103 protein-coding genes are annotated in these 94,313 nt (G+C 71.9%); 49 read left to right on the forward strand and 54 right to left on the reverse strand.

Annotated elements, in window-relative coordinates:
- Positions 1-390: hypothetical protein (locus AB0B55_RS30415; RefSeq protein ID WP_357175451.1), on the forward strand; the 390-nt coding region annotated here is incomplete at its 5' end.
- Positions 391-453: 63 nt separating this feature from the next.
- Here AB0B55_RS30415 and AB0B55_RS30420 read toward each other — a convergent pair.
- Together AB0B55_RS30420 and AB0B55_RS30425 are read right to left on the reverse strand one after the other, a co-directional pair.
- The gene (locus tag AB0B55_RS30420) at positions 454-1,290 is read right to left on the reverse strand and encodes an undecaprenyl-diphosphate phosphatase (protein WP_357122133.1); all 837 of its coding nucleotides are present in this window, start codon (positions 1,288-1,290) and stop codon (positions 454-456) included.
- The gene (locus AB0B55_RS30425) at positions 1,287-2,339 is read right to left on the reverse strand and encodes an LLM class F420-dependent oxidoreductase (RefSeq protein WP_355052458.1); all 1,053 of its coding nucleotides are present in this window, start codon (positions 2,337-2,339) and stop codon (positions 1,287-1,289) included. The genes AB0B55_RS30420 and AB0B55_RS30425 overlap by 4 nt, the downstream gene beginning before the upstream one ends.
- A 187-nt stretch (positions 2,340-2,526) precedes the next feature.
- On the opposite strand from AB0B55_RS30425, the gene AB0B55_RS30430 reads away from it, so the two are divergent.
- Positions 2,527-3,498, forward strand: coding sequence for an aldo/keto reductase (locus AB0B55_RS30430; protein WP_357122127.1), 972 nt, complete (start codon positions 2,527-2,529; stop codon positions 3,496-3,498).
- A 100-nt stretch (positions 3,499-3,598) separates the two neighbouring features.
- Positions 3,599-3,790 (forward strand): DUF5703 family protein, encoded by a 192-nt coding sequence (locus AB0B55_RS30435; protein ID WP_039906151.1) that lies wholly within the window; start codon positions 3,599-3,601, stop codon positions 3,788-3,790.
- Between the two features lie 84 nt (positions 3,791-3,874).
- On the opposite strand, the gene AB0B55_RS30440 is transcribed toward AB0B55_RS30435, so the two are convergent.
- Both AB0B55_RS30440 and AB0B55_RS30445 read right to left on the reverse strand, forming a co-directional pair.
- Entirely contained in the window at positions 3,875-4,537 is a 663-nt protein-coding gene (locus AB0B55_RS30440) for a hypothetical protein (protein WP_357122124.1), read from the reverse strand.
- 42 nt (positions 4,538-4,579) lie between these two features.
- Positions 4,580-5,908, reverse strand: coding sequence for a M20/M25/M40 family metallo-hydrolase (locus AB0B55_RS30445; RefSeq protein WP_357175455.1), 1,329 nt, complete (start codon positions 5,906-5,908; stop codon positions 4,580-4,582).
- Between the two features lie 173 nt (positions 5,909-6,081).
- Between AB0B55_RS30445 and AB0B55_RS30450 the strand changes: the two genes are divergently transcribed.
- Positions 6,082-6,690: a hemerythrin domain-containing protein gene (locus tag AB0B55_RS30450; RefSeq protein ID WP_357175458.1), complete on the forward strand. Its 609-nt coding sequence runs from the start codon at positions 6,082-6,084 to the stop codon at positions 6,688-6,690.
- 88 nt (positions 6,691-6,778) lie between these two features.
- Positions 6,779-7,750 carry a LysR family transcriptional regulator gene (locus AB0B55_RS30455; protein ID WP_357122115.1) on the forward strand — a complete coding sequence of 324 codons (972 nt, stop codon included), beginning with the start codon at positions 6,779-6,781 and terminating at the stop codon, positions 7,748-7,750.
- Between the two features lie 4 nt (positions 7,751-7,754).
- Here the strand turns inward: AB0B55_RS30455 and AB0B55_RS30460 are convergent, their stop codons facing one another.
- On the reverse strand, positions 7,755-8,882 hold the full coding sequence (locus tag AB0B55_RS30460; protein ID WP_357122112.1) for an NAD(P)/FAD-dependent oxidoreductase: 1,128 nt from the start codon (positions 8,880-8,882) through the stop codon (positions 7,755-7,757).
- 24 nt (positions 8,883-8,906) lie between these two features.
- On the opposite strand from AB0B55_RS30460, the gene AB0B55_RS30465 reads away from it, so the two are divergent.
- Positions 8,907-9,623, forward strand: a complete 717-nt coding sequence (locus tag AB0B55_RS30465) for a TetR/AcrR family transcriptional regulator (RefSeq protein ID WP_357122109.1) — start codon at positions 8,907-8,909, stop codon at positions 9,621-9,623.
- 61 nt (positions 9,624-9,684) lie between these two features.
- Complete coding sequence (locus tag AB0B55_RS30470) at positions 9,685-9,930, forward strand: hypothetical protein (RefSeq protein ID WP_266241928.1); 246 nt, start codon at positions 9,685-9,687, stop codon at positions 9,928-9,930.
- Between the two features lie 55 nt (positions 9,931-9,985).
- Here AB0B55_RS30470 and AB0B55_RS30475 read toward each other — a convergent pair whose 3' ends face one another.
- The 3 genes from AB0B55_RS30475 to AB0B55_RS30485 are packed head-to-tail and all read right to left on the reverse strand — an operon-like array spanning position 9,986 to position 13,064.
- Positions 9,986-10,336, reverse strand: a complete 351-nt coding sequence (locus tag AB0B55_RS30475) for a DUF3140 domain-containing protein (protein ID WP_234582023.1) — start codon at positions 10,334-10,336, stop codon at positions 9,986-9,988.
- Positions 10,336-10,509, reverse strand: a complete 174-nt coding sequence (locus tag AB0B55_RS30480) for a hypothetical protein (RefSeq protein WP_357122105.1) — start codon at positions 10,507-10,509, stop codon at positions 10,336-10,338. The genes AB0B55_RS30475 and AB0B55_RS30480 overlap by 1 nt, the downstream gene beginning before the upstream one ends.
- On the reverse strand, positions 10,506-13,064 hold the full coding sequence (locus AB0B55_RS30485; protein WP_357122102.1) for an ATP-dependent Clp protease ATP-binding subunit: 2,559 nt from the start codon (positions 13,062-13,064) through the stop codon (positions 10,506-10,508). Before AB0B55_RS30485 ends, AB0B55_RS30480 begins: the two co-directional genes overlap by 4 nt.
- A 138-nt stretch (positions 13,065-13,202) precedes the next feature.
- Here AB0B55_RS30485 and AB0B55_RS30490 point away from each other — a divergent pair, with 138 nt between their 5' ends.
- The 5 genes from AB0B55_RS30490 to AB0B55_RS30510 all read left to right on the forward strand — a co-directional run bounded on the left by AB0B55_RS30490 (position 13,203) and on the right by AB0B55_RS30510 (position 18,406).
- Positions 13,203-13,583, forward strand: a complete 381-nt coding sequence (locus AB0B55_RS30490) for a hypothetical protein (protein WP_357122099.1) — start codon at positions 13,203-13,205, stop codon at positions 13,581-13,583.
- A gap of 152 nt (positions 13,584-13,735) precedes the next feature.
- Positions 13,736-13,996, forward strand: a complete 261-nt coding sequence (locus tag AB0B55_RS30495) for a hypothetical protein (protein ID WP_007076395.1) — start codon at positions 13,736-13,738, stop codon at positions 13,994-13,996.
- A 6-nt stretch (positions 13,997-14,002) separates the two neighbouring features.
- On the forward strand, positions 14,003-15,079 hold the full coding sequence (locus tag AB0B55_RS30500) for a hypothetical protein (RefSeq protein ID WP_357175462.1): 1,077 nt from the start codon (positions 14,003-14,005) through the stop codon (positions 15,077-15,079).
- The gene (locus AB0B55_RS30505) at positions 15,072-17,747 is read left to right on the forward strand and encodes an FtsK/SpoIIIE domain-containing protein (protein ID WP_357175465.1); all 2,676 of its coding nucleotides are present in this window, start codon (positions 15,072-15,074) and stop codon (positions 17,745-17,747) included. Before AB0B55_RS30500 ends, AB0B55_RS30505 begins: the two co-directional genes overlap by 8 nt.
- The gene (locus AB0B55_RS30510; RefSeq protein WP_357122090.1) at positions 17,744-18,406 is read left to right on the forward strand and encodes a hypothetical protein; all 663 of its coding nucleotides are present in this window, start codon (positions 17,744-17,746) and stop codon (positions 18,404-18,406) included. Before AB0B55_RS30505 ends, AB0B55_RS30510 begins: the two co-directional genes overlap by 4 nt.
- A gap of 95 nt (positions 18,407-18,501) precedes the next feature.
- On the opposite strand, the gene AB0B55_RS30515 is transcribed toward AB0B55_RS30510, so the two are convergent.
- Both AB0B55_RS30515 and AB0B55_RS30520 read right to left on the reverse strand, forming a co-directional pair.
- The gene (locus AB0B55_RS30515) at positions 18,502-19,788 is read right to left on the reverse strand and encodes a cupin domain-containing protein (RefSeq protein ID WP_357175468.1); all 1,287 of its coding nucleotides are present in this window, start codon (positions 19,786-19,788) and stop codon (positions 18,502-18,504) included.
- A gap of 9 nt (positions 19,789-19,797) precedes the next feature.
- Positions 19,798-20,103 (reverse strand): hypothetical protein, encoded by a 306-nt coding sequence (locus AB0B55_RS30520; RefSeq protein WP_334629546.1) that lies wholly within the window; start codon positions 20,101-20,103, stop codon positions 19,798-19,800.
- Positions 20,104-20,260: 157 nt separating this feature from the next.
- Here AB0B55_RS30520 and AB0B55_RS30525 point away from each other — a divergent pair, with 157 nt between their 5' ends.
- Entirely contained in the window at positions 20,261-21,034 is a 774-nt protein-coding gene (locus tag AB0B55_RS30525; protein WP_357175471.1) for a DUF72 domain-containing protein, read from the forward strand.
- Between the two features lie 7 nt (positions 21,035-21,041).
- Here AB0B55_RS30525 and AB0B55_RS30530 read toward each other — a convergent pair whose 3' ends face one another.
- The 10 genes from AB0B55_RS30530 to AB0B55_RS30575 all read right to left on the reverse strand — a co-directional run bounded on the left by AB0B55_RS30530 (position 21,042) and on the right by AB0B55_RS30575 (position 27,033).
- On the reverse strand, positions 21,042-21,470 hold the full coding sequence (locus AB0B55_RS30530; protein WP_357122080.1) for a DUF2267 domain-containing protein: 429 nt from the start codon (positions 21,468-21,470) through the stop codon (positions 21,042-21,044).
- The gene (locus AB0B55_RS30535) at positions 21,463-21,648 is read right to left on the reverse strand and encodes a hypothetical protein (protein WP_357175474.1); all 186 of its coding nucleotides are present in this window, start codon (positions 21,646-21,648) and stop codon (positions 21,463-21,465) included. The genes AB0B55_RS30530 and AB0B55_RS30535 overlap by 8 nt, the downstream gene beginning before the upstream one ends.
- A gap of 271 nt (positions 21,649-21,919) precedes the next feature.
- The gene (locus AB0B55_RS30540; protein ID WP_357175477.1) at positions 21,920-22,789 is read right to left on the reverse strand and encodes a DUF72 domain-containing protein; all 870 of its coding nucleotides are present in this window, start codon (positions 22,787-22,789) and stop codon (positions 21,920-21,922) included.
- 48 nt (positions 22,790-22,837) lie between these two features.
- Complete coding sequence (locus AB0B55_RS30545) at positions 22,838-23,236, reverse strand: TraR/DksA C4-type zinc finger protein (protein ID WP_357175480.1); 399 nt, start codon at positions 23,234-23,236, stop codon at positions 22,838-22,840.
- A 151-nt stretch (positions 23,237-23,387) separates the two neighbouring features.
- Positions 23,388-24,035 (reverse strand): uridine kinase, encoded by a 648-nt coding sequence (locus AB0B55_RS30550; protein ID WP_357175483.1) that lies wholly within the window; start codon positions 24,033-24,035, stop codon positions 23,388-23,390.
- A gap of 44 nt (positions 24,036-24,079) precedes the next feature.
- Positions 24,080-24,685 (reverse strand): winged helix-turn-helix domain-containing protein, encoded by a 606-nt coding sequence (locus AB0B55_RS30555; RefSeq protein ID WP_357122068.1) that lies wholly within the window; start codon positions 24,683-24,685, stop codon positions 24,080-24,082.
- A gap of 258 nt (positions 24,686-24,943) precedes the next feature.
- Positions 24,944-25,510: a winged helix-turn-helix domain-containing protein gene (locus AB0B55_RS30560; protein ID WP_357122065.1), complete on the reverse strand. Its 567-nt coding sequence runs from the start codon at positions 25,508-25,510 to the stop codon at positions 24,944-24,946.
- A 49-nt stretch (positions 25,511-25,559) separates the two neighbouring features.
- Entirely contained in the window at positions 25,560-26,048 is a 489-nt protein-coding gene (locus AB0B55_RS30565; protein ID WP_357175486.1) for a rhodanese-like domain-containing protein, read from the reverse strand.
- Between the two features lie 37 nt (positions 26,049-26,085).
- Positions 26,086-26,541 (reverse strand): cysteine dioxygenase family protein, encoded by a 456-nt coding sequence (locus tag AB0B55_RS30570; protein WP_357122059.1) that lies wholly within the window; start codon positions 26,539-26,541, stop codon positions 26,086-26,088.
- A gap of 114 nt (positions 26,542-26,655) precedes the next feature.
- Positions 26,656-27,033 (reverse strand): signal peptidase I, encoded by a 378-nt coding sequence (locus AB0B55_RS30575; RefSeq protein WP_357122056.1) that lies wholly within the window; start codon positions 27,031-27,033, stop codon positions 26,656-26,658.
- 146 nt (positions 27,034-27,179) lie between these two features.
- Here AB0B55_RS30575 and AB0B55_RS30580 point away from each other — a divergent pair, with 146 nt between their 5' ends.
- Complete coding sequence (locus tag AB0B55_RS30580; RefSeq protein ID WP_357122053.1) at positions 27,180-27,572, forward strand: ankyrin repeat domain-containing protein; 393 nt, start codon at positions 27,180-27,182, stop codon at positions 27,570-27,572.
- Positions 27,573-27,587: 15 nt separating this feature from the next.
- Entirely contained in the window at positions 27,588-28,538 is a 951-nt protein-coding gene (locus tag AB0B55_RS30585) for a DUF3500 domain-containing protein (protein ID WP_357122051.1), read from the forward strand.
- A 521-nt stretch (positions 28,539-29,059) separates the two neighbouring features.
- Here the strand turns inward: AB0B55_RS30585 and AB0B55_RS30590 are convergent.
- The 7 genes from AB0B55_RS30590 to AB0B55_RS30620 all read right to left on the reverse strand — a co-directional run bounded on the left by AB0B55_RS30590 (position 29,060) and on the right by AB0B55_RS30620 (position 37,774).
- The gene (locus tag AB0B55_RS30590) at positions 29,060-29,818 is read right to left on the reverse strand and encodes a methyltransferase domain-containing protein (RefSeq protein ID WP_357175489.1); all 759 of its coding nucleotides are present in this window, start codon (positions 29,816-29,818) and stop codon (positions 29,060-29,062) included.
- Positions 29,819-29,966: 148 nt separating this feature from the next.
- Complete coding sequence (locus tag AB0B55_RS30595; protein ID WP_357122045.1) at positions 29,967-30,458, reverse strand: DUF2231 domain-containing protein; 492 nt, start codon at positions 30,456-30,458, stop codon at positions 29,967-29,969.
- 128 nt (positions 30,459-30,586) lie between these two features.
- On the reverse strand, positions 30,587-31,327 hold the full coding sequence (locus tag AB0B55_RS30600) for a GAF and ANTAR domain-containing protein (RefSeq protein WP_357122043.1): 741 nt from the start codon (positions 31,325-31,327) through the stop codon (positions 30,587-30,589).
- A gap of 178 nt (positions 31,328-31,505) precedes the next feature.
- A complete protein-coding gene (secA2, locus tag AB0B55_RS30605) occupies positions 31,506-33,797 on the reverse strand; it encodes an accessory Sec system translocase SecA2 (protein WP_357175493.1) in 2,292 nt (763 codons plus the stop codon).
- A gap of 77 nt (positions 33,798-33,874) precedes the next feature.
- Entirely contained in the window at positions 33,875-35,641 is a 1,767-nt protein-coding gene (locus AB0B55_RS30610; RefSeq protein ID WP_357175496.1) for an ABC transporter ATP-binding protein, read from the reverse strand.
- Positions 35,642-35,682: 41 nt separating this feature from the next.
- A complete protein-coding gene (locus tag AB0B55_RS30615) occupies positions 35,683-36,771 on the reverse strand; it encodes a zinc-binding dehydrogenase (protein WP_357175499.1) in 1,089 nt (362 codons plus the stop codon).
- Positions 36,764-37,774, reverse strand: a complete 1,011-nt coding sequence (locus AB0B55_RS30620) for a Gfo/Idh/MocA family oxidoreductase (protein ID WP_357175502.1) — start codon at positions 37,772-37,774, stop codon at positions 36,764-36,766. The genes AB0B55_RS30615 and AB0B55_RS30620 overlap by 8 nt, the downstream gene beginning before the upstream one ends.
- Positions 37,775-37,995: 221 nt before the next feature.
- Between AB0B55_RS30620 and AB0B55_RS30625 the strand changes: the two genes are divergently transcribed.
- From AB0B55_RS30625 to ctaD, 5 genes are all read left to right on the forward strand, one after another.
- Positions 37,996-38,979 carry a glucosyl-3-phosphoglycerate synthase gene (locus tag AB0B55_RS30625; protein WP_357122207.1) on the forward strand — a complete coding sequence of 328 codons (984 nt, stop codon included), beginning with the start codon at positions 37,996-37,998 and terminating at the stop codon, positions 38,977-38,979.
- A 49-nt stretch (positions 38,980-39,028) separates the two neighbouring features.
- A complete protein-coding gene (locus AB0B55_RS30630) occupies positions 39,029-40,186 on the forward strand; it encodes a glycosyltransferase (protein ID WP_357122029.1) in 1,158 nt (385 codons plus the stop codon).
- Positions 40,187-40,282: 96 nt separating this feature from the next.
- Positions 40,283-40,732 carry a DUF4383 domain-containing protein gene (locus AB0B55_RS30635; RefSeq protein WP_357122204.1) on the forward strand — a complete coding sequence of 150 codons (450 nt, stop codon included), beginning with the start codon at positions 40,283-40,285 and terminating at the stop codon, positions 40,730-40,732.
- Positions 40,733-40,825: 93 nt separating this feature from the next.
- Positions 40,826-41,554 carry an STAS domain-containing protein gene (locus tag AB0B55_RS30640; protein ID WP_357122026.1) on the forward strand — a complete coding sequence of 243 codons (729 nt, stop codon included), beginning with the start codon at positions 40,826-40,828 and terminating at the stop codon, positions 41,552-41,554.
- A gap of 124 nt (positions 41,555-41,678) precedes the next feature.
- Positions 41,679-43,673: a cytochrome c oxidase subunit I gene (ctaD, locus tag AB0B55_RS30645; protein ID WP_357122023.1), complete on the forward strand. Its 1,995-nt coding sequence runs from the start codon at positions 41,679-41,681 to the stop codon at positions 43,671-43,673.
- Between the two features lie 63 nt (positions 43,674-43,736).
- On the opposite strand, the gene AB0B55_RS30650 is transcribed toward ctaD, so the two are convergent.
- The gene (locus tag AB0B55_RS30650) at positions 43,737-44,879 is read right to left on the reverse strand and encodes a SigB/SigF/SigG family RNA polymerase sigma factor (protein ID WP_355052419.1); all 1,143 of its coding nucleotides are present in this window, start codon (positions 44,877-44,879) and stop codon (positions 43,737-43,739) included.
- A gap of 222 nt (positions 44,880-45,101) precedes the next feature.
- Entirely contained in the window at positions 45,102-46,514 is a 1,413-nt protein-coding gene (locus AB0B55_RS30655) for a hypothetical protein (RefSeq protein WP_357175505.1), read from the reverse strand.
- A 176-nt stretch (positions 46,515-46,690) separates the two neighbouring features.
- On the opposite strand from AB0B55_RS30655, the gene AB0B55_RS30660 reads away from it, so the two are divergent.
- Positions 46,691-46,921: a CDGSH iron-sulfur domain-containing protein gene (locus AB0B55_RS30660; protein ID WP_357175508.1), complete on the forward strand. Its 231-nt coding sequence runs from the start codon at positions 46,691-46,693 to the stop codon at positions 46,919-46,921.
- Positions 46,922-46,926: 5 nt separating this feature from the next.
- On the opposite strand, the gene AB0B55_RS30665 is transcribed toward AB0B55_RS30660, so the two are convergent.
- The 3 genes from AB0B55_RS30665 to AB0B55_RS30675 are packed head-to-tail and all read right to left on the reverse strand — an operon-like array spanning position 46,927 to position 50,954.
- Complete coding sequence (locus tag AB0B55_RS30665) at positions 46,927-48,033, reverse strand: iron-containing redox enzyme family protein (RefSeq protein ID WP_357122014.1); 1,107 nt, start codon at positions 48,031-48,033, stop codon at positions 46,927-46,929.
- A gap of 49 nt (positions 48,034-48,082) precedes the next feature.
- Positions 48,083-49,837, reverse strand: coding sequence for a thiamine pyrophosphate-binding protein (locus AB0B55_RS30670; RefSeq protein ID WP_357175511.1), 1,755 nt, complete (start codon positions 49,835-49,837; stop codon positions 48,083-48,085).
- Positions 49,830-50,954, reverse strand: a complete 1,125-nt coding sequence (locus tag AB0B55_RS30675; RefSeq protein ID WP_357175514.1) for a Vms1/Ankzf1 family peptidyl-tRNA hydrolase — start codon at positions 50,952-50,954, stop codon at positions 49,830-49,832. Before AB0B55_RS30675 ends, AB0B55_RS30670 begins: the two co-directional genes overlap by 8 nt.
- A gap of 142 nt (positions 50,955-51,096) precedes the next feature.
- On the opposite strand from AB0B55_RS30675, the gene AB0B55_RS30680 reads away from it, so the two are divergent.
- Entirely contained in the window at positions 51,097-51,645 is a 549-nt protein-coding gene (locus AB0B55_RS30680; RefSeq protein WP_357122202.1) for a hypothetical protein, read from the forward strand.
- Between the two features lie 18 nt (positions 51,646-51,663).
- On the opposite strand, the gene AB0B55_RS30685 is transcribed toward AB0B55_RS30680, so the two are convergent.
- Positions 51,664-52,002 (reverse strand): DUF3817 domain-containing protein, encoded by a 339-nt coding sequence (locus tag AB0B55_RS30685; RefSeq protein WP_357122005.1) that lies wholly within the window; start codon positions 52,000-52,002, stop codon positions 51,664-51,666.
- A gap of 163 nt (positions 52,003-52,165) precedes the next feature.
- Between AB0B55_RS30685 and AB0B55_RS30690 the strand changes: the two genes are divergently transcribed.
- Positions 52,166-53,644, forward strand: a complete 1,479-nt coding sequence (locus AB0B55_RS30690) for a glutamate--cysteine ligase (RefSeq protein ID WP_357175517.1) — start codon at positions 52,166-52,168, stop codon at positions 53,642-53,644.
- A 128-nt stretch (positions 53,645-53,772) separates the two neighbouring features.
- On the opposite strand, the gene AB0B55_RS30695 is transcribed toward AB0B55_RS30690, so the two are convergent.
- The 3 genes from AB0B55_RS30695 to AB0B55_RS30705 form a co-directional block, all read right to left on the reverse strand.
- Positions 53,773-54,159, reverse strand: a complete 387-nt coding sequence (locus AB0B55_RS30695) for a DUF2267 domain-containing protein (protein WP_357121999.1) — start codon at positions 54,157-54,159, stop codon at positions 53,773-53,775.
- A gap of 189 nt (positions 54,160-54,348) precedes the next feature.
- Complete coding sequence (locus AB0B55_RS30700) at positions 54,349-55,521, reverse strand: zinc-dependent alcohol dehydrogenase (RefSeq protein WP_357175520.1); 1,173 nt, start codon at positions 55,519-55,521, stop codon at positions 54,349-54,351.
- Between the two features lie 23 nt (positions 55,522-55,544).
- Positions 55,545-56,495, reverse strand: a complete 951-nt coding sequence (locus AB0B55_RS30705) for an SRPBCC family protein (protein WP_357175523.1) — start codon at positions 56,493-56,495, stop codon at positions 55,545-55,547.
- Between the two features lie 238 nt (positions 56,496-56,733).
- On the opposite strand from AB0B55_RS30705, the gene AB0B55_RS30710 reads away from it, so the two are divergent.
- Positions 56,734-57,246: a hypothetical protein gene (locus AB0B55_RS30710; RefSeq protein ID WP_357175526.1), complete on the forward strand. Its 513-nt coding sequence runs from the start codon at positions 56,734-56,736 to the stop codon at positions 57,244-57,246.
- Positions 57,247-57,358: 112 nt separating this feature from the next.
- Positions 57,359-58,375: a carboxypeptidase regulatory-like domain-containing protein gene (locus AB0B55_RS30715; protein ID WP_357175529.1), complete on the forward strand. Its 1,017-nt coding sequence runs from the start codon at positions 57,359-57,361 to the stop codon at positions 58,373-58,375.
- 164 nt (positions 58,376-58,539) lie between these two features.
- On the opposite strand, the gene AB0B55_RS30720 is transcribed toward AB0B55_RS30715, so the two are convergent.
- On the reverse strand, positions 58,540-59,040 hold the full coding sequence (locus AB0B55_RS30720; protein WP_357175533.1) for a DUF6584 family protein: 501 nt from the start codon (positions 59,038-59,040) through the stop codon (positions 58,540-58,542).
- Positions 59,041-59,157: 117 nt separating this feature from the next.
- On the opposite strand from AB0B55_RS30720, the gene AB0B55_RS30725 reads away from it, so the two are divergent.
- On the forward strand, positions 59,158-59,532 hold the full coding sequence (locus AB0B55_RS30725; RefSeq protein WP_357121981.1) for an SCP2 sterol-binding domain-containing protein: 375 nt from the start codon (positions 59,158-59,160) through the stop codon (positions 59,530-59,532).
- A 5-nt stretch (positions 59,533-59,537) separates the two neighbouring features.
- Entirely contained in the window at positions 59,538-61,580 is a 2,043-nt protein-coding gene (locus tag AB0B55_RS30730; protein WP_357122199.1) for a glycogen debranching N-terminal domain-containing protein, read from the forward strand.
- Here AB0B55_RS30730 and AB0B55_RS30735 read toward each other — a convergent pair.
- Entirely contained in the window at positions 61,577-62,293 is a 717-nt protein-coding gene (locus AB0B55_RS30735; RefSeq protein WP_357121978.1) for a helix-turn-helix domain-containing protein, read from the reverse strand. The two genes, AB0B55_RS30730 and AB0B55_RS30735, sit on opposite strands and share 4 nt — an antisense overlap.
- 196 nt (positions 62,294-62,489) lie before the next feature.
- Here AB0B55_RS30735 and AB0B55_RS30740 point away from each other — a divergent pair, with 196 nt between their 5' ends.
- The 3 genes from AB0B55_RS30740 to AB0B55_RS30750 all read left to right on the forward strand — a co-directional run bounded on the left by AB0B55_RS30740 (position 62,490) and on the right by AB0B55_RS30750 (position 64,889).
- Positions 62,490-63,191: a DUF4097 family beta strand repeat-containing protein gene (locus tag AB0B55_RS30740; RefSeq protein WP_357175536.1), complete on the forward strand. Its 702-nt coding sequence runs from the start codon at positions 62,490-62,492 to the stop codon at positions 63,189-63,191.
- 28 nt (positions 63,192-63,219) lie between these two features.
- Positions 63,220-64,038 carry an alpha/beta fold hydrolase gene (locus AB0B55_RS30745; protein ID WP_357175539.1) on the forward strand — a complete coding sequence of 273 codons (819 nt, stop codon included), beginning with the start codon at positions 63,220-63,222 and terminating at the stop codon, positions 64,036-64,038.
- 131 nt (positions 64,039-64,169) lie between these two features.
- A complete protein-coding gene (locus tag AB0B55_RS30750; RefSeq protein WP_357175541.1) occupies positions 64,170-64,889 on the forward strand; it encodes a carbonic anhydrase in 720 nt (239 codons plus the stop codon).
- Positions 64,890-64,932: 43 nt separating this feature from the next.
- Here AB0B55_RS30750 and AB0B55_RS30755 read toward each other — a convergent pair whose 3' ends face one another.
- On the reverse strand, positions 64,933-65,376 hold the full coding sequence (locus tag AB0B55_RS30755) for a DUF5990 family protein (protein WP_357121966.1): 444 nt from the start codon (positions 65,374-65,376) through the stop codon (positions 64,933-64,935).
- 76 nt (positions 65,377-65,452) lie between these two features.
- Here AB0B55_RS30755 and AB0B55_RS30760 point away from each other — a divergent pair, with 76 nt between their 5' ends.
- Positions 65,453-66,547 carry a winged helix DNA-binding domain-containing protein gene (locus AB0B55_RS30760; protein WP_357175544.1) on the forward strand — a complete coding sequence of 365 codons (1,095 nt, stop codon included), beginning with the start codon at positions 65,453-65,455 and terminating at the stop codon, positions 66,545-66,547.
- Positions 66,548-66,579: 32 nt separating this feature from the next.
- Here the strand turns inward: AB0B55_RS30760 and AB0B55_RS30765 are convergent, their stop codons facing one another.
- Positions 66,580-67,092, reverse strand: a complete 513-nt coding sequence (locus AB0B55_RS30765) for a hypothetical protein (RefSeq protein ID WP_357175547.1) — start codon at positions 67,090-67,092, stop codon at positions 66,580-66,582.
- A 312-nt stretch (positions 67,093-67,404) separates the two neighbouring features.
- On the opposite strand from AB0B55_RS30765, the gene AB0B55_RS30770 reads away from it, so the two are divergent.
- Positions 67,405-68,085 (forward strand): DUF4396 domain-containing protein, encoded by a 681-nt coding sequence (locus AB0B55_RS30770; RefSeq protein ID WP_357175550.1) that lies wholly within the window; start codon positions 67,405-67,407, stop codon positions 68,083-68,085.
- A gap of 39 nt (positions 68,086-68,124) precedes the next feature.
- On the opposite strand, the gene AB0B55_RS30775 is transcribed toward AB0B55_RS30770, so the two are convergent.
- A complete protein-coding gene (locus AB0B55_RS30775; protein WP_357175553.1) occupies positions 68,125-69,039 on the reverse strand; it encodes an SDR family NAD(P)-dependent oxidoreductase in 915 nt (304 codons plus the stop codon).
- 100 nt (positions 69,040-69,139) lie between these two features.
- Here AB0B55_RS30775 and AB0B55_RS30780 point away from each other — a divergent pair, with 100 nt between their 5' ends.
- From AB0B55_RS30780 to AB0B55_RS30790, 3 genes are all read left to right on the forward strand, one after another.
- The gene (locus AB0B55_RS30780) at positions 69,140-69,805 is read left to right on the forward strand and encodes a TetR family transcriptional regulator (RefSeq protein ID WP_357175556.1); all 666 of its coding nucleotides are present in this window, start codon (positions 69,140-69,142) and stop codon (positions 69,803-69,805) included.
- Between the two features lie 83 nt (positions 69,806-69,888).
- Complete coding sequence (locus AB0B55_RS30785) at positions 69,889-70,773, forward strand: S41 family peptidase (protein ID WP_357121943.1); 885 nt, start codon at positions 69,889-69,891, stop codon at positions 70,771-70,773.
- A gap of 27 nt (positions 70,774-70,800) precedes the next feature.
- The gene (locus AB0B55_RS30790; RefSeq protein WP_357175559.1) at positions 70,801-71,634 is read left to right on the forward strand and encodes an alpha/beta hydrolase; all 834 of its coding nucleotides are present in this window, start codon (positions 70,801-70,803) and stop codon (positions 71,632-71,634) included.
- Here the strand turns inward: AB0B55_RS30790 and AB0B55_RS30795 are convergent.
- Positions 71,612-72,280, reverse strand: coding sequence for a class I SAM-dependent methyltransferase (locus AB0B55_RS30795; RefSeq protein WP_357175562.1), 669 nt, complete (start codon positions 72,278-72,280; stop codon positions 71,612-71,614). The genes AB0B55_RS30790 and AB0B55_RS30795 overlap by 23 nt on opposite strands.
- Positions 72,281-72,341: 61 nt before the next feature.
- Between AB0B55_RS30795 and AB0B55_RS30800 the strand changes: the two genes are divergently transcribed.
- From AB0B55_RS30800 to AB0B55_RS30815, 4 genes are all read left to right on the forward strand, one after another.
- On the forward strand, positions 72,342-72,980 hold the full coding sequence (locus AB0B55_RS30800; RefSeq protein WP_357175565.1) for a helix-turn-helix domain-containing protein: 639 nt from the start codon (positions 72,342-72,344) through the stop codon (positions 72,978-72,980).
- 115 nt (positions 72,981-73,095) lie between these two features.
- Positions 73,096-73,473, forward strand: a complete 378-nt coding sequence (locus AB0B55_RS30805; RefSeq protein WP_357175568.1) for a DUF2089 domain-containing protein — start codon at positions 73,096-73,098, stop codon at positions 73,471-73,473.
- 11 nt (positions 73,474-73,484) lie between these two features.
- The gene (locus AB0B55_RS30810; RefSeq protein ID WP_357175571.1) at positions 73,485-73,730 is read left to right on the forward strand and encodes a hypothetical protein; all 246 of its coding nucleotides are present in this window, start codon (positions 73,485-73,487) and stop codon (positions 73,728-73,730) included.
- Positions 73,731-73,741: 11 nt separating this feature from the next.
- Entirely contained in the window at positions 73,742-74,164 is a 423-nt protein-coding gene (locus AB0B55_RS30815; protein WP_357175573.1) for a hypothetical protein, read from the forward strand.
- 374 nt (positions 74,165-74,538) lie between these two features.
- On the opposite strand, the gene AB0B55_RS30820 is transcribed toward AB0B55_RS30815, so the two are convergent.
- Complete coding sequence (locus AB0B55_RS30820) at positions 74,539-74,886, reverse strand: GlsB/YeaQ/YmgE family stress response membrane protein (RefSeq protein ID WP_357121922.1); 348 nt, start codon at positions 74,884-74,886, stop codon at positions 74,539-74,541.
- Positions 74,887-74,997: 111 nt separating this feature from the next.
- Here AB0B55_RS30820 and AB0B55_RS30825 point away from each other — a divergent pair, with 111 nt between their 5' ends.
- On the forward strand, positions 74,998-75,651 hold the full coding sequence (locus tag AB0B55_RS30825) for a hypothetical protein (protein ID WP_357175576.1): 654 nt from the start codon (positions 74,998-75,000) through the stop codon (positions 75,649-75,651).
- Between the two features lie 27 nt (positions 75,652-75,678).
- Here AB0B55_RS30825 and AB0B55_RS30830 read toward each other — a convergent pair whose 3' ends face one another.
- Together AB0B55_RS30830 and AB0B55_RS30835 are read right to left on the reverse strand one after the other, a co-directional pair.
- On the reverse strand, positions 75,679-76,044 hold the full coding sequence (locus AB0B55_RS30830; RefSeq protein ID WP_357121916.1) for a VOC family protein: 366 nt from the start codon (positions 76,042-76,044) through the stop codon (positions 75,679-75,681).
- Positions 76,045-76,179: 135 nt separating this feature from the next.
- Complete coding sequence (locus tag AB0B55_RS30835) at positions 76,180-76,716, reverse strand: TetR/AcrR family transcriptional regulator (RefSeq protein ID WP_357175579.1); 537 nt, start codon at positions 76,714-76,716, stop codon at positions 76,180-76,182.
- Between the two features lie 72 nt (positions 76,717-76,788).
- On the opposite strand from AB0B55_RS30835, the gene AB0B55_RS30840 reads away from it, so the two are divergent.
- Positions 76,789-77,835 carry an aldo/keto reductase gene (locus AB0B55_RS30840; protein ID WP_357175582.1) on the forward strand — a complete coding sequence of 349 codons (1,047 nt, stop codon included), beginning with the start codon at positions 76,789-76,791 and terminating at the stop codon, positions 77,833-77,835.
- 41 nt (positions 77,836-77,876) lie between these two features.
- On the opposite strand, the gene AB0B55_RS30845 is transcribed toward AB0B55_RS30840, so the two are convergent.
- The gene (locus AB0B55_RS30845) at positions 77,877-78,779 is read right to left on the reverse strand and encodes a hypothetical protein (RefSeq protein WP_357175585.1); all 903 of its coding nucleotides are present in this window, start codon (positions 78,777-78,779) and stop codon (positions 77,877-77,879) included.
- Positions 78,776-79,177: a hypothetical protein gene (locus AB0B55_RS30850; RefSeq protein WP_357121904.1), complete on the reverse strand. Its 402-nt coding sequence runs from the start codon at positions 79,175-79,177 to the stop codon at positions 78,776-78,778. The genes AB0B55_RS30845 and AB0B55_RS30850 overlap by 4 nt, the downstream gene beginning before the upstream one ends.
- A 73-nt stretch (positions 79,178-79,250) precedes the next feature.
- Here AB0B55_RS30850 and AB0B55_RS30855 point away from each other — a divergent pair, with 73 nt between their 5' ends.
- Complete coding sequence (locus AB0B55_RS30855) at positions 79,251-82,049, forward strand: CHAT domain-containing protein (RefSeq protein WP_357175587.1); 2,799 nt, start codon at positions 79,251-79,253, stop codon at positions 82,047-82,049.
- Positions 82,050-82,061: 12 nt separating this feature from the next.
- Here the strand turns inward: AB0B55_RS30855 and AB0B55_RS30860 are convergent, their stop codons facing one another.
- The 3 genes from AB0B55_RS30860 to AB0B55_RS30870 all read right to left on the reverse strand — a co-directional run bounded on the left by AB0B55_RS30860 (position 82,062) and on the right by AB0B55_RS30870 (position 84,396).
- Complete coding sequence (locus tag AB0B55_RS30860) at positions 82,062-83,174, reverse strand: tetratricopeptide repeat protein (RefSeq protein ID WP_357175590.1); 1,113 nt, start codon at positions 83,172-83,174, stop codon at positions 82,062-82,064.
- Positions 83,175-83,262: 88 nt separating this feature from the next.
- Positions 83,263-83,850 (reverse strand): dihydrofolate reductase family protein, encoded by a 588-nt coding sequence (locus AB0B55_RS30865; protein ID WP_357175593.1) that lies wholly within the window; start codon positions 83,848-83,850, stop codon positions 83,263-83,265.
- A gap of 27 nt (positions 83,851-83,877) precedes the next feature.
- Positions 83,878-84,396: a pyridoxamine 5'-phosphate oxidase family protein gene (locus tag AB0B55_RS30870; protein WP_357175596.1), complete on the reverse strand. Its 519-nt coding sequence runs from the start codon at positions 84,394-84,396 to the stop codon at positions 83,878-83,880.
- A 75-nt stretch (positions 84,397-84,471) separates the two neighbouring features.
- Here AB0B55_RS30870 and AB0B55_RS30875 point away from each other — a divergent pair, with 75 nt between their 5' ends.
- The 4 genes from AB0B55_RS30875 to AB0B55_RS30890 all read left to right on the forward strand — a co-directional run bounded on the left by AB0B55_RS30875 (position 84,472) and on the right by AB0B55_RS30890 (position 88,171).
- Positions 84,472-85,122 carry a winged helix-turn-helix transcriptional regulator gene (locus AB0B55_RS30875; protein WP_357175598.1) on the forward strand — a complete coding sequence of 217 codons (651 nt, stop codon included), beginning with the start codon at positions 84,472-84,474 and terminating at the stop codon, positions 85,120-85,122.
- A 187-nt stretch (positions 85,123-85,309) separates the two neighbouring features.
- Positions 85,310-85,531 carry a hypothetical protein gene (locus AB0B55_RS30880; protein ID WP_357121886.1) on the forward strand — a complete coding sequence of 74 codons (222 nt, stop codon included), beginning with the start codon at positions 85,310-85,312 and terminating at the stop codon, positions 85,529-85,531.
- Between the two features lie 7 nt (positions 85,532-85,538).
- Positions 85,539-86,096, forward strand: coding sequence for a DUF6879 family protein (locus AB0B55_RS30885; RefSeq protein WP_357121883.1), 558 nt, complete (start codon positions 85,539-85,541; stop codon positions 86,094-86,096).
- Positions 86,093-88,171, forward strand: coding sequence for a tetratricopeptide repeat protein (locus AB0B55_RS30890; protein WP_357175601.1), 2,079 nt, complete (start codon positions 86,093-86,095; stop codon positions 88,169-88,171). The genes AB0B55_RS30885 and AB0B55_RS30890 overlap by 4 nt, the downstream gene beginning before the upstream one ends.
- A gap of 43 nt (positions 88,172-88,214) precedes the next feature.
- On the opposite strand, the gene AB0B55_RS30895 is transcribed toward AB0B55_RS30890, so the two are convergent.
- The 3 genes from AB0B55_RS30895 to AB0B55_RS30905 all read right to left on the reverse strand — a co-directional run bounded on the left by AB0B55_RS30895 (position 88,215) and on the right by AB0B55_RS30905 (position 90,211).
- Complete coding sequence (locus AB0B55_RS30895; RefSeq protein ID WP_357175603.1) at positions 88,215-88,682, reverse strand: DUF3592 domain-containing protein; 468 nt, start codon at positions 88,680-88,682, stop codon at positions 88,215-88,217.
- A 232-nt stretch (positions 88,683-88,914) separates the two neighbouring features.
- Positions 88,915-90,063: a helix-turn-helix domain-containing protein gene (locus tag AB0B55_RS30900; RefSeq protein WP_357175606.1), complete on the reverse strand. Its 1,149-nt coding sequence runs from the start codon at positions 90,061-90,063 to the stop codon at positions 88,915-88,917.
- Positions 90,050-90,211, reverse strand: a complete 162-nt coding sequence (locus AB0B55_RS30905; RefSeq protein ID WP_357175609.1) for a hypothetical protein — start codon at positions 90,209-90,211, stop codon at positions 90,050-90,052. Before AB0B55_RS30905 ends, AB0B55_RS30900 begins: the two co-directional genes overlap by 14 nt.
- Before the next feature lie 484 nt (positions 90,212-90,695).
- Here AB0B55_RS30905 and AB0B55_RS30910 point away from each other — a divergent pair, with 484 nt between their 5' ends.
- Positions 90,696-91,946 (forward strand): helix-turn-helix transcriptional regulator, encoded by a 1,251-nt coding sequence (locus tag AB0B55_RS30910; RefSeq protein WP_357175612.1) that lies wholly within the window; start codon positions 90,696-90,698, stop codon positions 91,944-91,946.
- Here the strand turns inward: AB0B55_RS30910 and cutA are convergent.
- A complete protein-coding gene (gene cutA / locus AB0B55_RS30915; RefSeq protein ID WP_357175615.1) occupies positions 91,867-92,196 on the reverse strand; it encodes a divalent-cation tolerance protein CutA in 330 nt (109 codons plus the stop codon). The two genes, AB0B55_RS30910 and cutA, sit on opposite strands and share 80 nt — an antisense overlap.
- A 181-nt stretch (positions 92,197-92,377) precedes the next feature.
- Between cutA and AB0B55_RS30920 the strand changes: the two genes are divergently transcribed.
- Both AB0B55_RS30920 and AB0B55_RS30925 read left to right on the forward strand, forming a co-directional pair.
- Positions 92,378-92,875: a hypothetical protein gene (locus AB0B55_RS30920; RefSeq protein WP_357175618.1), complete on the forward strand. Its 498-nt coding sequence runs from the start codon at positions 92,378-92,380 to the stop codon at positions 92,873-92,875.
- A 990-nt stretch (positions 92,876-93,865) separates the two neighbouring features.
- Complete coding sequence (locus AB0B55_RS30925; RefSeq protein WP_357175621.1) at positions 93,866-94,282, forward strand: AAA family ATPase; 417 nt, start codon at positions 93,866-93,868, stop codon at positions 94,280-94,282.
- The last annotated feature ends 31 nt before the right edge of the window (positions 94,283-94,313 follow it).

Genomic DNA, 94,313 nt, shown 5'->3' on the forward strand with positions numbered 1-94,313 from the left:
CTCAACGGCGAGCAGACCGCCAACGCCAAGGCCATCATCGCCGCCACCAAGAAGGCCGGCCTGCCCGAACGGGCCGCGGTCATCTCCATCGCCACGAGCCTGCAGGAGTCGAAGCTGGAAAACCTGGGTCACCTCGGCGACATGAACGACCACGACTCCCTCGGCCTGTTCCAGCAGCGCCCGTCGAGCGGTTGGGGCACGCCGGAGCAGATCACCGACCCGGAGTACTCCACCACCGCGTTCCTCAAGGGCCTCAAGCAGGTCGACGGCTGGCAGGACATGCCGCTGACCGACGCCGCCCAGACCGTACAGGTCTCCGCCTACCCCGACGCCTACGCGCAGTGGGAGCAGCAGGCCACCGACCTGGTCGCCCACAACTGGAACAGCTAAGACGCAGATGGCCGGCACCCCGACAACGGGTGCCGGCCATCGCCGATTCTTCGGTGCGTGCGGTCAGGTGGCGCTGATCGTGCCGGTGAGCAGAAGAGCGAGAACCAGGGTGCCCAGCGCGACCCGGTACAGGACGAAGACGTACAGGGTGTGGTGGGCGACGTAGCGCAGCAGCCAGGCGATCGCCGCGTACCCGATGCCGAAGGCGATGAGGGTGGCCACGATCGTCTGGGCCACCGTGGGCACGGACGTTCCCGGGGCGGACGGTTCGAAGACGTCCCCGAGGCTGAACACCCCGGACATCACCACCGCCGGGATGGCCAGCAGGAACGAGTAGCGCGCCGCCGCCTCCCGGGTCAGGTTGAGCAGCAGGCCGGCGGTGAGCGTCCCCCCGGAGCGGGACACGCCGGGGACCAGCGCCATCGCCTGGGCGAAGCCCATCACGACGCCGTCCTTCATCCGGAAGTTCTCCAGCGTGCGCGTCTGCCGACCCCAGTACTCGGCGAAGGCCAGCACGAACGCGAACACGATCAGCGTGGTCGACACCACCCAGAGGTTGCGCCCGGCCGTCTTGATCTGGTCCTTGAAGAGGAACCCGAACAGCCCGATGGGGATCGAGCCGACGATCACGTACCAGCCCATCCGGTAGTCGAGGCTCGAACGCACGGATTTGTCCCTGAGCCCGACCAGCCAGGTACGGGTGATCCGCCAGATGTCCTTCGCGAAGTAGATCAGCACGGCGGCCTCGGTGCCGAGCTGGGTGACCGCGGTGAACGACGCGCCCGCGTCGCGGTCGAAGAAGATCGCCGAGGTGATCCGCAGATGCCCCGACGAGCTGACCGGCAGGAACTCGGTCAGCCCCTGGACGATGCCCAGGACGATGGCCTCAACCCAGGTCACTCGCCGACTCCCGAGAGCTCGAGAGCCTCGGCGACGGTCCGCAGGGTCTGCACACCGCTGTCCCGGTCGGCCACGAACAGGGTCACCGACAGCGTGGTGACACCGGAGGCGGCGTACTCGCGCATCCTCTCGGCGATGCGCTCCTTCGGGCCGAGCAGCGACGTACGGTCGATGAACTCCATGGGTACGGCGGCGGCGGCGTCGCGCTGGCGCTTGGCCAGGTAGAGGTCCTGGACCTCGCGGGCGGCGTCGCCGTAGCCCATCCGGGTGGCGAGCTGGTTGTAGAAGTTCTGCTGCCGGCTGCCCATCCCGCCGACGTAGAGCGCGGCGTACCAGCGGACCAGCTCGGCGCAGGAGGCGACGTCGTCGCCGACGACGACCGGCACGGACGGCACCACGTCGAAACCGGCCAGTTCCTTGCCGGCCTTGGCCCGGCCGGCGGAGACGGCGGCGAGGTGCTCGTCGGCGAACTCCGGGGCGTAGAACACGGCGAGCCAGCCGTCGGCGATCTCGCCGGCCAGCTCCAGGTTCTTCGGACCGACCGCGGCCAGGTAGATCGGGATGTGCTCGCGGGGCGGGTGGAAGCTCAGCCGCAGCGCCTTGCCGGGGCCGTCGGGCAGCGGCAGCGTGTAGTGCTCACCGTCGTACGCCACCTCCTTGCGGGCGATGGCCAGCTTGACGATGTCGACGAACTCGCGGGTACGGCCCAGGGGCTTGGCGAACCGCACGCCGTGCCAGCCCTCGGAGACCTGCGGGCCGGAGACGCCGAGGCCGAGCCGGAACCGGCCGCCGGACAGGGCGTCGATGGTGGCGGCCGTCATCGCGGTGGCGGCCGGTGTACGGGCGGGGATCTGCATCACCGCCGAGCCCACGTCGATCCGTTGCGTCTGGCCGGCCATCCAGGCGAGCATGCTGGGCGAGTCGGAGCCGTACGCCTCCGCCGCCCACACCACCGAGTAGCCGAGGCGGTCCGCCTCCTGGGCCAGCGCCAGGTGGTCGGCCGGCGTACTCCACGCTGTCTGGTATCCGAGGCTGAGCCCGAGTCGCACTGGTCCTCCCCCATCCGTGGCACAGGTCGCATCAGGTTACGCAATGCCGAAAACGGACCCGATCACCGGCTCACCGCCAATGATCCCCCGTCCGTCGCGGTGCCTTCCGGAGGCGGAACCGGCAGAACCGGCAGAGATGACGGGAGCGAGGATATCCGTGGCGGCGGGTTCGAAATAAGGTTCACCCATGCAACAGCGACCGCTCGGCCGAAGCGGGCTGGCGGTTTCGCGGCTCGCGCTCGGCACCATGACCTGGGGCCGGGACACCGACGCCGACGATGCGGCCGCCCAGCTCAAGAGTTTCCTGGACGCGGGCGGCAACCTGATCGACACCGCCGACGTGTACGGCGACGGCGACGCCGAGTCGGTGATCGGGTCGCTGCTGGGCACCCTCGTCCCACGCGAAGAGCTGCTGATCGCCACGAAGGCGGGGTTGCGTCCGGGCAGCGCCCGGCGGCGCGACGGCTCCCGGGGTCACCTGCTGCGCACCCTGGAGGCGTCGCTGCGTCGGCTCGGCACCGACCACGTCGACCTGTTCCAGGTGCACGGATACGACCCGGACACCCCCCTGGAGGAGACGCTCGCGGCGCTGGACCACGCGGTGGCCAGCGGAAAGGTCCGTTACGTGGGGGTGTCGAACTTCTCCGGCTGGCAGACCGCGCGGGCCGCCGCCTGGCAGACGGCCTGGCCGGGCCGGGCGCCGGTGGTCGCCACCCAGGTGGAGTACTCGCTGCTGGAGCGGGGGGTGGAACGGGAGGTCCTGCCGGCCGCTGACGCGCTGGGCCTCGGCGTGCTGCCCTGGTCGCCGCTGGGTCGGGGGGTACTCACCGGCAAGTACCGGCATGGGCGTCCGGCGGACTCCCGGGCCGCCTCCCCGCACTTCGAGCGGTTCGTCTCCACCTACCTGGAGCCGCGCTGCTCCAGCATCGTGGAGGCGGTGGCGACCGCGGCCGGTGGGCTGGGGGTCTCGCCGCTGGAGGTGGCGCTGGCCTGGATCCGGGACCGGCCCGGGGTGACCGCGCCGATCCTGGGCGCCCGGACGGTCGGGCAACTGCTCGGCGCGTTGCAGGTCGAGCGCATCACGCTGCCCGAGGAGATCACCACCGCGTTGGAGGACGTCTCCGGGGTGCCGGTCGGCTACCCCGAACGCGACGGGTGACCCGAGACGGCCCGAGGACGGCACGAACCAGGCACCGCAGCGGCGTCGGTCACCCTCCAGGGGGTGGCGGACTGCCGCCGGGCTGGGCAGCATGGGTGGCATGGACTACGAGTACGCGCCGCTGCGGCTGCCGCCGAACGTCGACCGGTTGACCGCAGCGGCGCAGTTGGCGATCCAGGCGGAGTTCTCCGGATGGGAGTTGGCCCGGGTACGGCTGTTCCGGGACGGCACGCGGCAGGTCATGTTGCGGCGTCGGCGGGTCAACCAGCCGCAGCCGGGACTGTCGTACTGACACCGGGCCGGGGCACCGCGACGAAACGCCCGGGACCCGAACCGCGTACGGTCGGGCCCCGGGCGTCGTACGGCCCGCCACAAACTAGTGCTGGTGCCCGGCGTGGTCGTGGTCGTCGTCGTCGAGTTCCAGGAACGGGTGCTCGTCGAGACGACCGACGAGCCGGTCGTCGGCGGCCGGCTGGAACGGGCCGACCGCGTCGTCGTCGTCGAACGACTCCAGGTCGACCGGGGTGCCCACCTCGCTGACCATCACCACCCCGTCGAGCGGTTCCAGCTCCGGGACGTCGAGTGCGCCGAGCGAGCCGTCGCCGCTCTGCAGCAGCTCCAGCACCGCCTCACCGACGCCCTCCACCGGCGCCGGCTCGTCGTCCTCGGGGGTGCCCTCGCGGCGGGCCGCCTCGGCCGCCCGCAGCAGCGCGGAGATGCTCGGCACCCGGTAGTCGCGGCGTTGGCGCACCGAGATCACGCGGGGGTGCGGGTCGCTGGCCTCGACACCGTCGCCGCCGAAGCGCTCGTCGGCCTCGTCCGGGTCGATCGAGTCAACGTCCCACGGCGTGACCTCACCGAAGGCGTCGAGGAGCTGCTCGTCGTAGGCGAAGGAGGCGTTGTTCAACGCCACGTACGCCTGCCAGACGTCGTCGTCGTCGACGCGGCCCTGCGCGGCGCGTACGGCGGCCAGGTGGTGGCGGGCCGCTTCGATCACCCGCTCGAGTGCGGCGTCCAGCTCACCGTGCTGGTCGGTCATGTGGGGCAGTCCCTTCACGATGGGGAGGTAACGCGGACACTGCTAGCAGGTGCGGAGGAACCGGTCGAGAACCCGCACGCCGAACTGTAGTCCGTCGACCGGAACGCGCTCGTCGATGCCGTGGAACAACGCGGAGAAGTTCAGGTCGGCGGGCAGCCGCAGCGGCGCGAACCCGAAGCAGCGGATGCCGAGCGTCGAGAACGCCTTCGCGTCGGTGCCGCCGGAGAGCATGTACGGCACCGGCCGCGCCCCCGGGTCCTCGGCGCGCAGCGCCGCCGACATCGCCTCGACGAGGTCGCCGTCGAAGGTGGTCTCCAACGCGGGCTGCCGCTGGATGTACTCGATGTCGATGTCCGGGCCGACCAGCTCGCGCAACTGCCGCTCGAGCAGCTCGGACTGGCCGGGGAGGCTGCGGCAGTCGATGGTGGCGGTGGCGCGGCCCGGGATGACGTTGTCCTTGTAGCCGGCGCTCAACCGGGTCGGGTTGGCGGTGTTACGGATGGTCGCCCCGATGATGTTGGCGATCGGGCCGAGCTTGGCGATGGCGACCTCCGGGTCCTCCGGGTCCAGCTCGATGCCGAGCAGGTCGGAGACCTCGGTCAGGAACGCCCGTACGGTGTCGGTCACCACCACCGGGAAGCGGTGCCCGCCGATGCGGGCCACCGCCTCGGCGAGGGCGGTGACCGCGTTGTCGTCGTGCACCATCGACCCGTGCCCGGGTCGACCCTTGGCGTGCAGCCGCAGCCAGTCGATGCCCTTCTCGGCGGTCTCGATGAGGTAGAGGCGCTGGCTGTCGTTGACCGAGTAGGAGAACCCGCCGACCTCGCCGATCGCCTCGGTGCAGCCGTCGAAGAGGTCGCGGTGGTTCTCGACCAGGAAGCGCGCGCCGTAGTCGCTGCCCGCCTCCTCGTCGGCGGTGTACGCGAGGACGATGTCGCGCGGGGGCCGGACGCCGGTGCGCTGCCAGTGCCGCACCACGGCGAGCACCATCGCGTCGAAGTCCTTCATGTCGATGGCGCCGCGACCCCACAGGTAGCCGTCGCGCTGCTCGCCGGAGAACGGGTGCACCGACCACTCGTCGGCGTCGGCGGGCACCACGTCCAGGTGGCCGTGCACCAGCAGGGCCTCCCGGCTCGGGTCGGCGCCGGGGATGCGGGCCACCACGTTCGCCCGGCCGGGCGCGGACTCGTGCAGGACCGATTCGATGCCCACCTCGGCGAGCTTCTCCGCCACGTACTCGGCCGCGCGGCGTTCGCCGACGCTGGTGTCGTTGTCACCGGTGTTCGTGGTGTCGATGCGCAGCAGGTCGCGGCAGAGGTCCACGACCTCCGCGGTGGGGTCCGGTCGGGCGGAGGCGGCGTCGCTCGTCATCGCCCCTTCATACCAGCCCCGAGTTACCGGCGGGCCGGCGCACCGAGGGGAGGCGGCCGGGCATCCAGGTCGACGAATCGGGCGGCGGTTTCGCGGCGGCCGCGTTCGGGTACCGCCGCCCACGACCGCACAACCCCTGCCGGAGCTTCCGCCCGCCAGTCGAGGAGGGCATCATGTCCGCCGTTCCCCTGCCCCCGTTGCCGCCCACGCCCGCCCCCGACGAGGGTTACCGGCCCGGCGGCCGTAGCGTCGCCGACATCGTGGACCGCGAGCACCGGCAGTTGCTGACCCTGGTGGACCAGCTCAGCGGCCCGGACGCCACGCCGAACGAGGCCCTCGCGGTGCTCACCGCCGCGCTGTCGCGGCACATCTCCGCCGAGGAGCAGTACCTGCTGCCAGCGGTGCGGGCGGCGCTGCCGGCCGAGGCCGCCCGGGTGGACGCGGAGATCGACGGTGACGCGGCGTTGCTGGCCGCCCTCAAGGTGCTGAACGACGAGACCGTGACCGAGGTCGCCGAGCGGGTCCGCCGCCACGTCGACGGGGTGGGCACGCTCGTCACCGAGCTGCGCGCGGTGGCGACGTCGGAGGAGCTGATCCGGCTGGGCAACCGGTTGGAGATCGCCGAGGAGGCCGCTCCGACCCGGCCGCACCCGGGCACTCCGGCCACGCCGCCGTGGAACCGCATCGTCGAGCCGGCGGTGGGCGTGGTGGACAAGCTCCGCGACGCGGTGACTCGGCGGCCGACGTACCTGAAGGACCTGCCGGAGCCGCCGCGCGACTGAACGCGCGGGCCGCACCAAAGAATGCATTCAATGTCACCGATCCACTTGGCCCCTTCCGCAGGCTGCGACGTGGTCCTACCGTCACCGTATGAACCTGGAGCTGCGACACCTGCGGGTGGTCTGCGCGATCGCCGAGACAGGGAGTGTGACCAAGGCGGCGTCGACCCTCGGGCTCGCCCAGCCGGCGCTGACCGCCCAGCTCCAGCGGATCGAACGGACGCTGGGCGGGCCGCTGTTCGACCGGGACCGGCGCGGCGCCCGCCCCACCGCGCTCGGTGAGCTGGTGCTCGCCCGGGCCCGGGTGCTGCTGCCGGCCATGAAGGGCCTACAGGACGAGGCGGCGCGGCTGGCCGGCGCCGCCGAGGTGTCACGCTGCTACCGGCTCGGCGGCGTGAACAGCCCGATCCTGGGCCGGCTGGTGCACCGCCTCGCCGCCGAGGAGCCGCCGGCCCAGATCACCACGTACGCCTCGTGGTCGGTGGACGAGCTGGCGCAGTTGGTGGCCGGCGGACGGTTGGACTTCGCCCTCACCGGCGTCTGCGGCGACGCCACCCCGTCGGCCGAGTTCGGGTTGCGATGGCGGGAGGTGGCCGTCGACCCGGTGCTGGTCCTGCTGCCGGCGAGCCACCCGCTCGCCGACCGGGACGAGGTGCGCCTGGCCGACCTGCGCCACGAGCAGTGGGTGGCCGCGCCCGGCGACGGCTGCTTCGGCGACTGTTTCGCCGCCGCCTGCGCGCGCGCCGGCTTCACCCCGCGCAAGGTGTACGAGACCGACATCCGCGGCTGCGTCGACCTGGTGGACGCGGGCGTCGCGGTGGCCCTGTGCCAGGCGACGTTCCGGCCGGTGGCCGGTCTGGTGACCCGGCGGTTGGCCGGTGTCCCGCTGCGCTGGCGACTGCTGCTGGGGTGGCATCCGGAGTCGCCCGCCGCCCGCGACGCGGAGCTGCTGCTGGCCACGGCGAAGGCGGCGTACACCGACTCGCTGGCGTCGCACCCCACCTACCTGGACTGGCTGGTACGCAACCCGGCCTTCGGCGTCCGACAGCCCAGCGCGGCGTGAGGGCCTACTGCCCGACGGGCTCGGCGGGACGCCGCGTGAAGAAGCGGACGAGGTCGTCGGCCGCCGTCGGGGACAGCATCATGGCCTGGACCCGTGCGCACATCTCGGCGATCGGCTGGACCCTGGCGAACATCGCCTCCTCGTACGCCCGGATCGCCGCGTCCGGGTCGCCGGGGTGGGCGACGAGTTCGTGGGCGAGTTCGGCCGCGTCCAGCATGGCCTGGTTGGCGCCCTCGCCGACCGGGGGCATGAGGTGCGCGGCGTCACCGAGCAGGGTGACTCCCGGCTGGTGGACCCAGCGCGCGCCGACCGGCATCGCCTCGACCCGGCGCGGCGTCGGCGCGTCGTCGCCGGCGTCGATGAGGGCGACCAGGCGCGCGTCCCAGCCGTCGAAGAGGGCCCGTAGCGCATCCTTGCTGCGGTAGGCGTCCAGGTCACGGCCCTCGGCACGGAGCGAGATCCCGACCCGGATGCTGCCGTCGCCGAGGCGCTGGGCGGCGAGGATCTGGTTGACGCCGACGCACCACAGGTTGCCGGGGCCGACCATCTCGGCGAGCTCCGGGTGGCGACGGTCGGCGTCGCCGATGGTGAGATCCACGTGGGTGGAGACGTACGTCAGTGGCGCGTCGATCAACAGCGGTCGGACGACCGAGCGCGCGCCGTCCGCGCCGACGAGAATGTCGCACTCGACGCGACGACCGCTGTCGAAGGTCAGCAGGAAACCGCCGGCGGGTCGCGGCGTCGCCCCGACGAGGCGATGACCCCAGGTGACCGCGTCGGACGGGAGCGCGTCCAGCAGAAGCTGACGCAGGACGGTGCGGTCGATCTCCGGGCGTCCGTCGAATGAGCCGGGGCGCGGTGTGTGGTGCACGAGCGTACGCCCGGCGGGGTCGAGGATGCGGTGCTCCTCGCCCTCGGGCCGCGCCGACGACCGGAACACCTCGCCGAGGCCCGCCTCGGCGAGGGCGCGCTGCCCGGACTCCGGGTGCAGGTCGAGCATCCCGCCCTGCGAGCGCGCGGCCCGGTCCGCCTCGCGTTCGTGGACCACCGCCTCAATGCCGTGCAGGTGCAGGATCCGTGCCAACGTCAGCCCGCCCAGGCCGCCGCCCACGATCGCCAGTCGCATCGCCATGCTCCTTACCGTACACTGTATTTCGTGGATACACCGTACGGTAGCGAAGTGGTGCCGGTGTGGGAACGGCCCGAGCCCCGCCCGCGGGCGACGCCGGTGCCGCTGAGCCGCGCGAAGATCGCCGAGACGGCGATCCGGCTCGCCGACGCGCACGGCCTCGACGGCCTGTCGGTCCGCCGGATCGCCAAGGAACTCGGCGTCGGTCCGATGCGCCTCTACGACTACGTGACCAACCGGTCAGAGCTGCTCGACCTGATGGTCGACGCCGTCTACGCCGAGATCGCCGAGGGTGGCCCGCACCCCGGGTGGCGTGCCACGGTGCTGGCCATCGTGCGACGGACCCGCGCCGCCGCCCTCGACCACGAGTGGTTCTCCGACCTGCTCGGCGGACGACCGCAGCTCGGGCCGCACGCGCTCACCGTGGGCGAGTCGACCGCCGCGGCGCTCAGCCAGGCCCCCGCCGTACGCGACGTCGACGACCTCCAGCGCGCCCTGGGCGCCCTCAACGCCTTCATCATCGGAGCGCTGCGGCGGGAGGTCACCGAGCGACGTACCGCCCGGTCCACCGGCACCGAGTTGAGCGCCTGGCAGGCCAGCCTCGGCCCCTACCTGACGCGCATGCTCGACACGGGCCGCTATCCCACGATCGCCCGGCTCGTCGTCGACGGCGCGCACCTCGACGCCGAGGAGACCTTCGACCACAACCTGACCACCCTCCTGGACGGCATCGCCGGCCGGTGAGGCGAGGCGAGACGAGGGCCACCGCCGGTGCGAACCGCCGCTGTCCGGGTATCTGGCGGACATGACCGATCTCTACCCGCCCGCCGACGACCGCGAACTGCTCCGCCAGGCCGCCGCCGCGCACACCGCCGCCACCCGCCAGGTGGAGGCGTTCCTGCGCCGGCTCCCGGAGGTGCCCGACCCGGCCGACGTCACCGAGTACGCCAACCTGCTCACCCGCGAGGACCAGACCCGGGGCGAGCGCGACGCCGCCGCCGACGCGGCGGGGCTGACCATCGGCAGCCTGGAGCCCGATCAGGGCCAGTAGGGCACGACGACGGCGCCGACCCGAACCGGGTCGGCGCCGTCACGTACGGCCGCGCTCAGCGTTCCACGAGCGGATCGTGCCCGAGGTCGAGCAGCGAGTGCCGCCACTCGTCGTCGGCGTTGCCGCGCCGGGGCTTGGCGTCCATCAGCTCGCGGATCCGCTCCACCGCCTCGCGCATCACCTCGATGTCCTCCGGCGTGAGGTCGACCTTGCGCTTGTTGAGCACCTTGAGGATCTCCCGCCCCGGCTGGGGCAGATCCAGGTCCGGGTTCGGGCTGAACGACTCCTCGCCCGATCCCCTGGTCAACAGCCAGGTGCGCAGCTGCTCCGACGGGACGTTGACCTCGGCGTGGAAGTCCTCCCAGAGCACTTCCACCTCGGGGTCGAGCCGCGTGTCGCGTACCATCACGTCTCCTCTCGCGTCTCCGGGTCGTCCTGGTCGGTCTTGGGGTGCAGGCCCTCGGCTGGTACCCGCGTCCGGCGTGGATTGGCGGTCGGGGGCGCCAGGATCGGGTCGGGGTGCTCGTCCGCGTCCTCGTGCGGCTCGTCGTGGTCCTCGCGTCCCGCCGGCCCGCTCATCGTGGGTGTGTTGTCGTGGCGGCGGTGTAGCCCCGCTCGCCCGCGGTCACGTCGAAGGTGAGTTGCCCGTCGCGGGCGTCCACGACGACCTTCTGGCCGGGTGAAATCGCCGATTCCAGCAGCATCCGGGACAGGTGGTTGTCCACCTCGCGCTGGATCACCCGGCGCAGCGGACGGGCGCCGAACTCCGGCTGGTAGCCGTGCTCGGCGAGCCAGTCCACCCCGGCGGTGGTGACCTCCACCTGGATGTCCTGGGCGTGCATCCGGCGGCGGGTGTCCTCGAGCAGCAGCGCGGTGATGTCGCGCAACTGCTCGGCCTCGAGCCGGCGGAAGATGATGATCTCGTCGATGCGGTTGAGGAACTCGGGGCGGAAGTTCTCCTGGAGGCGACGCATCAGCCGCTCGCGCAGCTCGTCGTTCTCCTGCTCGCTGCCGGGCGCGCCGGTGCCGAAGCCGACGGCACGCTGGGTGCCGGTGATCAGCTCGGAGCCGAGGTTGCTCGTCATGATCAGGACGGTGTTCTTGAAGTTCACCGTACGGCCCTGGCTGTCGGTGAGCCGCCCGTCGTCGAGCACCTGGAGCAGGATGTTGAACACGTCCGGGTGCGCCTTCTCGATCTCGTCGAGCAGCACCACCGCGTACGGGCGGCGCCGTACCGCCTCGGTGAGCTGGCCGGCCTCCTCGTAGCCGACGTACCCGGGTGGGGCGCCGACCAGCCGGCTCACCGTGTGCCGCTCCTGGAACTCGCTCATGTCCACCCGGACCATGCGGTCCGCCTCGCCGAACAGCGCCTCGGCCAGGGCTCGGGCCAGCTCGGTCTTGCCGACGCCGGTGGGGCCGAGGAACAGGAAACTGCCCATCGGACGCTCCGGGTCGGCCAGCCCGGCCCGGGAGCGGCGGACCGCCTCGGCCACCGCGGTGACCGCGTCGTCCTGGCCGACCACCTTCTCGTGCAGGTGACCCTCCAGGCGCAGCAGCCGGTCCCGTTCCTCCTCGGTGAGCTGGCTGACCGGGATGCCGGTGGCCCGGGAGACGACCTCGGCGATCTCCTGTGGACCCACCTCGGGCACCTGCGAGGACGACGGACCATCCTCGCCGTTGGCGCGCCGGATCTCCGCCTCCAGCTCGGCGATCCGGTCGCGCAGCGCCGAGGCGCGCTCGTACTGCTCGTCGGTGACAGCCTGCTCCTTGTCGCGGCGTACGTCGTCGAGCTCCTGCTCCAGCTCCCGTACGTCGGAGGCCGGGGTACGGGTGCGCAGCCGCACGCGCGCGCCGGCCTGGTCGATGAGGTCGATGGCCTTGTCCGGCAGGAACCGGTCGGTGACGTACCGGTCGGACAACTCGGCGGCGGTGACCAGCGCCTCGTCGGTGAAGCGCACCTGGTGGTGCGCCTCGTACCGGTCCCGCAGCCCGCGCAGGATCGCGATGGTGTCGTCGATGCTCGGCTCGGGCACCAACACGGGCTGGAAACGCCGAGCCAGCGCGGCGTCCTTCTCGATGCTCTTGCGGTACTCGTCCAGCGTGGTCGCGCCGATCACCCGCAGCTCACCCCGCGCCAGGGCGGGCTTGAGCATGTTGGACGCGTCCATCCCGCCCTCACTGCCGGCGCCACCCGCGCCGACCAGGGTGTGGATCTCGTCCAGGAAGATGATCAGCTCGTCCCGGTGCGCCCGGATCTCGTCGATGACCTTCTTGAGGCGTTCCTCGAAGTCACCCCGGTAGCGGGTGCCGGCGACCAGGCCGGCGAGGTCGAGTTGCACGACCCGCTTGCCGAGCAGGGTCTGCGGGACGTCCCCGTCGCAGATCCGCTCCGCCAACCCCTCGACGATGGCGGTCTTGCCGACACCTGCCTCGCCGATCAGCACCGGGTTGTTCTTGGTCCGCCGGGACAGGATCTCCACGGCCTGCTCGATCTCGTCGGCCCGGCCGATCACCGGGTCGATCTGGTCGTTGCGGGCCAGGTCGGTGAGGTCCTGACCGTACTGGTCGAGGGTGGGCGTACCCCGGTCCGGCTTCGGGCCGTTCATCGGGCCGCGTTCGGCGTTGGCGGCCTGCAACGACTCTGGTTGGATCCGTCCGGCGGCCAGCATCCGTCCGGCGGGCGACTCGGGGTTGAGCGGCAGGGCCATCAGGATGTGCTCGGGGCCGATGTAGTTCGCGCCCATCGCCCGGGACAGCTGGTGGGCGTCGAGCAGCGCCCGCTTGGCCGCCGGGGTCAGCGACAGGTTCGGTGGCACCTCGCCGCGCGGCGCGCCGTCGCCCTTGCCGCCGAGCGCGTTGAGCAGGGTGTCCGGGTCGGCGCCGGCCCGGCGGACCAGGTCGCGCAGCGGTTCGCGTTGCAGCGCCGCCCAGAGCAGGTGGTCGGTGTCCAGGTCGCTGCTCTGCCGCTGGGCGGCGCGACGGGCCGCGTCGGCCAGCATCTCCCGCGCGTCGGCGGTCATCAGTCGGGTGATGTCGACCCGGTGCGGCGGTCGGCGTCCTCCCTCACCCCGGCCGAAGTACCGGGCCAGGAATTCGTCCCACGGGTCGGAGCCGAGATCACCGGGTCCCATCATGTCTCTCCTCCGCAGTCGGGCGCGGCACGGTCGGCAGGGGCTACCCGGCACCCGGCGCGACAAACGCCGCAGGCGTTGGCGCACCTCGCCGTGGAGTGGCGTCCGGCCGGTTCGGTCGGGTGGTGGCAGGCTGGCGGCATGACGGAGAACCCGCTGCTGATCGTGGACGGTGCCAACGTGGTGGGCTCCCGCCCCAACGGGTGGTGGCGGGACCGGGCCGGGGCTGCCGCCCGGCTGCGGGACGCCCTCGCGCCGGTGGCCGCCGAGGGGCTGCCCGCCCGGTTGACGGCACCGGTCGACGTGGTGCTCGTGGTCGAGGGCGCGGCGCGGGACGTGCCCGGCATCGACGAGGTGCGTGTGGTCTCCGCCCCCGGCTCGGGTGACGACACGGTGGTCGAGCTGGTGCGGGCGGCCCCGCAGCGCCGCCGGCTGGTGGTCACCGCCGACCGGGAGCTACGCGAGCGGGTCACCGCCCTGGGCGCGGAGGTGTACGGCCCCCGCTGGCTCCGCGAAAACTGAAAGGTTCTCGCACTGGGACTCCCGCAGAACGGACTCCCGGCACTTCACGGGGTTTAACGGTCAGGCGGGCATCAACACCGCCAGGGCGGATGTTCTCCCGGGGATGGCGATAGGCTCTAATGGAGATCTCCCCGCCCCCAGGAGGTTCCGCCGTGGCGAGCGTCGCCGAGCTGAAGGCTGCCATCGATGTCGCCCTCCAACAGATCGGTGACGGGCAGACAGCCGTCCAGGCGGCGGGTGAGAAGCTGGCCGAGGCGCAACAAACCCTGGCCGGCGCGCTGGAGGGCAGCGGGCACGAGACGGTCGAGGCGGCCCAGGCCTCGCTGACACAGGCCAGCCAGGAGCTGGAGGAGTGTCTCGCCGCGACACTGGTCGCGGTGGAGCAGGCCCAGCTCTACGTCTCCACCCTGTAGGCCGGCGTGTCCATCATCGAGGACATCGGCGGTCAGGTCCGCGCGGCCAGCGAGGAGTTCCCGGTGGGTCTGCTCGGTCAGGCCCTGGAGAAGTTCGGCCTGGCCGCCGAGCGGCTGCGCTGGGTCCGCCAGGAGTCGGCCAACCCCATGGGCGTGCCCGAGTTGTCCGCCGCCACCGAGCACGCCGAGAGCGCGAACTACGCGCTTCGGGTGGCGCAGGAGCAGCTGTCGGCGTACCTGGTCGCGATCGGGTTGGCCGCCGACGGCGCCCCACCGCCCGGGCCGCAGCAGCGCGACCAGCGCCACGACGAGGCGCCGTCGGACGGGCCCACCACCGTGGCGCCGGAGCGGCCCGAGCAGGTACGGATGCGTCGCTGGTGGTCCGTCCGGGTGGCGGAGCTGACCGGCGGGCACGAGACCGACGCGGACGAGCCCGACGAGCGACTACGCGACTCACAGGAGCTGCTGCGCCGGGTCGTGGGCGGCGTACGCGCCGGTGACCGTGACCGACTGCGGACCGAGCTGCGCCGCGCGTCGGCCGACGTGGGCCTCGGCATGGCGGCGCTCGCGCCCCCGTTGCTGCGCGAGCTGGCCGGTGAGCTGCTGGGGCATCCGCCCCGCGCCAGCGACCTCGGCCGGCTACGCGGGGAGCTGGACGGCCGGGTACGGGACCTGCTGCCCGGGCTGCCACCGCCGGTGCTGGAGACGCTGCTGACCCGGGTCTGCCGGATGCCGCCGCCACGCTCGTCCGGGGAGCCGCCGCACGCCGCCGACTCGGCCGTGGCCGCCGGGGTGACGGCCGGGCTGCTGCTCGCCCGGCTGGGCCGGGACCTGCCCACGGGAGCGCCGCAGGCCGCCGCCGAGCCGGACGCGGGCCCGACTCCACGCCGCGACGACAAGCGCGCCGGCACCCCACGCTCCGGCGGTCGACCCGACAGCGGCGCGAGCCCACGCCCGAACGTCCCGCGCGCCGGCGGTCGGCCTTCCGGCGCGGCGGGTGGGCAGGCGTCGGGTGGGGTCGTACCGCCGCGCACGGGCAGCCCGTGGCGGGACGCGCCGGCTCGCCGGGGCTCCGATGGCTGACCGGCGCGGGCAGCTCGCCACCCGGGTCCGGGACTCCCTCGCCGAGGCGCTGGGCGCCACCCGTACCCGGCTGTCGGCCGCGCAGGCCGACCTGAGCGCCGGGCGCGAGCGGCTCGCCCGGGTCCGCCGGGCCGCCGCCGCCGTACCCGAGCGGGTGGGCGGTCAACGCGACCGCCGCCTCGCCGAGATCGACGCCCGGCACGCCACCCGCATCGCGGAGCTGGCCCGCCACGCCGCCGACGCCGCCCGCCAGGAGGCGCCCGGCTGCGCCGGCGCGGACTGGCCGGGCTGGACCCCCACGCCCCTGCGCCGGGCCGAGCCACCCGGCGCGCTGCGGGTCGGTACGGTCCGGCTCGACGACGTCGAGCCGGTACCCGCGCTGGTGCCGCTGCTCGACGCCGGGCACGTCCACCTGTCGGGCGACGACCGCGCCGGCTGCGACGCCGTGGTGTCCGCGCTGCTGCTGCGGGCCGTCGGTCGCGCCGACCCCGGTGGGGTACGACTGATCGGGTACGACCCGGAGCACCTCGGCGGGGGCCTGGCCGGGTTCGCGCCGCTGGGCACGGCGGGGCTGCTCACCTTCGTCGGCCCCGGCGGACTGGGCCCGCTCCTGGACGACCTGGTCGAGCAGATCCGGCGGATCAACGAGACGGTGCTGGCCGGCGAGTACGGGTCCCTGCGGGAACTGGCCTCGGCGACCGGCCGCCGCCCCGAGCCGTGGCGGGTCGCGGTGCTGCTCGGCGGCGACGAGTTGAACCGGCACGAGCGCGGGCAGCTCGACCGGGTGGTCCGTGCCGGCGCGGCCTGCGGGGTGCACCTGGTGGTCCGTGGCGGGTCACTGCCCGACGACCCGACGGTGACCCGGGTGGTGGCGGACGCGTCGGGCGCCCGGATCGGCGGCCCGTCGGGCCTCTCGGTCCGGCTGGACCCACCGCCGCCGGCGACGCTGGTCACCGAGACCTGCCGCGAGGTCGCCGCCCAGATGAACGCCGGCCCACCGCCGACGCCGTTCGGCGACCTGTTGCCGCCGCCCGAGCTGATGTGGCGGGAGAACTCGGCGGACGGCCTGACCGTGCCGATCGGCGAGGGACCGCAGGGTCGACCGGTCCGCCTGACGCTCGCCGACTATCCGCCGCACGCCCTCATCGGAGGGCCGTCCGGCACCGGCAAGACGAACCTGATCTTCGCGTGGATCGGCGCGCTGGCGGCCCGCTACTCCCCCGCCGAGATGGAGTTCTATCTGCTGGACTTCAAGGAGGGCGTGTCCTTCGCCCGGTTCGCGCAGGGCCGGCGTGACCCGAGCTGGCTGCCGCACATGCGCCTGGTCGGGATCAACGTCAACACCGACCGGGAGTTCGGGCTGGCGCTGCTGCGTTTCCTCGCCGAGGAGCTGCGGCGGCGGGCCGACGCGGCCAAGAAACACGAGGTCACCAAGCTCGCCGAGTTGCGCGCGGTGGACCCGACCGGGCACTGGCCGCGGATCGTCGCGGTGGTCGACGAGTTCCAGATGCTGCTGGCCGGCCGTGACGTGGTGGCCCGGGAGGCGGCCGACCTGCTGGAGGACCTGGCCCGCCGCGGCCGGTCGCAGGGCATCCACCTGGTGCTCGCCTCCCAGGACGTTCGGGGCATCGAGGCGCTGTGGGGGCGTCCCGCGCTGGTGGCGCAGTTCGCCCTGCGGATCGCGCTGCCCAAGGCGTTGCGGATCCTCGCCGAACGAAACGACGCGGCGCAGTCGCTGCCACGCTGGCACGCGGTGGTCAACGCCGAGTCGGGCATGGTCGAGGGCAACGAGGTCGCCCGGATCCCGGCTGCCAGCGACTGGGAGACGTGGAGCGGCCTGCAGCACCGCCTGTGGCGGATGCGCCCGCCGGACGCGGCCCCGGCCCGGCTCTTCGACGGTGACGCGATCCCCCGGCTCACCGAGGCCCCCGACTTCCGGGCCCTCGAAGCCCCGGCGGACGGCCGCTCCCCGCGCAACCCGGTGGCCCTGCTCGGCGAGATCATCGACGTGCAGGCGCGTTCGGCGGCGCTGCGGCTGCCCCGCGCGCCCGGACGCAACCTGGCGGTGCTCGGCACGCGGGTGGGCGAGGCGTGCGCGGTGCTGGACGCGGCGGCCCGGTCACTGGCCCGCCAGCACCCGCCGGGCACCGCCCGCTTCTCCATCGCCTGCCTCGACCCGGACGCCGACGGCATCGCCCGCACGCTCTACGACGACCTGGCCGACGACGCCGCCTGGTACGACGAGGAGACCGTCGGCGAGTTGATGACCGAGACGGCCGACGGGTTGTCCGGCGCGGGCAGCCCGCACTACCTGCTGCTGTTCGCGGTCGACGCGGCGGCCGGCGCCCTCGCGGCGCGGACGGGCCGGCGCACGGGCCTGGAGCAGTTGCGCCGGATCCTGCACGACGGGCCGGAGCGGCGTACCCACGTGCTGGCCTGGTGGCGGGGCGTGGCGCGGATGCGCGCCGACCTGGGTGGTCCCGCCGCCCGCACCGACCAGATCGGGGCCTGGGTGGCGTTGGACGCGCACGGCGGTGAGCTGGGCGCGTCGCTCTATCCGGGCACCGGCGGCCCGGACTGGTATCCCCGCCCGTGGCGTGGGCTCTTCTTCGACCGGGCCGTGCACCGCACCGGCCACGTGATCATCCCCTATGGACCGTCGCGATGAACGAGCCGGTGGCGAGTGAGACGTACACGGCGCAGCTACGACGGCTCGCCGAGCTGACCGCTCGCGTGCGCGAGCAGCGCGCCGAGGCGCACACCTGGTACGAGCGGCAGTGCGCGGCGGCCGAACGCGCGGTCGACGAGGCCGTCGCCGAGGTGCGGCGTGCCGAGCAGGAGCTGGTCGACGCCCGGGAGGAGCAGGAACGGGTGGACGCCGAGGTGGCGCACCTGTGGCAGCAGGCCCGTGCCCGGCTGGGCGCCCGTCGCATCGGCGGACCGCCCGTGCCGGCCAACGGCGGTGCCCCGGCCGACCCGGCGTTGCTCCTCGGCCGGGTTCGTGACCTGCTCAACCGGGCCGGGCAGCCGGGTGAGCTGCCGGGCTCGGTCAACCCGTTGCTGGCGCTGTGCGGGGTGGGCGGCGCGGTGCTCGGGTACGCGCTGGGCGTCGCCGCGCGGGCGCTCGGCGTCGGGTACGGCGGCGACCTGGCGGTCGGCATGCCGGTGCTGGCGCTGGTGGTGACGCTGTTCGGGCCACTGATGGGGCTCGTGCCGGCGCGGGCGCTGGCCGATCGCCGGCACGCGATGCTCGGCCCCCAACCGATCATGGTGGTACTCGGCACCGGCCTGGTAACAACGGTGCTGCTCCTGACCCTAGGCCGCTGACCGCCCGCCCCCTTCTTCTCCGGTTGATCAAGAGGTTCGCGTCATCAATCCGGCGTGTCGTGACGCGAACCTCTTGATCAACCGCGGGGACAGGGTCAGGCCGGCACCAGGACGGCCTCGCGCAGGAGGCGGCGGGCCAGGGTGACCCGGTCGGCGTCGTCCGGGAGGCCGGGTAGGTCACCGACCCGGGTCGCGGCCCCGCTCAGCAGGGCGCGGGTGGCTGGCTCGCAGTCGGCGGGCAGCGTGATCGTGCGGTCGAACAGCCGTAGCGCCACCTGGCCGTCCCCGTGCGGCAGGAGCTGCCAGCGCAGGCCGGGTCGCAGGGTGAGCCGGGAGTCGGCGTCCAACGCGGCCAGCGCGCCGGCCTGGGCGAGTGGACGGATCGGCGCTGGGCGGGCCGCCGGCCAGGCGCGCTGGCGCAGCCGCGCGGCGACCGCGCCCGGGTCGGCCCGCAGCAGCCAGTCGCGCAGCGCCTCCACCGTCTCGGTCAGCTCCGGCTCGATGGCGTCCGGGTCGGCGACGTCGGTGCCGAACGGCAGGCTGGCCCGTAGCCGCTGGTCCTCGGCGGCCAGCGCGAGCAGTTCCTCGACGAGCGCGTAGCGGGTCAACGCGCGGATGCCCACGGTCAGGTGCAGCGAGCTGGCCTCCTGCGCCTGGGCGCTGTGCAGCCACCCGCGCGGCAGGTAGAGGGCGTCGCCGGGCGCGAGCACCACATCCAGCGCGGCGGGACCCTGAGCGGTGGCGCCGACCTCGTCGGCGCGGCCGCCCCACGGCTGCTTCTCCAGCGGGTCGGGCAGCACCGGCGGGTGGATCCGCCAGTGCTTGCGGCCGTCCACCTGCAGTACGAACACGTCGTGGGTGTCGTAGTGGGTGGCGAAGCCCTGGCTACCCGCCGGGGTGAGGTAGGCGTTGACCTGCAACGGCTGACGCAGCGCGAGGCCCAGGTCGCGGGCGAAGCCCACCAGTGGCGGCCAGATCCGGTGCAGGCCCTGCAACACCAGGGTGGCACCCCCGGCGTACTGCTCGAGGATCCGCTCGTCGAGCACCTGGTCGCCGATCTCGGCGCCGGCCCCGCCGCCGCCGGTCCAGCGGGCCGCCGGCACGAGCTGTCCGTCCTTGGCGACGCGCAGGAAAGGGGTACGCAGACCGCGCCGGCTGAGCAGCTCGTCGGCGTCGTCCGGGCTGAACAGGTCGGTGAACCCGGACGGGTCGGGCAGCTCGGCGGCGCGGGACAGCAGCGGGGTGTGGCCCCAGTGCGCGGCGGCGAACTTGGCGGGCTCGACCGAGACGCAACGCGCCAGCGCGGCGACGGCCGCGCCGTCGGGGGCCACGGACGGAACCGCCGGGCGGCCGTGGCCGCCCGGCGGGTCGAGGTACGTCATGACGTGCCGCTACCGGGCGCTGCCGTCGGCGCCACCGTCCTGGTGACCCGGAGTCGCGCCACCGTCGGCCGGACCCTCCGCGCCACCATCGGCGCCACCGTCCTGGTGACCCGGAGTCGCGCCACCGTCGGCCGGACCCTCCGCGCCACCATCGGCGCCACCGTCCTGGTGACCCGGAGTCGCGCCACCGTCGGCCGGACCCTCCGCGCCACCGTCCGCGCCACCGTCCTGGTGACCCGGGGTCGCACCGCCGTCGGCCGGACCCTCCAGGCCGCCGCCGCCCGTGGTCTGCATGTCATCGTCGTTGAGTGCCATCGGTACTCCCTCGGGTGTGCCGCCCCGCCGTACGCCGGGGTCCGTCGTGCTGCGGGTGGTACCCCACGCGCGATCTTCTCTAACCCACACCGTAGACGCCGAACCGGGACGACACGGTCGGTTCGCGGGCGGCGGCGGAGAGTGCCAGGATGAGGCGGTGATCCTGGTGGGCACGTCGGGCTGGCAGTACCGGGACTGGCGGGGCCGCTACTACCCGCAGGGGATGCCGCAGCGCCTCTGGTTGGAGCACTTCGCGTCGGGCTTCGCCACCGTCGAGGTCAACAACGCGTTCTACCGGCTGCCCGAACGCGAGACGTTCGCGGCGTGGCGGGAACGGACCCCGGCGGACTTCTGCGTGGCGGTGAAGATGAGCCGCTACCTCACCCACATCAAACGTCTGCGGGAGCCGGCCGAGCCGGTGGCGCGGTTCCTCGGCCGGGCCACCGCCCTCGGCGACCGACTCGGCCCGGTGCTGCTGCAACTGCCACCGAACCTGCGGGCGGACGTCGACGCGCTCGACGCGACGCTGCGGCTGTTCCCGCGGGACGTGCGGGTGGCGGTGGAGCCCCGGCACCCGTCGTGGTGGACCGACGCCACCCGGGCGGTCCTGGAACGGCGGCAGGCGGCGCTGGTCTGGGCGGATCGTCTCGGTCGACCGGTGGCCCCGCGCTGGCGGACCACCGACTTCGGGTACCTGCGGCTGCACGAGGGGCGGGCCCGACCGTGGCCGCACTACGGGCGGACGGCGCTCGGCTCGTGGGTCCGCCGGCTCACCGACGAGTTCGACGCGGACGAGCCGGCGTACGTCTATTTCAACAACGACCCCGGCGGCGCGGCGGTCACCGACGCCGTCGCGTTCGCGGCGCTGGCCCGCGGGGCCGGCCACCCGGTGTCCCGGGTGCCGTCCCCGCCGGACAGCGCCGCTCGATAGGCCGGTCTCAGGGCAGCATCATGGCGAGGTCCTTGGGCATGGTGTCCTTTACGTCCTGCCACTCGCCCTGGGTGACGTGCCGACGCAGGGTGTCGAGCACCACCTGCGTCACCCGCTCCGCGCCGCCCTCGGCGTCGTACGGGAAGCCCTGGCGGACCTCGTAGAGGAAGTCGTCGCGGTTGAGCTTGATCGGCACGTCGGACGGGTTCCAGCCGTCGAAGTAGATCCCGCGGACCAGCACGGGCAACTGCTGGGCGAACTCGACGCTCTCGCCGACCGCCAACCGGTCCCGCAGCAGGTGCAGCACCGTGCGCAGCGCCGCGTACGACTGGTTGCGCCGCTCCTTCGGCCACCCGTAGGCGTCCTCGATGTCCTTGAGGATCAGGTTGGTCTTGTCCAGCGAACTCTCGAACGCGGAGATCATCGCGTCAGGCATCGGTCGACCCCCGTTCCGTGGCCTCCCAGCGTCGCTCGTCGGTACGTCGCGGCGGCCCCACGGGACCGCGCCGGGCGCGTACCGGGCTGCCCTGGGTGGCACGTCGGGCGTTGTCCGCCGTGCCGACCACGTGCAGGACGGCACCACGCCGTCGATCCGTCACCAGTCGAACCGTCATCCCCCGTCACCTCCGTGTCGTCTCCGGCCGTCGGGCGGCCGTCACCACCGTGCCCACCCTGCCCGGCGAGCGGGTGAGCCCACCCCACCCGGATCGGGTGAGACGCGGGGGTTCAAGCCCTGCACCGCGCTCGTCCATGATCAGCACAACTTCGGGGATGTTGCTGCTTCAGGCCGTCGTGAGGCAGCAACATCCCCGAAAGTGCTGCCCACCGATCGGGGCGTCCGCCTCGCCGACTCCCCAGGCGGCGCATTGGGCCAGCGCGAAGGTTTTACCTGTTCAGTAAGCCAATGAGTGTCGTCGCGTTGGTCTGCGCGTAGTCGCGGTAGCAGTTGTTCATGAGGACGTGCGTCTGGCCGGCGGAGTCGGCCAGCTCGCGCAGCTTCGGCGCCCAGTCCTTGAGCTCCCGCTTGGAGTAGTGGTAGCCGAACTTCTCGTGGATGTCCTTGCTGGTCCACTTGTCGCTGTGGCCGTGAAAGCGCATCACGGCCAGGTCACCGGTGGCGGCCAGCACCGGGGGCACCGACGAGCGGTGACCCTGCGGCATGTCCACGCAGACGTACGACAGGTCGTGCTCGCGCAGGAACGACAACGTCTCGTCGGCGTTGTCGCCGTCGAACCAGGAGGCGTGCCGAAACTCGTAGACCGGTAGCAGCGGGGCGCAGCGCTTCGCCACCTCCAGCAGGTACTGCTTGTTGGCCCGCTTGATCGTGAACCAGGGCGGGAACTGGAACAGCAACGCGCCCAGCTTGCCCGCCTCGACGAGGGGGTCCAGCGCCGACAAAAAGCGTGTCCACACCTCCTCGTACGCCTGCGCGGGCAGGTCGTCGGGGTAGACGTTCTTCTTCTCGGTCTCCGGCCGCAGGTCCTTGTAGAGCGCGCTGACCTTTGTGGGATGGCCGGTGAGCAGGCTGAACGCCTTGATGTTGAACGTGAACCCGGCCGGCGTGCGGTCAACCCAGAGCCGCGCGGTCGACTCGGCCGGCGGCGAGTAGTAGGTCGCGTCCACCTCGACCAGCGGGAACTGCCGGGCGTAGTACGCGAGGCGTTTCTCGGGGTTGTCCGCCGTCTGGGGATACCAGCCCGAGTCGAGCAGCGTGCAGTCGGTCCAGGACGCGGTGCCCACCAGAATGTCACCCATGGATGGAGTCCATCGTGTCGCGGACCGACCGGCAACCGCTGCCGTCGCTCAGGCCGCCCGCCGTTCGCGGGTCTGCTTGCAGGTGACACAGGCGGTGGCGGCCGGGAAGATCTCCAGCCGCTCGACCGGGATCGCCGCCTTGCAGCCCTCGCACCAGCCGTACGTGCCCTCGGCGAGGCGGCCCAGCGCGTGCTCGTACTGGGCGCGTCGGTCGAGGATCGTCCGCAGGAGGGACTGGGCGGTGTCCCGCTCGGCCGTCTTGGTGCCGCTGTCGGCCTGGTCGTCGCCGGCGGTGTCGCCGACCTCCACCAGACGCAGCACCTGACTCTGCAGGACGGCCTGGTCGTACTCCGCCGTCAGGTCGTCGTAGCGCGCCTGCAGGGACTGCCTGATCTGGTCGATCTCCGTCTGGGAGCGGCCGGTGTCGACCGTGTCGTGGACGAGCATCGCTGCCTGCCTTTCCTGGCCTGTGGTTCCGGTGAACCGGGTCCGGCGGCGTGGCGCCCCGGGTAGCGGTCGCATGCGGTACGCGGGCGATCACCCACGCTCTGTGAGCCGGGCGAGTACCCGCCGGACACGGCCCGCAAACGAGCCAATTTCAGCCCTCGCCGGGCGCCTCGACGAGCGCGGGATGGCGGGGGTCGTCGGCGCGTACGACCACGTCGGCGAAGCTGGCGGGAACCACCTCGTCGGCGTAACGGTCGAAGGCCGGCAGGGTCCACCCCCGGGCCGGATCGGTGCGGCGGCGCAGGGCCGCCGTGGACACCTGAAGGTGGACGGTCACGTCGAACGGCAGCGCTCCGCCGAGCAGGAGCGCGCCGCTGACCAGGACCACGCCGCCCGGCGGCAGGTCGACGTACGCGGCGCGGCTGGCCCGGTCGGCGACCGGGTCCCACAGCGACGGCAGCACCCGCCCGTCGCCGCCGGGGCCGGCCGGGTCGAGCACCTCACGGCGCAGGCCGGCCTCGTCGAGCCAGCCCTCGTAGTAGGCGTCCGGGTTGGTGCGGCCGAGTTCGAAGCGCAGCGACGCGGGGCGGAGGAAGTCGTCGGCGCGTACGTGCAGGACCGGACGACCCCGGGCTCGCAGCGGGTCGACCAGCGCGGCGGCCAGCTCGTCCGGGCCGGCGGCGGGAGCACCGTCGACGGCGACGCGCAGCCGGGCGGGCTCGACGGTGACCGAGGCGTCGGCGAGGCGGCCGGTCAGTTCGGCGACGAGCAGGTCGGGCGAGATGGGACGGATGCGCACGGGTCCATCCTGCCCCGCCCGGGAGCGGTGAGCGGTGGTGGCGGTCAGCCGGTGCGGTCGACGGTGACGCGCGCGTCGTCGGCCAACCGGTAGCCCACGCCGTAGACCGTGGTGACCAGGGGCACGTCGACGCCGACCTTGCCGCGCAGCCGGCGCACGTGCACGTCGACGGTGCGAACCCCGGCGTGCTCGTAGCCCCACACGGCGTTGAGCAGTTGCAGCCGGGTGAAGACGCGGCGGGGGTGTGCGACGAGGTGCAGCAGCAGGTCGAACTCCAACCGGGTCAGGGGCAGCGGCTCGTCGTCGCGCAGCACCGACCGGGACGACGCGAGGATGTGCAGGGCGGGGATCGTCGGGGTGAGGGCCCGCACGGGTGACCGGTTGGCCGGCACACCGTCGGCGCGGCGCTCGGCCGGAGCGGAACTGGTGACCACGCCCTCGCCACGTTCGAGCAGCTCACGCGCGGCTTCGAGCAACCGCAGGGCCGGCGGCGTCAGCGACTCCTCGCAGGTCAGCGGGATGGACAGCGTCACGGTGAGCACGGGCGCGGCGGTGTTCGCCGGGCGGCGTTGACCGCCGGGAGGTCGACCGGGCACCGCGGGTTGGGACGTATGCCATCCGGCGCGCGACGAGGCGGGGCTGACCGACATGGTCCTCCTTGGGCTGGTCCGGGTATCTCCCCACGGCCCGGGACGCCGCTTCATCGATGCTTCCCGGCGTCCGGGCGAGGGTCAAGAGGCGGCTGCGTTGCATGAATGTGACAATTGACGAACGCATCGGAGCCAGACGCTCGCTCTGCGTACGAAGCCAGATGATTACAGCAGAGCCACCCGGATACCCCGTTACGGGGGTCCCCGTCCTGTTCACCATGCGGATACCGCCGCGCCCCGGCCGGCCAGCCGGCCCGCTCAGCGGGTGTGGTCCACGCTGATCCGCGCCTCGTCGCCGAGGCGGTAACCCACCCCGTAGACGGTGGTGACCACCTCCGCGCCGTCGAGCTTGGCGCGCAGCCGCCGGACGTGCACGTCCACGGTCCGGGCCACCGCGTGCTCGTAGCCCCAGACGTTCGAGAGCAACTGCAGGCGGGTGAAGACCCGGTGCGGGCGCTCGGCGAGAAAGAGCAGCAGGTCGTACTCGATGCGGGTGAGGGCGACCACCCGGTCGCCGTGCCGGACGGTCCGCGAGCCGGCCAGGATGCGGACGTCGGCGGTGTCGGCCACCGCGGACGCCTCGACGACGGTGGGGCGCGCGAGCGGTCGCGGCGTCTGCGGTACGTCGTCGGCGGGGCCCAGCCGACCCTCGCCGGCCTCGGCCAGCTCGCCGAGCAACTGCACCAGCCGGGCCAGCCGGGGGCTCATCGGCCCGGGGGCCAGGTCGAGGGTGATGGTGAGGGTGGGTCCGGTGCGCGGGCGGCCGACGGCCCGTCCCGGGTGACCCGGCGAGTAGGGACGGGTGGGGATCGCGACGACGGACATCATGCCTCCTGATGGCGGTACGCCCGCCACGCCCGGTGCGGCGTGGGGGTCAGCGGCGCGCCCAGCCGGCGGTGACCGGGGACGCGAGGGGGGTTGCGCGGTGCAGGGGGGTCGGGCCGAGCGCCGGTAGGCCGGCGATGCGCCAGGCGGCGAACCCGCCGTCGACGTCGGTGGCCCGGCGCAGGCCGATGTCCTGCAACGCGGCGGCGGCCAGTGACGAGGTGTAGCCCTCCTGGCAGAGGATCACCACCGGCACGTCGTAGTCGACGGCTTCGGGCAGCCGGGCCGGGCAGCGCGGGTCGAAGCGCCACTCCAGCACGTTGCGCTCGATGGCGAGCGCGCCGGGCACGACGCCGTGCGCGGCGCGTTGGGCCGCCGGCCGGATGTCGACCAGCAGGGCCCCGGCCCGGTACGCCAGGTGCGCCCGCTCCGGGTCCAGCCGGTCGAGCCGGGCACGCGCGGCCGCCAGGATCTCGTCGATGCCACGGGAGCCCGGCGGGGGCACGGGCGCCGGACACTGCTCGGCGGGGAGCTGCATTATCGAATCCTTCCGGGAACGAGAGGGTCGGGTCGATTCACCACGACCGGCCGGCCTCGGCGACCTCGGCGGCGCGCAGCCGACCGTCCAGGAGGTCGTAGCGGGTCATCCGGCGCAACGCCGGCCGGTAGACGTGCACGCTGACCGCCGGGTCCGCGCCGCGGTTGGTGACCCGGTGGACGTGGTGGGCGCCGAAACGACGGCCGGCGCCGGCGGGCAGCACGCGGGGCAGCAGCCGTCCCCGGCTCACCGCCTCCTCGGTGAGGGCGCCGGCCACCACCCGGAACGCGCCGGCGGAGCCGCCGTGGTCGTGCAGGTCGGTGCCCTGGCCGGGCAGCCAGCTCAGCGCCCACACCTCGTGGTCGTCGGCGGTGGCGAGTCGGGCGTACCAGCGTTCGCCGGGGTCGAAGCGCAGCGTCACCGGCCAGCCGGCCGGGTCGGCCCAGCGGGCGGCGACGGCGAGCAGGTCGGCGGCCGGACGATCGTGGGTCATCGGTGGTTCCTCGCGGGTCGGTGCGTGGGGTGCCCCCGTACTCTAGACGGCAAAGCCTATAGGTTTAGTAGGTAATTCCACATGTCGAGATGACCCGTGCGGTGGCCGGCCTGATCAGCGCAGGACCGGCGGCTCCACCCGGTAGCCGGGCAGCGACGGCCACCGGACGGTCAGCACCACCGAAGCCCGCTCCGCGTACCAGGAGTGGTCCACTCCCCGCCCCCACACCACGTAGTCGCCGGGGGCGGCCAACCGGACCGTCCGGTCCGGCAACTCCACCCGGAAGCACCCGTTGACGAGCACCAGCAGGGTCGTGCGGCGCTCATTGGTCGCCCACCGCGAGCGGGTCTCCCCAGGCGGGTGCACACCCCACTTCACCTCGACGTCGGTGCTGTGCCGGATCTCGCCCGGCGGCGCGAAGTGCCCGAGCAGCCAGCCGCCGTCGCCGACCCCGTCGACGCCCGCGTTACCCACGTAGACCGTCTCACCCATCGGACCTCCCCCACGTGCCGGCCGAGCAACCTATCAGGGCTCCGGCGGCCAGGGCCGTTTCACCAGGGCGGCCGCGCCTTGCCGGATCGCCGCCCGGACCCGCCGCAGGCCGGGCGGTTCTGCTGAAACGGCCCTAACCTGGACCGGTGACCGACGACCTCGACGCCGCGACCCTGGCGTTCGCGCACCGGATGTTCGACCTGGCCCGCGCGGGTGCCACCGAGGAACTGGCCGCCCAGGTCGACGCCGGGCTGCCGGTCAACCTGACCAACGACAAGGGCGACACCCTGCTGATCCTGGCCGCCTACCACTCCCACCCCGACACGGTGGCCGCGCTGCTGGCTCGCGGCGCGGACCACACCCGCACCAACGACCGGGGTCAGAGCGCCCTCGCCGCCGCGGTCTTTCGCAGCGCCGCCGACGCGGTCCGCGCGCTCCTCGCCGCCGGAGCCGACCCGGCGTACGGCAATCCCTCGGCGCTCGAGACCGCGCAGTTCTTCGACCTGCCGGAGATGGTGCGGCTGCTGCGGGCCGACTGACGGTATACAGGGGCGGTGGAAGATCCCCTGCCCGAACAGATGCGTGCCGCCGGCAGCGCCCTGCTGACCGCGCTCGACCCCGCGACCCGCGCCGACGCCGTGTACCCCTTCGACGACGAGCCGGCCCGGCGGTGGCTGGAGTACCGCCCGCGCCCGCGCCCCGGCGTCTGCCTCGCCGCGCTGGACATCGCCGGGCGCAAGGCCGCGCACCGACTGCTGGCCACCGCGCTCAGCCCATCGGCGTACGCCCAGGCCATGGCGATCATCGCGCTGGAGGAGGTCCTGGACCGGGCCGAGGGGTGGCGTCGCGGGCGGCACAGCGGCGACTACTGGATCGCCGTCTTCGGCGACCCGGCGCGCGACGACCGCTGGGCGTGGCGGCTCGAAGGGCACCACCTGTCGGTGACCATGACCGTCGTGGACGACCAGGTCTCCCCCGCGCCGGTCTTCTTCGGCGCCAACCCGGCCGCGGTGCGGTACGCCGGGCGCCCCGTCTCCCGACCGCTCGGCGTGGAGGAGGATCTGGGCCGCGCCCTGCTGGACGCGCTGGGCCCCGCCGGACGGGCTGCCGCGATCATCGCCGACGAGGCCCCGACGGACATCATCAGCGCCACCCGCGCCCGGGTCGACGGCCCGCTCGAACCCCTCGGCGTACCGGCCGACCGACTCGGCCCCACCGGCCGGGCGCTGCTCGACCAGATCGTCGCGCTCTACCTGGACCGGCTACCGACCGAACTGGCCGTACGCGAGGCGACCCGCCTCGCCGGCGGCCCGCTGCACTTCGCCTGGGCCGGGCCGACCCGGCCGGATCAGCGGCACTACTACCGGGTGCAGGGCGACGACCTGCTGATCGAGTACGACAACACCAGCGACGACGGCAACCACGCGCACACCGTGCTCCGCCGCCCCGCCAGCGACTTCGGCGCCGACATCCTGGCCGCCCACCACACCTCCCACCCCCACTAACCCGCCCTCCGGTCCCCCGCCCGCCCCCGGCGATCATGGAGTCGTGGCGGGAACGAAGGGTGCGAGCGGGTGCATAACGCCCACCACAAGTCCATGATCGGCAGGCCGCGGCGAGGCACCGTCCCAGGCGATGCCGCCGCTCTGCTCTGCCCTGCCCTGCCCCTGCCCCTGCCCCTGCCCCTGCCCCTGCCCCTGCCGATCATGGAGTCGTGGTGGGAACGAAGGGTGCTAGCGGGTACATAACGCCCACCACAGGTCCATGATCGGCGGGCGGCGAAGAGGCGCCGTCCCAGGCCATGCCGCCGCCCGCACTCGCACCCGCGCCTATCCCCGCCCCCGCCCCTTATCTCGTCGATCTTGCGATTTCTGTGGCGACTAAAGGCGTCAATAGGGCAAAACGTCCACAGCAAGTGCAAGATCGGCGCGGGGTCGGGCGGGGGCGCGGGGTCGGGCGGGGCGCGGGGGCGCGGGGGTCGGGGCGCGGGGGCAGCCGGGGGGCGCGGGGGGGGTGGGGGGTGGGGTTAGGGGTGGGTTGCTTCGATGAGGAAGCGTTGGGCGTGGGCTACGAAGGGGCCCTGCTCGGCGATGCGGCGGTGCAGGGCTAGCAGGGGCGCGCGGTGGCGGTCCACATTGAAGCCCGGCACGGTCCAGACCACCTTGCGCAGGAACCAGACCACCGCGCCGATGTCGTGGAACGCCGCGCGCAGTGTGGCCCGGCGCAGGTCGACCACGCGCAGTCCCGCCGCCTCAGCGGAAGCGACCGCCTCCTCGGGGTGCCGGCCGTCCGGTGGTGGCAGCGGGCCGAGGATCGCCTCGCTCAGCTCCCGCATCGTGCCCGGCCCGATCTGCTGCGACAGGTACGTCCCGCCGGGGCGCAGCACCCGGGCCGTGTCCGCCCAGTCGGTGCGTACCGGGTGCCGGCTCACCACCAGGTCGAACGAGTCGTCGCCAAAGGGCAGCGCCGAGTCCGGCGCGACCGCCACCACCGTCGCGCCGAGCGGGCGCAGGTTCCGTCGTGCCACCAGGACGTTCGGTGGCCACGCCTCGGTGGCTACCAGCACCGTGGGCGGGTACGGGATCTCGGCAAGCACCTCGCCCCCGCCGGTGTCCACGTCCAGCGCCGCGTGGGCACGAGCCATCCGGTGGCCGACCAGCCGGGCGTATCCCCACGGTGGACGCTCTTCGGTGGCCCGGCCGGCCAGCCAGTCGAAACCCCAGCCGTCGACGGGCGCGGCGGCGGCCTTCGCGATCAGGTCCTCGGCGGTATGCGCGTCAGTCACGGCGATCAGCCTCGCCGGCACGCCACCCGAGCGGCAATCCATATACCCGGCGCTTGATCGACTCGCGTTCCTGGAAGCCGTCCTGTCACCGAGCCGCCGACGCCCCGTCTTTCCGGAAACCGAGTCGATCACGCAAAGACCGAGTCGGTCAGGGGCGGGGGCGGACGACCTCGACCGTGCCACCGGCGAGGGTGTCCAGGCTGCCGGTCTCGACGCGGCCCCCGTCGAACTGCCGCATGAGCCGCGCGCCCAGGTACACGCCGACCCCGCCGGCCGCCAGCGCCACCAGCTCGGTGAACAGGATCGCGGCCGTCGCGCCACGATCCGGCGAGTGGGCGCGGACCAGGCTGGTGATCAGGAACAGCCCCGCCATGGCGGCGTTCACCAGGTTGAAGGCGATGGCGGTACGGCGGGTGCCGTCGACCGGCACGTCCCACAGGTCGACCATGCCCGCGATGGCCGTCATGGCGGCGGCGAAGAGGGCGGCGACGCCGGTCCAGTAGCCGACCTCGCCGAGGAAGACCGGCCCGCCGGCGACGTCGGTGAGGTCGAAGACCGTGGCGCTGACGAAGAGCCCGAGCGGGAACGTCACCAACATCGGTTGGATGGGGTGCCCCTGCACCCGCAGCCGGCTCTGCATCGGTCCTCCCCAGGGTCAGGCCCAGTCCACCAGTACCAGGGTGCTACCCGAGCGCCCGAGAGGTGAAACGACGCCGCCCGACTCGCCGCCGACCGGGAGAACGGGCATCCACCCGTGCCGGTCGACGGTCAGCTCTCGCGGGGGCGGGAGACCGTCCGCACGAGGCGTTCGGCGACCTCGCGCAGCGGTATGTTCAGCGACGAGGCGGCGGTACGCAGCACGTCCAGGGCCTCGGCAGCCGGGCACCCCCGCTGCGTCATGATCACCCCGATCGCCTGGCCGACGACACCCTCGTGCAGGAGCGAGGCGTCCCGCTCACCCGCGAGCGCCTGCTGGCGGCCCCGGTCCCGGACGGCGGCCAGCAGCAGGCCGGCGTGTTCGGCGAGCAGCATCGCGGTGAGTTGGTGCTGTGGGGTGAGCACGTCAGGCGCGGCGGCGTACAGGTTGATCGCCCCGATCACCTGGTCGTCGATGTCCACCGGCGCGGAGATCACCCCCCGGACGCCGAGGTCACGGGCGCGCGGCGTCCAGGCCGGCCACCGTGGCTCGCCGGCCAGGTCGACCGCGAGGATCATTTCGCGGCGTCGGATCGCGGTCATGGCCGGCGTGTCGGGCCCGTGGCGCAGGTCGTCGAGGCCGGCCATCCGATCGTCGGAGGCGGCGAGGCTGGCCGGCTCGCCGGCGCGCAGCGCGGTGAACCCACACCAGCGCACCCCGGCCACCGCGTCCCGGGTGACCCGGACCAGCGCCAGCAGCGCCTCATCGAAATCGGTCAAGCCGATCAGGCCGGCGGTCAGCTCCCGCAACAGCGCGGCTGTCTCCAGCACACCGAGTCGTTCGACCACCGGTTCCCGCGTGTCCAGGTTCACCGTCGCACTGCCCTCGTACGCCCCCGCGCCCATCCCGCTGACGTCGTCACGTGTGCCATCGTCTGCTCTCTTCCGCCTTGACCGACCCGCCCTACTACCCTCGCAAACCGGGATCGAAACGGCGCACGCAGGGGTCTCTGCCCTACCCGGAGGTACGGCAGAGACCCCGCGAGCCAGGTCAGCGCGACGCGCTGCTGAGCCGGCGCCCGATCGAGGCGATCAGCCGGTCGAGCTCGGAGCCGAACGGGTTGTCGTGCACCAGGTACGTCCAGGTGGCGGTCGGCCGGACCAGGGTGCCGTCCTCGGGCTCCCAATCCTCATCGAATTCGGTCTCGTTGAACGTGGCAATGGTGCGCGCCTCGATCTCCGGGACGAGGTTGTTGAACGCCGGCACCGCGGCCCGGTGGAACTCGTCCAGCGGGTCGAGCCGCCCCAGCGCCCGCAGGTGTACGCCCTCGCGGACCTCGGACAGCTCGGCGAGGTGCTCGGCCCAGAGCCGGTCCAGGTGGAAGAGCGCGATCGAGCGGCCCGCCCGGGCGAGCAGGTCCTCGTCCATCTCGCCGGCCTTCTCGGGCTCCTTGTCCAGCAGCATCAGGGCGGCCACGTCGCTGGTCAGCAGGCGCTCGCGGCGGGCGGCCAGGGCGATGCGCTGCTGCTCGATCACCACGCTGTAGCGCCAGGTGTTGCGGTGGATCTCGTGGTTGACGCCCTCGGCGACCCGCTGGGCGTGCTCGACCGCGTAGTCGACCTGCTCGTCGGTGACCAGGCCGTCCGCGTTCATCCGCGGCGACGGGGGCACCGCGTCGGCGGCGTGCCGGACGACCAGGTCGTCCTCCAGGCTGACGAAGAAGACCGAGCCGCCCGGGTCGCCCTGCCGGCCGGCGCGACCCCGCAGCTGGTCGTCGACGCGGCGGCTGTCGTGCCGACCGCTGCCGATCACGTAGAGGCCACCCAGCTCGGCCACCCGGTCCCGGTCGGCCTGGTCGCTGCCGCCGAGGCGGATGTCGACGCCCCGGCCGGCCATCTGGGTGGAGACCGTCACCGCGCCGTACGCGCCGGCCTCGGCGATGATCGCCGCTTCCTCGTCGTCGTTCTTGGCGTTCAGCACCACGCAGGACACCCCGGCCGCGTTGAGCCCGGCGGCCAGCGCCTCGGACTCCTTGACGTCCAGGGTGCCGACGAGCACCGGCCGCCCGGCGTCGTGGCAGCGGCGGATCTCGTCGATCAGCGCCTCGTCCTTCTCGGCGCGGGTGGCGTAGATCCGGTCCTGCTCGTCCTCGCGGACGCACGGCGTGTTCGGCGGGATCACCGCGACCTCGAGGTTGAAGAACTCCCGCAACTGGTCGCCGACCAGCACCGCGGTGGCGGTCATGCCGCACACCTTCGGGTAGAGCGCGATGAACGCCTGCACGGCGATCGTGCCGAGCACCTCGCCCTCGGCGGTGGCGTCCAGCCCTTCCTTGGCCTCGACCGCCGCCTGGAGCCCGTCGGGCCAGCGGCGGCGCTGGGCCACCCGGCCGCGCATCTCGTCGATCAGCTCGACCGAGCCGTCCCGGACGATGTAGTCCACGTCACGGTGCAGCAGGGTCTGGGCGTGCAGCGCCACGTGGACCGCGGAGAGCTGCTCGACGTGCTCCTCGTCGTACAGGTCGATGCCGAGCTTGGCCTCGACGGCGGCCAGGCCGGCGGAGGTGAACGCCACGCTGCGCCCGTCCTCGGCGATCGTGTAGTGCCGGCCCTTGCGCAGGCCGCGCACCAGCGCGGCGGCGGCGTGTACCGGGTCCTGCTCGCCCGGCACCGCGCCGGCGAGCACCATCGGCACCCGGGCCTCGTCGATCATGATCGAGTCGGCCTCGTCGATGATCGCCGTGGTCAGCACCGGCTGCACGCGGTCTTCCACGTCGGTGACGAGCTGGTCGCGCAGGTAGTCGAAGCCCGCCTCGCTGACCGAGATGTAGGTGACGTCGCAGGAGTACGCGTCGCGCCGCTCCTGGGGCGTGGACGCCTCGTTGACCCAGCCGACGGTCAGGCCGAGCAGCGTGTAGACGGGCTCCATCCACTGGGCGTCCCGGCGGGCCAGGTAGTCGTTGACGGTGAGCACGTGCACCGGACCGTTGCCGAGCCGGACGTGCCCGTACGCGGCGATGGTGGCGGTCAGCGTCTTGCCCTCACCGGTGGCCATCTCGGCGACCTTGCCGGAGAGCAGCGCCATCGCGCCGAGCAGCTGCACGTCGTACGGCCGCTGGTCGAGGCCCCGGCGGGCGGCCTCGCGGCCGACGGCGCAGATCTCCTCGTAGCCGGTGGCGGCACCGGCGGCCTCGGTCAGCTCGGCGTCGTCCAGCGCCGCGAGGTCATCCTCGCGCGCCTCGATCGCCGGCAGCAGCTTTTCCAGCGGAGCAAGATCCACGGTTGATCCCGGGCGCTGGAGGAAACGCCGGAACTTGCTCTTGAACCGTTGCGACACACCCATGAGCGGCAACGGTACGCGATTCTGGCCCGACACGGGCGGCCCGGCCGCCCGGCAAGTTTGGTCCCGCCGGGGCGCGGTCAGGCGACCAGCAGTTGGTGGGTGGCCAACTCCCGGTAGAGCGGGTCGGTGGCGGTCAGTTCGGCGTGGGTGCCCACGGCCACCACCCGGCCGCCGTCGAGGACGACGATCTGGTCGGCGTCCACCACGGTGGCGAGCCGGTGCGCCACGATCAGCAGCGTACGGCGCACGGCCACCGCGTCGATGGCGCGGCGCAGCGCGGCCTCGTTGCGCGCGTCGAGGTTGCTGGTCGGCTCGTCGAGCAGCAGCACCGGCGGGCCGGCCAGCAGGGCCCTACCGATGGCCAGCCGCTGCCGCTCACCCCCGGAGAGCAGCACCCCGCCCTCCCCCACCTGCACGTCGAGGCCCTGCGGGGTGCGCTGGGCCAGGTGGGTGAGGTTGACCTCGTGCAGAACCTCGCGCAACCGGTCGTCCGTCGCGTCAGGGGCGGTGATCAGCAGGTTCTCGCGCAGCGTGCCGGCGAGCACCGGCGCCTCCTGCTCCACGTAGCCGAGCCGGGCCCGCAGCGCGTCGCGGGGCAGCTCCCGCACGTCCACGCCATCGACCCGGACCGCGCCGGCGCTCACCTCGTAGAAGCGCTCGACCAGGGCCAGCAGCGTCGACTTGCCGGCCCCCGACGGGCCGACCAGGGCGGTACGGGTGCCGGTCGGCACCGCGAAGCTGACGTCGTGCAGCACCGACGCGCCGCCCGGGTAGCCGAACCCGACCCGGTCGAACTCGATCATGGGTGCGGCCCGGCGCGGGGTCGTCGTCGCGGGCCCGGCCGTCGGTCGGTCCGCCGCACCCTCCGCCGGCACGTCCAGGATCTCCTCGATCCGCTGCAACGCGCCCAGACCGGACTGCAACTGGGTGTACGCGCGCAGCACCTGACCCAGCGGCAGCGCCAGGAGGAACAGGTACATGACGAAGGCGACCAGATCGCCGACGGAGATCGCCCCGGCGGCGACCCGCGCCCCGCCGATGCCGAGCACGAGCAGGAACGCCCCCTGCACGGTGACCGAGCCGATCGGGCCGATCAGCGCCTGCACCCGGGCCACCCGCAACCCCGCCCCGTACGCCTCACGGGCGCTGACCGCGACGGTGTCCGCCTCCCGCGCCTCGGCCCGGCTGGCCCGGATGGTCCGGGCCGCCGAGATCGCCCGCTCCACCGCCGAGGTCATCTCGCCGACCCGCTCCTGGGCGGCGCGGGCCAACGCCCGGACCCGCCGGGCGAAGGTCGCCGCGAAGCCCAGCCCGAGGCCCACCCCGAGCAGGGTGACGCCGAACAGCAGCGGGTCGAGCAGCACCATCGCGGTGCCCGCCCCGACCACCATCACCGCCCCGGTGACGGTCTCGAACAGCCCGGAGGTGACCACCGCCCGCAGCAGGGTGGTGTCCGAGCCCACCCGGGAGAGCAGGTCGCCGGTGCGCCGCTGGTCGTACTCGGCGATGGGCAGCCGCAGCAGGTGGGCCGCCAGCCGTCGCCGGGTGCCCAGCACCAGCCCTTCGGCGGTGCGTTGCAGCAGGTAGTCGCGCAGGCCGCCGATCGCCGCGCCGAGCACCACGAGCGCAACCAGCACCGCCACCAGCCACCAGACCGGGTGCTCGCGGCCGATCCGGTCCAGAACCGACCGGGTGAGCAGCGGTTGGGCCAGTGCCGCTGCCGAACCGGCCAGCGACAGCACGCCCACCACGACGAGGGTGCCCCGATGCTCGCGCAGGTACGGCAGCAGGGCGCGTAGACCGACCGGACGGCTGTCGACCGGCGTGTCCGTCGAGGTGCTCATGGGGCGAACGGTAGCCGGCCCGCTCACCCCGCGACGGCTCCTCAGCCGGCCAGGACCACCTGTAGCTCCTGGCGGCGGCGCTCGGCCAGGTCGGTGAGCAGGGTGGGCGCCTCGTCGAACGGGACCACCGCCGAGACCAGGTGCTTGCGGATGACGTCCCCGTACGTCCGCAGCAGGTCGACGGTCTCGGCGGAGAGCCGTTCCCGGTCCCAGGTCGGCGCGAGCCCGCGCGGTACCCGTCCGATCTGCGCGCAGCGCAGGGCCAGGCCGTTGTGGTGGAACTCCTCGCCGAGCCGGACCGCGTCCGCGCCGCCCTGGTAGAAGGCCAGGTCGAGCACGGTGCCCTGCGGGCGCAGGAGCCGCAGCGCGAGGTGCAACGCCCACGCCTGTCCCCGGCACTGGAACACCACGTCGGCGCCCCGGTCGCCGGCGACGTGGGCCCACCGGGTCTTCAGCGCCACGGCGGGGTCGTCCGCCTCCGGGTCGAGCGATTCCAGGCCGAGCGCGTCGGCGACCCGACGACGCTGCGGGGTCGGGTCGAGCACCACCACCGACGCGGCGCCGTGCCGGCGGGCCAGCAGGGCGGTCAGCAGGCCCACCACTCCGGCGCCGACCACCGCGACCCGCCGGCCGCGTACCCCGTCGCCGAGCGAGCGGACGTCCGCGCCGTGCAGGTCGGCGGCGGCGTGCAGCAGACCGTTCGCGCAGATCGGGCCCATGTGCGCGACGTAGACGCCGAGCAGCGGGTCCAGGTCGTCGGGCAGCGGCACGAACCGTTCGGCGACCGGGTCGGCCAGCCAGCCCGTGCGGTGCCCGTACGTCATCGCGCCGACCGCGCCCACCGCCACCGCCGGGGTCGCGCTCTCCACCACCCGGCCCACCTGCATGTAACCCAGCCGGGTCACCGGGTACGGGGTGCTGGCCGCGCCGGGTTGGAAGAGCCCGAGGTCGGCGTTCCAGGTGACGTTCAGGTAGGGGTTCGTGCCCTTGACGTAGCTCAGCTCGGTGCCGGCGGAGACGCCGCTGAACAGCGTCTCGACGCGGAACGTGCCGGGCCGCAGCGGCGCGGCCTCCTGCTCGACGATCTCCACCCGACCGGGGGCGGTGACGGCGACGACCCGATCACGCATCGACGGTCACCCCGGTGCTCAGGGCGCCCGAATCGGCGGGCGTGGTGAGTCGGATCGTCCGGCCACCGCGGGCCGAATCGGCCACCGCGAGGGCCAGCCGCTGGGTCTTCAACGCCTCGGCGTACGGGACCCGCACGTCGTCGCCGACACCGCGGACGGCGTCGACGAACGCGCGGTCCACCGCCACCCGGGCGGCCTCCGGATCGGCCGGGACGTGCCGTTCGCCGTCGGCGTCACGGATCAGCAGGCCGTCCTCGCCCAGCGACAGGGCCAACCCGTCGGCGAGGATCTCCAGGCCGGCGCGGTGCTTCCAGCCGAGCACGCAGGCGGCGCTGAGCGTGCCGACCGCGCCGCTGGCGAAGCGCAGCGTGGCGGTGGTCACCGAGTCGATGTCGGCGCCGTCGACGGGCGGTGGCGTGCCGTCGCCGTACGCGGTGACCTCGGTCACCTCGCCGGCCAGCATCCGGATCAGGTCCAGCACGTGGGCGGCCTGCTCGACGACCGGGCCGCCGGACCGGTCGCGCCGCGACCACCAGGCGACCGGCGGCACCTTGTCCAGCCAGGCGCCGCTGACCATCCGCACCGGACGGTCGGCGAGCAGCTCACGGGCCGTGTCGAGCACGCTCAGGTAACGCCAGTGGTGCCCGACGGCGGTGCGCAGTCCACGCCGGGCGACGAGGTCGGCGATGCGTTCGGCGGTGCCCAGGTCGACGGCGACGGGCTTCTCCACGAACATCGGCACCCCGGCGTCGATCACCGCCTCCTCGGCCGGGCCGTGCGCGAAGGGCGGCACGCAGACGTACACCGCGTCGGGGCCGGCGGCCAGCAGCTCGGCCACGTCGGTGAAGGTCCGCGAATCGTGCCGCGCGGCCAGCGCGGCCGCCGCTTCCGGAACCACGTCGGTGACCCCGACGATCTCGACGTCGTCGAATCCGGACAGCACCCGCGCATGACGCTGCGCCACTCCCCCGGCACCGACCAGGCCCACCCGACAGCTGACCATTCGACAACCTCTTCCGAGAACGTTTCGGCTCCGTCGGGAGCAGTCCCCTGGCATGCGCGCAATCAAACGTTCATCCCCCGGGAACGCGCCGATGCCACGTCGTGATCAAGCTGTTGCCCTGGGAACGGTTAGCGCGAGGCGGCAAGTGGGAACTAGAGCCCTGCTTGTTCCACGCACGAAAAGAGGGGGTGCCCGTGCGGGATACGACCGTGTCACCGGTGGTGGAGGCGTGGGCCACGTACCGGACCACGTCGGCGGCGGACTGGCCGGCACGCCGGTTGCTTCGGGCCAAGGGTGAGAGCCGGGTCAGCGTGGTGCTGCCGGCACGCAACGAGGAGGCGACGGTCGGCGCGATCGTGTCGACCATCCGGGAGCATCTGATGGACCGGGTCGCGCTCGTCGACGAGCTGATCGTGGTGGATTCGAGGTCGACCGACCGTACCGCCCAGGTGGCCCGGGCCGCCGGCGCGGAGGTGGTCAGCCAGGACGCGATGACCCGGGGCCTGCCGCGGCTCACCGGCAAGGGCGACGCGCTCTGGGCGGGGCTGGCCGCCGCCGGGGGCGACGTGGTGGCGTTCATCGACGCCGACCTGCGGGAGTTTCGCCCGCACTTCGTCACCGGCCTGCTCGGGCCGCTGCTCACCGACCCGTCGGTGGACTTCGTGAAGGGCTTCTACCACCGCCCGCTCGTCGGATCCGCCACGGTGGAGCAGGACGGCGGCGGGCGGGTGACCGAACTGATGGCCCGACCGCTGCTCAATCTCTTCTGGCCCGAACTGGCCGGCTTCGTGCAGCCGCTCGCCGGTGAGTACGCCGGCCGCCGCGACGTGCTGGCCCGGGTGCCGTTCGTCTCCGGGTACGGCGTGGAGACCGCCATGATGATCGACCTGCTGGACCTGGTCGGTCTGGACGCGCTGGCGCAGGTCGACCTGGGCGAACGCAAGCACCGTCACCAGGACACGGCGGCGCTGGGCCGGATGTCCGCGCAGATCATGCTGACCGCGTGGTCCCGGCTGCAACGACGCGGTTGGGCGACCCCCGGCCTGATGCCGGAGGCGCTGCTGACCCAGTTCCGCCGGGGCGGCTCCGACACCCTGCCCAACCTGGACCGGGAGGTCGTGGTCAGCGACGTGTCCATCGAGGAGCGTCCGCCGCTGGCCGAGCTGCGCCACCGGCTCCCCCGCCGACGGGTGGCGGCCGCGTGAGCGCCCCGGTTCGTCGGCCGGCCACCGCCCGGCTACGAAAGGACCGCCGATGAGCCTCACCGTGCTGATGAACGCCGGCCCGTGGCTGTCGGTGCCCCCACCCGGGTACGGGGGCATCGAGAACGTGATCGCGACCCTGGTGCCCGAGCTGCGGCGGCTCGGCGTGCGCGTGGTGCTCGCCTCGGTGGAGTCCAGCGCTCTGCCGGTGGACGAGAAGGTGTCGGTCTTTTCCGACGGGCAGTTCGGCGCGCTGCAACGGCCCTACAACCAGGTCTGTGGCATCGCGCAGGCGCACCTGGCCGGGGTGGTCCGCGAGCTGCACTCCCGTGACGACATCGACCTGGTGCACGACCACGTGGAGGCGGTCGGGCTGGCCACGCTCACCGCGATGGGACCGTCCGGGCCGCCGGTGCTGCACACCCTGCACTGGGACCTGGCCAAGCACCCCGCGCTCTACGGCGCTCTCGACGGCGGCGACCGGGTCCGGGTCAACGGCGTCTCGGCGTCGCAGTTGGCCCGGGCGCCACTGGCGCTGCGGGAGCACTCGGTGGGTCACGTGCACCTGTCCACCCCGCTGGCCGTGGACGCCGACCGTCGGCCCGGTCCGCCCAAGGGCGACCACCTGCTCATCCTCGGTCGGATCAACCCGGGCAAGGGGCAGGACGTGGGCGCGCGGCTCGCGCGGCGGATCGGCGTACCGCTGGTGCTGGCCGGTCCCGTGGGGCCGTACCACCGCCCGGCCGACCTGGCGGCGGCGGGCGACGAGGCCCGGCAGAACCCGGACGTACGGTTCTTCCTCGACGAGGTGGCGCCGCACGTCGACGGCGACCTGGTCCGCTGGGTCGGCACCGTGGCCGGGCAGGAGCGCGACGACCTGCTGGCCAGCGCCCGCGCCTCGCTGTTCCCGCTGCGCTGGGAGGAGCCGGGAGGCACGGCCGTGGTCGAGTCGCTGGCCCTGGGTACGCCGGTGGTGGCCACCGCCCGGGGCTGCCTGCCCGAGTTGATCGAGCACGGACGCACCGGCCTGCTCACCGGCGAGGAGGACGAGCTGGCCGATCTGGTGCTGGCCGCGGACCTGCTCGACCCGCACGAGTGCCGCCGGGTCGCGGCAGAGCGGTTCACGCCCGCGGTAATGGCCCAGCGCTACGTCGAGCTGTACCAGCGGGTCCGCGAGCTGGCGACCGCGTCCCGCCTGCAACCGGTCTGAGCCGCCGTCGCCGCCGTCGCGTTTGTCCCCGGCGGCGACGGGTAGGCGCACCCGTACGCCTGCCGCGCAGCGAGGGAGCCGGTGATGGTCGGACCGATGGCGCACTCCCGGGCGCGAGCCAACCCGGCGGACGGCAAGCCGCCGGTCCGCCGCGCGGCCAGCACCGCGTCCGTCGTGTTCCTGCTGGTCGGTGTGCTCGGCTTCGTCCCGGGGATCACCAGCGGTACGCAGAACCTGCGCTTCGCGGGGCACACCTCGGGCGCGTTCCTGTTCGGCGCCTTCCAGGTGTCGGTGCTGCACAACCTCGTACACCTGCTGTTCGGGGTCGTCGGCCTGGCGCTGGCGCGGACGGTCGGCGGCGCGCGGACCTTCCTGGTCGGCGGCGGCGCGGTCTACCTGGTGCTCTGGCTCTACGGACTGGCGGTGGACCACGACACCGGCGCGAACGTCCTGCCGGTCAACGCCGCCGACGGTTGGCTGCACCTCGGCCTGGGCCTCGGTCTGATCGCGCTGGGTCTGCTGACCGCGCGGCCCCGGCGACCGTGAGCCGCGTCGCCCTGGCCGGTCGGTCCGGTTTGATGGCGCGGAACCTCGGGTAGTGGGCAGATCCCGACCCACCAGCGAATCGAGGACGCCCCGATGGCCAGCCGGATCACCTGCGAGGTGCGCGACACGGCACCGGTGGCGGTCGTCCGGCTCACCGGCGCCCTGGACCTGGGCACGATGCGGTCGGTGCACCAGGCGCTGGACGGCGCGTTGGCGGCCCAGCCGGAGGCGCTGGTGGTCGACCTCGCCCGAGTGAACGTGCGGGACCGGCTGGCGCTGTCGGTCTTCGCGGCGACGGCCCGGCGTGCCGAGGAGTGGCCGGCCGTGCCGGTGGTGCTCTGCGCCCCGCCGCCAGCCGCCGCCCGTTGGCTGGCCGAGTCGACGACGTGCCGGGTGGTTCCGGTCTCGCTGAACTGCGCGGAGGCGACGAGGGTGGCCGGCGAGCAGAGAGCGCTGCGGATCCGCGCCCGGTTGGAGCCGGTGGCGGAGGCGTGCCGGCGGGCCCGGGAGCTGGTCGGCGACGCGTGCGCCCGGTGGAACCTGCCCGACGCGGCGGGTCCGGCGGCTCTGGTGCTCACCGAGCTCGTCGGCAACGTCGTCCGGCACGTGGGCACCCCCATGCAGGTGACCGTGACGCTGCGGCGGCCGTACCTGCACCTGGCCGTGGTGGACGGCAGCCCGTCGGCGGCCCAACCCGCCGGCCTGGACCTGCGGGCCGAGGGTGGCCGCGGGCTGCTGCTGGTCCGCGAGCTGGCGCAGCGGTGGGGCAGCGTGCCGGCGGGTCAGGGCAAGGCCGTCTGGGCGATGCTGCCGGCGGCGTGAGGCCGCGGGGCACTTCGACCGGTACCAGCGATCTGACCGAATTCACCGCTTAAGCCTGGTTACATGGTGCAAGGGTCGGGTAGGCACGCCCGTCCTTTCTGCCGTCACGACGGGGTGAGCAGCCATGCCCAAGCGGGTAACCACGGAACCCGTTCGCGATCGGGGACCGGCGATCCTGGCACCGGCCCGCTTCGGGGGTTTTCCCGGGGCGCTGCGGACGCCGGTCCCCGGCAACTCCCTGATCAAGTTCCTCGCCACCACCGACCACAAGCAGATCGGCGTGCTGTACCTGCTGACCTCCTTCGGGTTCTTCCTGGTGGCGGGCCTGCAGGCGATGGTGATGCGCGCCGAGCTGGCCCGGCCGGGCCTGCAGTTCCTCTCCTCCGAGCAGTACAACCAGCTCTTCACCTCGCACGGCGCGGTGATGCTGCTGCTGTTCGCCACGCCCGCCGCCTTCGGATTCGCCAACTTCATCGTGCCGATCCAGATCGGCGCGCCGGACGTGTCGTTCCCCCGGCTCAACGCCCTGGCGTACTGGCTGTACCTGTTCGGCGGTCTCATGGTGGTCGCCGGGTTCGTCACGCCGGGCGGCTCGGCGGACTTCGGCTGGACCGCCTACAGCCCGCTGAGCAGCGTCGAGAACAGTCCCGGCGTGGGCGCGAACATGTGGGTGCTCGGCCTGGTGGTCTCCGGCCTGGGCACCATTCTCGGCGCGGTCAACCTGATCACCACGATCCTCACGTTGCGCGCGCCCGGGATGACCATGTTCCGGATGCCGATCTTCACCTGGAACATGCTGTTTACCAGCGTGCTGGTGATCCTCGTCTTCCCACTGCTGGCCGCCGCGCTGCTGGCGCTCTCGGCCGACCGGTTGCTCAACGCGCACGTGTACGACGCGGCCACCGGCGGCCCCATGCTCTGGCAGCACCTGTTCTGGTTCTTCGGCCATCCCGAGGTGTACATCATCGCCCTGCCGTTCTTCGGCATCATCACCGAGATCATCCCGGTGTTCTCCCGCAAACCGCTGTTCGGCTACACCGGGATCGTGCTGGCCACCATCGCCATCACCGTGCTCTCGATGACCGTGTGGGCGCACCACATGTTCGCCACCGGGCAGGTGCTGCTGCCGTTCTTCAGCATCCTGAGCTACCTGATCGCGGTGCCCACCGGAGTGAAGTTCTTCAACTGGATCGGCACCATGTGGAAGGGGCAGCTCACCTTCGAGACGCCGATGCTGTTCGCCATCGGCTTCCTGGTGACCTTCCTTCTCGGCGGCCTCACCGGGGTGCTGCTGGCCAGCCCGCCGGTCGACTGGCACACCCACGACAGCTACTTCGTGGTGGCGCACTTCCACTACGTCGTGTTCGGCACGGTGGTCTTCGCGCTCTTCGGCGGCTACTACTTCTGGTGGCCGAAGATGACCGGACGGCTGCTCGACGAGCGGCTCGGCAAGGCGCACTTCTGGACGATGTTCATCGGGTTCCACGGCACCTTCCTGGTGCACCACTGGCTGGGCGCCGAGGGCATGCCCCGCCGGTACGCCGACTACCTGCCCAGCGACGGCTTCACCACGCTGAACACCATCTCCAGCATCTTCGCGTTCATCCTCGGCCTGTCCACGCTCTTCTTCATCTACAACGCCTGGAAGTCCTGGCGGTACGGCGCGATGGTCACAGTGGACGACCCGTGGGGCTTCGGCAACTCGCTGGAGTGGGCGACCACCTGCCCGCCGCCGCTGCGCAACTTCGACAAGATGCCCCGCATCCGCTCCGAGCGGCCGGCGTTCGACCTGAAGTACGGCCCACTCGTCGCCGACCTGGGCCGGGACCTGCCGCAGCGCACCACGAAGCCACCCCAGCAGTTCGGCGACGAGATACACCTCGAGCACCACGCGCCGGAGTCACCCGCGCCCGAGGGCGCGCACGGCGCCATGGAGGCGGCCCGCTACCACCCGGCGCCCGAGTCCGGCGCCCGCCCGGTGGACGTACCCGAGCCCGAGGGCGTACGCCGGCCCAGCTTCGAGCAGAGCGACGCGCCGAAGGACGCGCAGGACGCGCCGAAGCCGCACGAACGCTGGCGGCACCCGCACAGCGACGGCGGTGAGACCGAGGACCGCTGAGAGTCGTACGCGCCAAGGGGCCCGACACCTCCTTCGGTGTCGGGCCCCTGCTGTCTCGGCGGATCAGTCCCGAGCGGGCGGGAGCCCGGCGGCGGTGAGCGAGCGGCGCACCGCCGGCTGTACCCGGGTCAGCCGCAACGGCACGCCGGTACGCTCGGCTGCCTCCCGACCGGCCACCAGCGCGGCGATCCCGCCGGCGTCGAACCCGCCCGCCCCGACCAGGTCGACGACGACCTCGCTCGGCTGGCCGGTGACGGCCTCCAACATCGCGCGGCGTAGCTGGTCCGCGCCGTCGCGGTCGACCTCGCCGCCGACCTCGACGACCACCCGGTCACCGTTCTGCCGTACCGAGATGCGGGTCTTGCCCGGATCCGGTTCGGCGGCGCCGTTCTGCCAGGGCGGTGGGGCGTCGGCGAGCATGGCCTGCCGCAGCCAGGTCAGCGCCCGCGACAGCAGGCGGGACACGTGCATCTGCGAGATGCCGAACCGGGCGGCGATCTCCGCCTGGGTCTGGTTGCCGTAGAAGCGCATGGCGAGGATGCGGCGCTCACGCCAGGGCAGCCGGTGCAGCAGGCCGCTCACCGTCACCCGGTCGTCGACCGATTCGAGGGCGTTGTCCGACTCGCCGACCAGGTCGCCGAACTCCGCGGAGCTCTCCCCGCCGACCGGCGCGTTCAGCGACGCCGGGCTGTAGCCGGCCGCCGACTCCAACGCCGCGAGAATCTCCTCCTCCGGCGTCTCCAGTCGGGCCGACAGCTCGGCCACCGACGGCGCGCGGGACAACTCGCTGGTCAGCGCGGCGGTGGCCTGCCCCACCTCGAGGATCAGATCACGCAGCCGCCGGGGCACGTGCACGCCCCAGGTGCGGTCCCGGAAGTGGCGCTTGATCTCGCCCACGATGGTGATCGCCGCGTACGCCGTGAACGAACCCCGCTCCGGGTCGTACCTGTCGACGGCGTTGACCAGCCCCAGGCGGGCCACCTGCTCCAGGTCCTCAAGCGGTTCGCCCCGCCCCCGGTAACGGCGGGCCAGCCGGCCGGCGAACGGCAGCGCGAAGCGGACCAGGTCGTCGCGCGCCTCCTGTCGCCGCTCCGGCGGCAGCCCTTCGATCCGGGCCGCGTACGCCAGCGCCGCCGCGTCGAGGTCCTCCAGACCACGCTCGGTGGGTGGTGGTGTGGTCGTGGTCGTGCTCGTCTGTCCGAACATCCGCGCCTCCCTCAGGAAGGTCCCCCGCCCGGATCGGGAAACCGGTCGTGCGCGTGGTCGAGCCACGCACCGGGCCGGAAAGTGGGTCAGTGACTGGGATGCCAGCGGGCGACAACATCTCTACGCAGCGCGATCAGGTCGTCGCAGCCAGCGATGTTCCCGCTCCGTAGGTACTCAATCACGGGACCCCGGGTTCGCGAGGAAGTTTCGGCGTCCTCCCCTTCAGGAGACGAGCAACCCCTGGTGGCCGCCGGTGTCACGGAGCACCGACAGGGCCTCTGCGACCCCCAGCGGGGGCGGGACGGGCAGGTCGTACGGCTGGGCGCGCATGACCTCGGTGGCCCGGCGCGTCGGCACGGACGTCACCGGATAGCCCCGCGCGGAGGTCCGGTCAAGAGCCCGGCGTCGTCGGCCGAAGCCCGCCACCGCCAACCACTGCGGGAGCCCGGCCAGGGCGGGCGAGCGCATACCGGGCGGCTCGGGCAGGACGTCCACCGAGCTGAACTCCTCGCTGCCGGCCAGCCACCACTCGGCCTCGTCCACGCTGCGGCGGGTGGCGTTCTCGCACCAGTACGGCACCAGCCCCGCCCGCACCACCTGCCACGGATCGAGCAGCCGACCGCATTCCACCACCAACCGGTCACCGGTCTTGCCGGCGGCCCGCAACCAGTGCCGGTAGAGGTCGGCCACAGCCGCGCTCAACGCTCCCGGCCGGGGCACCAGCACCCGATGCAGCGGGCGACCGTGACGGTCCGCGAAGTCCCGCGCGGAGATCTCGAATCCGGGGTCCATGCCGTACTCGGCGTCGCCAGACGGCACCGACACCTCCGGCGGCGCCCACCGGGCGGCGTCGCCGCCCACCGCCCGCAGGACCTGCCGCAGGGCGTGGCTGTCGGGGTGGAAGTCCACCGGGTCCAGTCCGCTCGCCGGGCAGCCGACCTGGAAGCTGTGCCCGGGCCCGCGTTCCAGCACCGGCCAGGTGCGCGCGTCCCGCACCAGCAGCACCGGGGCGTCGGCGCTGAGCCGGTCGGTCAGGAACTGCGCGTACGCGGCCGGCAGCGACCGCCAGCGGGCGGCCAGCGACACGGTGACGCCGGTGAGGGTTCCCCGGCTGGCCGGGCAGTGCACCTGGCGCAGGTGCACGTCGGGGTTGCCGCCGACCAGCCGCTCGGCGAGCGCGCCCCCGTGCGCCAGCGCCTCCCGGGGACGGTCCACGGCCCCGTCGCTCCAGTGCACGGTCATCTCGAAGCCGGCGGGCAGCCACGGCACGCCGAGAGCGACCGCCAGGTGGGCGGCCGCGCCGTGCGGCGACCCGATGAGCACCCCCGGATAGCTGCGGCGCGGGTACTGGTCGACGAACCAGCGGGCCACCCGGGCCGCGTCCACCTCACCGATCTGGTCGACGGTGAGGGCGACCCGCCCGGCGGCTCGGGTCGCCGCGGCCCGGCGAACCGGCTCGGGCGCCGTCGGAAACCGCGAGATCGGCCCGGTGTGCCCGAGGTCGGCGCAGTCCGCGCCCCGCAGCGCCCGGGCGGTGGCGGCGACCAGCACCCGGGCAGCGCTGCCCTGGGCCACGACCCGGTCGCCGGCCAGGCCGGCGCCATCGGCCGTGAGCCCCTTGTGCACCTTGTGCACCGGCCCCACCTTGCCTCGTTCGCTCACCACGCGGCCCGGCTTCCCGTCCCGATGGGGTTCAAACGGGGCATCACCCACCCGGCGGTCACAATCCGCTGGTCAGCGGGTTGCGCCGGTCATCACCGACGATCGGCCGCGCAGGTTTCACCGGGGCTGGGGCGGGCACATCGGGGCCCATGCGCACCGACGACACCAGCGAGCCCGCCGCCGCCACGATCACCCCGTACGAGGACGGTCCACTGCTCGTCCGCGGCGACTTCGCGCTGGTGACCCCGGACGGCGAACGGATCGACGCCCCGCGGGGCACGGTGGCGCTGTGCCGCTGCGGCAGGTCGGCGCTCAAGCCGTTCTGCGACGGCACCCACAAGGCGATCAGCTTCAGGGCGGGCACCACCCGCGAGGGCTGAGCGGATCAGACCAGCGCGATCGGCGCCGGCGGGGTCGTCACGGACACCGGACCCACGCCGACGAGCGGGACGGTCGGCGGCGGGGTCGGCGGGGCGGGTGACCGCAGCGAGCTGCGGCCGGCCGCCCAACTGTCCAGCAGGTGCGCCGCGAAGAGCCGGTCCACCGCGAGCGCCGCCGCCGCGCCGAAGAGCACGTCCGGAGCGAGCGCCGGCTCGGTCCGGACCAGGCCGCCGCACAGGTCGTGCGCGGCGATCTGCTCGTGCACCGCGTCCGCCTCCACGTGCTCGTCGTAGAAGCGGGTCGCCACCTCGTCCAGGCCGAGGCGGCGCAGTCCGTTGCCGTAGCGGCGGTTCGGCAGGGACGAGGTCATCTCGAAGGCCGCCAGGTGCCCGAGCAGCGCCCCGCGCAGCCGTCGGTGCAGCCCGAACAGGGACATCAGGTTGTTGGTCGCCAGGGTCACGGCGGGCACCACGTCCAGGTGAGTCCCGTAGCCGGTGTCCAGGCCCAGCCGTTCCAGGGTGCGCCGGAACAGCTCGGCGTGCATCCGGTCCAACCGCCCGTTGCCGTACTCGTCGGTCTGGATCTCCACGAGGGCGGCCTTGGCGGGGCCGCCGAGGCGCGGCAACGCCCAGCTGTGCGGGTCCGCCTCGCGCAGGTGGTAGACCGAGCGGTGGGCGACGAACTCGCGGAACTGGGTGAGGTCGGCACGCCGTTGGAGCGCGGCGGCCAGCGACGGCCCGTCGTCGGCCGCGACCAGCTCGGCCAGCCCGGCCGCGACGCCGTCCGCCGGCACCGCCGGCACGTCGGCCAGCCGGCGCAGCGCCGCCTCGAAGGGGCGCTCGGCGCGGGCCCGCAGCGCCAGCAGGGTGGGCTGCCACTCCCAACCCTCGTCGACGCCCTGCCAGCCCCGGTAGTGCAGCTCGTAGCAGAGGAACAGGGTCAGCTGCAGATCCTCGTCGGTCAGCGGGTCCGCCGGGTCGAGGTCGACGCCGAGGTCCGCCGGCAGGTCGTACGGCGCGCGTCGCAGCGCGTCGGTCACCGCCGCCGACAGCGGGCCGCGCGGCTGCGGCAGGGGCGCGGGACCGTAGCGGCGGTCGGCGGGCTCCGGCATGGGACCTCCAGGGTCGTCGGGCCGCTACTGATGCCCTGGTGGCGTGCGCCTAAACGAGATCCTCGACGGCCACGGCCTGCTCCACCTGCTCGCGGACGCGCCGGGCCGGTTCGCCCTCGGCGTACAGCCCACGCAGGTCGGCGAAGGCCGGTTCCGGGGGCGCCAACGAGACCGTCGCGTCGACCACGGCCTCCAGGACGCAGGGCCGGTCCGCGGCGAGCGCCTCGTCCCAGGCCGCGCCGACCAGCTCCGGACGGTCCACCCGGACGCCGTGCAGCCCGAGCAGCCGGGCCCAGCCCGCGTACGGCACGTCGGGACGGCGGCCCATCGGGTCCCCGGACGATTCCCGTCCACCGCCCATGCCGTTGTGGTCGCGGTTGTTGAGCACGAGCACCACCAACCGTGGGTCGGCCCAGTCCTGCCAGTGATGCGACACCGTGATCAGCTCGGCGAGGCCGTTGAGTTGCATGGCCCCGTCGCCGAGCAGCGCGACCACCGGCGCATCCGGGGCCGCGAGCTTGGCGGCCACCGCGTACGGCAGGGCGCAGCCCATCGAACCGAGGGTGCCGCAGAGTTGCGCGTTCACCCCGGGCGGCAGGACGAGGTGCCGGGCGTACCAGTAGAGGACCGAGCCGACATCGACCGCCACCGACCCGGCGTGCGGCACCCGGGTGGACAGCTCCTGCAGGACGAGCTGCGGGTTGATCGGTTCGGCCGGCGCGGCGGCCCGGTCGGCGGCGGTCGCGCGCCAGCGGTCGACGGTGCTCTCCACCGTCGCGCGCCACTGTTGGTGCGGCCGGGCGGGCACCCGCTCCAGCAGTGCCCGCAGCGTCTCGGTGGCGTCACCGACCAGCGGGACGTCGGCCGGGTAGCGGCTGCCGATGCGGGTGCCGTCGATGTCGATCTGCACCGTGCGGGCCTGGTCGGGCATCGGGAAGTAGTCGGTCCACGGGTCGTTCGTACCGACCAGCAGCAGCGTGTCACAGCCACCCATCAGCTCGGCCGCAGCCGGCGTGCCGACCTCCCCGAGCACCCCGGCGTGAAAGGGCAGGCGCTCGTCCAGGATCGGCTTGCCCAGCAGGGACGTCGCCACCCCGGCGCCGAGGCGGTCGGCCAGCTCGACGATCTCGGCGGCGGCGCCCCGGGCACCCTGGCCCACCAGGATCGCGGTGCGCTGGCCGTTGCCGAGCACCTGCGCGGCGGCGTCGAGGTCCACCTCGTGCGGCAGCACCCGGGCCAGCGGCTCACCGGGGGTCGCCGTGATCACGCCCGCCGCGTGCGTCCCCAGGTCCGGCACCAGGGCCTCCTGCAGGTACCGGGGCAGCACCACGCACGTCGGGCTCCGCGTCGCCGCCGCGGTGCGGAACGCCTGGTCCAGCAGCGCGGGTACGGACGCCGGGCTGCGGCCGTACCGGACGAACTGGTTGCACACGTCGCCGAAGAGCCGGCTCAACCCGATCTGCTGGTGCGCGCCGCCCAGCGGCCCGGTGACGTCCTCACCGACGATCGCCACGACCGGCTTGCTGTCGAGCTTGGCGTCGTACAGGCCGTTGAGCAGTTGCACCGCGCTCGGTCCCTGGGTGGCCAGGCAGACCCCGATGCCACCGGTGAACTTGGCGTGCCCGGTGGCCATGAACGAGGCGGTCTCCTCGTGCCGGGCCGGAACGAACGCCGGGTCGCCCCCGGCGTCCTCCAGCGCCTCGACCAGCGGGGCGATCGCCGCTCCGGGGTAGCCGAAGGCGCGCGGTACCCGCCAGGCCCGCATCCGCTCGACCACCAGGTCCGCGACCCGGCGCTCAGCCATTGCCGCGTCCCGGGGTGCCTTCGTCGACGTACCGCAGGACCGCGCCGACGCCGTCGGTGAGCTGCGGCGCCTCGTCCGCGCCGAGCACCGTCAACGCCGCGTCGGTGCCCACCAGGGCCCGGACCAGCGCCGCGTCGGCGCGGACCCGCTGCGGGTCGCCGACCGACATCGCGCTCAACTGGGCCGGGTCGACGGCGATCTCGGTCGGCTCGGGGCCGATCCACAGCTCGCCGTTGGCCGACGGGTCGTCGACGATGAGCATCGTGTCGACCTGGTTGCGTTGCAGGGCCGACACGACCGCGTCGAGTCCCGCGCCGACGTCCTCCTGCACGCCGAACTTGTCCAGCGCGGCGGTGATCCGCTGGTCGGCGACCTCGGCGATGGTCTGCACCGTGAGGTCGTCCAGCATGCTCTGGTCGGCGCCGCCGGCCCGGGAGCCCGCGTCGGTGCGGACGACCAGGTCCTGCCAGCGCGGCGGCATCTGCGCGGCGATCATCCCGGTGGCCCGGACGTCACCGGCCACCACCACGACGTCCGCGCCGACGCGGTCGGCCAGCTCCACGGTCGCGGCGGTGACGTCGCCGGCGTTCTGGTGCCACGCCTCCATGGCGGCCCGCTGGTAGCGCGACTGCGACCAGCCGCCGGGCTGGACCCGACGCAGCGGGAAGCTCTCCCGGCCGGCGACGTGCGCCCGTCGGGGTACGCCGCCCGCGCTGACCGCGACAGCGTCGCCCCCGGTACGGTCGGCGACCACCCGGACCCACGCCACCTGTTCGCCGCGCTGGGCGAGCAGCGGCATGACGTGCGGCAACGGCCCGTAACTCGCCAGGTCGCGCAGCGGCGGCGCGGACAGGTACTCGGAGAGCACCACCTGACCGTGGCTGGCGAAGACCGCCAGGCCGTAGTCCCCGACCATCGGGTCGTGACCCCGGATCACCCGGTCCAGCGCGGCGACGCTCGCCTCGTCCGCCCCCTGTTCGGCCAGGCGGCGTTCCAGGGCGCGCCAGCGTAGGTCCAGCGCCGGGTGGGCGTCCTCGGTGTCGGCGGAGGCGTCCAGGTACACCGAGCACCACGGCCCGGGTCGGTCGTAGAGCGGGCGCAGGAAGGACAGCTGCATGCTCGACCCCTTTCCAGCTCGACCGCCCGCTTACCCCCGTCGCCCGGGATGTCACCTCGCGGGCGTGAGCCCGTGACCAGGTTTCATTCACGTCGTTCAACCGGGGACATCGATACGATCAGTGAACACAAGCGGACTCTCGGTGGTGGAAATGGACAGCGGACTCGATACCCGGCGGATCGTGCACCCGACGGAGCGGATCGTCACGGGACGGCTGGTCCGCCTGTTGGACGGCTACACCCGCGAGATACGCGTCGGCCAACCGGTGCTGGTCGCGGTGCTCGCCGCGGCCGCGTTCGCCCGGCTGCCGGCCCTGCTGCTGCGCGCGCTGTTCTCGTTCGGCGGCGGTGGCGCCCGCCGACGCTGGAAGGAGCTGAAGCAGGGCCCGGAGTACCTGGTCACCCCGGTCCGCCTGCGGAACACCGCCGGTCAGCTCTGCGAGGTCGAGCTGCACGGACACCTGCCGCAGAGCGCCCTGCACCCGGCCGATCAGGTGCAGCTCACCCTGCGCCCGCAGCGCGATCCGGAGCTGCCGCCGCGGATCGAGCGGATCGTCAACCTGACCACCGGGCAGTTGCTCACCCCGCGTACCGCGACCCTCTGGTCACACCTGGGACCACCGCTGCTGTTGCAGGCGACGATCGGCGCTCTGCTGTTGGCCGGCGTCGCGGCCTGTTCCGCGCTGACCTGAGCGCTCGGCCGGGGCCGGTCAGCCGACCGGGGCGGGCTCGCGGACCGGCTGCCGGTCGCCGCCGAGCATGCCCCGGCGATGTGCCCAGCGTTCGAAGATCAGCGTGGCGAACGGCGGCACGGCGCACGCCAGCGCCACGAGGGTCACCGGCAGGCTCCAGCGGCGCAGCCGCGCCACCGCGAGCACCAGCAACCCGTACGCGATGAACAGGCCGCCGTGGATCGGCCCGAAGATCTTGACGCCCAGCTCATTGTCCGGCGGACCGTACTTGACGGCCATCCCCACCAGCAGGGCCAGCCAGGAGCAGGCCTCGGCGATCGCCGCCGCGACGAACAGCCGGGTCACCTTCTCGCGCATCCGGCAATGCTAGCGGTGCCGGCCGTTCGCGCTCTCGCCGACCACAGAGCGTGCGACAGGGGTCACGGGGCCCGCCACTGGGTAGGAAAGAACCCTCGGGTCTTCCCCGCTCGTACGGCCACGTGCGAGGTTAGGGGGAACCAGCGGTGACAGGGCGGTGACCATGGGCGAGGATGTCGGCGTACGGACCTTCAGTCGGGAGGATCGGGCCCGCTACCGCGAAAAGGTGCGGAACTGCCTGGATGTCTTCGCCGAGATGCTGCGGGAGTCGCGGTTCGACATCGACCGGCCGATGACGGGGCTGGAGATCGAGCTGAACCTCGTGGACGAGGCGTCGAATCCGGCCATGCGCAACGCCGACGTGTTGGCGGCCATCGAGGATCCGAGCTTCCAGACGGAGCTGGGCCAGTTCAACATCGAGATCAATGTGCCACCGCGCCGCTTGACCGGCACCGGCACCCTCGACTTCGAGGAGCACGTGCGCGCCAGCCTCAACGCCGCCGAGGAGAAGGCCCGCACGATCGGCGCGCACATGGTCATGATCGGCATCCTGCCGACGTTGCGTCCCGAGCACCTCACCGCCGAGACGCTGTCGGCCAACCCGCGCTACAAGCTGCTCAACGAGCAGATCTTCGCGGCGCGGGGCGAGGACCTGCCGATCGCCATCTCCGGGGTGGAGCGCCTGGCGGTCACCGCCGACACGATCACCCCGGAGGCGGCCTGCACCAGCACCCAGTTCCACCTCCAGGTCAGCCCGGCGCAGTTCGCCGACTACTGGAACGCCGCCCAGGTGGTCGCCGGCATCCAGGTGGCGCTCGGGGCGAACGCGCCGCTGCTGTTCGGTCGGGAGCTGTGGCGCGAGACCCGCATCCCGCTGTTTCAGCAGGCCACCGACACCCGGCCGGAAGAGATCAAAGCCCAGGGGGTACGCCCCAGAGTCTGGTTCGGCGAACGCTGGATCACCAGCGTCTTCGACCTGTTCGAGGAGAACGTCCGCTACTTCCCGGCGCTGCTGCCGGTGTGCGACCCGCAGGACCCGACGCAGACCCTGGCGGCCGGCGAGGTGCCGAACCTCGCCGAGCTGCGGCTGCACAACGGCACGATCTACCGCTGGAACCGTCCGGTGTACGACGTGTCGCGCGGCCGGCCGCACCTGCGCGTGGAGAACCGGGTGCTGCCGGCCGGGCCGACCGTGCTGGACACCATCGCCAACGGGGCCTTCTACTTCGGACTGGTCCGCGCCCTCGCCGAGTCGGACCGGCCACTGTGGTCACAGATGTCGTTCAGCGCCGCCGAGGAGAACTTCACCAGTTGCGCCCGGCACGGCATCGACGCGCAGGTCTTCTGGCCCGGCCTCGGCTACCTGCCGGTCACCGAGCTGGTGCTGCGCCGGCTGCTACCGATGGCGCACCACGGGCTGGACCGGTGGGGCCTCGACCCGACCGAGCGGGACCGTCTGCTGGGCGTCATCGAGCAACGCTGCCTGACCAACCGCAACGGCGCGACCTGGCAGGTGGCGACGCTGCACCGGTTGGAGTCCACCGATCACCTGGACCGGCCGGAGGCGCTGCGCGAGGTGGTGCGGCACTACGTGGAGCTGATGCACAGCAACCGGCCGGTGCACGAGTGGCCGATTCCCTGACGATCGCCCGTTCTCGCCGGCCGTCGACCGTCGGCCCATCGGCTCGGACGTCGCACGTCGATGACCACGGCGGCGGGGACCCTGACCGTGGCGGCCGGGGTCCGCGCCCGCTGCGAGCGTGACCGCGCTCAGCCGCGTGGGGTGGGGACACCGAAGAGGTCGGTGATGCCGCCGGGCAACTGCGCCAGCAGGTCGTGCCGGTCGTCGTCGTCGAGCGCCTCGGCGACGGTGTTCAGCACCACCTGGGCGTGTTGACGCACCTGGTCCCCGTTCGACACCTGCTCACGGTCGCCGACCTTCTTCAGGAACTCGTCGACGTCCCACCGGCGTCCCTGGGGGTTTCGGGTGACAGAACCGTTCAGCCGATCGGGCAACTGTGCCGCCAGGTTGTCGGCCTCCTGGCCGGCGAGCCGTTCGCCGAGCACCGACAGGACGGCCTGCACCGAGCGCACGGCCTCGTTCTCCCCGAGCCCTCCGCGCTGTCGTACGGTCGCGATCATCTGCTCGTACTCCATGACCCGCTCCCTTTCGCCTCCTGGACCGGCGCGCAGGCCGGCTAACGGACGAACGGACGGCGTTCCCGAGCCCACGGACCACAAACGCGCCACCCCCCTCGCGCCGATCTTGCGGTTTCGGTCGTCAACATGGGGTGGTATGCCCCTTGTGTCGCCGCAGAAAGTGCAAGATCGCGGGAGCTGGGGCGGTCAGACCTTGAGGAGCACCTTGGTGCAGTCGTCCTGCTTCTTCTGGAAGATCTTGTAGCCCTTCGGGGCGTCGCGCAGCGGCATGCGGTGGCTGACGATGAAGCTCGGGTCGATCTCGCCGCGTTGGATGCGCTCCAGCAGGGGGCGGGTGTAGCGCTGCACATGACACTGACCGGTCCGCATGATAAGTGACCGGTTCATGAACGCGCCCATCGGGAACTTGTCGACGAAGCCGCCGTACGCGCCGATGACCGACACCACTCCCCCGGATCGGCAGGCCAGGATCGCCTCCCGCAGGGCGAACGGCCGTTCCGTCTCGGTCCGGGTGGCCTGCTTGGCCCGGTCGTACGCGTACATCGCGGAGTTGGCGTGGTGGCCCTCCAGACCGACCGCGTCGATGCACGCGTCGGGGCCCCGACCGGCGGTCATCTCGTTGAGGGTGTCCAGCACGTCGACGTCCTCGTAGTTGATCGTCTCGGCGTCGGCGTGCTCGGCGGCGAGACGCAGCCGGTAGGGGAACCGGTCGATGACGATCACCCGCTCCGCGCCGAGCAGCCGGGCGCTGGCCGCGGCGAGTAGCCCCACCGGCCCCGCGCCCCAGATCGCGATGACCTGCCCGGGTTTGATGTCGCACATCTCGGCGCCCAGGTAGCCGGTCGGAAAGACGTCGGCGAGCAGGACGGCCTGGTCGTCCGGGATCTCGTCGGGCACCTTGAGCGGGCCGACGTCGGCGAACGGCACCCGCGCGTACTCGGCCTGGCCGCCCGCGTACCCGCCCAGCAGGTGGGAGTAGCCGAAGATGCCGGCCGGTGAGTGGCCCATGACCTTCTCGGCGATGCCGGCGTTGGGGTTGGAGTTCTCGCACACCGAGTAGAGGCCACGCTGGCAGGAGGAGCAGTGCCCGCAGGCGATCGGGAACGGCACCACCACCCGGTCGCCGGGCTTGAGGTTGCGGACCTGCGGCCCGACCTCCACCACCTCCCCCATGAACTCGTGGCCGAGGATGTCGCCCTTGCGCATCGCGGGGATGTAGCCGTGGTAGAGGTGCAGGTCGGAGCCGCAGATCGCGGTGGTGCTGACCCGCACGATGGCGTCCCGGGCGTTCATGATCGTCGGCTCGGGTACGTCGATCACCCTGACGGTGTCGGCGCCCATCCAGGCGGTGGCCTTCATTGCTTCGCCCCTTCGAGAAACGGTCAGCGCCGGGTCGGCGGCAGCGGCTGCGCGGGTCGCTGCATCGCCTGCTGGCGTACGGAGATGCCGTTCGGGCTGCCCTCGGAGCGGACCACCTCGCCGGCCTCCAGTACCTGCTTGAATCGGCGCAGGTCGTCACGGACCTGCTGCTCGGGCTCCTCGCCGAAGAGCTTCGCCACGGCCCGGCCGAGCGCGCCCGCCGGTGGCGCGTAGCGCAGTTGCACCCGGACCTCGGTGCCGCGGTCGCCCGGGGCGGGTACGAACGCGACCCGACCGGCGTTCGCCACCCGACTGCCGGGCAGCGACCGCCAGGTGATCGACCTGTTTGGCTGATCGTCGATGATCTCGGCGTCCCATTCGACGCGGCGACCGGCCGGTCCACGGGCGACCCAGTGCGAGAGGCGCAGGTCGTCGGCGCGTACCGACTCCAGGTGCGCCATGAACCGGGGCAGGTTCTCCACGTCACGCCAGAACCGGTACGCCTCGGCGGGTGACCGGTTGACCGTCACCGCGATCTCCATCCGGATCATCCGCTCCCGGGCCCGGCGGGCACGACCGGCGGCGATCGCGGTGGCGACGTCCAGGGCGGTGATGCCGGCGATCGCGGCCGTGGTCAGGGCCAGGCGGCGGCGACGCTCCCCCCGCCGGTCGACCATGGCCCGGCCCAGCAGCGTCAGGTCCAGGGCGTCACCAACGACCCGGGTCCACGCCCAACCGGCCGGGCGGCGGCCGGTGAGCAGACCGACCGCGTGGATCACCTCCCGCGTTCCGACGGCGGGGATCACGGCCCGCGCGGCGGGTGAGTCGTCGACGCCGGTCAGGCGGGCCAGGGTCCGGGGCGCGGCCAGCGCGCCCACGCCCAGGGCCAGGCTCAGCAGACCCAGCGCCCGCGTCGCCGCGGTCGGCACCGGGCCGTCCAGCTCCGGCAGGAGCATGTTGTCGACCCGGTCCATGAGCCGGTCCCCTTCGGTCGGCGCGAGCGCCGGCGGCCACCGACGCGGGCGGCCGTGAGCCGCCACCGTGACGCTATGCGCTGGATCCTCCCTACGCGCCCGAATTGAGGGAGAACGCCGATCAGACCTTGTTGATGATCACCGCTATCTTGTAGTCATGAAAATGGATGGGGCATACGAGGTTCGGCAGAGCCGCATCCTGACCGGGCTCACGCTGGCGCTGTACAGCGCTCTGCCGATGACCGCCGTGGTGATCGGCCTACAGGACCTGTCCGAGCGCTACATGTTCGTCATCATTGGGCTGGGGTTCGAGGCGACCATGCTCGCCCTGATGCGGGGCCGCGTCGGCCGCGCGGTCCGGCAGGAGTTGCTCTTCGCCGTTGACGAACAGGGCGTATACCTGGGCCCGGACGAGTACGGCCGGCCCGCGACGCGCGAACCGTGGTCCCAGATCGACTTCATCGTCTACTTCACGGGCCGCATCTGGAAGACCAGCACCCGGCCAAATCCGAACCGTAACGTCGGTATCGCCCGAGGCGGCAGGATCATCACTTCCCGGGCAACGGGCGGTTGGCGCTTCAGCGCCCGGCGGGCCGCCGCGGCGGCCGACCGGTTCGGCGGGGGAAAGCCGGTCCTCAAGGGACCGTACTTCGATCAGGTGCCGCGCGAGTGGTTCCACACCCTCACCCTGCCGCCCACATGGCTCGCCGCCCACGCCAGACCTGGCGGTGTGTCCGGAACACAACGCTGATCAACCGGCAGCACGTCACCTTCAGTCAGCATCACGACATTGACCGATTTGGATCAGCAACGCTCCGTTACCGTCGGCGCACCCCCGTTCCGTCGCCGCGAGGAGCACGCCCGTGAGCCCCACCCTCCTGCGCAAGCTGACCACCACCATCGCCATCGCGCTGCTCGTCGTGGAGGCCGCCGCGCCCGCTGGCGCGCGTACCCCCCGGCAGGTGTCGCCCGCGCCCGGCGGCGTTCGCGCCGTCGTGCGGGACGCGGCCACCGGCGCGCCGGTGCCCCGCGCCTGCGCCGCGCTCGTGCCCATCGACGCCGCGGCGCTGACGGCGGTCACCCTCGGGGAGGACCAGCTCGGCCGGTACGGCGGCTGCGCCGACGAGCAGGGCAGCCTGGTGACCGGTGACGTCGCACCCGGGGACTACCGGTTGCTCGTGCGGCCCTACGACACGACCCGGCACGGCTGGCAGTGGGTCGGCCGGCACGGCGGCACCGGTGAGCGCGAGCGCGCGTACGTCATCCGGGTCCGGGCCGGCACGGTGACCAACGCGCCCGACATCCGGCTCGATCCGCCCGGCACGGTCGTCGGAGTGGTGACCGACGCGGCGACCGACGCCCCGGTCCCGCGAGCGCTGGTGATGGTGGTGCCGTACGTGCCGGACCCCAAGTACGACGACCACGGGCCCACAACCGATGAGAACGGCCGCTACACGATCACGGGCCTCGGGCCGTACGAGTGGCCGGTGCAGTTCGCCGCGGGTGGGTACGCCACCGTCTGGTCCGGCGGGGTGGGCAGCCGGGCGCAGGCGCGAAAGGTCCGGGTCCGCGCCGCGCGGACGACGACCCTGGACCAGGCGCTGCCCGCCGGCACCCCGGTCAGCGGGGCGGTACGCGTCGACGAGTTGCTCACCTACGCCCAGGTGCTTGCCTTCGACGCCAGCACCGGAGACCTTGCCGGCGTGGCGGACGTGGGGAGCGGGTACGCCCTGCGCCTGCTCCCCGGGCAGCGGGTGAAGCTGCGCTGCGACTGCGCGTACGCCCCGCCGGTGTGGCACCGCGACGCGGCCGGCTTCGACGCCGCGACTCCCCTGCGGGTCGGGCGAACGCCGGTCGTGGTCGACTTCGACCTCGACTAGGGCCTGTTTCATAAGGGCGGTCGAGCCGAGGCGGAGTCCGGGCGGCGATCCGGCAAGGCGCGGTGGCGTCCGGATACCGGTGGTGTATCCGGACACCACCGCAACGCCGCCGGTCGTCGTCCGGGCCCGCCGCAGGCCGACCAGTTCTTATGAAACAGGCCCCCCTAGAACACCCACCGGAGCACGGTGGCCAGGCCGACCACGCACAGCGCCACCAGCACCACGCCGATCACCGCCGCCACCAGGCAGCCCAACCCGTCTCGCCACGAACTCGGCTCATCGGGACGTGGCCCCTCATCGGTCCAGGTGACGGGCCCGTACCGGCCGGCCTGCTCCAGCAGTCGCGCGAAGCGCGGGCCCGCCACCGGCCCGAGTCTGGCGCCGGGGTCGGCGGTCACCCGCAACGCCCGCAGACGCCGCCAGGCGTTCCCGTAGGCCTGCTCGAACGCGGCGACCTCCCGCGCGTCGGCGTCCTCGCCGAGGAAGCCCCATCGCCCCGCCTCGGCCACGTTGCCCACCTGCCGGTAGAGCGCGGCACGCCGCGCCCGCACCGCCAGGTCGTCGGGGTACGCGGCGGTCAGGCTCGCCAGGCGTTGCATCGCGGGGTGCACGTGCCCGCGCTCCAGATCCGCCGCCACCCTCGCCAGCACCTGTTCCTTCGCCACGGCGGACATTCTGAGCGGTGCGCCTGCCACGCCGACAGCTCATTTCCGTCGGTCGGGCGTTAGCAACGGGCCGCAGCGGGTAGCCGTCGTCCGCTCTTTCTCGGGCCGGGAGGTGGGATGACGACGGCGACCAGCGACTTCTTCGAGCGGCTGGCCGCCGCGTGCCGCGATCCGCGGTTCAGCAAGGTGTGCGGAAGTGTGCGCTTCGACATCGCCGACGGGGACGACCTGGAGCAGTGGCTCCTGGTCATCGACCACGGCAAGCTAGAGGTGTCGCAGAGCGGGGACCCGGCCGACACCGTCATCAGGGTGCCGGCACAGGTGGCGGAGTCGATGGCGCGCGGCGAGGTGAACGGGCTGGCGGCGATCGAGCGCGGCGAGATCCTGGTCGACGGCGACCTCGCCCTGGCGTTGCGCATCGGGCGACTGTTTCCCCGCGCGGCCGAGGGTGGCGCGGGAGCCGACCAGCCGACGGCGACCAGCGCGCCGTGAGGGACATCCCGGGCACGGTGTCGTGCATCGACGGCAACACCTTCATCGTGTCGGACGCCAGTGGAGACGTGGAGTCGTCGCCCGCAACGCCGGTGGGGCTGTTCGCCAACGACACGCGCTATCTGTCCCGCTGGGTGCTCACTGTGAACGGCGAGCGGTTGGCCGCCCTGTCGGTGGACGACAGCCAGTACTACGAGGTCACGTTCTTCGTGGTGCCGGGCGGGGCCGTCGACTACGTGGAGGCGGACGTGTCCGCGATCCGGCGGCGACGCATCGGCCCGGACCTCACCGAGACGCTGACGATCTTCAACTACGGCCAGGGAGTGGTGGACCTCGACGTGCGACTGGAGGTCGAGGCCGACTTCGCCGACATCTTCGAGATCAAGTTCGATATCCAGGACAAGGCGGGCAGCTACTACACCGACGTCGAGCCGAACGAGTTGCGGGTCGGTTATCGACGCGGGACGTACCGGCGTGAGGTCGTCGTGTCGACGAGCGAGTCGGCCACCATCGACGCGCGCGGCCTGCGGTACGCGGTACGGCTGCGGCCCGGGGAGCAGTGGGACACCCGGTTGCGGGTGGTCATGCGGGCGCTGCGACCGGACGGCGTCGACCTGCGCGCCGCCCTGCGCGCGCTACGCCCGGACGAGTCGACACTGCCGGACAGCGTGCGCGAGTGGGTGGCGCAGGCGCCGACGCTGGACACCGAGAGCGCCACCCTCCAACAGGTCTACCACCGCAGCCTGGTGGACCTCGCGGCGCTGCGGTTCGCGCCGCTGTCACTCGGCGGAGCTGCCGTACCCGCGGCCGGGCTCCCCTGGTTCATGACCCTGTTCGGCCGCGACAGCCTGCTGACCTGCCTACAGACCCTGCCCGTCACGCCGTCGCTGACCCCGCCGACACTGCGGATCCTCGCCTCGCTCCAGGGCGCCCGGACCGACGACGTGCTGGAGGAGGATCCCGGCCGGATCCTGCACGAGCTGCGCTACGGGGAGTCGGCCGCGTTCGAGGAGCAGCCACACTCCCCCTACTACGGCACCGTCGACGCGTCGCCCCTGTTCGTGGTGCTGCTCGACGAGTACGAGCGGTGGAGCGGCGACACCGCGTTGGTGATGGAGTTGGAGCAGGAGGCTCGCGCGGCCCTGGACTGGATCGACGCGTACGCGGACCTGACGTCGACCGGCTACGTCTGGTACCAGCGGCGCAACCGGGCCACCGGCCTGGACAACCAGTGTTGGAAGGACTCCTGGGACAGCATCTCCTACGCCGACGGCCGGCTGCCCGGGTTCCCGAGGGCGACGTGTGAGGTCCAGGGGTACGCCTACGACGCCAAGCTCCGTGGCGCGCGGCTGGCGCGTACGTTCTGGGGCGACCGCGACTACGCCGAGCGGCTGGAACGCGAGGCGGCGGCGTTGTACGAGCGCTTCAACCGGGACTTCTGGCTCGAGGACCGTGGCTACTACGCCCTCGCGCTCGACCACGACGGCACTCCCGTGGACAGCCTCTCCTCGAACATCGGCCACCTGCTGTGGAGCGGCATCGTGGCGCCCGACCGGGCCGCGCGGGTCGTCGAGCACCTGATGGGTCCGGCGCTCTTCTCCGGCTGGGGCGTGCGGACCTTCGCCTCCGGGCAGAGCCGCTACAACCCGCTCGGCTACCACAACGGCACCGTCTGGCCGTTCGACAACTCGTTCATCGCGTGGGGCCTGCGCCGTTACGGGTTCCTCAGCGAGGCGGGCCGCATCGCCGAGGGCATCCTGTCGGCCGCGACCTACTTCCAGGGGCGGCTGCCCGAGGCGTTCGGGGGCTTCGACCGCAGCACCACCCGGTACCCGGTCCGGTATCCCACCGCCGGCAGCCCGCAGGCGTGGTCCAGCGGAGCGCCGATGCTGCTGCTGCGCACCCTGCTCGGCCTCGACCCGCACGAGGAACACCTGGCCGTCAATCCCGCGCTGCCGTCCGCCTTCGACCGGATCGCGCTGCTGGACATTCCCGGACGCTGGGGGCTCGTCGACGCGTACGCCCGGCACCGCCCGGACCGGAACTAGTTCACCGCCCGCGTGTGCAGGACGGCACGGGCCTGTTCGGCGGCGCGGGTGATGCTCTCGCTGATGAAGTCGAGGAAGCGGGCGATGTTCTCCAGGCGGGCGGCGGCCGGGGTGCCGGGGCCGAGGACGGCGACGCCCTCACGTGCTGTCGCGATGAGTTGGTCGTTGGCGCGGGCGCTGGCCATCGTCGCCTGGTAGAAGAGTTCGGTGTCGATGACGTAGCGGTCGCGGCGGCGCTCGTCGCGCTCGCGGCGGACGAGACTCTGACTCTCCAGGAAGCTGATGGCCTTGGAGATGGACGCCGGGCTGACGTGCAGACGCTGGGCCAGCTCCGCCGCGGTGAGGCTGCCCGTGTCGGTGGTGAACAGGCAGGTCAGTACCCGGGCTCCCATCTTGTTCAGACCCGTGGCCATGAGGACGGTGGTGAACACCTCCTCGTACTCGGCGACGGCCTCGGCGTCGCGGCCGTGCGGCTGCGGGATCGCCTCGGCGGTCCGGGTGGCGGACGGCACGCGGCGGCGGGCGCGGCGTTCGGTGGCGCGGTGGGCCAGCTCGGCCCGGTAGGCGTTCGGGCCGCCGTTGCGCAGCACCTCGCGGGTGATCGTCGAGGTCGGACGGTCGAGGCGTCGGGCGATCTCGGCGTACGGGAGGCTGTCGGCCAGCCCGGACGCGATCTGCTGACGGTCCTGCTGGGTGAGTCTGCCTCCCGGCACGGTGATCTCCTCGGTGGTCGTCCTCAACGGCATTGCCACCATAGCGTTCACCGCCAGTCGATTGCAATGGCGGTAACGCCGGCCGTTGCTTTAGCGGCAGATCGGTTGCAACGTTTATAACGCTCTGAGCTGCCCTTACTACCCACCTACGCAACAAGGCTGTTGCCACTAACTGGAAAGCAACGTAGCGTTTCCAATGTCAGAAACACCGGAGAGAGCATCGGAGAACGCCGTGCAGAGCTTCGCCACCCCCGCCCCCATCGCCGCCGTCCTGGACATCCCCGCCGGGCGCGTCCAACTCATCGCCGCCGACCGCGCGGACACCACCGTCGAGGTCCGGCCCGCCGACGCCGGCCGCAGCCGCGACACCCGGGCCGCCGAGCAGACCACCATCGCGTACGCCGACGGCGTCCTGCGGGTCACGACCGCGTCCCCCGACAACCAGCTCCTGGGCCCCACCGGCTCGGTGGAGGTCACCATCCAACTGCCCGCCGACTCCCGCGTCGAGGTCAGGGCCGCCAGCGCCGAGCTGCGCGGCGTCGGACGCCTCGGTGACGTCACCGTGGACGGCGCGTACCGCCACATCAAGGTCGACGAGGCGGCGAGCATGCGCCTCACCGCCGTCGACGGCACCGTCGAGGTCGGTCAGCTCAACGGCCCCGCCGAGATCAGCACCACGCGGGGCGACATCCGCGTCGCGCAGGCGACGCGAGGCCGGCTCGTGCTGCGTACCCAGTCCGGCGACATCTCGGTCGCCGCCGCCACCGGCGTCTCGGCCGCCCTGCACGCCGGCACCGGCCACGGGCGCATCAGCAACGCCCTGGTCAACCACGGCAGCGCCGACCTCGACATCCACGCCACCACCTCGTCGGGCGACATCACCGCCCGCAGCCTCTGACAACCCAACCCCTTCAAGGAGTACGACAATGACGACGAACACCCCCTCCTCGACCCCTTCGCCGTGGACCGGCATGGTGCCGGTCGACGACACCGCCCTGGCCGTCACCGACACCGGCGGCGCGGGCGTCCCGGTGGTCTTCCTCAACGGCCAGTTCGCCACCCAGGGGTACTGGCGCAACGTCATCACCGACCTGGGCACCCGATGGCGGCACATCACCTACGACGAGCGGGCCCGCGGCAGAAAATCGGGACGCTCGGCGGACTACTCCTTCGAGGCGGCCGTCCGGGACGTCGACGCCGTTCTCGCCGCCCGAGGCGTCCAGCGGGCGGTGCTCGTCGGCTGGTCGTACGGGGCCGTCGTCGGCGCCCACTGGGCCCACCGCAACCCGGACCGCACGATCGGCGCGGTACTGGTCGACGGCGCGTTCCCGCACGACTGGCTCGACGACGCCATGGAGCTGCGGATCCGCAAGCTGTTCCGGCGCCTGGGCTGGTTCACGCCGCTGCTGCGGCCGACCGGCCTGACCCCGCGCATGAGCGCCGCCCAGCAGGCGGAGAGCAACATCGAGCTGGGCCGGCTCTCCCGGGAACGCGAACTGGGTCCGGTGCTGGACGGCATCACCGTCCCGGTGCGGTACGTGGTCGCCTCGGGAACGTCCCTCGGCAGCAAGGGAGACGAGCAGGAACGCATCCGCGCCAGCCTCGACGCGGTGACCACGCGCAACCCGAACATCCGAGTCCACGCGAAGGTCGCCAGCAACCACGGCGCGATCCTCAAGAAGGACTTCGCGGCCGTCGCCCAGGCCGTACGCGAGGTCGCCGCCCTCGACAGCGAGCACCGCTGACACACCGAACCCCGGTCCCCCCGGCCGCCGCGCGCGACCGGGTGGCCGGGGCGGCGGCGGGGAACCGGCGCACCACTGTGGATGATCGCCTGGTAGGAAGAAGGCAACCGCCTCACCCTCGGGAGATCACTGTGCCTCGTACCCCGCTGTCTCGCCGTTCCCTGCTGGCCGCCGGCGGCGCGACGGCCGTCGCGCTCGGCGCGGCCGTCGCCGGTCCGTCCGCGGCGAGCGCCGCCGCCGCGCCGCCGGCCGACGACACCGTTGCCACGCCGGCCGAGGCGCTGCGTCGGCTGCTCGCCGGCAACCACCGCTTCACCAGCGGTCACGGTCGGCACCCGCACCAGGGCCTCGACGACCTGCACCGCCTCGCCGCCGGCCAGCACCCATTCGCTGTCACGGTCGGCTGCGCCGACTCCCGGGTCGCGCCCGAGGTGCTGTTCGACCAGGGGCTCGGTGACCTGTTCGACAACCGGGTGGCCGGCAACATCGTCGACGACCTGCTGCTGGGCAGCGTCGAGTTCGCCGTGGAGGAGTTCGGCAGCCTGCTGATCGTCGTCCTCGGGCACGAACGCTGCGGCGCGATCACGGCCACCATCGACGCCATCCACACCGGCGGCACCGCTCCCGGACACATCGGCACCATCGTCGACAGCCTCCGCCCGGTGGTCGAGCCGGTGCTGGACCAGCCCGGCGACCCGGTGGAGAACGCCGTCCGCGCCAACATCGCCGCCCAGGTTCGGGCATTGTCGGCGCGCAGCCCGATCATCGCCGAGAAGGTGCGTCAGGGCGCGCTGCGGGTCGTGGGCGCCCGCTACGACCTGGACAACGGACGGGTCTCCCTGGTCGCCTGACGGCTTGTCTTCCCGGTCGTCCGTCTGGTGCGGGCGGCCGGGGCTATTCCAGCGTCCAGCCGATGGCGGGTGGGTGGACCCGGGCGCATACCGGCCCGCCGGCCGCGTCCGTCAGCCCCAGTCTGCTCACCAGCAACCCCCCGCTCTCGTGCGCGGCGCGCAGCAGGTCGGTCGGGATGTCGGTGAACATCAGCTTCGCCCGCCGGAACATCGCGAACCCGTCATCGATCACCGTGCCCCAGCTCAGGTAGAGAAAACGCCCTCCGGGTCGTCCATGCACGAACGGCCCGCCGACGTCCAGCACCCCGTCGATCTCCCGGCTGGACACCGCTACGTTCCAGACCGCCCGTGCCGCGTCGACCCGTACGCGATCGACCACCTCGCTCTTGCGCTGGATGCCGACGTGCACGTTGCCGAGCCGCAGCGCGTCGGCCTCCGCGCCCGCGCGCCGGCCCGGCAGGTCACTGCCCTCGATCCGGATCCGCACCCCACCAACTCTAGTTTCTCGGCGTCGACCGCCCGATGGTCGCCGCTGACCGACCGCTCGCGGCTAGGGTGCGTTCATGGTTGACCGGCGTCAGGTGGTGGCCTACCGCGTGCGGGCGCAGCAGCTGGACCGGGATGAGGGCGGCTCGCTGGCCGACACCGCCGTCCTGGACATCGGCGTGCAGAACACCGGACCGGACGGCGCCCGCTGGGCTCTCGCCGTCCGTGGCGTCGACGTGACCGCGCTGTCCGACGCCGACGTGGTCCTGCTGTGGACCGTACGGGGCGCTCCGCACCTCTACCGCCGGGCCGACGTCGGGCAGGTGGTGGCCGCGGTCGAGCCGTTCTCCGACGCTGACGCGGGCAAGCGCATCTACGACGCCTCGAAGCCGTTGAAAGCCGCCGGCATCGGCAACCTCGCCGCCCTCGACGAGGTGGCCGCCGGCATGCGGACGATCGTCACCGCGCCAACGGTCAAGGGCGACGTCTCCGGCCGCCTGGCCACCATGCTGCCCGAGCCGTACCTGCGGTTCTGCCGGCCGTGCGACGCCACCCACCTGTACGAGATGCCGTTCCGGCTCGCCGCCGCGCGGGCCGGTCTCGAGTTGCAGCTCGACACCTCACCTCCGGTCCTGCGGCGCATCACCGGCTTCCGCCGGGTGTCCGCCCCGGGCGACCGGTTCGACCTCGTCCGCGCGTACCTCCGGCTGCTCGGCCCCGCCACTCCGAAGCAGGTCGCCGACTATCTCGACGCGCCGGTCAAGGACGTGAAGGCACGCTGGCCCGACGACGTGGTCGACGTGACGGTCGACGGCGAGACGCGCTCGCTGCTGGCCGCCGACGAGGAGGCGCTGACGTCGGCCGAGGTGAGCGCGACCCGCCTACTCGGCCCGTTCGACCTGTTCCTGCAGGCCAAGGACCGGGCGACACTCGCGCCCGACGCCGCCCACGTGAAGGAGTTGTGGCCGGTGCTGGGTCGCCCCGGCGCGGTGCTGGTCGACGGCGAGATCATCGGCACCTGGCGTCCCCGCAAGTCCGGCAAGACGTTCACGGTCGCGGTCCAACCCTGGCGCAGACTGTCCGCCGGCACGCGCGACGCCATCACCGCGCAGGCCGAACGCCTCGCCACGCACCGCTGCGCCACGCTCACCGACGTCGACTTCGCCGACTGACAACCCGAGCCGGACGGCACTCGGCGGCACCGTCAGCGCGGCGCCCGGGTACGCCGGTAGTAGGACCACCCGGCCAACGGCAACGCGATCGCCCAGGCCAGGAGCAGCGGAAGGCCGATGAGGACACCCGTCGGAGTGAAGATGTCCTGCGCGCTGGATTCGGAGAGGTCGGCGGCGAACTGCCAGGGCAGGGTCGCCGCATAGCCGATCATCAGGGCGGATCCCAGCACCGTCGGCGTGAGCGGCACCCACGGCGGCACGCGGTGGCCGCGAAGCCACGGCACCCACCGGGGAAACGTACGCCCCCAGTCGCTGATCAGGCCGAGCGCCAGCACTCCCCCGAGCCCGGCGAGGACGCACAGCAGGCCCAGGTAGAACGCGCCGGCCGGCAGGCCCAGGAACCCGTCGACCGGGTGGTCCCCGACGCCGGGCCCGCGACCGTGGTACCACTCCTCGAACGGTTCGGCGTGTGCGAACAGCGGGATGCCGAGGATCCAGGGAACGTGCAGTGGGATGAAGCCCAGAACGGGCGCGATCCACGCCACGTGACCTGCTCGGCGTGCCCACGGCGGCGGCTTCGATGCTTCGGCGCTCTGGTTCACGGTCGTCACTCCGTATCGATGCGGTGGTTTCCTCCGGTCCCACGCTGCGCTGTCGGCGTGCCCGGCGGATCCCCGCGCAGAGGGAGCGGGGTCCCCCGTGCCCGGGGGGGGCGCGGCCCGCACGACGAACGCCCCGATCCACTGATGCGGACGGGTGCGAGCTGGGAGACTGTGAGCTGCCGTCGGCATCAGTTGACCCCCCTGCACGTTCGGCCGCGCCGAGCGCCGAGGCGCCGGATGGAAAAGGGGGCGAGGATGCAGCCGACCTGGCTCTCGACGCTCTCCTGGATCTCACTCGCGGTCGGTGTCGTCAGCTTCGTGATCGTCCTCGTCGACACGTACCTCTACGGGCACCGTCAGCCGGTCAGGGTCATGGAGATCGTCTGGCTGGTCACCGTCCTGTACATCGGCCCGGTGGCCGTCCGCCTCTACTGGACCTGGGGTAGACCCGAGGCGCTCGCGCCGTCGCCGCGCAAGGATCGGTCTCGACGGCCCCACCGGGGCACCATCGTGACCCAGGTGTCCCGTTGTGGCGCGCACTGCGCCCTCGGCTTCGTCGTCGCCGAGGTCGCCCTGTACGGATTCGATCTCCCCCGGAGCCCGCTGTGGATCGGCTACGCGGGCGACTATCTGATGGCGGTGACGATCGCCGTCCTCTTCCGGCTCTTCGAGAGCCCCCGTCGCAGCCTCGCGGAGGTCTGGCGCGCGCTGGCGACCGTCGTGAAGGTGGAACTGGTGACCATCACCGCGTTCGAGGTGGCGTTGTTCGTGTGGCTGACGCTGGCGCACCACATGGTCTTTCCGGAGCCACCCCTGCGGCTCGACAGCCCCACGTTCTGGTTCGCCGGCCAGATCGGGATGATCGCCGGCTTCGTCACGGCCTGGCCTGCCGCCTCCTGGCAGATCGGCCGACGATTGAGCGTCGCGGCACGCTGACGTCGTCGGAGCACGGGTAGCGGGGCTGGTGCGGCACGGTCACACCTCGGCGGCCGTCTGGCCGACCGGGAACCGCACGCCGGTGAGGTCCTCCGAGACGGCCCAGAGGCGCTGCTGCACGGTCAGGTCGTAGGACTCGGGGCTGGACGTGACCAGCTTCGGGTGGCCGCGCGTCTCGCCCAGGCCGTCGGGGCCGTAGTACTGCCCGCCGAGGACGGACGGGTCGGTGGCGGCACGCAGGGTGGGCAGCGCGCCTGCCGCAGCGGGCTGGGTGACCACCGGGGCGAGCAGGGTGATCGGCGCGCGGACGAGCGCCGGGGAGTTGCGGACCAGTTCGGTGTCGGAGACGCCGGGGTGCGCGGCCACCGCGACGGTGGTGCCGTGCGGGGCGAGCCGGCGCTGCAACTCGTAGGTGAACATCAGGTTGGCGAGCTTCGACTGGCCGTAGGCGGCGACGCGGCCGTACGACCGCTCCCACTGCAGGTCGTCGAAGTGGATCGCGGCGCGGATCCGGTGGCCGACGCTGCTGACCGTGACCACCCGGGAGCCGGGCACCGGCAGCAGCAGGTCGAGCAGCAGGCCGGTGAACGCGAAGTGACCCAGGTGGTTGGTGCCGAACTGCATCTCGAAGCCGTCGCGGGTGGTCTGCTTCGGCGTGTACATGACGCCGGCGTTGTTGATCAGCAGGTCGATCCGCGGGTGGGTGGCGTGCAGTCCGGCCGCGGCGGCGCGCACCGACTCCAGCGAGGTCAGATCCAGTTCCTGTACGGAGACGTCGCCACTCATCCGGGCGGCGGCGCGCTTGCCCTTCTCGGTGTCACGTACGGCCAGCACGACCGAGGCCCCGCGTTCGGCGAGGAGCCGGGCGGTCTCGAAGCCCAGGCCGGTGTTGGCGCCGGTGACCACGGCCACCCGGCCGTCCTGGCGCGGAATCTGCTGCTCGGTCCACTTCATCTCAGGCTCCTAAGGTACCGCCGGTAAGTTATGCTCGAAACGCTAATGTACCGCCGGTACGCTGTCAAGATACCGGCGGTACCTAAGTTAGGGTTGACGCATGACGTTCCAGCGGGCGCGCAGCGAGGAGCAGCGCGCGGCCCGTCGCCAGGCAATCCTGGAGACGACCTCGGCGATGCTCGACGAGATGCCGGTGGCCGACGTGACCCTCAACGAGCTGAGCCGGCGGGTCGGCCTGGCCAAGACGGCGGTGCTGCGCTATTTCGAGTCCCGCGAGGCGGTGCTGCTCGACCTCCTCGACGACCGGACGACGACCTGGCTGGCCGAGCTGGAGCAGGAGTTGACCCGGGGCGTCGAGCCGGACCGATCCGCGTCGGAGCGGGCCGAGCAGGTGGCCGACGTGCTCAGCCGGTCGCTGGCCGCCGAGACGGTGCTCTGTGATCTCTTCGGCGCGCAGGGCGGAGTGCTCGAACACAACGTCTCGGTCGAGGCGGCCCGCCGGCACAAGCGGGCCTCGCTGGTCAACCTCGCGGCGATGGCCGGCCTCATCCGCCGGCACCTGCCCGAGGTCGGCGACCGCGCCGACCTGTTCTGCCTTCAGGTCCTCATCGTGGCCGGCGCGTTCTCCGCCTACAGCACGCCACCGCCGAGCCTGCTCGCCGTCTACGAGTCCGAGCCGACGCTCGCGGTCTACCACATCGACCCGCAGACAGCCCTGCGCATCGCGATCATCACGCAGCTCGTGGGCGTCCTGCCGCGCGCCTGACTCCGACCCACCCCGGCCGTTCCGGGCTGAGCCTCGCGATATTCGGTGGCCCTGGGGCTTCGTCCGGTCTATCGTGGCCCGCCGTGCTGTCAAACGAAGAGATCATCGGACGGGCCCTGGATCGGATCGAGGCCGGGTACGTCTTTCCGGCGAAGGTCGCGGACATCGACGCCACGATCCGGCGTCGTCTCGCGGCGGGCGAGTACGACGACCTGGACGGGCCAGCGCTCTGCGAGACGGTGACCGCCCACCTTCAGCAGGCGTGCCCGGACAGGCATCTGCGGCTGCTGTGGTCGGACCAGCCACAGTCGCTGGATCCAGCGGACGAGGACGGGGGCAAGGCGGCGTTCCTCGCGCTGCTCCGGACGGAGAACCAGGGCGTCCGCCGGGTCGAGCAGGTGGACGGCAAGGTCGGGCTCATCGACCTGCGGCGCATCGCGTACGCCGACGCGGGGGCCAGCGTGATCGGCGCGGCCATGCAACTGGTCGCCCTCAGCTCGGCGCTCATCCTGGACCTGCGCGCGTGCTCCGGCGGAGCGCCGGAGGGAGCCGCGATGTGGTGCAGCTACTTCTTCCGCGACGACCAGGTGCACCTCAACGACTTCTACGAGCGTTCCACCGGCGCCACCCGCCAGTTCTGGACCGCCGCGCACCTTCCCGCGCCGCGCTACCTGGACCGCCCGGTCTTCGTGCTCACCAGCGCGACGACGTTCTCCGGGGGCGAGGACGTCGCGTACACCCTCCAGGCGCACGGTCGAGCCGTCGTCGTCGGTGAGACGACACGGGGCGGCGCCCATCCGACGGCCCGCCACGCGGTCACCGAACATATCCTGGTGACCGTTCCGACCGCCCGGACCATCAACAGCGTCACCGGGACCAACTGGGAGGGCGTCGGAGTGGTCCCCGACGTACCCGTGCCGGCCGACCAGGCGCTCGACACGGCGCTCAAGGCCATCGCGGACGCCTAGGGCATGCGGCCGAGACCGGATGCCGTCATGCCGGGGACCTGTCTGACGTCCTCGACCTCGTACCGGGCCACCGACGGCAGTGAGCTGCCCCTGTTGGTCTTCGAGCCGGGTGACGGCACACCGCCGCGCGCGGGCGTCGTCCTGTTCCACGGCGGCGCCCTGCGCGGCGGATCACCCCACGGGCTCGCGCCGCACTGCCGGGCGCTGGCGTCGCGGGGAATCCTCGCGGTGTCGGCCGGGTACCGGCTGCTCGGTCTCGGCGCGACCAGCATCGACGACTGCCTCGCCGACGTGCGGCGCGCGGTCGCGCAGTTCGGCCGACTGGCGGCGTCGCGCGGGCTCGCTGCGTCGCAGCTGGCCTCGGGTGGCAGCTCGGCCGGCGCGCACCTGGCGATGCTGGCGGCCCTGACGCCGTCCCGCGCGGCACCGGAGCCCGGCGTCGCGGCCGTGGTGGCCCTCAACCCGGCAGGACTCAACCTGGGCGTCCGCACGCCCGACGCGCAGCGCCGCCTGGAACGGCAGGTTGGCCTCGACGCGGGCAGGTTGATTGAGTATTCGCTGATCGAGCGGGTCCGGCCGGGCAATCCGCCGACGCAGATCCACCACGGCACCCGCGACGAGGTCGAGCCGATCGACTGCGCGCGGCGCTTCCGCGACGCGATGGCGCGCGCCGGCAACGAATGCGCCCTCCTCGAGTACGAGGACGCCGAGCACGGATTCCACTACCCCGGCGACGGCGGGCACTTCGACGACGTCATCGACGCCACGGCGCTGTTCCTCCTCGGCCGCCCGGGAAGGAGGAACACCGCGCACGGCGGCTCCGCGGGATCGGAGGTCGCTAGGCGTCGCGGCGCAGTGTGAACCAGAAGGTCGGCACCGCGTTGGTGCCCGGTGTGACGTCGACAAGTGCCCAGCCGGGGAACCTGGCGCGGACTTCGTCCGCGGTGACGCCGGCCGCCCACGACGCGATCTCGGTGGTCGGATTGTCGAGTGGCTCGGGGCCGTACCCGAACATCAGCAACAGTGCCCCGGGAGCGGCGCGGTGGGTGAGCCCGGCAGCGTAGGCGTCGCGGCGATGCAGTGGAATTCCGCAGTAGCAGCTCAGGTCGAAGAACAGGTCGAAGGGGCCTGGCACGTCCAGCTCGTCGAGGCGGGTGGCGTCTCCGTGCCGCACCCGTACCGCCACTCCCGCCGCCGCGACCTTCTCCCTGGCCAGGTCGACGGCGCTGTCGATCAGATCCACGGCGGCCACCTCCCAGTCGTGCCGCGCGAGGTAGACGGCGTTGGTCCCCGTGCCGCAGCCGAGTTCGAGGGCCCTACCGGGCGGCAGCGCGTTGCGCCCCTCCACCAGGTCGACCAACTCGGGCGGTGTCACGCCGGTGTCCCATGGCGGCGTGCCGGCGCGGTAGTAGCTCTCCAGTGCGCGGCGAACCGCTTCCTCCTCCTGGTCCCGCTGCGGGGAGGCCGGGGCGGGGGCCGACCCCTGGGCGGCGTTGGGCTGCGTCATCGTCTCCTCCAAGAATTTAGAGTTAGACTCTAGTGACATACTCTGAAGATAGGCTCGCATCATGAACACGGTCAAGAGGCCGGACAAGCGAGCCGAGCGCTCGCACCGCACCCGCCAGAAGGTCATCGACGCGGCTCGCGAGCTGTTCGTCGCGCAGGGGTACGGGGCGACGAGCCTGCAGGAGGTGGCGGATCGTGCGGGGGTGGCCGTCCAGACGGTCTACTTCGTCTTCCGTAACAAGCGCACCCTGTTCAAGGACGTCGTCGACACGTCCATCGCCGGGGACACCGAGCCGGTCGCCACCATGGACCGGGAGTGGTTTCGCGCCGCGTGCGCCGAGCCCACCGCAGCCGGGCAGTTACGCGCACACGTGCACGGCACCGGCGAGATCCTGGGCCGGGTCGCCCCGATCATGCCGCTCATCGCGGCTGCCGCAGCCACCGACCCGGAGATCGCCGCACAGTGGACGGATGACCCCGACCCGCGTTACACGGTGCAGTACGCAGCGGCCGAAGCCCTCATGGGCAAGCCCGACGCCCGCCCCGGCCTCTCCGTCGACATGGCGGCTGACCTGCTGTTCGGCCTGCTCAGCCCGCAGCTCTACCTGATCTTCGTCCGCGACCGCGAGTGGTCACCGGAGGCGTGGGAAGAGTGGGCCCGCACCGCCCTGACCACCCAACTCTGCGCCGACCCCGACTGATCCGCCGCCGAGCGCGCGCGGTGGTCGTAGCCAGACCGGCCGGTGTTCACTCGTACTCAAGAAAATTAAGGTTTGGCTCTTGGAAGTTCAGGATTCTTAAGCTACAACTTTAAGTATGACAGAGCAGGCGATGGACTGGCAGGAACTGACCAGCCTGACGCGAGGCCAGCCGTTCGTCGTCGAGCGCGTGCGCCTGGCGAGCAACGGCGTCGCGATCGAGGGCGCGTTCGAGCTACCGCAACTGGCCCAGCTCAACGTCGAGGACCAGGTCTTCGTCACGGCGTTCGTGCGCTGCCACGGTTCGATCAAGGAGATGGAACGCATCTTCGGGGTGAGCTATCCGACGATCAAGTCACGGCTCAACCGGATCACGCAGATGCTCGACTTCGTCGAGACCGATCCCGCGCCGTCCCGGGCCGACATCATCGACCGGTTGCGCCGCGGTGAGATCACGGCACAGCAGGCGTTGGCCGAGCTGGACGGCCGCTCATGATGCCCCAACTGGTGACCGTCCGGGTCAATCGCCCCGCCCGCCGACCCGTCCGTTTCTGGGTTCCGGTGCTCCCCGTGGTGCTCGTACTCCTGCCGGTTCTGGTCCTGGTCGTCCTCGCGGCGATCGTGGCCTGCCTCGTGTTCCGCATCCGGGTGATGCGGGCGCTCGGCGCCGGATGGCGCGTCGTCTCCGCGCTGCCCGGCACCCGCTTCGACATCGAGCAGGGCCACTCGGCCGTGCTCGTGGCCATTCGATAGGAGAGGTTCGCATGACCGAACAACGCAAGGACATCCTCGACATGCTTGCCGCCGGCAAGATCACGACCGAGGAGGCGGAGCAGCTCATCGCCGCCCTCGAACGGGACCAGGCCCCGACGGTGGCGGGTGCCGACGCCCGGCCCAAGGGGAAGGTGAAGTACCTGCGGGTGGTGGTGGACGCCACCGACAACGGCGAGCCGTCGCGGGTCAACGTGCGGGTGCCGCTGCAACTGCTGCGGGCCGGCGTGCGGCTGGCGGCGCTGGTGCCGCCGCAGGCCCTGGTCAAGGCCAACGCCTCGCTCAGCGACTCGGGTGTGCCGATCGACCTGACACAGCTCAAGCCCGAGCAGTTGGAGGCGCTCGTCGAACACCTCGACGACGTGACCGTGGAGGTGGACTCCCCCGATGCCACCGTGCGGGTCTTCTGCGAATAGCCGCCGTCCGACGGGACGGCCCCTCGAGAGGGTGCTGCAACACCCTCCCGAGGCTGCGCCCGCCGCAGCGGAGCGCAGGTGAAGTGCCAACCTGAAGTCTAGCCACTCCTCAACGACCAGCGAAGGGACCACTCGGGCGAGTGGTCCCTTCGCCGCATCCCGCCGCTGCGCGCCCGCCCGTCCGCTTGCCGAGCCGCCCACTCGCACGCCAAGATCCGCACAACTTCCCTGTTACTGCTGCCTCCGCCACCCGGGAGACAGCAACATCCCTGATGTTGTGCGGATCTTGGGAGCGGATCAGCGTGGCGGAGGCACGCTGATCGGCGAGCGGGGACTCGCCGACCTGGTCAGCCCGCCCGGCGGAAGGATCGCGATCACGACTCGCGCTTGGCCTTGCTGCGCCGGGGCCGCCGACGAGGGGTTTCGCCGCCGCCGGCAAGCCGGGTGAAGGTCAGCATGTTCGCCAGCGCCACGGCGACGATCGCGAGGCCGACCTGGATCGCGAGCACGATCCAGTCCCAGCGCAGCACCCACACCTTCACGCCGGCGTCGTCGTCGACGTGCAGGGCCCGGGCGACCACGGTGCCCAGCACCGCCGAGCCGACGCCGAGAACGAACGTGGCGAAGATGCCGATCCGCTGCCGCCCCGGCAGGATGAGCCGGCCGAGCAGGCCGACGAGTGCGCCGATGAGCACCGCGCCGAGATAACCGGTTACCAACATTGCTGTCTCTCCCCTTCCAGCAGTGTCGGAATACATGCCCGGATCTCACGTTCGCGGAAACCCGACCCCCGATACGCTGACGGGCCTTTCACCCCTTTGCGAAGGACGTACATGGCCCGCCCCTACCGCCCCGGGCCGAAGCAGTTCGTCTTCACCGCCGGTGACGGCACCACGCACCAGGTCTCGGTGAGCGACCCGCAGGAGGCCTACGTGGCGTTCTCCGCGTTCTTCCGGGGCCGCGAGTCCGCCACGTACACGATCAGGGACGAGCCAGCGCGGCAGACTTTGGTGCTCATGCCCCACCTGGGAGTGATCTCCCGGATCGAGGAGGCGGACCCGCCCCGGTCGGCACACCTGCGGATCGATCGGGCCAATCGCTACCTCCCGAGCGCGATGCTGTTCTTCGAGAACGGCTATCGCGGCCTCGACCACTTCGGCCAGTGGTTCGCCGACCTCGCCGACCTCGACGCGGCACCGGAGGACCGCGGGGCCGCGCGCGCCGCCACGATCACGACGGAGGCGGCGGCGCTCGGAGAGGTCGCCCGGATCTGGGCGGACTCGGGCTACGTCGACCCCAGCGACAGGTACTACGTCTTCTTCGACGGGCACGACATCGACGACGACCGCGCCGAGCGGGCTGCTCTGCTGCCGCTGATCGAATTCCTCGGCCTCGAACGGGTCGATACCCCGGCCGAGGCCGCCGGGGGCGAGGTCTGGGTACGCACCGACCCACGCCTGGTCGCCGAGTGTGCCCGCTGGTCGTGAACAGTCAGCCCGACCAGCATCGGCAGGTCAGCGGCGTAGGCAGAAGGGATGGCCGGCCGGGTCACGCAGGACGCGATAACGGTCCGGCGCGAACTGCTGCTCTTCCTTGACCGCTCCGAGTTCGATCGCGCGCGCCTCAGCGTCGTCGAGGCTGTCGGGGTCATCGGCGGCCAGGTCGAAGTGGATCTGCTGCGACCGCTCACCCGAGGGCCAGGTCGGTGGCTGGTAGCCGTCGACGCGAACGGCGCCGAGCAGCAGCGGCCCCGCCTTGACCGCACAGAAGTCCGGTGTCTGGACCGCGACCTCACCGTCGAGCATGGCGGCCCAGAAGCGGGCCAGGTCGGCCGGGTCGGGGCAGTCCAGGTTGATCGCGGCGATGTGAGCTACCGGCATGGCTCCTCCAGAGGGCGGGACGCTGATCGACTCTAGCACCCAAAATGACGGTTCACTCTTTTTACTCGGCCATCTCATCGGGCCGCCGCCCGACGCCGGGACGAACGCTCGCGGGCCGGCAGCGATCGGGCCCGCCTAGTCGTTGATGATCGCCATCAACGCCGCGGCATAGGGCGCGGGGTCCACGTCGCCGCGGACCGCCAGTTGCAGGCTATAACTGACGCAGAGGGCCACGAAGGCTTCGGCGATTTGTCCCGCCCGTGGGCGCTGGCGGTCCGGCACCAGCTCGGCGATCGCGGCCCGCATGGCCGAGAGCTGTCGTTGCACAACGGCCGCCAGCAGCGGCGACACCGCCGCCTCGGCGTAGATCTGGGCAACCAGCCGGGCGTGGTGGGTGTCCCGTGCCTGGGTACGCACGTACTCGAGGAAACCCCCCACCGCCTCGGCGGTGAGCGCCCTCGGCAGCGCGTCGGTCCCCTGTTCGCAGACCGCGACGACGATCTCGTCCTTGCTCGTGAAGTACCGGTAGATGGCTCCGTTCGAGAGCCCGGACTCGGCGACAATGTCGGCCATCGACGTGTGGGCGAAGCCGTGGCTGGCGAACCGGGCGCGGGCGGCGTCCACGATCTGCTGGCGGCGAGAGTCGAGATGGGCTTGACTGACCCTGGGCATAAAGAGTGACCCCTCGTTTTTCTTGCTACTGTCGAGAGCGTACCTCCTCGCACCGCAACTCAGGAGCCCACCATGCGCTACCAGACCTTCGGCCGTCTGACCGGACTGCGCGTGTCGCAGTACGCGCTCGGGACGGCGAACTTCAGCACCTCGGACGCCGGCGCCGGCCCGGAGGCCTCGCGACAGATCTTCGGGGCCTTCGTCGAGGCCGGCGGCACCACGTTCGACACCTCCAACCTCTACCGGGACGGGGAGGCCGAGACCGTGCTGGGCGGGCTGCTCGGGCGTCAACGGGACGACTTCGTGATCATCACCAAGTACAGCGGGAGCAGGCAGGCCCCGCCGCGCCCCGGCACGACCGGCAACAGTCGCAAGATCATGGTTCGGTCTCTCGACGCGAGTCTGCGCCGTCTGAACACCGACTACGTCGACATCTTCATGCCGCACTTCCCCGACGGTGTCACGCCGATCGAGGAGATCCTGGCCGGGTTCGACGACCTGATCCGCTCCGGCAAGATCCTGCACGGCGCGCTGTCCAACTTCCCCGCCTGGCGGGTCGCCGGTGCCGCGGTCCACACCGACCTGCGCGGCCTGGCACCCCTGGTCGGCATACAGACCGAATACAGCCTGGCCGAGCGATCCGCCGACCGGGAGCTGCTGCCGATGGCGCAGGCCCACGGCCTGGGCGCGATCCTCTACTCCCCGCTGGCCGGCGGCCTGCTGACCGGCAAGTACCGGCAGGGCGCACCGGGCCGGCTGACCGCCCGGGGCGACGCGGTCGAGGGCACGGCGCAGCGCACCGCTGTCGTCGACGCCGTACTCGCGATCGCCGAGGAACTCGGTGTGAGCGCGGCCCAGGTCTCCCTGGCCTGGCTGCGTCGCCGGGCGGCACTGGCCTCCACGGCCATGATCCCGATCGTCGGCCCGCGCACCCCGACCCAGTTGGAGGAATACCTGAAGTCTCTCGACCTCGACCTCAGCGACCAGCACTACCGGCGTCTGGACGACGTCAGCGCCATCCGGCCCGGCGCCCCGCACGAGGATGTCGCGGCCGCGCTGGATCAGGGCGTCGACGGCGACCGCACCCTGCTCGACCGTCCTGTCGTTCCCGCCATCTGATGCCGGAAGTTCGTCGCGGCGAACTGCACGTGACCCGGAATTCACCGGTCCTTGCGCAGCAGGAGGGTCACCGCCTCGCCGTCGGCCGTGCCGAAGGCGCCGTCGGTGGGGTGGCCCAGCGCGGCGCCGAGGGTGCGTACGTGCAGGTCGACCACCGCCTCCACCAGGTCGGCCAGCACGGACACCGCACCCCGGCCCCGTCGCCAGCCCACCACGCACAGACCGAGGCCGACGACCGCCGCGGGCCACCACAGCAGGCCGAGCGCCAGGTACAGCAGCCCCCAGCCCACCCGTCGGGCGGCGGCGGCGAAGTCGGCCTGCGCGAGGGCGAGCGGCCCCCGGGTCTCCTCGGGCAGCAGCAACCACAGCCGGGGCCACGCGGCGGCCAGGTCCAGGCCGTAGCCGGCCCGCACCCGTACCGCCGTGGCCTGCATCCGGTCACCGATCCAGGTCGGCCGGTCCGGCTCGGTCAACGCGATCCGGTCGCAGGCGCGGGCGAGCGCCTGGGTGTCCGGCAGCGGTCCGGCGGCGTCGGCGGGCGACCGCAACCGGCGTGCCTTGTCCCGCAGGGCGTTCTCGTACCGGTCCATGGCGGCGTTCCACCGGCGTCGCCGCCGGCGGGTCACGGCATCGCCGACCCGACCCCAGTCCTGCGTCCACAGGGCCACGACCAGGCGTTCCAGACTCTGGGCGGCCATCGCGGCGACGACACCGCCCAGCACGACACCGAGCACGATCAGCAGCGCGGATCCGGTGCTGCGCGTGGGTGACCCGAGGGCGAGCCGGTCCACCTCCCGCCGCAGCAGCGCCAGGTCCCACCAGTGGGCGTGGCCGAGCCGCAGCGCCACGGCGGCCATCGCCACGAACACCACACCGGGCAGCGCCAGTGCGGCGAGCCACCGCTCCGCCAGCTTGCCGCCGAGCGAGGCGATGAGCGCGTTCACCGGTCCATCCGGAACGCCGGCAGCGGGCAGTCCCACACGGCGCAGCGCGGTGGCGGGCCGCCGTCCGGCCGAGGTATCTCGACCCGGTCGCACAGGTCGGCGGGGCACACCTGGACCACCTCCGGGCGGCGGCCGCGGATGCCGGCCAGCGGCAGGTAGCGGTCTCCCCGGACGGTCGTGTCGCCACCGACCAGCCCGGCGAGGCGCATCAACTCGGTCACCTCGGCCAGCACCGCGTCCACGCCCTGGTCGGACAGCGAGCGGTCACGCAGCCGCGTCAGCGCGCGGGTCGGCTCCGGGCCGAGCAGGTCGCCCACCTGCGCGATGTCCGCGCAGATCCGGGCCAGCCGGGTCGCCCGGTCGTCGTCGAGTCGCCTGTCCGGAACCGATTGACTCATCGGCTGATTATCCCCTGTCGATGTGGCGTCCGGCTGGCAGGCTGGGGAGCGACCGCGAGGGGAAGGTGTGCCGGTGAGTCGCTACGCGAGGGACACCGTCGACCACTGGCGTCGGGTGGCGGCCGGGCAGCGGCGCGGCGAACGGCGTTGGACCGAGGCCCAGGTGGAGCTGGGGGCCGCGCTGCTCGACCGGTACGAGGCGGACCGCGCACGGGAGGGCCTGATCGAGGCCACCGTCGTGCTGGAGGCCGCGATCCGCACGATGGCCGACTCCTTCCTGGCCGAGGAGTTGGGTACGACGCACGGTGTCCGCGCGCTGACCACGTACACCGATGTGCTGCTGGCCAGGGCCCGGATCGAGAGTGCGCCGCAACTCCTGGACATCGCCGAGCAGTATCTGCAGTTCGCCGAGGACGCCTCGGCCGACCTCGGCAACAGCGCGGTGCTGATGCTCAAGAAGTGCCAGGTCTATCGGGTCCGGCACGACTTCGACGGCTCGGTCGACACGCTCTACCGGCTCACTTCCATCGCCAACATGGCCGAAAACTGGATCAGCGCGGAGCACCTGCCCGCGTTGCGGGGCATCCACGCGGAGGCGCTGGTGCGCGCCTACCAGCTCACCGGGGTGGAGGACTACGTCGACGAGGCGTTGGAGCTGCTGTCCTCGGTGGACGCCGTCGGGCCCCACCAGGACCAGATCGTCGTGCTGCGCGCCCGGTGCCTGCTGGCCCGGGCGTCCGGGACCACCCACACCGCCGACGTCGAACGGGCCGTCGCGGTGCTGCGGGAGCACACCCCGCAGGGCAACGATCCGCGTTTCCTGCTGGGGCAGACCTTGCTCACCCTGGTCGACCGCACCGGCCGCGCCGAGTTGCTGGGCCAGGCCTGGGAGGAGTTCGCCGCCGTGGTGAACACCGTCGGAGAGCGGCATCCGCACCATCGGACGGCGCTCGCCAGCCTCTCCACCGTCGGCATGAAGACGCACCAGTTGACGGGCGACGTCTCCGCCCTGGAAGTGGCGATCGGCCTGCTGCGCCGGGCGCTCGCGCTGTCCGTACGCGGCGAGGCCAACCACGCGTCGTACCTGGACCAGTTGGGCTACAGCCTGCGGTTGCTCTACGACGCCACCGGGGAGCCCGCCTACCTGGAGGAGTCGCTCGCCCTGCTGCGCGAGGCGCTGGACGCCCTGCCCGCGCGCGATCCGCAGCGGGTTGAGACCGGCTTGTCCATCGCCCAGGCGTTGCGGGCGACGTACCTGCGTACCGGCGAACCCGCCCTGCTGACCGAGGCCGCGGAGCGGGCGCTCGCCGCCGGCCGCATCGAGTCCGGCGCCGTGCCGGTCCGGATTCAGGCCTTCGACAAGGCGGCCTACACGCTGACCGCGCTGGATCGGTGGCGGGAGGCGGCGGACGCCTTCGACGAGGCCATCACGCTGCTGCCCCGGCTGGCGTCGCGCGGGCGTACCCGGCACGACCAGTACGCCGACCTCGGCTCGACGGCCGGGCTGGCGGCGACCGCCGCCTCCTGCGCGATCGGCGCGGGGCAGCCGGAGCGGGCCTTGGAGCTGTTGGAGCGTGGGCGGGGTCTGCTGCTGCACCAACGGTTGACGGCGGACGGCGAGTGGGCGGCGCTCCAACGCGCCGACGGGCGTCTGGCGGCCGACTTCCAGCGGATGCGCCGCGACTTCGAAGCGCCGGCTCCCGAATCGTCCCGGCCCACCACCTTTGGTCGGGACCGGGAGACCGAGTGGAACGTGCTGCTGACGACGATCCGGGAGCTGCCCGGCCTGGGTGACTTCCTGCGCCCGCCCAGCGCACGGCAACTGCTCGACCAGGTCGACGGGACCGTGATCGTGCCGATCGCGAGCGAGTTGCGGTGCGACGCGCTCATCCTGCGGGAGCACCGCGTGACGGTGCTGCCCCTGCCGGATCTGTCGCTGAGCGACGCGGTGACGCAGTTGCGGCTGCTCCAGGAGGCCACCACCACGGCGTCCGATCCGTCGGTGGACGCGCGGAGCCGTCTGCGCGCCCAGTCGGTGCTCGGCGGCGTACTCAATTGGTTGTGGTCTGCCCTGGTCGAGCCGGTGCTGGACGCGATCGGCGCGCCCGGGGCGGTCGGCGAGCTGCCGCGCGTCTGGTGGTGCCCGGTCGGCCCGCTGGCGTTCTTTCCCCTGCACGCCGCGCAGGCCGACGCCGGCCGGTCCGCCCTCGACCGGGTGGTCTCCTCCTACACCCCGACGGTGACCGCGCTCGCCCGGCGACGCACCGCGCAGCGGCAGTCCCGCCGCGACGCCCGGTCCTGCGTCGTGGCGATGCGCGCCACCCCCGGCGGTCTGGGCGCGCTGCCCAGCGCCGAACGCGAGGCCGCGTCGGCGGCGCGGGCGCTACCCGGGGCGTGGCTCGGAATGGACGCGCGGGCCACCCGGGAGGAGATCCTGGACCGGCTGGCCGACTCGGCGTACGCGCACTTCGCATGCCACGCCGTGGCCGATCCGCACGACCCGGCGCAGGGCCGGCTGATCGTGCACGACCACCAGGACAGCCCGCTCACCGTGGCCGACGTGTCCCGGCTCGACCTGGAGGCGGAGTTCGCCTTCCTGTCGGCCTGCGCGACCGCCCAGGCCCCGCCGACCCTTGTCGACGAGGCGCTGCACATCACCGGCGCCTTCCAACTCGCCGGGTTCCGGCACGTCATCGGCACCCTGTGGGAGGTCGACGACGCGATCTCCCTCGCCCTGACCACCGCCTTCTACGCGCACGGCGACGCGACCTCATCGGCCGCATACGCGCTGCACTCGGCCGTACGCGGGCTGCGGGACCGCTATCCGCTCGCGCCGACGCTGTGGGCGGCGCACATCCACACCGGCGGCTGACCCCCGTTGGGATCAGCGGGTACGCCGGACCAGCGCGCGGGCCCTTTCCGTGTCGGGATGGGTCGGGCCGTGTACGCGTTCGCACCCGGCCAGCGCGGCCCGCGCCGCGCTGCCGGCCCGCCGGTCACCCGCCTCGATGAGCAGTTGGGCGAAGAGCATCCGCATCTCCAGGGTTCCGGGATGATCGACGCCCCGGCCCCGCTCACTGTCCGGCAGCGTGTCGGCCAGCAACCGGATCGCCTCAGCCGGCCGCCCCGCCCCGGCGAGCGCCCTGGCGAGGGAGTGCCGGGCGTGCAGCGAGACACCGTCGGTGGTGCTGAGCGCGCGCCCCGCGTCGTCGGCGAGCGCCTGGGCCGGGTCGACCGCCTCGGCCGCCCGGCCGGAGTCGAGCAGGACGACAAGCAGGTTGCTGCGCGCCTGCAGCGTCACCGGGCTGGTGGGCCCCAACGTCCTGGTCATCCGCCGGACCACGTCCCGCAGGGCCCGCTCGGCCGGCTGGCTGTCGCCCCGCAGGTGTTGAAGGCCGGCCAGTTTCATCTGGCAGGCCAGGGTGTCCGCGTCGTCCCGGCCCAGCGTCCGCGCCATACCGTCGGCGACCCGCCGCAGCAGCGGCTCGGCCTCGTCCATCCGACGCAACTCGATCAGCAACCAGCCGAGGTTGTTGCCGCTGCGCAACGTCTCGGCGTCGTCGTCGCCCAGCACCCGGCGGCGTGCCTCGTAGACGTCCCGTTGCACCAGTTCCGCCTCGGCGTGCGAACCGCGCTGCCAGAGCGCGAAGGCCAGGCTGTGCTTGGTGCGCAGGGTGTCGGGATGCTCCGCCCCCTGCGCCGAACTGCGCAACCCGACGACCTCCTGGTACACGGTCACGGCGTTGTCGACGTCCCTGGTACGCATCAGCTCCTGCGCGTAGCGGTGTCCCGCGTCCAACGTCCGCGGGTCGGCCCCGCCGTACTGCTCGTGGAAGGCGTGGTACTGCAGGCCGAAGGCGGTCGGACCACCGATGGTCTGCGTCACCGGGGGACGACCGCCGCCGCTGACGGTGATCTCGATGACCGGGCCGGTCGGCTCCGGTTCACGCGGTGGCTCGTCGTCACGCTTACGGCTGCGGTTGAACCATCTGCCCACTGCGCGCACCTCCAGCGGTGTCGACGACCTCACGGCCCGTCACAGGGAGCAGACTATCGATCCTGGCTGATTCCGTCGCCGCAGGTTCTCAACGGGTGAGGCCGACGAGCGGCGTCGGTCGGTACGTCATCAGGACGACCCCGGAGGCGAAGGGTTCGGCGGACACCAGCTCCAGTCGTACGGGCGGCTGACCGCTGTCGAACAGCGCCTTGCCCTGGCGGAGGAAGACGGGGTGCACGAGGAGATGGATCTCGTCGATCAGCCGGAGATCGGCAAGGGACCGGATCACGCTGAGGCTGCCGTAGACCACGATGTCCCCGCCGGACCCGCGCTTGAGCTCGGCGATCTCGTCGGGGTCGATACGGGCCAGTCTCCGGGTGTTGTTCCAGGTCGCGGTGTTGCCGGAGGCGGAGACGACGATCTTCTCCAGCGCGTCGACGCGCTGGGCATATCCTCGGACCTCGTCCGGCTCGTCGGGGTTCTGGGCGGCCAGCGGCCAGTAGCTGGCGAAGTCGGCGTGGGTGACCCGGCCCAGCAGCAGGCTGCCGGCGTTGTCCACCAGGCTCCGCTCGTACCGCTGAAGTTGCTCGCCGAACAGCAGCCAGTCCATCTCGTCGTCCGGACCGGCGACGAACCCGTCGAGCGTGGTCCACATCGACACGACTATCTTGCGCATACCCTCGTCCTCTGTGCTGGTTCGGGCTCAGTGACCGCCGCTGAGCGCGGCTCGGACGGGTTCGGGTGTCCGGCTCGGGAACCGCTGCTGGAAATCGACGAGTCCGACCCAGGTGGGGCGCAGGCCGATCCGGACCATCCGCAGGCCCGGCTTGTCGATCGCCTCCAGGTAGGCGGCACCCACCTCGTCGCCCATCCCGGCGCGCTGGATGGTGGCGTACTCGGGTAGGACGCCGTCGACCTCCGCCAGGGTGACCTTCCCGCGCAGCATGAGCACCTCCGGAAGCCCGTCCGCCGTGTCGATGCAGATGGCCACGTCCGGCCGGGCGCGCAGGTCACGGATCTTGTAGGTGCCGGCGAACGCGCCGACGACCAGTTCGTCGCCGGTCCACAGAAAGTTCACCGGGATCAGCCGCGGCGTCAGGTCCCGGCTGGTGTAGGCGAGGCGTGCCACGGGCGCGCCGAGCAGGCGTTGCGCCAGGGCGGTGTCCAGCAGCTTCAGATCACCTTGCGGCAGGTTCGCGGCCTCGGCGATGGGCAGGCTCATGAGAGTCAACGTAGAGGGTCAACTCCTACAGAACAAGTGCAACTCCTAAATTAGGATCGAGGTAGGCTGACGGTCATGAGCGGCGTGCGTAGCTATGGGGATCCGTGCGGTGTCGCGCGTGGACTGGACGTCATCGGGGAGCGGTGGGCGCTGCTGGTGGTCCGCGACCTCCTGCTCGGCCCCCGGCGTTTCAACGACCTGCTCGGCGGACTACCCGGCGTGAGCCCCAACGTGCTGAGCCAGCGGCTGCGCCAACTGACCGAGCAGGGCGTCGTGCAACGGCGGGACCTCGGGCCGCCGACGCGGGTCCACCTCTACGAGCTCACCGAGTGGGGCCGCGCCCTGGAGCCCATCCTCCTGCAGTTCGGGCGCTGGGGAAGCCAGTCACCGCAGATGCCCGACGGCGCTCTGGGCGTCGACTCCCTGCTGCTCAGCGTCAAGGCGTCCTTCGATCCGGCGCGAGCCCCGGAACTCGCCGGCACCTACGCGTTCCACATCGACGCCGACACGATCCTCGCCGAGGTCGCCGAGGACGCGGTGCAGATCCGTCGCGGCACGGCGCCCGACCCCGACGCGACGCTCACCACCGACATCGACACCCTCCGGGCCGTCTGCGGCTTTGAGATCACCCTCTCGGCGGCAGTGGAGTCGGGCGCGTTGCGCCTCACCGGCGACGAGGACGCCCAGCGGCGCCTCACCGACCTTCTGCTGACCCCGTTCACGTGATGAGGCCGACAAGCATCGCCAGTCGCGCCACGCCGGCCGGCGCCGGCTGCGCGCGGGCGACATCGGCGATGAGAGTACGCATCAACGGGCCAGACGCACGGTATCGGCTTGTTGGGCAACTACGCTGCGCACTACTCTCCTGACCGACAGCACTTGTCAGCCGTCCGCTTCTCTGATGGAGGTCACCATGAAGCTGACCAAGCTCTACAAGGATCCCGGCTCGGGTGGGAACGGGTGCCCTACCGTCTACCTCGGAGAGAGCGGGGAGCTTGTCGTTCAGGGGAACCTCATCGACGAGGACACCGTCGGCCAGCTGGAGAACGTTCTTCCTGGTGAAGGCGCGGTGCGGATTCCCGCCCAGGTTCTGCTCGGTGCCATTGAGCGCTACCGCCAGTCCGAGCAGCGGTGATCGAGCGTTGACCCGGTCGTTCACGTCCCTCGATGACGACGAGTTCAACCAGCTGTTCCGCGACTTCCGATACACGGCCTACCGGCTGGAGACGCTTCAGCAATACGACGTGTCGTACGAGCAGGACGAGTTCGCGCGGTTCCTGGCGGGTGAGACCCGCGGCGAGTTTCCGGGGATCGCGGCTTGGTGCGACACCGTGCGGGCGGCGGTGTCGGCGGGCAAGCGCATGCACCGGGTCCATGTCATCACCGAGCCGCTGTCGGATTACGTGCGGTTCGAGTGCGGCTGGGCCTACGAGCACACCGTCGAGGCAGGCGAGGACGTCCGCCTCATCGTGGTCTCCGACGACGACTGGCCGGCCGCGTTACCGCACTACGACTACTGGTTGTTCGACTCAACGCGGCTGGTGGCCATGTACTACGACGAGGAGGGGCGCTTCGTCTCCGGCGAGTTGGTCAGCGAGGCAGATCAGATCGTGCAGGCCAATCTGTGGCGTGATGCGGCCGTCGCGGCATCGGTCCCCTATAGGAAGGTCACAGACCAGCGACAGATCAAGGTCCCATGACTGATCGCTCGCCGACGGGGTGGCAGCGTGCGGGCCTCCAGCCGCCGCGTCAACTTCCCCGCAACGCGACCGGCTTCGTCAACCGCGAGCAGACCCTCACCCGCCTGGACGCGGCATTGCCGAGCGATGAAAACCACTCGGTTGCGGGCCTCCCGATGACCGTGGCTGCCATCGCGGGCGCCCCCGGCGTTGGCAAGACAGCACTGGCCGTCCATTGGGCTCACCGAGCACGCAGCTGGTTCACCGACGGCGATCTCTACGTCGACATGCGCGGCTACGGCCCTGGTCCAGCCCTCGATGTCGGCCAGGCATTGGACACGTTGCTCCGCGCTCTGCACGTACCGGCGGAGCAAATCCCCACGGACACTGACGGACGTGCTGCCCTGTTCAGGTCCGTCCTGAGCGGCAAGCGCGTCCTGATCGTGGTGGACAATGTGTCCACCGTCGGTCAAGTCCGGCCGCTACTCCCGGCCACACCGACCTGCATGGCGATCGTCACCAGCCGCAGCCGACTTTCCGGCCTCGTGGCACGGGAAGGAGCGTCACGGATGACTTTGGACGTTCTGTCTCCTGACGAGGCAATCGCGCTGCTCAGCGACAGCATCGGCGGGGACCGCGTCGGCGCGGAGCCGCACGCCGCCGCTGAACTTGCTCGCCGCTGCGCCTACCTCCCCCTCGCTCTGCGGATCATCGGGGAGCGTATCGCCAACTCTCCCCATGTCACCCTCGCGGATTTCGTGGCAAATCTCGCCCTGACCGAGCATCAACTTGACGCCCTCGCGGTCGACGATGACGAGCTTTCCGACGTACGGGCGGTGTTCTCGTGGTCCTACCAGACGCTGCCCACCGACACGGCACGGTTCTTTCGACTACTCGGCCTTCACGCCGGCTCCGACATCTCGGCGGCGGCAGCGGCGGCCCTCGCTGGCGTGAGTCTGCCCCGAGCCCGCAGTCTGCTCGACCAGCTCACGGCAGCGCACCTGGTGCAGAACCCCGCCCGCGACCGATACCTGTTCCACGATCTTCTCCGCGCCTACGCGCTCGAACGAGCACAGGCCGAGGAGGCGCCCGAGCAGCAGCGCCAATCACGCCGCCGTGTCTACTCCTGGTATCTCTTGATGGCCGAAGAGGGCCGCAAGGTCATTCTGCCGTACTCGCATGCCGTGGACTTGGCCCCAGCCGAACCAGGCGTCGCCCTCGCCGCTCCACGCACGGTGGCCGAGGCGATGGCATGGTTCGAACGTGAGCGGCTGAACCTTCTGGACACCGTCCGGCAGGCCGACGATCTGGGAGAACTCGACATCGCCTGGCAACTGCCGGTGGTCAGCGACGGTTTCTTCGAACTGAGGTCGTACTGGGCCGACTGGCGCGATATCCACCTCATCGGCCTGCGTGCGGCACGCTCGGCCGGATCGCGTCTCGGCGAAGCCGCCAACCTCCGCTGCCTCGGCGACGCCTACTGGCGCACAGGGGAGCGCGCCACCGCGCTCGACTGCTATCACCAAGGCGTCGCCGCGAGCCGTGAGGTCGGCGACCACTGGGTGGAAGGATTTTGCCTTCGCGGCCTGGGCCTCATCCACGAGGAGCTTGGGCAGACCGACGAAGCCATGGAACTCTACCGGCAAGCGCGAGAGGTCTTCCGCCGCCACGACGTCACCCGAGGTGAGGGCATGTCGTTGCTCAGCCTCGGCAACGGGCACCGCGCACGAGGACACTTCGACACGGCCATCGCCCATTACCAGGAAGCAGTCGCCATCCTCGGCAGCATCAACGATGACTGGAGCGTCGCCTGGGCCTCCTATCCCCTCGGCCTGGCGTATCAGCAGCTCGGCCGACTCGACGAGGCCCTGGAACGGCACACGCACGCCCTGGATCTGTTCCGCAGGTTCGACGACCGACGCTGCGAAGGACTCACGCTGGCAGCGCTTGGCGACACCCATCACGCCGCAGGCCAGCACGAAGACGCGCAACGCTGTTGGCAGCAGGCACTACAGATCCTCGATCCCCTGGCAGATCCCCATGCTGGTGTCGTTCGCAGCTCTCTCGCGCAGATCGGCAGCGACCAGAGCACCTAACCACGCTCGAGTGCCGTCGTAGCGCCGGCAGGCGTCGCGTCAACTACGCGGGGGCTGCCGCATGCCGTCGCCGACGCCGTTTGCGAAGCTCATGGGTGACGCCCCAGAGCCCGACGAACACGAGCGCTATCCCGCCGAGCGCGACCAGATACTCCGCCCCGTCTCGGGACACCCACAGCCGGCCCCGCTCCGGGGCATCCGGTGAGTAGAGGACCGTGACGGAGTCACCGTCGCGGTTGGGGGAACCGCTGCGGGTGACCAACTCCCAGCGGAGCACCTGCCGTCCATCGGGGACGGCGTACTGAAACTCGTAGTACGTCCCATGGCGACTCGCGCGTGGTGGCGTCTCAGATGAGCTGATCACCGTGGCGCTGGTGTAGACCTCCCCCGGCCACCCTCGATGATCCCAAACGATCGTGACGCCGAGACCGGTCACCAGGATTCCGCACATGATTGCCGTCAGCGCGGCCCGCAGCGCCGAGACACCAGTGGGATTGCGGTACTCAGCCATGGCCGAGAGGTTATCCGCGCCACGCAAGGGGTTGCGGGGTGGGCACGATCCCCAGTCCACCGGCTGGCTGATCGTCGGCGTGGCGCAGCGCCCGAGGCAACTCCCGATTGAGGCTGATGACTCTGAGGCATCAAAATGCCACTGAGTCATCAACCTCATCGGAGTACCCGCCCCCACGCCCTGGTGCGACGAACCCGCCGACCAGTCCGAACAGCTCGGTGGGCGTACCGATTCATCGGGTGAGGCCGACCAGCGTCGCCAGTCGCGCCACGCCGGCCGGCGCCGGCCGCGCCCGCGCACAATCGGCGATGAGGGTACGCGCCAGAGGCCGCCCCCGAACCTCGGCCGGCGCGACACTGTCCGCGTCGACAAGCGCCCGCGCCGCCCCGCGCAGGTCCCCGGCGTGCACGTACACCCGCGCGGCGTCGAGCAGGTACGCGCCCCGATACTCGGCCGGCAACCACCGCCAGCCCTCCCGCCGCACCACGATCGAGTGCCGCCGTAGCGCCTCCACCGAGTTGTCCCGCGCGGCGGCCAGAAGCACCCGCACCAGCTCGACGGCGACCGGGCCGAAGCTGGTGCGGTGCTGATCGTCGTACCCCCGAAGGTTTGTGGCGACGCCCGCGGCCCGGTCGGTCAGCGCGGCGGCGTGCCGGTGCTCGCCGCAGCCGGCAGCGGCGAGGGCGGCCTGGAGCAGCAGCGTCCCGCCCACGGCCCACTCCCCCGCCGACCGCTGCGGCCGGACGCGGTTCGCGGCGGCGAGCGTCGCGGCCAGGGCCAGGCGGTCACGGCCCGACGCGCGCAGCGCCTGCCCGACCGACACGGCCGCCGTCGCCGCGAGGACCGGGTCGTCACCGGCGGCACCCATCGCCCGGTCGGCGGCCAACCAGGCAAGCTCGGCCTCGCCGAGCTTGACCAGCAGCGACGAGGTGATCCGGTACGCCGACACCAGCACCTCCGCCGACCGGGCACCCTGGGCGGCGTCGAGCAGGCCCGGCAGCACCCGCAGCAACTCCCCGTAGTGCGCATGCTGATAGGTCAACCAGGCGTGCCCGACCTGCCTTCCTGCCTCTTCCGGCGTCTGCTGGGTGGCTTCCGGGGTGTCGTAGCGGGCGAGCGCGGCCCGGATGTCGTCCACCCCGTCCGGCGTGCCCGCCGGAGTGCCGCGCGGCTGGCCGAGCAGCGCCTCCGGCTCGACCCGCAGGACGTGAGCGACCTCCTGGATCACCGAGTACCGGTCCAGGGGGCGGACGCCCCGCTCGATCTTGTCGACCCAGCTCTTCGACCTGCGCAGCCGGTCGGCAAGCACCTGCTGGGTCATCTGCCGCCGAACCCGCCAGCTCGCCACCCGCCGCCCGATCGGAACGTCATCCCCTGTCACGCCGCCACCGCCGGTCCGGGACCGCGCGGGTCGTGTCCTCCACGGGTACGCGCTCCGCCTCGGCCTGCGCGAGAATGCGCTGCTTGGCCGCCTCCCGCTCGGCAGCTTCAGCCTGTTCACCCTCGCTCGACTGCTCGTCGCCTCGCACGCCCACCTCCATCGACCAGTGGGCACGGCGTCAGCCATCCAACCCGTCACCCACCACCATCGTCGATGCGAAAATCGGTGCCGTACCAGGCGAAACGCGTCCGTTACGGGGTAGCGGACAGGCGAAGGTGGTGGACCGTCTCGGCCACTTCACGGGCGAGTTCCCGGGACGCTGCGGCAAGGGCGATGGCGTCTGCTGCCGCGAGGGTTTCGCGAGCCGCCGCCGCGTCCCCGGCCTGCGCCTGTGCGACGGCGAGGTGCAGCTCAGAAGCCGAGTCGCCCGCTTCGGTCGACTACGCAGTCACGTCCGATCAATAGGACGCCGAGTAACGACCTCAGGTATACGGGTGCTTCCGCACGTCCGCGGACGACAATGCCGATAGTTCAGACGTGACGGCGACAGTCGGCAGCGTTAGCGTGACGGATGGCAATCCTTGACCCGCAGGGGTTGGAGAGCTGCCACCAGCCGACCTGGGGTGATCGCGATGACTGAAGTGTCGTTCTCGGAGCGCATGCGCCAGCTTCGCGGCCAGCGTGGTCTGTCACTGCGTGAGCTTGCGAAGCAGACCTACTACGGCAAGTCCTACCTGCACGAGCTGGAGACCGGCGCGAAGCCACCCACCGCTCATGTCGCCCGACACGTCGACGACGCTCTTCACGCCGGTGGTGAGCTGTCCGCACTGGCCGCAACGCGTCAGGGCATCCGCCGTCGTGTTTTCGTCGCCGCCGCCGGCGTTACTGCCGCACTCCCACAAACCCTGCTCGCCCACGGTCGACATGTCGGGAGTGGCACGCCTGGGCAGCTGGCTGAGCGGACGGCGAGATTACGCCGACTCGACAACTATCTCGGTGGCGCTGACACCCGTCAGATCTACGCGGCCGAGGTGGAGACCACAACGCGACTGATCCAGAACGGCGTGTACGCAGAGCGCACGGGCCGTCGGCTACTGGCGGTCCTCGCCGAGCAAGCGCAGTTGGCCGGTTGGGCGGCGTTCGACGCGGGCGACCATCCCGACGCGGATGGCAAATTCCGAATCAGCCTTGCTGCCGCACGGGAGGCCGACGACAACGCTCTGATGGCGAACGCGATGGCATTCCTTGCGTACCAGCAACTCGCCACCGGGCGTCGGGGTGCGGACGTGGCCAGCGCGGCCTGCGAGGCCGCCGGCACCACGGCGACACCACGGGTGCGGACGTTGCTGCACCTGCGGGCTGCCTGGGCATCCGCTGTCGCTGGCGATGCGCCGGCCGCCGACCGGCATCTCGGAACCGGTACGACCCTTCTTGCCGAGCACGACAACCGGCCCGAGCCGGACTGGGTGTACTGGGTGGACGGCACAGAAGGCGAGATCATGACCGGCCGCTGCCAGACCGTGCTCCACCGGCCGCTTCGCGCAATTCCGGTGTTGGAGCGCGCCTTGGCGACCTTCTGCGACACGCAGGCCCGCGACAAGGCGCTCTACCTGTCCTGGCTTGCTGACGCCTACCTGGACGCGAACGAGATCGAGCAGGCGTGCCAGACTGCGACAAGCGCCGTACGCCTTGCCTCCGGCGTCGGTTCCGTCCGGCCACAGCAGCGAATTGACGCATTCCTACGTCGCGTGGAGCCGCACGCAGGGCTGCCGTGCGTCGCCGATCTTCGGGCCCTCGTCGCGGCTATGCCTCCGCGCCCTCGACGGAACGACTCAACCACTCCAGGTACTCCGTCGAACCCTGCACGATCGGAACCGCACTGACCTGCGGGTTGGTCCACGGATGCTCGTCCAGGACGAATCGCTCCAACTGTGGGTACCGCTCTGCTGTGGTGTAGAGCAGCACCTGCCACTCCTCGCCCGAGCCCTGTGCGCCGTGGTGCCAGAACACACTGGTGACGGGACCGATCACCTGTCCGCTCGCGGCGAGCCGGGCGGCGACTGCCCCCTTCGCGATCCGGACGCCGACCTCGCGTGTCTCGGTGGCCGTTGACACCTGGAGGTAGTCGCTCATCCGTTACACCCTAGCGGCATCGGGACACGACTCAGACCCTCCAGAAATGACAAACAGAACCATTGTCTGGTGTGGGCTGTTCGGAGACAGCCCGGCTGCGGACAAGCTCTGCCGGCCGATGCGCTGAGAGCCACCACCCGAGGGATCGTCTGGGACGCTCGTCGCCATTACTGTTCGCGCCGTGAATCTCGTGATCGATGAGAGCAGTCGCCGGGTACGCGAGTTCGTGTGCCAGTGCTGCGACACGCAGGCGGACCGGACCTGGGCCAACATCTACGAGGGCGACACCGCCTTCGCTGTCTACTTCGCGAGCTGCTATCACCACGACGGGGTGCACGAGGCCTGGATCGATGCCATCTTGGGGACGTGGGGCCAGGATCGCGTCGACGACCACATCACGTTCGGCTGCCGGGTCGGTCCCGTGGTCGGTTCCCCGGCCCCTGCCGCGACACTCGTCAACGGTGGCGAGGTGGGCGGTGACAGTCCGATCTTCGGGCGCAAGCTCAGCCGGGAAGAAGGGCTGCGCCACCCGCGGATCGCCGACTGCTCCGGCCATGGCCAGCCCTCTGGCCTCCTGGCCTGCGCAGTAGGCGTGCAGAGCGCGTTCACCGCCTGGTCCCGACGTGACTCCCGGGACAGCTCGATCATGGCCGGGAGGTCGTGCCGCAACTCCGCCTGATGCCCCTGAAAGGACAGGGCCGTCGCGATCAGATCCGTGTTGCCCGCCTCGGTGGTCCAGTCCAGGGCTCTCGCGCTCCACACCGTGGCCGCACGCTCCTCACCGCGGGCCGTGCACAGCCAGCCCGCGAACTGCGCCCACTGTGCCGCGACGTCGACAAGACGCGGCCGTACATCGAGGGACGCATCGCCCAACAGGCTTGTCACGGTTTCGAGATGAGCGCGGACCGACCCCATGATCGAACCAGAACCGAGGGCATCCTTCAATCGGCGATAGCCAGCCAGAAGCCCAACGAGTGCCGCTGCGGTAGCCCGATCGACCCGAGGCGGGTGTGGCCCCGTGTACGCCGAGCGACCGCCACCCTCAGGTACGTCGATGACGAGTCCCGCTAGGGCGCCGCGCGCCGCCAGCGCCTCGTCAAGTCGAGCCGCCACGTCGACGCTCCAACAGCGTTTGGGCTCCTGGCCATGCCTCCCTCCATCTCCCGCCTGCTGGACCGGGAAGCGGGGTGGGCCCTCACCGCACCAGGGGCAGCCCCTTGTGGACATTCTCGTGGTGACATCAAACAGCAACCTCGCCTCGCCGGTTCGTCACGCATTACGGGCCAGCACAAGCCGTTGTCGGAGGACAACTTGTTGAAAGGGGATACTTTCGCGTCTTCCCATGCCAGTCGTGGGTTCAGTTCCTGTCGAGTTGACCCAAGAGCCCGTGCGGTCCGTCGACAAGAATAAGGAAAGCCCTTTTCCGGTTCAAAATGCGACGCGTTGAGGCTTCCTTGATCTTTAGGACAGGAGCAGTTGATGATCGACCCTGGACAGTGCTTAGAGTCCCAGCATCGTATATCGCTGAGTTTGGACCCGCTACTCGACGACGAACGCTCTGTCAAGCAACGATACGGCTCTTAAATCTACACTTTAGTCGCGTGGCGCGGGACTTGACCGTACGTATTGTGCCGTAAAATCGTTCGTTCATCGTGCCGAGGAGGAATTCGTGCAGGTTCAGCGCATCGACATAAGCAAGTTTCGTGGCATCGACTCCACTTCCTTAGAAGACTGCGGAACCCTAAATGTTCTGATTGGCAAGAACAACTCTGGGAAGTCCACCATTCTAAACGCTCTAGATAGCTTCTTCTCGGTCATGTCGTCCGGATCCGTAGTTGCGCTCGGCAATACAAAAGAAGCCGAAAGAAACTCTGCCTTCGGCAAACCCTTCGACTTCCACCGTAACGAAAATCCGGCTTCACCAATCCGAATTTCCGTTTGCCTTCAGTTGACGATAGAGGAGACTCAAGAGATTGTAGCGGAACTCGTTTCCGAAGCACCTCAGATGAAGCATGCACTAGGTGTGCTGTCCAGGGAGGTTGGTCGAGGTTGTGTGACGACACGATCTGATGTCGTAGGTAGGTGAAGGCCTCCGGTTGTGGAGTGGAGCTGTCTAG

Origin of the sequence: Micromonospora sp. NPDC049107 (assembly GCF_040648595.1) — a bacterium.
Lineage (GTDB): Bacteria > Actinomycetota > Actinomycetes > Mycobacteriales > Micromonosporaceae > Micromonospora.

Bases quoted from the DNA above. Each gene is read 5' to 3' on its own strand.
- AB0B55_RS30430 (WP_357122127.1), top strand. From the start codon at position 2,527: ATGCAACAGCGACCGCTCGGCCGAAGCGGGCTGGCGGTTTCGCGGCTC.
- AB0B55_RS30435 (WP_039906151.1), top strand. From the start codon at position 3,599: ATGGACTACGAGTACGCGCCGCTGCGGCTGCCGCCGAACGTCGACCGG.
- AB0B55_RS30440 (WP_357122124.1), bottom strand. From the start codon at position 4,537: ATGACCGACCAGCACGGTGAGCTGGACGCCGCACTCGAGCGGGTGATC.
- AB0B55_RS30445 (WP_357175455.1), bottom strand. From the start codon at position 5,908: ATGACGAGCGACGCCGCCTCCGCCCGACCGGACCCCACCGCGGAGGTC.
- AB0B55_RS30450 (WP_357175458.1), top strand. From the start codon at position 6,082: ATGTCCGCCGTTCCCCTGCCCCCGTTGCCGCCCACGCCCGCCCCCGAC.
- AB0B55_RS30455 (WP_357122115.1), top strand. From the start codon at position 6,779: ATGAACCTGGAGCTGCGACACCTGCGGGTGGTCTGCGCGATCGCCGAG.
- AB0B55_RS30460 (WP_357122112.1), bottom strand. From the start codon at position 8,882: ATGGCGATGCGACTGGCGATCGTGGGCGGCGGCCTGGGCGGGCTGACG.
- AB0B55_RS30470 (WP_266241928.1), top strand. From the start codon at position 9,685: ATGACCGATCTCTACCCGCCCGCCGACGACCGCGAACTGCTCCGCCAG.
- AB0B55_RS30475 (WP_234582023.1), bottom strand. From the start codon at position 10,336: ATGGTACGCGACACGCGGCTCGACCCCGAGGTGGAAGTGCTCTGGGAG.
- AB0B55_RS30480 (WP_357122105.1), bottom strand. From the start codon at position 10,509: ATGAGCGGGCCGGCGGGACGCGAGGACCACGACGAGCCGCACGAGGAC.
- AB0B55_RS30485 (WP_357122102.1), bottom strand. From the start codon at position 13,064: ATGATGGGACCCGGTGATCTCGGCTCCGACCCGTGGGACGAATTCCTG.
- AB0B55_RS30490 (WP_357122099.1), top strand. From the start codon at position 13,203: ATGACGGAGAACCCGCTGCTGATCGTGGACGGTGCCAACGTGGTGGGC.
- AB0B55_RS30505 (WP_357175465.1), top strand. From the start codon at position 15,072: ATGGCTGACCGGCGCGGGCAGCTCGCCACCCGGGTCCGGGACTCCCTC.
- AB0B55_RS30510 (WP_357122090.1), top strand. From the start codon at position 17,744: ATGAACGAGCCGGTGGCGAGTGAGACGTACACGGCGCAGCTACGACGG.
- AB0B55_RS30515 (WP_357175468.1), bottom strand. From the start codon at position 19,788: ATGACGTACCTCGACCCGCCGGGCGGCCACGGCCGCCCGGCGGTTCCG.
- AB0B55_RS30520 (WP_334629546.1), bottom strand. From the start codon at position 20,103: ATGGCACTCAACGACGATGACATGCAGACCACGGGCGGCGGCGGCCTG.
- AB0B55_RS30530 (WP_357122080.1), bottom strand. From the start codon at position 21,470: ATGCCTGACGCGATGATCTCCGCGTTCGAGAGTTCGCTGGACAAGACC.
- AB0B55_RS30535 (WP_357175474.1), bottom strand. From the start codon at position 21,648: ATGACGGTTCGACTGGTGACGGATCGACGGCGTGGTGCCGTCCTGCAC.
- AB0B55_RS30540 (WP_357175477.1), bottom strand. From the start codon at position 22,789: ATGGGTGACATTCTGGTGGGCACCGCGTCCTGGACCGACTGCACGCTG.
- AB0B55_RS30545 (WP_357175480.1), bottom strand. From the start codon at position 23,236: ATGCTCGTCCACGACACGGTCGACACCGGCCGCTCCCAGACGGAGATC.
- AB0B55_RS30555 (WP_357122068.1), bottom strand. From the start codon at position 24,685: ATGTCGGTCAGCCCCGCCTCGTCGCGCGCCGGATGGCATACGTCCCAA.
- AB0B55_RS30560 (WP_357122065.1), bottom strand. From the start codon at position 25,510: ATGTCCGTCGTCGCGATCCCCACCCGTCCCTACTCGCCGGGTCACCCG.
- AB0B55_RS30565 (WP_357175486.1), bottom strand. From the start codon at position 26,048: ATGCAGCTCCCCGCCGAGCAGTGTCCGGCGCCCGTGCCCCCGCCGGGC.
- AB0B55_RS30570 (WP_357122059.1), bottom strand. From the start codon at position 26,541: ATGACCCACGATCGTCCGGCCGCCGACCTGCTCGCCGTCGCCGCCCGC.
- AB0B55_RS30575 (WP_357122056.1), bottom strand. From the start codon at position 27,033: ATGGGTGAGACGGTCTACGTGGGTAACGCGGGCGTCGACGGGGTCGGC.
- AB0B55_RS30595 (WP_357122045.1), bottom strand. From the start codon at position 30,458: ATGCAGAGCCGGCTGCGGGTGCAGGGGCACCCCATCCAACCGATGTTG.
- secA2 (WP_357175493.1), bottom strand. From the start codon at position 33,797: ATGGGTGTGTCGCAACGGTTCAAGAGCAAGTTCCGGCGTTTCCTCCAG.
- AB0B55_RS30610 (WP_357175496.1), bottom strand. From the start codon at position 35,641: ATGAGCACCTCGACGGACACGCCGGTCGACAGCCGTCCGGTCGGTCTA.
- AB0B55_RS30615 (WP_357175499.1), bottom strand. From the start codon at position 36,771: ATGCGTGATCGGGTCGTCGCCGTCACCGCCCCCGGTCGGGTGGAGATC.
- AB0B55_RS30620 (WP_357175502.1), bottom strand. From the start codon at position 37,774: ATGGTCAGCTGTCGGGTGGGCCTGGTCGGTGCCGGGGGAGTGGCGCAG.
- AB0B55_RS30630 (WP_357122029.1), top strand. From the start codon at position 39,029: ATGAGCCTCACCGTGCTGATGAACGCCGGCCCGTGGCTGTCGGTGCCC.
- AB0B55_RS30635 (WP_357122204.1), top strand. From the start codon at position 40,283: ATGGCGCACTCCCGGGCGCGAGCCAACCCGGCGGACGGCAAGCCGCCG.
- AB0B55_RS30640 (WP_357122026.1), top strand. From the start codon at position 40,826: ATGGCCAGCCGGATCACCTGCGAGGTGCGCGACACGGCACCGGTGGCG.
- ctaD (WP_357122023.1), top strand. From the start codon at position 41,679: ATGCCCAAGCGGGTAACCACGGAACCCGTTCGCGATCGGGGACCGGCG.
- AB0B55_RS30650 (WP_355052419.1), bottom strand. From the start codon at position 44,879: ATGTTCGGACAGACGAGCACGACCACGACCACACCACCACCCACCGAG.
- AB0B55_RS30660 (WP_357175508.1), top strand. From the start codon at position 46,691: ATGCGCACCGACGACACCAGCGAGCCCGCCGCCGCCACGATCACCCCG.
- AB0B55_RS30665 (WP_357122014.1), bottom strand. From the start codon at position 48,033: ATGCCGGAGCCCGCCGACCGCCGCTACGGTCCCGCGCCCCTGCCGCAG.
- AB0B55_RS30670 (WP_357175511.1), bottom strand. From the start codon at position 49,837: ATGGCTGAGCGCCGGGTCGCGGACCTGGTGGTCGAGCGGATGCGGGCC.
- AB0B55_RS30675 (WP_357175514.1), bottom strand. From the start codon at position 50,954: ATGCAGCTGTCCTTCCTGCGCCCGCTCTACGACCGACCCGGGCCGTGG.
- AB0B55_RS30685 (WP_357122005.1), bottom strand. From the start codon at position 52,002: ATGCGCGAGAAGGTGACCCGGCTGTTCGTCGCGGCGGCGATCGCCGAG.
- AB0B55_RS30690 (WP_357175517.1), top strand. From the start codon at position 52,166: ATGGGCGAGGATGTCGGCGTACGGACCTTCAGTCGGGAGGATCGGGCC.
- AB0B55_RS30695 (WP_357121999.1), bottom strand. From the start codon at position 54,159: ATGGAGTACGAGCAGATGATCGCGACCGTACGACAGCGCGGAGGGCTC.
- AB0B55_RS30700 (WP_357175520.1), bottom strand. From the start codon at position 55,521: ATGAAGGCCACCGCCTGGATGGGCGCCGACACCGTCAGGGTGATCGAC.
- AB0B55_RS30705 (WP_357175523.1), bottom strand. From the start codon at position 56,495: ATGGACCGGGTCGACAACATGCTCCTGCCGGAGCTGGACGGCCCGGTG.
- AB0B55_RS30710 (WP_357175526.1), top strand. From the start codon at position 56,734: ATGACCGCCGTGGTGATCGGCCTACAGGACCTGTCCGAGCGCTACATG.
- AB0B55_RS30725 (WP_357121981.1), top strand. From the start codon at position 59,158: ATGACGACGGCGACCAGCGACTTCTTCGAGCGGCTGGCCGCCGCGTGC.
- AB0B55_RS30740 (WP_357175536.1), top strand. From the start codon at position 62,490: ATGTCAGAAACACCGGAGAGAGCATCGGAGAACGCCGTGCAGAGCTTC.
- AB0B55_RS30745 (WP_357175539.1), top strand. From the start codon at position 63,220: ATGACGACGAACACCCCCTCCTCGACCCCTTCGCCGTGGACCGGCATG.
- AB0B55_RS30760 (WP_357175544.1), top strand. From the start codon at position 65,453: ATGGTTGACCGGCGTCAGGTGGTGGCCTACCGCGTGCGGGCGCAGCAG.
- AB0B55_RS30770 (WP_357175550.1), top strand. From the start codon at position 67,405: ATGCAGCCGACCTGGCTCTCGACGCTCTCCTGGATCTCACTCGCGGTC.
- AB0B55_RS30775 (WP_357175553.1), bottom strand. From the start codon at position 69,039: ATGAAGTGGACCGAGCAGCAGATTCCGCGCCAGGACGGCCGGGTGGCC.
- AB0B55_RS30780 (WP_357175556.1), top strand. From the start codon at position 69,140: ATGACGTTCCAGCGGGCGCGCAGCGAGGAGCAGCGCGCGGCCCGTCGC.
- AB0B55_RS30790 (WP_357175559.1), top strand. From the start codon at position 70,801: ATGCCGGGGACCTGTCTGACGTCCTCGACCTCGTACCGGGCCACCGAC.
- AB0B55_RS30795 (WP_357175562.1), bottom strand. From the start codon at position 72,280: ATGACGCAGCCCAACGCCGCCCAGGGGTCGGCCCCCGCCCCGGCCTCC.
- AB0B55_RS30800 (WP_357175565.1), top strand. From the start codon at position 72,342: ATGAACACGGTCAAGAGGCCGGACAAGCGAGCCGAGCGCTCGCACCGC.
- AB0B55_RS30805 (WP_357175568.1), top strand. From the start codon at position 73,096: ATGACAGAGCAGGCGATGGACTGGCAGGAACTGACCAGCCTGACGCGA.
- AB0B55_RS30815 (WP_357175573.1), top strand. From the start codon at position 73,742: ATGACCGAACAACGCAAGGACATCCTCGACATGCTTGCCGCCGGCAAG.
- AB0B55_RS30820 (WP_357121922.1), bottom strand. From the start codon at position 74,886: ATGTTGGTAACCGGTTATCTCGGCGCGGTGCTCATCGGCGCACTCGTC.
- AB0B55_RS30825 (WP_357175576.1), top strand. From the start codon at position 74,998: ATGGCCCGCCCCTACCGCCCCGGGCCGAAGCAGTTCGTCTTCACCGCC.
- AB0B55_RS30830 (WP_357121916.1), bottom strand. From the start codon at position 76,044: ATGCCGGTAGCTCACATCGCCGCGATCAACCTGGACTGCCCCGACCCG.
- AB0B55_RS30835 (WP_357175579.1), bottom strand. From the start codon at position 76,716: ATGCCCAGGGTCAGTCAAGCCCATCTCGACTCTCGCCGCCAGCAGATC.
- AB0B55_RS30840 (WP_357175582.1), top strand. From the start codon at position 76,789: ATGCGCTACCAGACCTTCGGCCGTCTGACCGGACTGCGCGTGTCGCAG.
- AB0B55_RS30850 (WP_357121904.1), bottom strand. From the start codon at position 79,177: ATGAGTCAATCGGTTCCGGACAGGCGACTCGACGACGACCGGGCGACC.
- AB0B55_RS30865 (WP_357175593.1), bottom strand. From the start codon at position 83,850: ATGCGCAAGATAGTCGTGTCGATGTGGACCACGCTCGACGGGTTCGTC.
- AB0B55_RS30870 (WP_357175596.1), bottom strand. From the start codon at position 84,396: ATGAGCCTGCCCATCGCCGAGGCCGCGAACCTGCCGCAAGGTGATCTG.
- AB0B55_RS30875 (WP_357175598.1), top strand. From the start codon at position 84,472: ATGAGCGGCGTGCGTAGCTATGGGGATCCGTGCGGTGTCGCGCGTGGA.
- AB0B55_RS30880 (WP_357121886.1), top strand. From the start codon at position 85,310: ATGAAGCTGACCAAGCTCTACAAGGATCCCGGCTCGGGTGGGAACGGG.
- AB0B55_RS30890 (WP_357175601.1), top strand. From the start codon at position 86,093: ATGACTGATCGCTCGCCGACGGGGTGGCAGCGTGCGGGCCTCCAGCCG.
- AB0B55_RS30895 (WP_357175603.1), bottom strand. From the start codon at position 88,682: ATGGCTGAGTACCGCAATCCCACTGGTGTCTCGGCGCTGCGGGCCGCG.
- AB0B55_RS30910 (WP_357175612.1), top strand. From the start codon at position 90,696: ATGACTGAAGTGTCGTTCTCGGAGCGCATGCGCCAGCTTCGCGGCCAG.
- cutA (WP_357175615.1), bottom strand. From the start codon at position 92,196: ATGAGCGACTACCTCCAGGTGTCAACGGCCACCGAGACACGCGAGGTC.